98 protein-coding genes and 1 pseudogene (1 of these 99 running past the window's edge) are annotated in these 114791 nt (G+C 66.0%); 40 read left to right on the top strand and 59 right to left on the bottom strand.

What is annotated here, in order from left to right; translation table 11 throughout:
* The 4 genes from msrP to EJI00_RS00480 all read right to left on the bottom strand — a co-directional run.
* Positions 1-436, bottom strand: the 5' portion of a protein-coding gene (msrP, locus tag EJI00_RS00495) for a protein-methionine-sulfoxide reductase catalytic subunit MsrP (protein WP_126745510.1). The gene continues 575 nt to the left of window position 1, outside the view; only the first 436 of its 1011 coding nucleotides appear in the window; it begins with the start codon at positions 434-436; its stop codon lies beyond the left edge, outside the window.
* 118 nt (positions 437-554) lie between these two features.
* Positions 555-1871, bottom strand: a complete 1317-nt coding sequence (ccsB, locus tag EJI00_RS00490) for a c-type cytochrome biogenesis protein CcsB (protein WP_126745509.1) — start codon at positions 1869-1871, stop codon at positions 555-557.
* Positions 1868-4039: a cytochrome c biogenesis protein ResB gene (locus tag EJI00_RS00485; protein ID WP_126745508.1), complete on the bottom strand. Its 2172-nt coding sequence runs from the start codon at positions 4037-4039 to the stop codon at positions 1868-1870. Before EJI00_RS00485 ends, ccsB begins: the two co-directional genes overlap by 4 nt.
* 116 nt (positions 4040-4155) lie before the next feature.
* A complete protein-coding gene (locus EJI00_RS00480; RefSeq protein WP_126745507.1) occupies positions 4156-4821 on the bottom strand; it encodes a c-type cytochrome in 666 nt (221 codons plus the stop codon).
* A gap of 70 nt (positions 4822-4891) precedes the next feature.
* Between EJI00_RS00480 and yihA the strand changes: the two genes are divergently transcribed.
* Both yihA and EJI00_RS00470 read left to right on the top strand, forming a co-directional pair.
* Entirely contained in the window at positions 4892-5635 is a 744-nt protein-coding gene (yihA, locus tag EJI00_RS00475) for a ribosome biogenesis GTP-binding protein YihA/YsxC (RefSeq protein ID WP_126745506.1), read from the top strand.
* 78 nt (positions 5636-5713) lie between these two features.
* Positions 5714-6625, top strand: coding sequence for an alpha/beta fold hydrolase (locus EJI00_RS00470; RefSeq protein ID WP_126745505.1), 912 nt, complete (start codon positions 5714-5716; stop codon positions 6623-6625).
* Positions 6626-6646: 21 nt separating this feature from the next.
* Here EJI00_RS00470 and EJI00_RS00465 read toward each other — a convergent pair whose 3' ends face one another.
* Together EJI00_RS00465 and EJI00_RS00460 are read right to left on the bottom strand one after the other, a co-directional pair.
* Positions 6647-7531, bottom strand: coding sequence for a lipid A biosynthesis acyltransferase (locus tag EJI00_RS00465; RefSeq protein ID WP_126745504.1), 885 nt, complete (start codon positions 7529-7531; stop codon positions 6647-6649).
* The gene (locus tag EJI00_RS00460; protein WP_126745503.1) at positions 7528-8427 is read right to left on the bottom strand and encodes a lysophospholipid acyltransferase family protein; all 900 of its coding nucleotides are present in this window, start codon (positions 8425-8427) and stop codon (positions 7528-7530) included. The genes EJI00_RS00465 and EJI00_RS00460 overlap by 4 nt, the downstream gene beginning before the upstream one ends.
* A gap of 220 nt (positions 8428-8647) precedes the next feature.
* On the opposite strand from EJI00_RS00460, the gene metK reads away from it, so the two are divergent.
* Complete coding sequence (metK, locus tag EJI00_RS00455) at positions 8648-9832, top strand: methionine adenosyltransferase (RefSeq protein ID WP_126745502.1); 1185 nt, start codon at positions 8648-8650, stop codon at positions 9830-9832.
* An 18-nt stretch (positions 9833-9850) separates the two neighbouring features.
* Here the strand turns inward: metK and EJI00_RS00450 are convergent, their stop codons facing one another.
* The 4 genes from EJI00_RS00450 to EJI00_RS00435 form a co-directional block, all read right to left on the bottom strand.
* Positions 9851-11992 carry a TonB-dependent receptor gene (locus EJI00_RS00450; protein WP_126745803.1) on the bottom strand — a complete coding sequence of 714 codons (2142 nt, stop codon included), beginning with the start codon at positions 11990-11992 and terminating at the stop codon, positions 9851-9853.
* A gap of 87 nt (positions 11993-12079) precedes the next feature.
* Positions 12080-12259 (bottom strand): hypothetical protein, encoded by a 180-nt coding sequence (locus EJI00_RS00445; protein ID WP_126745501.1) that lies wholly within the window; start codon positions 12257-12259, stop codon positions 12080-12082.
* Entirely contained in the window at positions 12256-13455 is a 1200-nt protein-coding gene (locus tag EJI00_RS00440; protein ID WP_126745802.1) for a PepSY-associated TM helix domain-containing protein, read from the bottom strand. Before EJI00_RS00440 ends, EJI00_RS00445 begins: the two co-directional genes overlap by 4 nt.
* A gap of 33 nt (positions 13456-13488) precedes the next feature.
* A complete protein-coding gene (locus EJI00_RS00435) occupies positions 13489-15591 on the bottom strand; it encodes a TonB-dependent siderophore receptor (protein ID WP_126745500.1) in 2103 nt (700 codons plus the stop codon).
* A gap of 174 nt (positions 15592-15765) precedes the next feature.
* Between EJI00_RS00435 and EJI00_RS00430 the strand changes: the two genes are divergently transcribed.
* On the top strand, positions 15766-17370 hold the full coding sequence (locus EJI00_RS00430; RefSeq protein ID WP_126745499.1) for a phospholipase D family protein: 1605 nt from the start codon (positions 15766-15768) through the stop codon (positions 17368-17370).
* A gap of 128 nt (positions 17371-17498) precedes the next feature.
* Here the strand turns inward: EJI00_RS00430 and EJI00_RS25300 are convergent, their stop codons facing one another.
* The gene (locus tag EJI00_RS25300) at positions 17499-18038 is read right to left on the bottom strand and encodes a hypothetical protein (protein ID WP_260590423.1); all 540 of its coding nucleotides are present in this window, start codon (positions 18036-18038) and stop codon (positions 17499-17501) included.
* Between EJI00_RS25300 and EJI00_RS00420 the strand changes: the two genes are divergently transcribed.
* From EJI00_RS00420 to groL, 5 genes and pseudogenes are all read left to right on the top strand, one after another.
* Positions 17947-18687, top strand: coding sequence for a Crp/Fnr family transcriptional regulator (locus EJI00_RS00420; RefSeq protein WP_126745498.1), 741 nt, complete (start codon positions 17947-17949; stop codon positions 18685-18687). The two genes, EJI00_RS25300 and EJI00_RS00420, sit on opposite strands and share 92 nt — an antisense overlap.
* A gap of 146 nt (positions 18688-18833) precedes the next feature.
* Entirely contained in the window at positions 18834-19571 is a 738-nt protein-coding gene (locus EJI00_RS00415; RefSeq protein ID WP_126745497.1) for a Crp/Fnr family transcriptional regulator, read from the top strand.
* A gap of 71 nt (positions 19572-19642) precedes the next feature.
* Positions 19643-19783, top strand: a pseudogene (locus EJI00_RS00410) (IS3 family transposase); the annotation flags it as partial.
* Positions 19784-20081: 298 nt separating this feature from the next.
* Complete coding sequence (locus EJI00_RS00405) at positions 20082-20375, top strand: co-chaperone GroES (protein ID WP_126745496.1); 294 nt, start codon at positions 20082-20084, stop codon at positions 20373-20375.
* A gap of 84 nt (positions 20376-20459) precedes the next feature.
* Entirely contained in the window at positions 20460-22112 is a 1653-nt protein-coding gene (groL, locus tag EJI00_RS00400) for a chaperonin GroEL (RefSeq protein WP_126745495.1), read from the top strand.
* A gap of 72 nt (positions 22113-22184) precedes the next feature.
* Here groL and xylB read toward each other — a convergent pair whose 3' ends face one another.
* The 11 genes from xylB to EJI00_RS00345 form a co-directional block, all read right to left on the bottom strand.
* On the bottom strand, positions 22185-23657 hold the full coding sequence (gene xylB, locus EJI00_RS00395; protein WP_126745494.1) for a xylulokinase: 1473 nt from the start codon (positions 23655-23657) through the stop codon (positions 22185-22187).
* Between the two features lie 47 nt (positions 23658-23704).
* Complete coding sequence (locus EJI00_RS00390) at positions 23705-24643, bottom strand: AraC family transcriptional regulator (protein WP_185868029.1); 939 nt, start codon at positions 24641-24643, stop codon at positions 23705-23707.
* Between the two features lie 13 nt (positions 24644-24656).
* Complete coding sequence (locus tag EJI00_RS00385) at positions 24657-25625, bottom strand: carbohydrate kinase family protein (protein WP_126745492.1); 969 nt, start codon at positions 25623-25625, stop codon at positions 24657-24659.
* Between the two features lie 26 nt (positions 25626-25651).
* On the bottom strand, positions 25652-26323 hold the full coding sequence (locus tag EJI00_RS00380) for a transaldolase family protein (protein WP_126745491.1): 672 nt from the start codon (positions 26321-26323) through the stop codon (positions 25652-25654).
* A 321-nt stretch (positions 26324-26644) separates the two neighbouring features.
* On the bottom strand, positions 26645-27433 hold the full coding sequence (locus EJI00_RS00375) for an L-iditol 2-dehydrogenase (RefSeq protein ID WP_126745490.1): 789 nt from the start codon (positions 27431-27433) through the stop codon (positions 26645-26647).
* Positions 27430-28818: a D-arabinitol 4-dehydrogenase gene (dalD, locus tag EJI00_RS00370; RefSeq protein ID WP_126745800.1), complete on the bottom strand. Its 1389-nt coding sequence runs from the start codon at positions 28816-28818 to the stop codon at positions 27430-27432. The genes EJI00_RS00375 and dalD overlap by 4 nt, the downstream gene beginning before the upstream one ends.
* A gap of 76 nt (positions 28819-28894) precedes the next feature.
* Positions 28895-29932, bottom strand: coding sequence for an ABC transporter ATP-binding protein (locus EJI00_RS00365; protein WP_126745489.1), 1038 nt, complete (start codon positions 29930-29932; stop codon positions 28895-28897).
* Between the two features lie 17 nt (positions 29933-29949).
* On the bottom strand, positions 29950-30774 hold the full coding sequence (locus tag EJI00_RS00360; protein ID WP_126745488.1) for a carbohydrate ABC transporter permease: 825 nt from the start codon (positions 30772-30774) through the stop codon (positions 29950-29952).
* A 10-nt stretch (positions 30775-30784) separates the two neighbouring features.
* Positions 30785-31642, bottom strand: coding sequence for a carbohydrate ABC transporter permease (locus tag EJI00_RS00355; protein WP_126745487.1), 858 nt, complete (start codon positions 31640-31642; stop codon positions 30785-30787).
* 153 nt (positions 31643-31795) lie between these two features.
* Positions 31796-33106, bottom strand: a complete 1311-nt coding sequence (locus EJI00_RS00350; protein ID WP_126745486.1) for an ABC transporter substrate-binding protein — start codon at positions 33104-33106, stop codon at positions 31796-31798.
* Between the two features lie 175 nt (positions 33107-33281).
* A complete protein-coding gene (locus EJI00_RS00345; RefSeq protein WP_260590409.1) occupies positions 33282-34217 on the bottom strand; it encodes a LysR family transcriptional regulator in 936 nt (311 codons plus the stop codon).
* A 92-nt stretch (positions 34218-34309) separates the two neighbouring features.
* Between EJI00_RS00345 and EJI00_RS00340 the strand changes: the two genes are divergently transcribed.
* Positions 34310-35284 carry a Bug family tripartite tricarboxylate transporter substrate binding protein gene (locus tag EJI00_RS00340; protein ID WP_126745485.1) on the top strand — a complete coding sequence of 325 codons (975 nt, stop codon included), beginning with the start codon at positions 34310-34312 and terminating at the stop codon, positions 35282-35284.
* Between the two features lie 52 nt (positions 35285-35336).
* Positions 35337-36398 carry a 4-hydroxythreonine-4-phosphate dehydrogenase PdxA gene (locus EJI00_RS00335; protein ID WP_126745484.1) on the top strand — a complete coding sequence of 354 codons (1062 nt, stop codon included), beginning with the start codon at positions 35337-35339 and terminating at the stop codon, positions 36396-36398.
* Between the two features lie 326 nt (positions 36399-36724).
* On the opposite strand, the gene pgi is transcribed toward EJI00_RS00335, so the two are convergent.
* Both pgi and tal read right to left on the bottom strand, forming a co-directional pair.
* Positions 36725-38281 carry a glucose-6-phosphate isomerase gene (gene pgi, locus EJI00_RS00330; protein ID WP_126745483.1) on the bottom strand — a complete coding sequence of 519 codons (1557 nt, stop codon included), beginning with the start codon at positions 38279-38281 and terminating at the stop codon, positions 36725-36727.
* Positions 38282-38283: 2 nt separating this feature from the next.
* Positions 38284-39243, bottom strand: a complete 960-nt coding sequence (tal, locus tag EJI00_RS00325) for a transaldolase (RefSeq protein ID WP_126745482.1) — start codon at positions 39241-39243, stop codon at positions 38284-38286.
* 240 nt (positions 39244-39483) lie between these two features.
* Between tal and EJI00_RS00320 the strand changes: the two genes are divergently transcribed.
* Positions 39484-40161, top strand: coding sequence for a lipocalin family protein (locus tag EJI00_RS00320; RefSeq protein WP_126745481.1), 678 nt, complete (start codon positions 39484-39486; stop codon positions 40159-40161).
* On the opposite strand, the gene EJI00_RS00315 is transcribed toward EJI00_RS00320, so the two are convergent.
* From EJI00_RS00315 to EJI00_RS00300, 4 genes are read right to left on the bottom strand one after another with little or no spacing between them, the layout of a single operon-like run.
* Positions 40148-40789: an HAD family hydrolase gene (locus tag EJI00_RS00315; protein WP_126745480.1), complete on the bottom strand. Its 642-nt coding sequence runs from the start codon at positions 40787-40789 to the stop codon at positions 40148-40150. The two genes, EJI00_RS00320 and EJI00_RS00315, sit on opposite strands and share 14 nt — an antisense overlap.
* A gap of 12 nt (positions 40790-40801) precedes the next feature.
* On the bottom strand, positions 40802-41854 hold the full coding sequence (locus EJI00_RS00310) for an ABC transporter ATP-binding protein (protein WP_126745479.1): 1053 nt from the start codon (positions 41852-41854) through the stop codon (positions 40802-40804).
* Positions 41855-41869: 15 nt separating this feature from the next.
* Positions 41870-44131 carry an ABC transporter permease gene (locus tag EJI00_RS00305; RefSeq protein WP_126745478.1) on the bottom strand — a complete coding sequence of 754 codons (2262 nt, stop codon included), beginning with the start codon at positions 44129-44131 and terminating at the stop codon, positions 41870-41872.
* The gene (locus EJI00_RS00300; protein WP_126745477.1) at positions 44132-45145 is read right to left on the bottom strand and encodes an ABC transporter substrate-binding protein; all 1014 of its coding nucleotides are present in this window, start codon (positions 45143-45145) and stop codon (positions 44132-44134) included.
* Between the two features lie 140 nt (positions 45146-45285).
* Here EJI00_RS00300 and zwf point away from each other — a divergent pair, with 140 nt between their 5' ends.
* A complete protein-coding gene (gene zwf, locus EJI00_RS00295) occupies positions 45286-46752 on the top strand; it encodes a glucose-6-phosphate dehydrogenase (protein ID WP_126745476.1) in 1467 nt (488 codons plus the stop codon).
* A gap of 10 nt (positions 46753-46762) precedes the next feature.
* On the opposite strand, the gene ygiD is transcribed toward zwf, so the two are convergent.
* From ygiD to EJI00_RS00255, 8 genes are all read right to left on the bottom strand, one after another.
* The gene (gene ygiD, locus EJI00_RS00290) at positions 46763-47653 is read right to left on the bottom strand and encodes a 4,5-DOPA dioxygenase extradiol (RefSeq protein ID WP_260590422.1); all 891 of its coding nucleotides are present in this window, start codon (positions 47651-47653) and stop codon (positions 46763-46765) included.
* A 101-nt stretch (positions 47654-47754) separates the two neighbouring features.
* Entirely contained in the window at positions 47755-48783 is a 1029-nt protein-coding gene (locus EJI00_RS00285; protein WP_126745475.1) for an ABC transporter ATP-binding protein, read from the bottom strand.
* Positions 48780-49850 (bottom strand): ABC transporter ATP-binding protein, encoded by a 1071-nt coding sequence (locus tag EJI00_RS00280; protein WP_126745474.1) that lies wholly within the window; start codon positions 49848-49850, stop codon positions 48780-48782. The genes EJI00_RS00285 and EJI00_RS00280 overlap by 4 nt, the downstream gene beginning before the upstream one ends.
* Before the next feature lie 22 nt (positions 49851-49872).
* Complete coding sequence (locus EJI00_RS00275) at positions 49873-50784, bottom strand: ABC transporter permease (RefSeq protein WP_126745473.1); 912 nt, start codon at positions 50782-50784, stop codon at positions 49873-49875.
* A gap of 71 nt (positions 50785-50855) precedes the next feature.
* Complete coding sequence (locus EJI00_RS00270; RefSeq protein ID WP_126745472.1) at positions 50856-52439, bottom strand: ABC transporter substrate-binding protein; 1584 nt, start codon at positions 52437-52439, stop codon at positions 50856-50858.
* A 34-nt stretch (positions 52440-52473) separates the two neighbouring features.
* Positions 52474-53739, bottom strand: a complete 1266-nt coding sequence (locus tag EJI00_RS00265) for a M20 aminoacylase family protein (RefSeq protein WP_126745471.1) — start codon at positions 53737-53739, stop codon at positions 52474-52476.
* 1 nt (position 53740) lies between these two features.
* Positions 53741-54721 carry an ABC transporter permease gene (locus EJI00_RS00260; RefSeq protein WP_126745470.1) on the bottom strand — a complete coding sequence of 327 codons (981 nt, stop codon included), beginning with the start codon at positions 54719-54721 and terminating at the stop codon, positions 53741-53743.
* Positions 54722-54912: 191 nt separating this feature from the next.
* Positions 54913-56106: a porin gene (locus tag EJI00_RS00255; protein WP_126745469.1), complete on the bottom strand. Its 1194-nt coding sequence runs from the start codon at positions 56104-56106 to the stop codon at positions 54913-54915.
* A 281-nt stretch (positions 56107-56387) separates the two neighbouring features.
* Here EJI00_RS00255 and coq7 point away from each other — a divergent pair, with 281 nt between their 5' ends.
* Positions 56388-57017, top strand: coding sequence for a 2-polyprenyl-3-methyl-6-methoxy-1,4-benzoquinone monooxygenase (gene coq7, locus EJI00_RS00250; RefSeq protein ID WP_126745468.1), 630 nt, complete (start codon positions 56388-56390; stop codon positions 57015-57017).
* Between the two features lie 11 nt (positions 57018-57028).
* Here the strand turns inward: coq7 and EJI00_RS00245 are convergent, their stop codons facing one another.
* Positions 57029-57478, bottom strand: a complete 450-nt coding sequence (locus EJI00_RS00245) for an OsmC family protein (protein WP_126745467.1) — start codon at positions 57476-57478, stop codon at positions 57029-57031.
* Between the two features lie 289 nt (positions 57479-57767).
* Between EJI00_RS00245 and ilvA the strand changes: the two genes are divergently transcribed.
* A complete protein-coding gene (gene ilvA / locus EJI00_RS00240) occupies positions 57768-59381 on the top strand; it encodes a threonine ammonia-lyase, biosynthetic (RefSeq protein WP_126745466.1) in 1614 nt (537 codons plus the stop codon).
* Between the two features lie 12 nt (positions 59382-59393).
* On the opposite strand, the gene EJI00_RS00235 is transcribed toward ilvA, so the two are convergent.
* Complete coding sequence (locus EJI00_RS00235) at positions 59394-60047, bottom strand: type II secretion system protein N (RefSeq protein ID WP_126745465.1); 654 nt, start codon at positions 60045-60047, stop codon at positions 59394-59396.
* Between the two features lie 49 nt (positions 60048-60096).
* Between EJI00_RS00235 and gspG the strand changes: the two genes are divergently transcribed.
* The 15 genes from gspG (at position 60097) to EJI00_RS00160 (ending at position 76539) form a co-directional block, all read left to right on the top strand.
* Complete coding sequence (gene gspG / locus EJI00_RS00230; RefSeq protein WP_126745464.1) at positions 60097-60537, top strand: type II secretion system major pseudopilin GspG; 441 nt, start codon at positions 60097-60099, stop codon at positions 60535-60537.
* A complete protein-coding gene (locus EJI00_RS00225) occupies positions 60512-60979 on the top strand; it encodes a Tfp pilus assembly protein FimT/FimU (RefSeq protein WP_126745463.1) in 468 nt (155 codons plus the stop codon). Before gspG ends, EJI00_RS00225 begins: the two co-directional genes overlap by 26 nt.
* Positions 60976-61350 (top strand): type II secretion system minor pseudopilin GspI, encoded by a 375-nt coding sequence (gene gspI, locus EJI00_RS00220; protein WP_126745462.1) that lies wholly within the window; start codon positions 60976-60978, stop codon positions 61348-61350. Before EJI00_RS00225 ends, gspI begins: the two co-directional genes overlap by 4 nt.
* Positions 61350-62033 (top strand): type II secretion system protein J, encoded by a 684-nt coding sequence (locus EJI00_RS00215; protein ID WP_126745461.1) that lies wholly within the window; start codon positions 61350-61352, stop codon positions 62031-62033. The genes gspI and EJI00_RS00215 overlap by 1 nt, the downstream gene beginning before the upstream one ends.
* Positions 62030-63031, top strand: coding sequence for a type II secretion system minor pseudopilin GspK (gene gspK, locus EJI00_RS00210; RefSeq protein ID WP_126745460.1), 1002 nt, complete (start codon positions 62030-62032; stop codon positions 63029-63031). Before EJI00_RS00215 ends, gspK begins: the two co-directional genes overlap by 4 nt.
* Positions 63032-63167: 136 nt before the next feature.
* Positions 63168-64379, top strand: coding sequence for a type II secretion system protein GspL (gene gspL / locus EJI00_RS00205; protein ID WP_126745459.1), 1212 nt, complete (start codon positions 63168-63170; stop codon positions 64377-64379).
* On the top strand, positions 64376-64906 hold the full coding sequence (gene gspM / locus EJI00_RS00200; protein ID WP_126745458.1) for a type II secretion system protein GspM: 531 nt from the start codon (positions 64376-64378) through the stop codon (positions 64904-64906). Before gspL ends, gspM begins: the two co-directional genes overlap by 4 nt.
* A gap of 16 nt (positions 64907-64922) precedes the next feature.
* The gene (gspN, locus tag EJI00_RS00195; RefSeq protein WP_126745457.1) at positions 64923-65723 is read left to right on the top strand and encodes a type II secretion system protein N; all 801 of its coding nucleotides are present in this window, start codon (positions 64923-64925) and stop codon (positions 65721-65723) included.
* Between the two features lie 2 nt (positions 65724-65725).
* On the top strand, positions 65726-68038 hold the full coding sequence (gspD, locus tag EJI00_RS00190) for a type II secretion system secretin GspD (protein ID WP_126745456.1): 2313 nt from the start codon (positions 65726-65728) through the stop codon (positions 68036-68038).
* A 5-nt stretch (positions 68039-68043) separates the two neighbouring features.
* Complete coding sequence (locus tag EJI00_RS00185) at positions 68044-69435, top strand: GspE/PulE family protein (protein WP_126745455.1); 1392 nt, start codon at positions 68044-68046, stop codon at positions 69433-69435.
* A gap of 19 nt (positions 69436-69454) precedes the next feature.
* Entirely contained in the window at positions 69455-70690 is a 1236-nt protein-coding gene (gspF, locus tag EJI00_RS00180) for a type II secretion system inner membrane protein GspF (protein ID WP_126745454.1), read from the top strand.
* A gap of 24 nt (positions 70691-70714) precedes the next feature.
* Entirely contained in the window at positions 70715-71614 is a 900-nt protein-coding gene (locus EJI00_RS00175; protein ID WP_126745453.1) for a 5'-nucleotidase, read from the top strand.
* 195 nt (positions 71615-71809) lie between these two features.
* Entirely contained in the window at positions 71810-72025 is a 216-nt protein-coding gene (locus EJI00_RS00170) for a hypothetical protein (RefSeq protein ID WP_126745452.1), read from the top strand.
* 52 nt (positions 72026-72077) lie between these two features.
* Positions 72078-74282 (top strand): phosphocholine-specific phospholipase C, encoded by a 2205-nt coding sequence (locus tag EJI00_RS00165; RefSeq protein ID WP_126745451.1) that lies wholly within the window; start codon positions 72078-72080, stop codon positions 74280-74282.
* A 13-nt stretch (positions 74283-74295) separates the two neighbouring features.
* A complete protein-coding gene (locus EJI00_RS00160) occupies positions 74296-76539 on the top strand; it encodes a phosphocholine-specific phospholipase C (protein ID WP_126745450.1) in 2244 nt (747 codons plus the stop codon).
* 34 nt (positions 76540-76573) lie between these two features.
* On the opposite strand, the gene EJI00_RS00155 is transcribed toward EJI00_RS00160, so the two are convergent.
* The 7 genes from EJI00_RS00155 to EJI00_RS00130 all read right to left on the bottom strand — a co-directional run bounded on the left by EJI00_RS00155 (position 76574) and on the right by EJI00_RS00130 (position 84318).
* Positions 76574-77830: an MFS transporter gene (locus tag EJI00_RS00155; protein ID WP_126745449.1), complete on the bottom strand. Its 1257-nt coding sequence runs from the start codon at positions 77828-77830 to the stop codon at positions 76574-76576.
* A gap of 102 nt (positions 77831-77932) precedes the next feature.
* Entirely contained in the window at positions 77933-78067 is a 135-nt protein-coding gene (locus EJI00_RS25295; RefSeq protein ID WP_260590408.1) for a hypothetical protein, read from the bottom strand.
* A gap of 74 nt (positions 78068-78141) precedes the next feature.
* Positions 78142-78969 (bottom strand): phosphonoacetaldehyde hydrolase, encoded by an 828-nt coding sequence (gene phnX, locus EJI00_RS00150; RefSeq protein WP_126745448.1) that lies wholly within the window; start codon positions 78967-78969, stop codon positions 78142-78144.
* Between the two features lie 13 nt (positions 78970-78982).
* Positions 78983-80134 carry a TIGR03364 family FAD-dependent oxidoreductase gene (locus EJI00_RS00145; protein ID WP_126745447.1) on the bottom strand — a complete coding sequence of 384 codons (1152 nt, stop codon included), beginning with the start codon at positions 80132-80134 and terminating at the stop codon, positions 78983-78985.
* Positions 80134-81846: a putative 2-aminoethylphosphonate ABC transporter permease subunit gene (locus tag EJI00_RS00140; RefSeq protein WP_126745446.1), complete on the bottom strand. Its 1713-nt coding sequence runs from the start codon at positions 81844-81846 to the stop codon at positions 80134-80136. The genes EJI00_RS00145 and EJI00_RS00140 overlap by 1 nt, the downstream gene beginning before the upstream one ends.
* A 326-nt stretch (positions 81847-82172) precedes the next feature.
* Positions 82173-83246, bottom strand: a complete 1074-nt coding sequence (locus EJI00_RS00135; protein ID WP_126745445.1) for an ABC transporter ATP-binding protein — start codon at positions 83244-83246, stop codon at positions 82173-82175.
* A 37-nt stretch (positions 83247-83283) separates the two neighbouring features.
* Complete coding sequence (locus EJI00_RS00130; RefSeq protein WP_126745444.1) at positions 83284-84318, bottom strand: putative 2-aminoethylphosphonate ABC transporter substrate-binding protein; 1035 nt, start codon at positions 84316-84318, stop codon at positions 83284-83286.
* A gap of 227 nt (positions 84319-84545) precedes the next feature.
* Here EJI00_RS00130 and EJI00_RS00125 point away from each other — a divergent pair, with 227 nt between their 5' ends.
* Together EJI00_RS00125 and EJI00_RS00120 are read left to right on the top strand one after the other, a co-directional pair.
* Entirely contained in the window at positions 84546-85106 is a 561-nt protein-coding gene (locus tag EJI00_RS00125; RefSeq protein WP_126745443.1) for a phosphonate degradation HD-domain oxygenase, read from the top strand.
* Between the two features lie 110 nt (positions 85107-85216).
* Positions 85217-87004 (top strand): ABC transporter ATP-binding protein/permease, encoded by a 1788-nt coding sequence (locus EJI00_RS00120; protein ID WP_126745442.1) that lies wholly within the window; start codon positions 85217-85219, stop codon positions 87002-87004.
* Here the strand turns inward: EJI00_RS00120 and queC are convergent.
* From queC to EJI00_RS00105, 3 genes are read right to left on the bottom strand one after another with little or no spacing between them, the layout of a single operon-like run.
* Positions 86962-87690, bottom strand: coding sequence for a 7-cyano-7-deazaguanine synthase QueC (queC, locus tag EJI00_RS00115; protein WP_126745441.1), 729 nt, complete (start codon positions 87688-87690; stop codon positions 86962-86964). The two genes, EJI00_RS00120 and queC, sit on opposite strands and share 43 nt — an antisense overlap.
* A 56-nt stretch (positions 87691-87746) precedes the next feature.
* Positions 87747-88223, bottom strand: a complete 477-nt coding sequence (locus EJI00_RS00110) for a DUF1854 domain-containing protein (protein WP_126745440.1) — start codon at positions 88221-88223, stop codon at positions 87747-87749.
* The gene (locus EJI00_RS00105) at positions 88223-90502 is read right to left on the bottom strand and encodes an ABC transporter ATP-binding protein (RefSeq protein ID WP_126745439.1); all 2280 of its coding nucleotides are present in this window, start codon (positions 90500-90502) and stop codon (positions 88223-88225) included. Before EJI00_RS00105 ends, EJI00_RS00110 begins: the two co-directional genes overlap by 1 nt.
* Positions 90503-90641: 139 nt before the next feature.
* Between EJI00_RS00105 and cphA (EJI00_RS00100) the strand changes: the two genes are divergently transcribed.
* The 5 genes from cphA (EJI00_RS00100) (at position 90642) to EJI00_RS00080 (ending at position 97074) form a co-directional block, all read left to right on the top strand.
* Entirely contained in the window at positions 90642-92885 is a 2244-nt protein-coding gene (gene cphA, locus EJI00_RS00100; protein ID WP_260590407.1) for a cyanophycin synthetase, read from the top strand.
* A gap of 13 nt (positions 92886-92898) precedes the next feature.
* Complete coding sequence (gene cphA / locus EJI00_RS00095) at positions 92899-95466, top strand: cyanophycin synthetase (RefSeq protein WP_126745437.1); 2568 nt, start codon at positions 92899-92901, stop codon at positions 95464-95466.
* 155 nt (positions 95467-95621) lie between these two features.
* A complete protein-coding gene (locus EJI00_RS00090; protein ID WP_126745436.1) occupies positions 95622-96029 on the top strand; it encodes a hypothetical protein in 408 nt (135 codons plus the stop codon).
* A gap of 86 nt (positions 96030-96115) precedes the next feature.
* Positions 96116-96640, top strand: a complete 525-nt coding sequence (locus tag EJI00_RS00085) for a hypothetical protein (protein WP_126745435.1) — start codon at positions 96116-96118, stop codon at positions 96638-96640.
* A 179-nt stretch (positions 96641-96819) separates the two neighbouring features.
* On the top strand, positions 96820-97074 hold the full coding sequence (locus tag EJI00_RS00080) for a hypothetical protein (RefSeq protein ID WP_012746204.1): 255 nt from the start codon (positions 96820-96822) through the stop codon (positions 97072-97074).
* A gap of 27 nt (positions 97075-97101) precedes the next feature.
* On the opposite strand, the gene EJI00_RS00075 is transcribed toward EJI00_RS00080, so the two are convergent.
* The 10 genes from EJI00_RS00075 to EJI00_RS00025 all read right to left on the bottom strand — a co-directional run bounded on the left by EJI00_RS00075 (position 97102) and on the right by EJI00_RS00025 (position 109876).
* A complete protein-coding gene (locus tag EJI00_RS00075) occupies positions 97102-98019 on the bottom strand; it encodes a dihydrodipicolinate synthase family protein (RefSeq protein ID WP_126745434.1) in 918 nt (305 codons plus the stop codon).
* A gap of 6 nt (positions 98020-98025) precedes the next feature.
* Positions 98026-99777 carry an IlvD/Edd family dehydratase gene (locus tag EJI00_RS00070; protein WP_126745433.1) on the bottom strand — a complete coding sequence of 584 codons (1752 nt, stop codon included), beginning with the start codon at positions 99775-99777 and terminating at the stop codon, positions 98026-98028.
* Positions 99778-99825: 48 nt separating this feature from the next.
* Positions 99826-100857, bottom strand: coding sequence for a galactofuranose ABC transporter, permease protein YjfF (yjfF, locus tag EJI00_RS00060; protein ID WP_126745431.1), 1032 nt, complete (start codon positions 100855-100857; stop codon positions 99826-99828).
* Entirely contained in the window at positions 100854-101891 is a 1038-nt protein-coding gene (locus EJI00_RS00055; RefSeq protein WP_260590406.1) for an ABC transporter permease, read from the bottom strand. The genes yjfF and EJI00_RS00055 overlap by 4 nt, the downstream gene beginning before the upstream one ends.
* A gap of 145 nt (positions 101892-102036) precedes the next feature.
* Positions 102037-103557, bottom strand: a complete 1521-nt coding sequence (locus tag EJI00_RS00050; protein WP_126745430.1) for a sugar ABC transporter ATP-binding protein — start codon at positions 103555-103557, stop codon at positions 102037-102039.
* A gap of 4 nt (positions 103558-103561) precedes the next feature.
* A complete protein-coding gene (gene mmsB / locus EJI00_RS00045; RefSeq protein ID WP_126745429.1) occupies positions 103562-104776 on the bottom strand; it encodes a multiple monosaccharide ABC transporter permease in 1215 nt (404 codons plus the stop codon).
* On the bottom strand, positions 104763-106319 hold the full coding sequence (gene mmsA / locus EJI00_RS00040) for a multiple monosaccharide ABC transporter ATP-binding protein (RefSeq protein WP_126745428.1): 1557 nt from the start codon (positions 106317-106319) through the stop codon (positions 104763-104765). Before mmsA ends, mmsB begins: the two co-directional genes overlap by 14 nt.
* Positions 106320-106327: 8 nt before the next feature.
* Positions 106328-107398 carry a multiple monosaccharide ABC transporter substrate-binding protein gene (gene chvE / locus EJI00_RS00035; protein ID WP_126745427.1) on the bottom strand — a complete coding sequence of 357 codons (1071 nt, stop codon included), beginning with the start codon at positions 107396-107398 and terminating at the stop codon, positions 106328-106330.
* A gap of 12 nt (positions 107399-107410) precedes the next feature.
* The gene (locus EJI00_RS00030; RefSeq protein WP_126745426.1) at positions 107411-108376 is read right to left on the bottom strand and encodes an ABC transporter substrate-binding protein; all 966 of its coding nucleotides are present in this window, start codon (positions 108374-108376) and stop codon (positions 107411-107413) included.
* Between the two features lie 48 nt (positions 108377-108424).
* A complete protein-coding gene (locus EJI00_RS00025; RefSeq protein WP_126745425.1) occupies positions 108425-109876 on the bottom strand; it encodes an aldehyde dehydrogenase family protein in 1452 nt (483 codons plus the stop codon).
* 138 nt (positions 109877-110014) lie between these two features.
* On the opposite strand from EJI00_RS00025, the gene EJI00_RS00020 reads away from it, so the two are divergent.
* Positions 110015-110974 carry a LysR family transcriptional regulator gene (locus EJI00_RS00020; protein WP_126745424.1) on the top strand — a complete coding sequence of 320 codons (960 nt, stop codon included), beginning with the start codon at positions 110015-110017 and terminating at the stop codon, positions 110972-110974.
* Here the strand turns inward: EJI00_RS00020 and EJI00_RS00015 are convergent, their stop codons facing one another.
* Positions 110975-111781 (bottom strand): SDR family NAD(P)-dependent oxidoreductase, encoded by an 807-nt coding sequence (locus EJI00_RS00015; protein WP_126745423.1) that lies wholly within the window; start codon positions 111779-111781, stop codon positions 110975-110977. It abuts the gene before it with no gap.
* Between the two features lie 107 nt (positions 111782-111888).
* Between EJI00_RS00015 and EJI00_RS00010 the strand changes: the two genes are divergently transcribed.
* Both EJI00_RS00010 and EJI00_RS00005 read left to right on the top strand, forming a co-directional pair.
* Positions 111889-112839, top strand: coding sequence for an SMP-30/gluconolactonase/LRE family protein (locus EJI00_RS00010; RefSeq protein ID WP_126745422.1), 951 nt, complete (start codon positions 111889-111891; stop codon positions 112837-112839).
* Positions 112840-113525: 686 nt separating this feature from the next.
* The coding region (locus EJI00_RS00005; RefSeq protein ID WP_260590421.1) for a filamentous hemagglutinin N-terminal domain-containing protein at positions 113526-114791 on the top strand (1266 nt) is incomplete at its 3' end.

The following is a 114791-nucleotide window of genomic DNA, read 5'->3' as shown; positions in this document are numbered from 1 at the left end:
GCTCTTCCTGCGCGCTGAGCTTCAGCAGGTCTTCGATGCCGTACTTGCCGGGTTTCTTGACCAGCCCCTCGACCTCCACGGTCCACGGGCGGGTCTTGAGCGTGCCGGCGTTCTTGACCGGATCGCCCTTGTCGGTGCCGAACTCATAGAAGTTGTTGTAGCTCGTCGCGTCCTTGTAGTCGGTGAGCTTTTCCATCGTTTGCGCGCCCGGCACGGCGGACTTGGCGCCCGGAAGCAGCGCCAGCTTGTGCGGCCCGGTCGCCTGGGCGAAGGCCTCGCGTCCGGCAAAGCTCGCCAGCGCGGCGCCGGCGGCGCCGCCAGCCATGAGCTTCAGCAGGTCGCGCCGGCTCTCGTAGATGGCGCGCGGCGTGATCTCGCTCGAAAGCGGATGGATGAAACCGCTGTTGCGACCTTGCGGGCGGGAGAAAAACGACATGGTGGTGGCCTTTCGCGTGAATCGTTGTGCTCAGGGTAGTTCGAGCAATTCCCTGATTCGGTTACGCACAATCGCTGCGCGTGGATTCCATTCTTCGCGAAAAGCCGGCGGCCCGGGGCTACAAAGTGCCGTAACTGTGCAGTCCGCTCAGGAACATGTTCACGCCCAGGAAAGCAAAGGTGGTGACCGCCAGGCCAGCCAACGCCCACCAGGCCGCCACGGTGCCGCGCAAACCCTTGACCAGCCGCATGTGCAGCCAGGCCGCGTAGTTGAGCCAGACAATCAGCGCCCAGGTCTCCTTCGGATCCCAGCTCCAGTAGCCGCCCCAGGCGTCGGCCGCCCACAAGGCGCCCAACACGGTGGCAATGGTGAAGAAGGCAAAGCCGACCGTGATCGACTTGTACATCACGTCGTCGAGCACCTCGTTGGCGGGCAGCCTTGCCGCGATGCGCTTGCGGCCCAGCAGAATGCCCGCAGCGATGAGTGCGGAGATGCCTGCATAGATCACCCAGTAGCTGCCGCCGGCCTCTTGCACGCGCTGGCGGAATGCCACCGGCACAAAGCACAGCGCCACGCCCAAAAGCCAGATCGGCGTGAGCTTGTACCAGCGGGTTTCGCCCGCCTGCTCCTTCACCAGGTAGGCGAAGGCCACCATGGCCGCAAGCGCGAAGGTGCCGTAGCCGATGAAGTTGGCTGGCACATGAAGCTTCATCCACCAGCTCTGTAGCGCTGGCACCAGCGGCTGGATCTCGTGGGCATTGCGCACCAGCGTGTACCAGAGCAGGAAGCCCACCGCTGCGCTCACCACCAGCATGACGAACGCGCCGAGCGCGCGGGTGCCATAGCGCGCTTCGAAGTACAGGTAGAAGGCCGCGGTGAGCCAGCAGAACAGCACGAACACTTCGTACAGGTTGCTGACCGGGATGTGCCCGATGTCCGGCCCGATCAGGTGGCTTTCGTACCAGCGCACCATGGTGCCGATGAGCGCCATGGCAATGGCGGCCCATGTGAGGCGCGAGCCGATGAGTTCGAAGGTGTCGCCCTGCTTGCCGCCGAAGAAACCGAGCCAGTAGAACAGCGTGCTCATGAAGAACAGCACGCTCATCCAGAGAATGGCCGACTGGCTCGACAGGAAATACTTGAGCCAGAACACCGTGTCCGCGCGCGCCAGGTCGCCCTGGTAGGAGCCGATGGCCAGCAGCGAGGCCGCCGCCACTAGGATGGCGAGCACCCGCAGCGGCCGCCAGAACCAGCCGATCGCAATGACGGAAACCATTGCGGCGATGAGGATCGGCTTCTCGTACGAGTCCATCGAACCCGCATACCGCACAAAGGCAAAAAGGCCGCCTGCAAGCACCAGTGCCGCGAAAACCCAGTCGAACAGGTTGCGGCGCGAAAACCAGCTTTCATTGAGCGTGAGGGTGGTGGTGTTCATGGCGACGCCGTTCCTTCGTTTTTCAGGGCAAGCAGCTTGTGCTTGAGGTGCTCGAACTCGCGATCGCTGTCAATCGTCTTGCGATTGACCGAGAAGGCCATCGTGGCAGCCGTGGTGGTGTTGTCTCCTGCGCTTGCGCCGGCGGGTGTCAGCCATACCCAGAGCCGGCGTTCGCGCACGTACAGCATGGCAAAAATTCCGACGATCAGCAACAGGCAGCCCAGATAGACCACGTTCTTTCCGGGCGCGCGCGCCACCTGGAACACGCTGGCCTGCACCTGGGTGAAGTCGGTCATCATCATTGCGACCGGCGCCGGATAGAAATGCGCGTCGCTGATGGCCAGCACCGCCTGCGTGAGAAAAGCCTGCGCCTTGTCGTCGCGCGGCAAGGCCGCGAGCCCCGCGCTTTCGCGGCTGAGATTGAGCAGTTCGAACAGCACGTCGTTCAAGATGCGCACCAGTACGGCGCCGGCACGTTCGCGCTCGGGCTCGGGCACGTTGGCTTCCATGAATTCCGCAATGGCCTGCCAGCCGCCCTGCGTGCTGGCGTCGGCCTTCGCCCGCTCGCTGCCGGCAAAGAGCGCGAGTGCACGCGCAGCCGACACGCTCAGTTGCTCGGCCATTTCAGGCCGCTTCGGATCGACGGCCTTGGCGACGTAGCGCTCGACGGCACGCGCGCGGGTGTCGGCGTCGGCCAGCAAAGCGCGCATGCGCACGAAGCTGTCCATGCTGCCCTGCTCGTCGGCCGGCACGCGAAGATAGCGGAACGGCTCTTCGGGCTTTTCGCGCATGCCGAGCAGGAACACCGGCTGGCCGTCGCCGGTGTCGACCGGCACCATGTAGTTCTGGTACTCGCGCGCCTGGCCGGCGGCATCCCGCAGCTTGTAGCCGATGCTCGGGCCGATGTTGCGCAGCACCTTCGGCTTGGTGGTCTTGTTGGCGGCGCCCAGGCGCGATTCGATGTCGTGGCGCAGGTCGACCTTGCGCACGTCGGCGCCGCTGCCCATGGCACCACCGTCGGCAAAATTCTCGACGTTGATCACGCGCAGCGCCGCATATTCGAGCGTGAGCTTTTCCTTGCCGTTGGTAATTTCGGTGCTCGGCCCGCCGATGACGCCATCGACCTCGAAGGGCTTGGCGGCGGCGGCCATCGGCACTGCCTTGAGCTTCACCTTGGAGCCGCCGTCGTCGAAGCTCGACTGGTAGATTTCCACGCCCTTGTAGCTGGCCGGATGATTGACCTCGATACGCGCGGGCACCTGGGCACCGGTCTCGCGGTCGTGCAGCACCACCTCGCTTGCAAACAGCTTGGGCATGCCGGTCGAGTAATAGTCGACGATGAACTTCTTGAGCTCGATCGAGAACGGCAGCTCCTGCAGCAGCACGCCGTCGGACTGCTGCAGGATGGCCACGCTGCCCTGCCCGCCTTCGGGCACCAGGATGTTGCCGCGGAAGGTTGGGTTGCGAGGCGACAACCGGTGCTGCGGCGGCACGTCGGCAATCATGCCGCCGCCGGTGAACACGCTCTTGCCGTTGAACCAGGTCTGGGCACGCACCACCAGGTCGCCGTCGAGCAGGCCGCCGATGCACACCAGCACGATGGCGCTGTGCGCGGCGATGTAGCCCAGCTTGTGGGCGCCGCCCGCACGGGCCGCGACCATCCAGCCGGCGCCGGACTGGCCTTCCACGGCCTCGCGCTGCTGCAGCTTGACCTTCCAGCCGCCGCTCACCAGCAGTTGGCCGATGCGGTTGGCCGCCGCGGCGGGCTCCTCGGCAAGCTGGTTTTCAGCGCGATGGCCAAAGGCCTTGAGACTCTGCGCGCGGATGTTTTCCTTGAAGGTCTTCAGGTCCACAAAAATGCGCGGCGTGTTGCGCGCAATGCAGAGCGACGTGCTGATCACCAGGAACAGCAGGATCAGCAGGAACCACCAGGCGCTGTAGACCGAGTCGAGCTTGGCCGCACGGAACAGCTCGGCCCAGAACGGACCGAACTGGTTGATGTAGTTGTTGATCGGCTCGTGCTGCTTGAGCACGGTGCCGATGATCGATGCGATGCAGATGACCGTGAGCAGCGCAATCGCAAACCGCATCGACGAGAACAGCTCCACCGCAGCGCGAAGCACTTGCGGGCCGCGATGGACGCGAAGGCCGTGGGTGGAGACAGACATCGGTAGGCGAGGAGGAAAGGAACAGGAAAAAGCAAAGGGCGGGCCATCCAGCTGGATCGGCCCGCCCTCTGTTTGGGTTTTTTATCGGCGGTTAGTTCACGCTGAAGGGCGTGGCGTCAGCGCAGGCCGGCAATGTAGTCGGCAACGGCCTTGATCTCGCGGTCGTTCAGCTTTGCGGCCACGCCCGTCATGGGGGCGCTGTTCTGGCGCACGTTGTCCCGGAAGGCAACAAGCTGTGCCACCGTGTAGTCGGCGTGCTGGCCGCCCAGGCGCGGGTACTGGGCGGGCATGCCGGCGCCGTTGGGGCTGTGGCAGCCGGCGCAGGCCGGAATCTGGCGGTCGGCAATGCCGCCGCGGTAGATCTTTTCGCCCAGCGCCACGGTGTCCTTCTCCTTGGAGAAGCCGGGCTTGATCTTCTTGGAGCCCACGAACCACGCGATGTTGCGCATGTCTTCGTCGGACAGCTTGGCGGCCAGGGGCTGCATGATCGGGCTCTTGCGCTTGCCGGACTTGAAGTCCTGCAGCTGCTTGAGGATGTATTCGGGGTGCTGCTGCGCCAGCTTCGGGTTTGCCGCAATGGCCGAGTTGCCGTCTGCGTTGTGGCAGGAAGCACAGGCCTGGGCGGCGGAATTGAACACCGCGTCGCCCTTGGCGGGGTCGGGCTTGGCCGGCTTGGCCGCGGCGGGTGCAGCCGGTGCGGCTGCATGTTCGTCAGCCGCAAGGCTCGCGCTGGCTGCGACGCCCATGAGGGCTGCAAGCAGAAAATTGGCAAACAACTTCATATCGGGGGCTCGATTTATTGGCGCAAAACCCCGCGATTCTACAATGGCGGCCCGTTCCGAAAGCTCATAGATGACCACCCCGTCGCGCAAGCACGCTGCTCCCCCTTCCCGCGCGACCCCTGCCGTGGACCCCGCTGTCGCCGAGCGCGAGCGCGTTGCGCTCGGCTGGCTGCACACCGCCCACTTCCTGACCAGCGCCCCGCAGCTCGAGCATTTGCCTCCGCTCGACCTGCCCGAAATCGCCTTCGTCGGCCGCTCGAATGCGGGCAAGTCGACCGCAATCAACACGCTCACCCAGCAGACGCGCCTGGCCTTCGCCTCCAAGACACCGGGCCGCACGCAGCACATCAACCTGTTCGGCGTGGGCAAGCAAAAGGCCGACGACGCCGTGCTGGCCGACCTTCCCGGCTACGGCTATGCCGCGGTCCCCAAGGAAGCCAAGCTGCGCTGGCAGCGCGTCATGGGCAACTATTTGATGACGCGCGAAAACCTGCGCGGCGTGGTGCTGATGTGCGACCCGCGCCAGGGCCTCACCGAGCTCGACGAAATCCTGCTCGATGTGATCCGCCCGCGCGTGGAACAGGGGCTCAAATTCCTCGTGCTCCTGACCAAGTCCGACAAGCTCACCCGCAGCGAGGGCGCCAAGGTGCTGTCCATTACGCGACTGCAGGCCGGCGGCGGCGAGGTCAAACTGTTTTCCGCCCTCAAGAAGCAGGGCGTGGGGGAAGCCGCAGAGCTGCTGTGGCGCTGGGCGCATCCGCCCGGGGAAGCGCCGGCGGAAGCCGAGCAGCCCCCAGTGCCGGAAAACACTTAGGGAAACCCGGCTCGCTGTCGTCCCATCTGCAGGGTCCACTATGAAAACAATAGCAACGAAAGTTGAAGGAGACAAAGCATGATCGAGACGTTCCAGCGCAGCCTGCCCAATGGAACCACGCTGAGCTGCCGCGCAACCGGCACGCCCGGCCGCCCGCTGATGGTGTTCCTCCACGGCTTCCCGGAGGCTGCATTCATCTGGGACGAGCTGCTCGAGCACTTCGCCCAACCTGAACACGGCGGCTACCGCTGCCTCGCGCCCAATCTGCGCGGTTTCGAGAAATCGAGCGCGCCGACCGACGTGGCCGCGTACAAGGCCCATCTGCTGATCCAGGACATCCAGCAGCTCGTTGCCACCGAAAGCGCCGACGGCACCATGGCCGCGCTGGTAGCGCACGACTGGGGCGGCGCTTTCGGCTGGGGCTATGCCAATGCGTTTCCGGAGCAGGTCGGCCGGCTGGTCATCATCAACTCGCCGCACCCCGGCACCTTCACGCGCGAGTTGCGCAACAACCCGGCGCAGCAGCAAGCCAGCGCCTACATGAACTTCCTGGCAAGACCCGATGCCGAAGCGCTGCTCTCGGCGGACGACTTCAAGCGCATGTGGCCCTTCTTCACCTTGATGAAGGCAGGCCCCGACGGCTTCGGATGGCTCACCGAAGAGGTGAAGCAGCAGTACCGCGAGGTGTGGAATGCCGGCTTTACCGGCGCCTGCAACCTCTATCGCGTCACGCCGATGAAGCCGCCGCTGCCGGGCCAGAGCATCGACGGCATTCCGGTGCTGCCGCGCGAGCGGCTCACGGTGAACGTGCCGACCTTTGTTTTCTGGGCGCTCGACGACGCAGCGCTGTTGCCGGGCCTGCTCGACGGACTGGAGGAATACGTGCCCAAGCTCGAGATCAAGAAGGTACCCAACGCCACGCACTGGATCGTGCACGAGCAGCCGCAGCTCGTGGCCCGCGAGATCGAAGCCTTCCTCAAGCGGAACTGAAGAAGCCGCTTTGCTTCTTCTTCAATAGATCGACGGCGAGCCCTCGGGCCGCGTCTTGAAGCGGCGATGCACCCAGTAGTACTGCGACGGCATCTTGTCGATGTAGCCCTGCAACCGCTCGTTCATGAGCGCCGTATCGGCTTCGACGTCATCGGTCGGAAAGTTCTGCCAAGCCGGCAGCACCTCGATCTCGTAGCCGCCAGCGGTGAGCTTGGAGACGATCGGCACCACCTTGGCCTTGCCCAGCCGCGCGAAGCGCGAGAGCGAGGGCACGGTGGCCGCCTGCACGCCGTAGAACGGCACGAAGATGGTCTGGTCGCGGCCGAAGTCCATGTCGGGCAGCAGGTACAAGAGGCCGCCCTTGCGCAAGCCTCCGAGCACCGGCTTGATGCCGTCGACGCGATTGAGCGCCGCCACGTTGCCGAAACGCGTGCGGCCTTCGCGAATCCATTCGTCGACCATCGGATCGCGCTGGGTCGTGTAGATGGTGGCCGAGGGGCGGGCGGTGTGCATGGTCAGCGCTGTCGCCGCGGCATCGAGGCCGTAGAAATGCGGCGCGAACAGGATCATCGGCTCGTCGCCATCGGCAATTTCGTGAATTTCCTGGGCCGAGCCCACCACCTTGAGCCGGCTGGCCACCACCTTTTCGGGTGCATGCCAGAGCCAGCTTCGGTCCAGCCACGACTGCGCCACATACACAAACGTCTCGCGCGCGATGCGGCGGCGTTCGGCTTCCGATTTGTCGGGAAAGCACACCGCCAGATTGGTGTCGACCACGCGCCGCCGCGGCACGGCGACGGTGTGCAGCACACGGCCCAGCAGCGCGCCGAAGCCGCGCACCAGCGGAAGGGGCAGCGGCGCAATCGCGCGCATGAAACCGATGCCGAGTCGGGAGCCGAGACTCATTGCGCCTGCTCCCCATTGGCCGCAGCCGCCACCACGGTCTCGCCGCGCGGCTCCTTGTAGCGTGCGTAGTCCCACACGTATTGGCCGGGCAGGCTGTGGATCAAGCGGCCGATGGCGTCGTTCATTGCAGCGGCGGCATCTTCGATGGACGCCTTGGGATCGGTGAGCGCCGTGCCCACGATGGGTTCGAAGCGAATCACGTAGCCCGCACCGCGCGGCAGCCTTTCGCACACGCTCAGGAAGCAGGCGGCGCCAGTCTGCTGCGCGAGGCGCGGCAGCAGCGTCATGGTGTAGGCCGGCCGGCCGAGGAAGGGTGCCCAGACACCCTGCCCCGCTGGCGGCACCTGGTCGGGCAGGATGCCGGTGTAGCCGCCGCTGCGCAGCGTGCGGATGAGGCCGCGCACGCCGGTGTTGTTGGTCGGCAGCGTTTGCAGGCCGGGCCGGTCACGCGAGCCCGCGGCAATCAGCTCGGCCATCCATTTCTTGCGCGCGGGGCGAAACAGCGCGGTGATCGGTCCGTAGGCCTTTAGAAAGCGCTCGCCGATGGCCTGGCCGCACATCTCCCAGCTGCCCAGATGCGGCGCCACCAGGATCACGCCCTTCTTTGCCTGCATGGCGGCCTCGAATGCCTCGACGCCTTCCCAGCGCACCACGCGCCGCAGCACGCTTTCGCCCTGCGGGCGCAGCCAGAGCCAGGGCAGCTCGGCGGCCATCTGGCCGGCGGCGGCGATGGCGGGGCGGTACTGGTCGGGCGTGAAGCCCGCGTTTTCGGCATTGGCCTTGAAACGGCGGCGGTAATCGGGCGCGCACCACCAGACCATCCAGCCAAGCAGCGCGCCCAGCCGATGCATCAGCGGCATCGGTATGCGGGCAAGCAGGCGGAACAGGGTGACCATGGGCTGACAACAGGGAGTGAATACCAGGACGCGCGCGCACGATTTGGCGCGGCTCGAATAGAATGCAAATTGTCGCCGAGTTACGGAACAACTTGCAGGGCGACAAACACAAGCGCAAAGGCGATTGTGCCCCGCCGATTCGTCGGCATCTGCTAAAGCGTTCGCCAGGGCTCCGCAGAGTTGGCAACGCGCCAAATCACTTCAAGGAGCTTTGAACAAAATGGCGAACGACTTCCTCTTCACGTCCGAATCCGTTTCCGAAGGCCACCCCGACAAGGTCGCCGACCAGATCTCGGACGCCATCCTGGACGCGATCTTCGAGCAGGACCCACGCAGCCGCGTGGCCGCCGAAACGCTGACCAACACCGGCCTGGTGGTGCTCGCGGGCGAAATCACCACCAACGCGCACGTCGACTACATCCAGGTGGCGCGCGACACCATCAAGCGCATCGGCTACGACAACACCGACTACGGCATCGACTACAAGGGCTGCGCGGTGATGGTCTGCTATGACAAGCAGTCCAACGACATTGCCCAGGGCGTGGACCACGCCAGCGACGACCACCTGAACACCGGCGCTGGCGACCAGGGCCTGATGTTCGGCTACGCCTGCGACGAAACCCCCGAGCTGATGCCTGCGCCCATCTACTACGCGCACCGCCTCGTCGAGCGCCAGGCCCAGCTGCGCAAGGACGGCCGCCTGCCCTTCCTGCGCCCCGACGCCAAGAGCCAGGTGACGATGCGCTACGTGGACGGCAAGCCGCATAGCATCGACACCGTGGTGCTCTCCACCCAGCACAGCCCCGACCAGAGCGAAACGCCCACCAAGATGAAGGCTTCGTTCAACGAAGCCATCATCGAGGAGATCATCAAGCCCGTGCTGCCGAAGGAATGGCTGCAGAACACGCGCTACCTGATCAACCCGACCGGGCGCTTCGTCATCGGCGGTCCGCAGGGCGATTGCGGCCTGACCGGCCGCAAGATCATCGTCGACACCTACGGCGGCGCCTGCCCGCACGGCGGCGGCGCGTTCTCGGGCAAGGACCCGTCCAAGGTCGACCGCTCGGCCGCCTACGCCGCGCGCTACGTGGCCAAGAACATCGTGGCGGCCGGCCTGGCGCGCCAGTGCCAGATCCAGGTGGCCTACGCCATCGGCGTGGCGCAGCCGATGAACATCACGGTCTATACCGAAGGCACCGGCGTGATTCCCGACGACAAGATCGCCGAACTCGTGCGCGAGTTCTTCGACCTGCGTCCGAAGGGCATCATCCAGATGCTCGACCTGCTGCGCCCGATCTACCAGAAGACCGCGGCCTACGGCCACTTCGGCCGCGAAGAGCCCGAGTTCACCTGGGAAGCCACCACCCAAGCCGCTGCTCTGCGCGCTGCGGCGGGCCTCAAGTAAAGACCACAGGGCGGCGGGTCAGAAGCGGTAAGCGCCGCTCAGGCCCACCGTCCAGTTGCGGCCCGGCGCGGGCTCGTAATAGCGCGCATTGCCCTCGTTGACGATGACCGACCCTATGTAGCGGCGGTCGAACAGATTGTCGACCCGCGCAAAGGCGTTGAACTCCCAACGCGCCCACTTCTTCAAATAGCCGGCGTAGAGCGCAGCGACCGCGTAGCCCGGCGCGCTGGCGGTGTTGACGTCGTTCGCCTGCATGCGGCCCAGCGCGCGCACCTCGGCGCCGGCCCGCCAGCCTTCGGGCGGCACCCAGCCGAGCGATGCAAAGAGCGATTGCCGTGCAATGCCCGGAATGCGGTTGCCCGCCGCCACGGTGTTGGATGCCGCACAGGGCGACGGCGAGCAGAAGGCATCGCGGTAGCGTGCGTCGAGCCAGGTGTAGGCCAGCTGCGTGCGCCAGTGGTTGGCCGTTTCATGCTGCCAGGCCAGCTCAAAGCCGTTGCGCCGCGTGCGGCCCGCATTCTGGAAGGTGGCGCGGCCGCCGCTGTTGGTATCGGTCACGATCTCGTCTCGCGTGCGGGTCTGGAACAACGCGGCCGTCAGCAGGCCTCCACCCAGCCTTGCCTTGGCACCTACTTCCAGGCTGTCGTTGACCGAGGGCCGCAAGGCAAAGTTGAGCCCGCTGGCACCGCCCGCCCGGTACGAGAGTTCGTTGAGCGTGGGCGTCTCGAAGCCGCGGCCGATCGAGCCGTAGAGCGCCAGGTCCGGCGTTGCCTGGTAGCGCAGCGAGGCGACCGGGAGCGTCTTGCTGTAGCGCGCGCTGCCACTATCGTCGCGGTTCGCGCCCACGATGTAGCGGTCCTGCGAATCGAAATGCACGCTGCTTCGGCGCACGCCGGCTTCCAGCGTCCACTGCTCGGCCAGGCGCCATGTGGCTTGTGCATAGGGATCGAGATTCCAGACCTCATTGCGCTCGCTGCGCCGCAGGCGGCCTTGCACGCCCAGCACGGGCGAGGCTACGCGGCCGAGGTAGTTCTCGTAGCCGCGGCGCTGCTCGCGCAGGCTGTCGTAGCCAAGGCCCACGACAAGATCGAGCGGCCGGTCGGCCATCTGCAATGCGGCGGTCCAGCGCAGATCGACCCCGCCGTACTGGCGCGACAGATCGATTACGCCGCCCGCATGCAGCGGATTCTGTTGAGGGCCGAGCGGAATCGACTGGTACTGCACGGTCTTGCGCTCGCCGCCGTACGCCATGAGCCGCAGCGACTGCGAAGCACCCACGCGCCGTTCGTAGAGCAGGCCCGCCTGCGTCTGCTCGACCGTCTTGCGCGTGTCGAACTGCGTGGCCAGCGCCGCGCTGCGTGGCGCCAGCGCGTACTGGTCGGCCGTGAGGCCCAGCGGGTCTTGCGCGCTGATGCGCACGCTGTTGAGCACCAGCGTGAGCTTATCGCCGTTGTCCAGTGCGATGCCGATCTTGCCGTTGGCGATGTCGCGCCGCGCCGCGCTGTGCTCGCGCCAGCCCTCGGTCTGGAAGCGGCTGGCGTTCAACAGGTAGTCGATTGCGCCTTGCGATCCGCTGGCCTGCAGCGACTGCCGCCAGGTGCCGAAGCTCCCGCCGGCCGCCGAGTACGAAAGCCGCGGCGCGCCCTCGCCCGACGCGGTGAAGGCCTGCAGCACGCCGCCCGAAGAGTTGCCGTAGAGCGCCGAGAACGGTCCTCGCAGGATCTCGACGCGATCGAGCGAGCCGATGTCGATGTTGGAAGTCTGGCCCTGGCCATCGGGCAGCGTGGCGGGAATGCCGTCGACATACAGCCGCACGCCCCGCACCCCGAAGGTGGAGCGCGCACCGAAGCCGCGGATCGAGAGCTGCAGGTCTTGCGCATAGTTCATGCGGTTCTGCACCTGCAGGCCCGGAACGCCGCCCAGGCTTTCGGACAAGTTGACCTGCAGCCGGTTGTCACGCATCTCCGCGCCTTCGACGCGATCGACCGAACCCGGCACGTTGAAGGGCGCGACCTCGCCGCGCGGCGTGGACACCGTCACTTCGGGCAGGCGGCCGCGGTCGGCTTCTGGAGGAGTCGCTTGTTGCGCGTGTGCGGCGAGCGGAGCCCCCAGCAGCAGCAAGCGGACGGCAGTGGCGGTGGCGGCGAGTGTGGGCTTCATCATCGCGCCGATTCTGCGTCGGCGCGCGGCGCTGCTCGTACTAGCAACAACCCGCGCGGGCCGAAGCAGCCAGCCCGGGTTCTGAGCTCAGGTTCTGCGCCAGCCGTACCAGGCGCACACGGCAACAGGAATGCCCAGTGCGAACCAGGCGAGCATGTCGCCCAAGCCGCCGTCGCTGAACAGCGCGGAAATGAGGCCGATGGACGTCAGCACGCCCAGCACGATCGGCCAGCCCCACATGCGCCGGAACGCGTGGCGGGGCTTCATGCCTGCACCTTCATGGCCGGGGCCGGGTCAGGCTGCTGGCCGCCATGCTGCGGCGCTCGCCCTGCACTGCCCGCAGCTGTCGGCGCGGCCGGTGCCGGCACGGTGTTGCCGCGCTTGAGCCACAGGTAGAGCCCGCTGCCCAGCACGATGATGGTGGCAATGTCGAGCAGCGCCCAGATGATCTGCATCGGCATGCCTCCGTAGTCGCCGAAGTGCAACGGCTGCGACACGAGCAGCGCCGTCAGGTACCAAGGCATGTCGGGCGAGGCCGTCACCTGGGCGGTCTTGGCATCGACCAGCACCGGCTTGAGCAGCTTGGAGGTGAAAGGCTCGTTGCCGCGCAGGAAGAAGGTGGTGTGGTGCGGGCTCGAGAACGAAGTACCCGGAAACGCGATGAACGACAGCTTCATGTCCGGCGCCTGCTGGAGCGCGACCTCCATCGAACGCTGCACCGAACCGCGCTCGGCCACGGGCACGATCGGCTCGTTCTTGTAGGGGGCCAGGAGCGCGCTGAGCTGGTCGTACTGCCAGTACTTGATGAGCAGGTCAGCCCAAGTGTTGATCATGCCGGTGGCACCCACCACGAACACCCACACCAGCGTGACGATGCCCAGCAGGTTATGCAGATCGAGCCACTTGAGGCGTGGCCGCTTCTCGCGCCGCACCGTGCCGAAGTCGAGCTTGCGCATGAACGGCGCATAGAGCACCACGCCCGAGACGATGGCGACGAGCAGCAGCAATCCCATGAAGCCCAGGAACAGCTTGCCGGCCAGCCCGGCGAACAAGTCGACGTGCAGCTTGAACATCACGTACATGAAGCCTTCGTTGAACTTGGGCTGCGCAAGCACGGCGCCGGTACGCGCATCGACCGCCACCGACTTGAAGTCGTCGGTAGGTTCAGGCGTTGGCGTGAGCGTAACGAACCACAGGCCATCATCGTCCTCGGGCTGGGAGACGAACTGCACCACGCGGTCGGGGTGCTTGGCGCGCGCCGTTTCGAGCACGCGGTCCATGCTCACGCGTGGCGTGCCCGCGGGCATCTTGGGCGACTCGACCTCGGTGCCCAGCAAGTGGCCGATCTCGTGATGAAAGATCAGCGGCAGGCCGGTAATGCACAGCAACAGCATGAACACGGTGCAGACCAGGCTGCTCCACTTGTGCACCCAGGCCCAGGCCTTGATCTTTCGGCTGTTCATCATGTCGTCACTGCTCCCATCGAAAGAGAAATATCAAAAGCGGTAGGTTGCGCTTGCCACCACGCTGCGGCGCGCGCCATACCAGCAGTCACCGCGCGAAAGGCAGGTGCTGAAGTAAGTCTTGTCCGTCAGGTTGTTGATGTTGAGCGCATAGCGCCAACTGGCATTTTCGTAGGCAAACACGGCATCGAGCAACGTCACGCCCGGCACCCGCGGGCCCACGCCGGATTGCAGGTCGCGGAACGAGCTCATCATGCGCACGCCCGCGCCGGCCGAGAACCCGCTGAGCCCGCCGATCGAGAAGCGGTACTTGGCCCAGATGCTCGCCTGGTGCTTGGGCAGGCCCTCGATCAGTTCGTCGGCATCGGTGTAGTTGTAGTGCGCAATCAGGTCGAGATTCGAGCCGATCGAGCCCTTGGCCTCGAGCTCCACGCCCTGGGTCTTGGTCTTGCCGACTTGCGTGTACACATTCATGGACGGCGAAGTGATCTGGTTCTTCTCGCGCAGGTCGTACACCGCCGCGCTGAACGCCAGTGCGCGGTCCTTCGGCTCGTACTTCACGCCGGCTTCCCATTGCTCACCGCGCAAAGGCGTGAAGATCTGCCCGTTGCGCGGCGACTGCGGCGTGAACGATTCGCTGTAGCTCAGGTACGGCGACCAGCCAGAAGGCATGGCGTACATCACGCCGAAGCGCTTGGTGGTTGCGCTGCTCTTCTCGGCGTCGCTGCCCTCTGCGCTCGAAACGGCCTTGTCGTGGCGCAGGCCCGCCACGAAGATCCAGTTGTCGAGCTTCATCTGGTCCTGCAGATAGAAGCCGTTCTGGCGCTGCCGGGTGCGCGGCCGCGCATCGCGCACGGGCATGTCGACGTGGCCATACACAGGCGCGTAGGCGTCGATGGTGTCGTACGTGGTTCCGCCCCAGACGTTTTCGCGCTGGCGCGCGAAGTCCGCGCCCACGAGCAGCGTGTGCTTGAGCGCGCCGGTCTGGAAATGGCCCTCGACATGGTTGTCGAGCGTCTGCGTGCGGTTGCGCGTCAGGTAGCTGTCGTAATAGCGTCCCAGCACGCGCCTGAAGATCGGGTCCGTCGCGTCCCAGCTTTCGGCACCGCTGAAGGCCGCGCCGTAGTGGTAGCGGTTGTCGTTTTCGTTTTGCGCATAGCGGAAGTTCTGCCGCAAGGTCCAGTTCTCGTTGAACTTGTGCTCGAACTGCCAGCCGAAGGTCTTGCGCTCGCTGTCGTAGTAGTCGAAGCCCGGCTCACCGATGAAGCGGCTGGTGGGAATGCGTCCGTTCGGGTTCGGCAGCAACGTGCCCGACCACGGGAAGAATTGCGAGCTGCTGCCGCTCTTGTCCTTTTGGTACAGGCCTTGCAGCGTGAGCGAGGTTGCCGCACTGGGCCGCCACGTCAACGAAGGCGCAATGACGCTGCGGTCGTCGGGCACGTAATCGACCTGCGTGTCCGACTTGCGCTGCAACGCGATCAGCCGGTAAGACAGCGAGCCGTCCGCATTCAGCGGGCCGGTCAGGTCGGCCTGGATCTGCTTGCGCCCGAAGCTGCCGAACTGCACGCCTACCTCGCGCTGCGCTTCTTGCAGCGGGCGCTTGCTCACCATGTTGACCACGCCCGCGGCAGTGCCGGCGCCGAACAGCATGCCCGAGGGGCCGCGCAGCACTTCGAGCCGCTCCAGCGTGTAGGGCTCGGTGCGCGTGGTGCTGGTGTAGTAGCCGTAGGACTGGCGCAGGCCGTCCAGGTAAATGTCGGGAGTGGCGCCGCGAATGCGCACCGAGTCGGTCCGCGAGTCGAGGCCGTAGGCGTCGGAGCGCACGCCGGCTGCGTAGTTGAGCGCGTCCTGCAGATTGCCCGCGCCCTGGTCCACCATCTGGTCGCGCGTAACCACGGTAACGGACTGGGGGGTTTCGGAAAGCGGTGTGTCGGTCTTGGTGGCGGTGGCCGCGTTTCTCGCGCGATAGCCGATCACCGGCGAAGTGGCGGTTTCGGCCTCTGCGCTTGCATCGACCCTGATTTCCGGCAACGCGCCGGGAGCCGGGGCTTGGGCCAAAACCTGCTGATGCACATAAATTGCCATGCATCCTGCCAGCACCGATGCGACCTTGCGCCCCGCCATCAACCTCGTCATTCCTGCTCCACTCCGAAACATTATTAAGAACGATTCGTATTCTAATAGTTATAAAGTCTCATTTGTTTCAATTTCCCGAGAAAGGCGAGGGGCGTTGCGACCATTGACACCCGGCGTGCTGGCCCCCAAAGCGGCTACGATCCCGCCCGCACGCCCCGTGCGATGGCCGGTCTCATGCTCAAGCTCGTTGCACTCTCGTTTTCCGCGCTGCGCGGTCCAGCTCTGCGGCTGATCGGCTCCGGACTCGCGCTCGTTCTGGCGGGCTGTGCCGGTCTTCCCCCTCGCGCGCCGGAGCCGCCGACGCTGTCGATCGCGGCCTCGCCCGCCACCACGCTCGGCCGGGCTGCTGCAGACCTGAACGCAGCGCAGCACGATGGGCTTTCCAGCATCCGCCCGCTGGTCGAGGCCTCTTTTGCGCTGGACGCCCGGTTCGAACTGATGCGGCGGGCGCAGGCCTCGCTGGACGTGCAGACCTACCAGCTCGGCAACGACAAGACCGGCCGCCTGCTGTTGCGCGAACTGCGCGATGCCGCACGGCGCGGCGTGCGGGTGCGCCTGCTGCTCGACGATTTTTATACCGCCGGCATGGACCGCCTTCTGCTCGGCCTTGCCGCGGAGCCCAATGCCGAGGTCCGCCTGTTCAACCCGTTCGTGAACGCCCGCGACCACTCGGCCACGCGGTGGATCGAGTTCTTCGCGGACTTTCGCCGGCTCAACCACCGCATGCACAACAAGCTCTTCGTGGCCGACGGCGCCATGGCGATTGCCGGCGGGCGCAACCTGGCCGACGAGTATTTCCTGCGCAGCGAAGGCGCCAACTTCATCGATTTCGAACTGATCATGGCCGGACCCGTGGTTCCGGAGGCGGCGCGCATCTTCGACACCTACTGGAACAGCGACGTGGTCTACCCGCTCCAGCGGATTGCCGGCGCCAGCGACAGCCCGGAAGTGCTGAAAGCGGCGTTCGAAGCCGCCACTTCACCCGTCCATGCGCCGCCGCTCGCCCCTCTTGCCGGCACCGACCTGCTCGGCGACGCGCCGCTCGGCACGCAGCTTGCCGACATCGGCCGGGTGAAGTGGATGCGGGCCGAGGCCCATGCCGCGGCGGACAGCCCCAACAAGGCGTTGGGCACTCTTGCATCGCCGGCCGAATCGCTTGCGGCGCGGTTCCATGAAATGACCGCGAGCGCGCGCTCGGACGTGGTGGTGATCTCGCCCTACTTCATTCCGGGCGAGGACGGCATGGCGCGCATCCGGGAAGGCCGCGCGCGCGGCGTGCGCATCAGCGTCATCACCAATTCGCTGGCCGACAGCGACGAACCGCTGGTGAACATCAACTACAACCGCTACCGCGTCGACATGCTGAAGCTGGGCGTGAACCTGTACGAGGTCAGCACCCGGCAGCTCAAGCGCAACCGCCAGTTCCGCACGCTGCTCAAGAAAGCGCGCGGGCGCCTTCACGCCAAGCTGGCCTTGGTCGACCGGGAATGGGTGCTGCTCGGCTCGATGAACCTCGACCCCCGCTCGGCGCGGCTGAACACCGAGTTTGGCGTTCGCGTGCGCAGTTTCGAATTGAGCCAGGCGCTGCTGTACGCGTATCAGCTGGACGACATCGAAGGCGTCTACCGCGTGGTGCTCATGCCCGACCGCGAGAACGTGCAATGGATCGGCACCGGAGACGTGGACAACGAGGTGCTCGACAGCGAGCCGGATTCCAGCCTGCTCACGCGGCTGCAGCTGCTGCTGTTCTCCTGGTTCGTGCCGACGGACCAGTTGTAGCGCCGCAGTTGTCGATGCTCGTTTAACTCGGAATTCCGCGTCCTTGTAAGTCAACGACTTAGCGCAACTTGCCTCACCTCGCCGGGATGTTCCTTCACTGCGGTGCCGGTTTTCCTACAGGTGCCAAGTCACATCAGCCGGAAACCGCGGCTGAATTGCATCGAGGTACTTACAGGCACCGCCACCTCGCTCATCTTCGCAAGCTCGGCATGGCCGTTTTCCGTGATACCGATGACTATTGCCAAGCGCAACGGAACGTAAGGTGCCCCTGGCTTGAGAGTCGTGATCTCGGCTTCGATGAGGCCCGTAGCCAAGAGCACCGACACGTGCAGGAGCTCTTCTCGTTCAACAACTCGAACCGGGAGTTGCACGTGCTTCAGCCTGTACAAGAACGAAAGCGGCATAGGGTCTTTCTGTCCGTAGCGGAGGTGGTAAGCCACGCTAGTCAGGAAAGCGAATCGCCACTGTTCGCCAGCGCACCATGGCGTCAAATAAAGTGCATCGGTTGGTGCGCCACCGTACAGACGCCATGCACTGGCGGCAGAATCATGAAAACTTTGGAAGCTGCTCCCTGCCATGGTCTTGCTCCCGCGTTCGTCTTCGTTGCAGGCGGCTGCCGCACGCAACGGTCTTCTGGCCGCGATTCCTCCCGAGGTGATGGTCCGCATGGAGCCGTTTCTCGAACAGGTGCCGCTGCGTCTTGGGGAAGTGCTTTATGAGTCGGGCGTCGTCCAGGAGCACGTGTATTTCCCGACCGAATGCATCGTCTCGTTGCTCTACGTGCTCGAGAGCGGGCAATCTGCCGAGATCGCCGGCGTCGGCTTCGAAGGCATGGTCGGCGTGTCGCTTCTGATGGGTGGGGGTAGCACGCCCAATCGCGCGGTCGTGCAGAGCGCCGGTCACGCCATCCGACTGAGTGCTGCCCACATCAAGAACCTGACCCAGCAGGGCGGGCCGCTTCTGCAGCTTTTGCTGCGCTACACGCAGTCGCTGATCACGCAGATGTCGCAGACTGCGGTTTGCAACCGGCACCATTCGCTAGAGCAGCAACTGTGCCGTTGGCTGCTGCTGAGCCTCGATCGCCTTCCAGGCAGCGAACTGGTGATGACGCAAGAACTCATCGCCAACATGCTCGGCGTACGGCGCGAGGGGGTGACGGAGGCTGCAGGCAAACTGCAGCGGCTGAACCTGATCAAGTACGCGCGCGGGCATATCACCGTGCTCGACCGACCCGGGCTCGAACGCCAAGTGTGCGAGTGCTACCAAGTCGTCAAGCGCGAGACGGACCGGCTGCTGCCGCACCGGCCGGTCCCCTGAGTGGCGTCGTCATCACGTCGCACCTGTAACTTCTGCTGAGTGCGCAGGCGCACATAGTGCTCCCTCTCGGTCGGCAACAATGCGGGCGCCCGCGCGGTCCCCGCGCGACGCCTCTGGCTTTTTCCTTCTTTTCAACGGGCGGTTGCGTGACTTCAGACTCGACTGCTCCGGCGCTCAATCGATTGCTCGAAGCGCTGCCGCCCGCTGACCGGACACACCTGCTGGCGCGCTGCGACAGCGTAGAGTTGGCCGCGCCGCAGGTCCTTTACGAGCCTGGCGACGCCATGCTGCACATCCACTTCCCAACGAGCGCTTTTGTATCGCTGGTGTCTACGGCCGACGGTCACGATGGCCTGCAGACTGGCATGGTGGGCAACGAGGGGGCCGTGGGCCACGAGCTGTCGCTGGGCGTGCAACGATCCCCGCTGCGCACGCTGGTCCAGGGCTCCGGCCTGGCATGGCGGCTCACTGCGCAAGCGCTCGAGCAGGAGCTGCTGGAAAGTGCTCCCCTGAAGCGCGTGCTCCAGCACTACGTGTGTGCGCTACTGACCGAGTTCGGCCGCCTGGGCCTGTGCCACCAGTTCCACCAGATCGAAGAGCGCCTCGCGCGGTGGCTGCTCACCACGCAAGACTGCGCGCACTCGGCGCATCTGGCACTCACGCACGAAGTGTTGGGCCGCATGCTGGGCGTGCGCCGGGTAGGCATCACCAACGCGGCCACGGCACTGCACGCGCGCCACCTGATTGACTACCGCCGCGGCGTCATCACCATCACGGATCGCCCGGGGCTCGAAAATGCCGCCTGCGACTGCTATCGCGCCAACCGACGCAGCTATGCCGAGCTGATCGGCCTCCGCGAGGACGCCGCTGGCAACACCTCTTAACCTACCGTGATCGCCACGGGGTGAATCGCCCCGGATTTTGAGGGGGCTCAACACTCTGAGAGGATTGAGCCATGAGGAAGTCGAACAAGTTCTCACCAGAGGTGCGTGAGCGCGCGGTGAGGATGGTGCAGGAGCACCGTGGGGAGTACCCGTCGTTATGGGCTGCGATCGAGTCGATTGCACCGAAGATCGGCTGCGTGCCGCAGCCCCTCACAGTCCGCACCCGTCAGTTGACATCCTCGTTGACGGCAGCTTTGCCTTGCCTCCAGTGATCCCCTTATTTTACCCGGGCAAAAAAACGCACGAAGGTTAAATGGCGCGTCCACTAATCTCCGCCGGCGTTTCGCAAGAACCGACAGCTGCGCCCCCGGCCCTTGAAACTCCGCCGATTGCCCTTATGATTAGCACTCGCTGCTGACGAGTGCTAACAAGCCTCGATTCCAGTCGATGGGCCGCCGGTCTCCCCGCCCGGCGCCCGACCACAACCCCGTTTCTTATCCAGGAGATGCAATGAAACTTCGTCCTTTGGCCGATCGCGTGATCGTCAAGCGTGTTGACAGCGAAACCAAGACCGCCTCCGGCATCGTCATTCCCGACGCAGCCGCCGAAAAGCCCGACCAGGGTGAAGTCCTGGCCGTGGGCCCGGGCAAGCGCACCGACAAGGGCGACCTGACCGCACTGACCGTCAAGGTCGGCGACCGCGTCCTGTTCGGCAAGTACAGCGGCCAGACCGTCAAGGTCGATGGCGACGAACTGCTGGTCATGAAGGAAGACGACCTGTTCGCGGTCGTCGAAACGAAGTGATTTTGCGGGACAGACCAGGCAGACGCGAAGCGGCTGACTGCTCTGTCCCCAAGTGATTAATAACTGATTTCGGAGTAATAAAACATGGCAGCAAAAGACGTAGTCTTCGGCGGTGAAGCCCGCGCACGCATGGTCGAGGGTGTCAACATCCTCGCCAACGCAGTCAAGGTGACCCTGGGCCCCAAGGGCCGCAACGTGGTGCTCGAGCGCTCGTTCGGCGCCCCCACCGTCACCAAGGACGGTGTGTCGGTCGCCAAGGAAATCGAACTCAAGGACAAGCTCCAGAACATGGGCGCCCAGCTCGTGAAGGAAGTGGCCTCGAAGACCAGCGACAACGCTGGTGACGGCACCACCACCGCCACGGTTCTGGCTCAAGCCATCGTTCGCGAAGGCTTCAAGTACGTGGCCGCCGGCATCAACCCGATGGACCTGAAGCGCGGCATCGACAAGGCCGTCACGGCCTTGGTCGAAGAGCTGAAGAAGGCTTCGAAGCCCACCACCACGTCGAAGGAAATCGCACAAGTCGGCTCGATCTCGGCCAACAGCGACGAAACCATCGGCAAGCTCATCGCTGACGCGATGGACAAGGTCGGCAAGGAAGGCGTGATCACCGTGGAAGACGGCAAGTCGCTCGAGAGCGAACTCGACGTCGTCGAAGGCATGCAGTTCGACCGCGGCTACCTGTCGCCCTACTTCATCAACAACCCCGAGAAGCAATCGGCGCTGCTCGACAACCCGTTCGTGCTGCTGTTCGACAAGAAGATCAGCAACATCCGCGACCTGCTCCCCACGCTGGAACAAGTTGCCAAGGCCGGCCGTCCCCTGCTGATCATTGCCGAAGAAGTCGAAGGCGAAGCCCTGGCTACGCTGGTGGTGAACACGATCCGCGGCATCCTGAAGGTCGTGGCTGTCAAGGCTCCTGGCTTCGGCGACCGCCGCAAGGCCATGCTGGAAGACATCGCCATCCTGACGGGCGGCAAGGTCATCGCTGAAGAAGTGGGCCTGACGCTCGAAAAGGTGACGCTGGCCGACCTGGGCCAAGCCAAGCGCATCGAAGTGGGCAAGGAAAACACCATCATCATCGACGGCGCCGGCGCTGCTGCCGACATCGAAGCCCGCGTGAAGCAAGTGCGCGTGCAGATCGAAGAAGCCACGAGCGACTACGACCGTGAAAAGCTGCAAGAGCGCGTGGCCAAGCTGGCCGGCGGTGTGGCAGTGATCAAGGTTGGCGCCGCCACCGAAGTCGAAATGAAGGAAAAGAAGGCTCGCGTCGAAGACGCCCTGCACGCCACCCGCGCTGCAGTGGAAGAAGGCGTTGTGGCTGGCGGCGGCGTGGCTCTGCTGCGTGCCAAGCAAGCCGTGGGCGACCGCGTGAAGGGCGACAACGCCGACCAGGACGCCGGTATCAAGCTGGTGCTCAAGGCGATCGAAGCACCCCTGCGCGAAATCGTGAACAACGCCGGCGGTGAAGCCTCGGTGGTGGTGAACGCTGTGTTGGCCGGCAAGGGCAACTACGGCTTCAACGCTGCGAACGACACGTACGGCGACATGCTCGAGCTGGGCATTCTGGACCCGACCAAGGTGACCCGCACCGCGCTGCAGAACGCAGCATCGGTTGCTTCGCTGCTGCTGACGACCGAAGCCATGGTCGCCGACGCACCGAAGGAAGAAGCCGGTGCCGGCGGCGGCATGCCCGACATGGGCGGCATGGGTGGTATGGGCGGCATGGGAATGTAATTTCCCGGCTGAGCTCTGCTCACCAAAACCAAAAGGGCCGCGCAAGCGGCCCTTTTTTATTGGGCGGTACGTTTATCGAAACTGATCGCGCAGCGCCATGTAGAGCACCTGGAAGCGCGCATGCCGCGTCTTGTGCGAGCCGGCTCCTTCGGGCGAAGGCGTCAACTGCTGCTTCACAGGCGGCAGCGTGCACACTTCGGCCACGCTGCCCCCGTCAGCCAGCCACGCAAGCCGCGCAGCACCCAGTGCCCCGCCTGTCTCGCTGCCCGCATAGAGCGTGAGTGGCACCTGGAAGATGTCGGCCAGCAGCTGGCCCCACCACACGCTGCGCGCACCTCCGCCGACCAACGCCATTTCGCGCAGCGGCATGTCGGCCGGCAGGCGCAAGGTGTCGAAGCCGTCGCGCAGCCCGAAGCTCACGCCCTCGACCACGGCATAGGCAATCTCGGCTGACCCATGCGCATGCGTCAGGCCGAACAGCGCGCCTTGCGCATTCGGGTTGTTGTGCGGCGAGCGCTCACCCGAAAGGTATGGCAGGAACAGCGGGCATCGCTCGCGCTGCGCCGGCGCGACCGAGGCTGCCGCTTCGAGCAATGCCGCCTCGTCGGCAAACTTGAATGCCTTGGCGGCCCAGCTCACCGCGCTCGCGGCCGAGAGCATCACCGACATCTGGTGCCAGCGCCTGGGCAGCGCATGGCAGAACGCATGCATCGCCTGCGCAGGGTTCGGCAGAAAGCGGTCCGTCGAGACGAACACCACGCCCGATGTGCCGAGCGACACAAAGCCCTGCCCCGGCTCCACCAGCCCCATGCCGACCGCGCTGGCAGCGTTGTCGCCCGCCCCGCCGGCAATGAGTACCGTGGTGCCGCTGCCCACGCCCCAGCGCGCCGCCAGCTCGGGCTTGAGCTGCGCTGACACTTCGCTGCCTTCGACCAGCCGCGGCATGTGCTCTCGCGTGAGCCCCGTGGCCGCAAGCAGTTCGTCGGACCAGTCGCGCGCGCCCACGTCCAGCCACAGCGTGCCGGCCGCATCGGACATGTCGCTGACCGCCTCGCCGCCGAGCATGAAGCGAAGCCAGTCCTTCGGCAGCAGCACGCGCGCCACGCGGGCAAAGATCTCAGGCTCATGCTCGCGCACCCACAGCAGCTTGGGCGCGGTAAAGCCGGGCATCGCCAGGTTGCCCGCGATCTCGCCCAGGCGAGGCACAGCGCGCGTGAGCGCCTGGCACTGCGCGCCGCTGCGGCCGTCGTTCCAGAGAATGGCGGGACGCAGCACCTCGCCAGCCGCGTCGAGCAGCGTGGCGCCGTGCATCTGGCCCGACAGTCCGATGCCGCGCACGGCCCGCAGCGCATCGGGGTACGCGTCCCGCAACTCGGCCATCACTTGCTGCAGCGCTTGCCACCACTGGCTTGGCGCCTGTTCCGACCAGAGCGGTTGCGGCCGCTCCACCGTGAGCGATGCGCGTGCCACTCCGACGATGCGGTGATCGTCGGCAAGCAGCAGCGCCTTGAGCTCGGACGTGCCGAGGTCGAGTCCCAGATACAAGATAGTGCTCCCTGATTGCGCCTTGACTGCCGGCTGTTGCCTTGAACTCAGCCGAACCGCGTGTCGGCCTGCCGCCTGAATTCGCTCGGCGTCATGCCCTTGATCTCGAGAAAGCGCCGGTTGAAGTTGGCCACGTTGTTGAAGCCCACCTGGTAGCAGATGTCAGTCACGTAGTGGTCGGTCTGCATCAGAAGATGGCAGGCGCTGTTGATGCGCACGCGGTTGACGAAGTCGGTAAAGCTGTTGCCGGTGGAACGCCGGAAGAAGCGGCTGAAGCGGCTCTCGCTCATGCCGAGCTCGGCCGCCACGTCCGACATGGAGATCGGCTCCGCCAGGTTGGCGGTGATGCGGTTGACGATGTCGTTGATCTGGTCGACCTGCGCATCGCCCTCGATGCCTTGCGCGCCCTGCATCTGCACGCTCGACAGCAGCCGGTAATCGGTGCACTGCGCAAGGTCGGCCATGAACTCGAAGAACAGCCCGAGCCGGCGCACGCCGCGCGCGGCCTTGATGTTGTCCCAGTGCGTTTGCGCCTGCTGCGACATGCCGAAGAACTCGATGCCATGGCGGGCCCGCTCTAGCAGCTGCATCACCTCGCGCAGCTCCGGAATGCCGGCCGCGGCGCTCTCGATGGGTTCGTGGCGGAACTGAATCACCCGGTCGCGCCCCTCGGCGCCGCCTTCGGGCACGTCGAGCGAGATCCAGTTGTGCGGCAGCCGCGGCCCGCAGAGCACCAGGTGCCCCGGTTGGAACGGCCCGATCCAGTCGCCGACGAAGGCCTTGCCCGAGGTCTCCGTGATCAGGTGCAGCTCGTAGTCTTCATGAAAGTGCCATCGCACCAGCGGGCTCGGAAAGCCGTGCGCAAGGCAGCGCACCAGCCCGGTTTCGGGGGCCTCGTAGCCCAGCGACGGGGAGCGCGCAATGTCGCGCTCCAGCTCGGGGTGGCGCTGACGGGGAATCGCGCGTTTGCGGGTGGACGTTGTCATGGCAGCACGAAGGTCAGGACCGGGACGCGGCAGGCCCATTGTCCTGCTGCGCGAGCGCGGCCTCAACCACTTGGAGCGTGGGCGGGTCGGCGCCTTCGCGGGTGCAGTTCAGCGCAGCGGCCGTGGCGGCAAAGCGCATCACCTCGCGCCAGGCCTCGTCGCTCAGCTCGCCAAGCTGGGCCGGGTGCCCCACGCCGTGCGCAAGCAGCGACACAGAGAGGCCGGCCGTGAAGGTGTCTCCTGCGCCAATGGTGTCGACCACCTCCACGCGGGGTGCCGCCACGGCCAGCGGTTCGCGCCCGGTGCGCCAGAGCGTGGCGCCGGCGCCGCCGCGCGTGACGATGACCGCATGCACACCGGCCTGCAGGCACTCCGCGGCCAGCGCATCGACCGGCCGCCCAGGGGCGAGCAGTTCGGCGTCCTCGTCGCTGAGCTTGACCATGTCGGCCATTGCAAGCCACTCCATGACGCGCGTGCGATACGCCGGCATGTCGGGAATCAGGCTAGGCCGCACATTCGGGTCGAACACGATCACGCGGCGTCCTGCGTTGGCCGTGACCAGTTCGGCAATGCGCGTGGCCGCCGGCTCCTGCAGCAGCGAGATCGAACCGAAGTGCAGAAAGCGGCAGTCCGCCGGCAGCTGCGGCAGCGGCTCGGGCGCCCAGGTGGCGTCTGCACTGCCGCGCGTGTAGAAGGCATAACGGTTGGTCTGCGGCGTGCGCTCGACAAAGGCCAGGGTCGACGGCGCATTGCTGCGCAGAATGAAGCTGGTGTCCACGCCGTTGCGCTCGAGAAAACCCATCAGCCGCTCGCCGAAAAGGTCGGTCGACAGTTGCGTGAGAAAGCCGGTGGGTTGGCCCAGGCGCGCGCAGGCCACTGCAGTGTTGAGCGGCGAGCCGCCCTCGTGCCCCAAGAACCCGAGGGTGCCTGCCTCGCAGGCGGTGAAATCGATCAGGGCTTCGCCCGTGAGTGCAATACGCATGATGGTTGGATTCTCTTCGTCTTCTCTCAGCCCAAGGCACGCGCGTCGGCCAGGAAGCCGCGCTCGGCGGCCAGCGTGGCGGGATGATCGAGCAGTTCGGCAAAAAGGCGCGGCGGAATCGTGATGGCTCCCACGCCAAGCCCCAGCAGCGAAAGATACGCCTCGCGCGAGCGGATGCTTGCGACCAGCAGGCGCGTGCCGGACGAAGGGCGCTGCGCAACCAGGGTCTGCATCTGCGCAATCAGCGCCAGCCCGTCGATGCCGGCGTCTTCGAGCCGCCCCAGGTACGGCGCCGCGTATGCCGCGCCCAGTTGCGCTGCAAAGTGCGCCTGCTCTGGCGCGTACACGGCCGTCCACGTCACCGGCACGCCTTGCGCAATGAGCCGCGCGCCGGCATCTAGGCCCTGGCGCGTGGCGGGAATCTTCACCACGAGTTGTCCGCGGTCGAAGTGCGAGAGCAGCTTTTCAGCGTCATCGAGCATGCCGTCGACGTCGCTCGAATACACCTGTGCCTGTACTTGTCGCGCGCCCAGATCGATGCAGCGCTTCAGCAGACCCGGTACTTCGCCTCGGCCGATGCCTGCGCGTTGAAGCAGCGTGGGGTTGGTTGTTACGCCGTGAACGACTGGGTGCGGCAGGCACGTCTTCAGCTCGACCAGGTCGGCGCTGTCCAGATACAGGTGGAAATCTTGGTTCATGGGCTTGTTTGGTGCACAGAATACGGAGAGTTCGTGGTGTGTGCAAAGGCCACCGGGTACTCCCCTCCGCGAATGTCCCCCGGGCTTCGCCCTCCTCCTTTATTTCGCTGCGCGGAGCACCCGATGGCCTGTGCACATGGACGCGCTGCTGGTGTTCCGCTGATCAACCACGGCTCTGCCCAACGCACCCGCTGGCGGGGTGCCTTGCGCAGCGAAATAAAGGAGGAGGCCGCAGGCCGGGGGACATTCGCGGAGAAAGGTACCCCGTCGGCGGGTGCGCCGCCCTGAACAACAACGCAAGACAAGCAGAAGCTGTCCATCTCAACTCATCACATTCCCGCCGTCGACGTTCAAGGTCTGCGCCGTGATGTAGCGCGCCTCGTCGCTGGCAAGAAATACCGCTGCGCCGGCAATGTCGCTCGGCATGCCCATGCGGCCGAGCGGCACCTCCAGGCCCACTCGCCGCTTCTTCTCGCCGAGTGGCAGCCCTTCGGCCTTGGCGAACAGGCTGTCTACATGGTCCCACATGGGCGTGTCGACCACGCCCGGCGCAATGCCGTTGACGCGAATGCCGTGCGGGGCCATGGCCAGTGCGGCGCTCTGGGTGTAGCTGATGACCGCGGCCTTTGTTGCGCAGTAGTGCGACACCAGCGCCTCGCCGCGCCGCCCCGCCTGCGAAGCCATGTTGATGACCGATGCGCCCTGCGTTCCGGCTTCGACCATGTGGCGCAGCACCGCTTGCATGACGAAGAACATGCCTTTCACGTTGACCGCGAACAGCTTGTCGAAGGAAGCCTCGTCGCTGTCGAGCAGCGGCGCGAGGTCGAACACCGCGGCGTTGTTGAACAGGGTGTGAATGGGGCCAAAGGCGACCTGCGCCTCTGCGAGAAGGTGCGTGATGCCTTGTGTATCGGTGACGTCGGCCGCGATGTACGCAAGACGGTCGGGATGCTGCTGCAACAGCGCCCGCACTGCTTCAGGCGCAGCGGCCATGCGGTCGACCACGCTGCAGCGCGCGCCCTCGGCAATGCATGCTTCGGCTACTGCCAAGCCGATGCCGCCGCCGGCACCCGTCAGCAGTACGTGACGGTTCTTCAGACGTTCGCTCATTTCGTTGCTCCTGCATTCATGAAAGTTGCCACGCGTGTGCTCGCGCTGCGCACGGCCTCTACCAGCCGCGCATCGCCTGCAATGGCGCCCCACAGCCCCGCGTCCGAGCACAGCGCCAGCACCGGATCGGCGGCATTGCATATGGCATGCGCCACGGCTTCGTCCATGCCCTGGTCTTGATACGCATACGGCAGCGCCCCGCGATGCCAGCGCTGCAGAAATGCGAGAAACAGTGCGGGCAGAATCGCAACGCTGTCGGTCGGCTGCCCGGCGGCAAGCCGCTCACGCACCGTGGGCGCGATGAAGCCCGGAATCTTCGAGAAGCCATCCGCCGCCACGCGCTGGTTGGTATCGCGGATCGCGGGATTGCCGAAGCGGTCGAGCACCACGTTGCGATACGCCGCAAGGTCGATCGGACTCGGGCTCAGGCACGGGATCACGTCGTCGGTCACGTAGTCGAACGCCATCTTGCGGATGGCCGCGTGGTGCGTGCCTTCATGGATGAAGCTCAGCCCGATCAGCGTGCCGGCCCAGGCAATGCAGCTGTGCGTGGCATTGAGGATGCGGATCTTGGCTTCTTCGTACGGCTGCACCGAATCGACAAGCTCCACGCCCACGCGGCCCCAATCGGGACGGCCCGCGACGAAGTTGTCTTCGATCACCCACTGGATGAAGCTCTCGCCGGTGATCGCAGCGGCATCGTCGCGGCCGGTGGCGGCCTTGACGCGCGCGCGCAGTTCGGGCGGAGGGCGCGGCGTGATGCGGTCGACCATTGCGTTCGGGCAGGCCGTGTTCGACTGCGCCCACGCGAGCAGTTCGGTATCGCCCGCGCGTTCGATGAACTCGAGCAGCCCGGCACGGAAGCGGTCGCCGTTGTGGCGCAGGTTGTCGCAGTTGAGCAGCGTGACCGGGCCGGCCTGCGCGGCCTTGCGCGCACGCAAGATCGCGCAGACGGCGCCGTAGATGGTCACGCCGTCACCCCCTGCTTCACCGCGGCGGGCTCGCCCGATGTCTACCGCAAGGTCGCCGAAGGAGAGGTCCAGTTTGCCCTCGGTATCGAGGTAGTAGCCCGCCTCGGTCACCGTGAAAGATACGATGCGCGTGGACGGCGCCGCGCCGCGCGCGATCACCCCAGCCAGTGAAGTCTCATAGGGCAGGACTTCGCGTATGGATTCGATCTGCTCGTAGCGGTACTCGAGGGCCGGCGACACGGTTTCGAGCGTGTAGCGCCCGCCCTGGGCCTGCAGGGCCGCCACCACATCGGCCATGTCGGGCCGGATGTTGGCGCCCGAGAGCGACCAGCGGGTGTCGCCCGCATCGATCAGCCGCTGGAGGTAGACCGCCTGGTGGGCCCGGTGGAACGAGCCGAGCCCAAGGTGAAGCACCGTGAACTCCGAAAGAGCCGGTGGTGTTTGTGCAAGAGGCGCTGCTGCAAGGGTCACGGGAATGTTCCGGAAGAAATCAGGCGGAGACCGAACGGCCTTCGCGGTTGAACAAATGGAGCACCGACGGATCGAGCTCGACCGCCACGTCGTCGCCCGCATGCAGCGGCGTGCGCTCGTTCTGGCGCGCGATCAGCGGCACGCCGCCCACGTCGACGTGAATCAGCGTGTCGGCGCCCAGCGCCTCGATCAGTTCCACCCGCCCCGGCACGCCCGCGGCGGCAGCCTGCTTCGGATGCACGCGCAAGCCCTCGGGCCGCACTCCCAGGAAACCATCGCTCGGAAGGCGCCCGCCAGTGGCTGCCGAGAAACTCGGAATCGCACTCGCCGCCACCATGTTCATCGACGGCATGCCGATGAACTGCGCAACGAACTGGTTGGCGGGGTGGTCGTACAGTTCGAGCGGCGTGCCGACCTGCTCGATCAGCCCGTCCCTGAGCACCACCACGCGGTCGGCCAGCGTCATGGCCTCGACCTGATCGTGCGTCACATAGATGGTGGTGGCACCGAGCGAGCGATGGAGCTTGTGGATTTCGACGCGCGTGTTGCCGCGCAGCGCCGCATCGAGGTTCGACAGCGGCTCATCGAACAGAAACACCTTCGGCGCGCGCACGATGGCGCGGCCGATGGCCACGCGCTGCCGCTGGCCGCCCGACAGGTCCTTGGGCGTGCGGTCCAGGTACTGTGTGAGGTTGAGCGTCTTGGCCGCGTACTCGACCTTGGTCTTGATCTCGCTCTTCGACACGCCCGCGAGCTTGAGCGCGAAGGACATGTTGTCGTACACGCTCATGTGCGGGTAGAGCGCGTAGCTCTGGAACACCATGGCCAGGTCGCGCTTGCCCGAAGGCGCCCAGGTGATGTCCTTGCCGTCGAGCAGCAGGTTGCCGCTGGTGATGGGCTCGAGCCCCGCAATGAGGCGCAGCAGCGTCGACTTGCCGCAGCCCGAAGGCCCGACGAAGACGATGAATTCGCCCTTCTGGATTTCGAGATCCACACCCTTGATGATGTCGACGTCGCCGAAGCTCTTCTTGATGTCGTTGAGTTGCAGGTAGGCCATGAGATGTCTCCCTTTCTTTACTTGACGGCGCCGAAGGTCAGGCCTTGCACCAGTTGCTTCTGGCTGAACCAGCCGAACACGACGATGGGTGCAATGGCCATCAGCGATGCCGCCGACAACTTGGCCCAGAACAGGCCCTCGGGGCTGGAGTACGAGGCGATGAGCGTGGCCAGCGTGCCGGCCTTGGCCGAGCTGAGGTTGAGCGCCCAGAAGGCTTCGTTCCAGCTCAGCACCAGGCACAGGAGGCCGGTCGATGCGAGGCCGCCCACCGACAGCGGCAGCACGACGTGGCGGAACTCGGTCCACAGGCTGGCGCCGTCCATGCGCGCGGCCTCGAGAATTTCGTTCGGAATGTCCTTGTAGGCGCTGTAGAGCATCCACACCATGATCGGCAGGTTCGACAGCGTGAACACGATGGTGAGCGCAGTGAGCGAGTCGAGCAGGCCTGCGGTTTGCGCGAGCACGTAGATCGGCACCAGCGCGCCCACGGCCGGCATCATCTTGGTGGAGAGCATCCACATCAGGATGTCGCGCGTCTTCTTCGTGCGAAAGAAGGCCATCGAGTACGCCGCGGGCGCCGCAATCAGCAAGCCGATGATGGTCGAGCCCAGGCTGGTGATGAGCGAGTTGCGCGCGTACAGCAGGTAGTCGCTGCGGCGCTGCACTTCGCCGAAGTTGTCGAGCGTGGGCTCGAAGATGAAGAGCGGCGGCACGTGAATGGCCTGCAGCTCCGTCTTGAAGGCCGTGAGGAACAGCCAGCCGAGCGGAAAGAACAGGAGCAGCGCCACGGCCCACGCACCCACGGTGCGCAGCAGTTGGGGAAGGAAGTTGCTGGGTTGCATGGTCGTTCCTTCAGTCGAGGTTCTTGCCGATGATGCGGATGAGGAACACGGCCACGATGTTGGCCAGCACCACCGCGAACAGCGCACCGGCCGAGGCCACGCCCACGTCGAAATTCATCAGCGACTGCTTGAAGATCAGGTAGGTCATGTTGGTGCTCTCGTTGCCCGGGCCGCCGTTGGTGGTGATGGCGATCTCGGCGAACACGCTGAGCAGAAAGATCATCTCGATCATGATCACCACCGCCATCGGCCGGCCGAGGTGCGGAATGGTCAGGTAGAAGAAGCGCTGAAATGCGCTCGCGCCGTCCATGCGCGCGGCCTCCATCTGCTCGCGGTCGAGCGACTGCAGCGAGGTGATGAAGATCAGGCAGGCAAACGGCAGCCACTGCCAGGCCACCATAATGATCACCGAGAACAGCGGCACGTCGGTGAGCCAGTCGACCGGCTGCGCGCCGAAGAAGCGCCACACGTCGGCCAGGATGCCGTAGATGGGGTTCATCATCATGTGCTTCCACAGCAGCGCGTTGACCGCGGGCATGACGAAGAACGGAGAGATGAGCAGCACCCGCACGATGCCGCGGCCGGGGAAAGGCTCGTTCACCAGCAGCGCGAGCAGCACACCGAGCACCACCGTGATGACGATCACGCTGCCGATCAGCATCAGCGTGTTCCACGTTGCGGGCCAGAAGTCGGGGTCGGTAACGAAGTAGTGAAAGTTCTCGATGCCCGCGAAGGTGCGCTCGCCGGGCTGCATGAGGTTGTAGTTCACGAACGAGAAGTACAACGTCATCACGAGCGGCACGATCATCCAAAGGAGGAGCGTGAGCACGGCGGGCGCCATGAGGGCCCGGGGCAGGAGTCGTTTCATGAGGAAATCCCTTCTCGTTGTCTCTGGCTCCTTCCCCCGCTGGGGGAAGGCTGGGATGGGGGCTCCCGGATCAAGCGCCGCGATGATTGACACGCCGCGTGCCCCCACCCCTGCCCTCCCCCGGAAGGGGAGGGAGCAAGAAAGAAAGCCGGCTTACTTGTAGTACCCAGCCTTCTTCATCTCGCGCTCAGCCGCCGTCTGCGAAGTCTTCAGCGCCTGGTCGACCGTGACCTTGCCCGAGAGCGCCGCGCTCATCTGCTGCCCCACCGCCACGCCGATGGCCTGGAACTCGGGAATGGCCGCGTACTGCACGCCCACGTAGGGCGACTTGGGCAGCGTGCTGTCGCTGAGGTTGGCCGTGTCGATGGCCTTCTTCTCGGCTGCGGCAAACTTCGCGACCTTCTGGAACTCGGGGTTCGCATAGGTCGACTTACGCGTGCCGGTAGGCACCGTGCCCCAGCCATGCTCCTTGGCCACCAGGTTCACGTACTCCTTGGAGGTCGCCCACTTCACGAAGGTCTGCGCGGCGGCACCCTTGGTCGAGCTTGCGGGAATGGCCAGGTTCCAGGTCCACAGCCAGTTGGCGCCCTTGGGCGTCACTGCCACGGGCGCCTGGGCAAAAGCAACCTTGTCTGCCACCTTCGACTGCTTCGGGTCACTGATGAACGAGGCCGCGATGGTCGCGTCCACCCACATGCCGCACTTGCCTTCGTTGAAGAGCGCAAGGTTCTCGTTGAAGCTGTTGGCCGATGCGCCGGGCGGCCCATACGACTTCATCAGGTCGACGTAGAAGTTGATCGCGTCCTTCCAGGGCTTGGTGTCGATCTGCGGCTTCCACTGCATGTCGAACCACTGGCCGCCGTTGGTATTCACCAGCGTCGTCAAAAAGGCCATGTTGTCGCCCCAGCCCGGCTTGCCGCGCAGGCACATGCCGTACACGCCGGCCTTCGGGTCGTGGATCTTGCCGGCCAGCTCTTTCACCTGCACCCAGGTGGGCTGCTCGGGCATCTTGAAGCCGACCTTGTCGGCCAGGTCCTTTCGGTACATGAGCATCGAGCTCTCGCCGTAGAAAGGCGCGGCGTAGAGCTTGCCTTCGTACGACAGGCCGGCGCGAATGGCGGGCAGCAGGTCGTCGGCGTCGTAGGCGGCATCGGTGGCAATCGGCTGGAGCCAGCCCTTCTTCGACCAGATGGGCGCTTCGTACAGGCCGATGGTCATCACGTCGAACTGGCCGCCCTTGGTGGCGATGTCGGTGGTCACACGCTGGCGCAGCGTGCCTTCTTCCAACGTCACCCACTTGAGCTTGATGTCGGGGTTGGCTTTTTCGAAGAAGGGCGTCAGCTTCTGCATCTCGATCATGTGGCCGTTGTTGACGGTGGCAATCACGAGTTCGGTGGCGGCGTGGGACGCGAGCCCCGTGCCGGCGAGTGCGAGGACGAGGCCCGCTTTCAGAAAACGCTTCATGTTGTCTCCTAGAGGTGAGCGACGCCCTCTGTTTGGGTCGCCGTGGCGGGATTCTGGAGAAACGCGCTTGCGGGTTTGGTACTTCATCCGCCTGTCATGGTACTTTCATGCACCAGTTGGCTAGGAGATTCCCTAGTTAACGCAATACAGCATGGAAAATCTCAATCCAAAGACTTCAGGCACCGCCCAGCAGCTGGCGCCTGAATTGCGCCGCGGCCGGTGAAAGCGCCCGGTCCTGCCGGGTGATGAGGCAGATCGGCGGCACGCGCACCGGCAGCTCCACCGGCACGGTGCGCAGCACACCCAGCCGCGCGTAGTGGCCGGCCTGCGAAGCCGGCATCACGGCGGCCATGTCGGAGTTCTCGAGCAAGGCGGTAATGGCAATCGGCGATGCCGTTTCGATGATGTCGAGCCGCGCCTGGATGCCCGCCTCGCGCATGGCCGCCTCGAAGCGCCCGCGCTGCGGCGAGCCGGGCGGCTGCAGCACCCATGACCAATTCGCCATTTCGGCCAGCGTGACGGTGGGCTGCCCGAAGACAGGGTGAGCGGCGCGCACCACGACCACCTGCGACTCGCCCAGCAGCGGCACGCTCGCGTACTTGGCCTCGTCGTGGCTGTCTGTGAGCCGGCCCAGCACCAGGTCGACGTCGCCCTGCTCCAGCTGCGCCTGCATCACATCGCTGGTCTCGACCACCACCGACACGGCCACCTGCGGATGACGCCGGTGGTACTCGACCAGCGCCGGCGCCAGCAGCTCGGGCACCGCGCCCGGCACGCTGCCCACGCGCAGCGAACCGCTCAGGCCCGAGCGCAGCGCAAGCATTTCTTCCCGGGCGCTGCCGAAGTCGCTGAGCACACGGCGGGCATAGCGGATCAGGATGTCGCCGTAAGGCGTGGGCTCCATGCCCCGCGCAAGGCGCTCGAAGAGCTTTTCGCCCAGCGAATCCTCCAGCTGCTGCAGCAGCTTGGTGGCGGCGGGTTGGCTGATGTTCATGGCCTCGGCCGCGCGGCCCAGGTGGCGGTGGGCATCGAGCCGTGCCAGCAGCAGCAGCTGGCGCGGCCGCACATGGAGCATCAGCGATGCGTCGGTCAGGCCTGATCCGGAGGTCATGCACAAAAGTATATGGAGCTTCGGGCTTTTTCGATTGGATTGGCAACACGAAGCTCCCTAAGCTGACACCAAACAAGCAGGAGACACACCCGATGAAGCTTTCTTTCCTGGCCCGCACGGCGAGCGCGGCAACGCTGGCACTGGCAACCGCCATGGCCGGTGCGCAGCCCGCCTACCCCGACAAGCCGCTGCGCATCATGGTCGGCGCCTCGCCCGGCGGCGGCACCGACATCCTGGCGCGCGTGCTGGCCGACAAATTCGCGCCGGTGCTCAAGCAGCCCGTCACGGTGGAGAACCGGCCCGGCGCATCCAACACCATTGCCGGCGAACTCACCGCGCGCGCCGCCGCCGACGGCACCACGCTGCTGCTGGCCACCAACACCGCGCAGGCGGTGGCGCCGCACATCCTCAAGCTCAAGTACGACCCGCTGAAGGACCTGCAGCCGATTGGCCTTGTGGCCGTGATGCCCAACGTGCTGGTGGTGTCGGCCACCTCGCCCTACAAGTCGGTCAAGGACCTGGTGGCGGCCATGGCAGCCAAGCCGGGCGGCTTGAAATACGCGTCGTCCGGCATCGGCAGCACGCAGCACGTGGGCGGCGAGGCCTTCAACCTGGCCACGGGCATGAAGTCGATCCACGTGCCCTACAAGGGCAGCTCGCAGGCCCACATCGACATCATCGGCGGCGAGGTCGACATGATGTTCGACAGCACCTCCTCCGCCATGGGCCAGATCAAGGCCGGCAAGTTCCGCGCGCTGGCCGTGAGCGCGCCGCAACGCTCGCCCGAACTGCCGGACGTGCCCACGCTCGCCGAGCAAGGCATCAAGGGCGCCGACGTGTCCACCTGGTACGGCCTCTACGTGACGGCCGGCACGCCGCGGCCCGTGGTGGAGCGGCTCGGTACGGAACTCACGCGCACGCTCAAGCTGCCCGATGTTCAGGCGCGCATCAAGGGCCTGGGTGGCGAGCCCGGCGTGATCACCGGCGAAGCTTTCGCGGCCATGAACAAGCAGGAGTTCGACCACTACGGTCGGCTCGTGCGCGACGCCAACATCAAGGCCGAATGAGGCTTTCCTTTCCTTTCCTTTTCTTTCATTCCTCCACTTCATTCCCGATTCCATGTCCACCCCATCGAAGACCCCGAGCGTGACCTCCGCCAAGCCCCGCATCGCCGTGCTGCTCGGCGACCCGAGCGGCATCGGCCCCGAGATGGCCGTGAAGCTGCTCGCGCGCCAGCGCAACCTGGACGCCGCGCGCGTGCTGCTGATTGCCGACCCGGTGGTGCTGGCCGCGGGCGAGCGCGTGGCGGGCGTGAAACTCGACCCGCTGCAGATCGACCGGCTCGACGACCTGCGCTTCGAGGACGGCCGCCCCACGCTGCTGCTGCGCGACTGGATGGAGGGCCGCGAGCCGGTGCTCGGCGAATCGAACGAGGCCTCGGGCCGTGCATCCTTCGAAGCACTGGAACTCGCCACCGCGGCGGTGCGGCGCGGGCAGGCCGACGGCATTCTCTTCGCGCCGCTCAACAAGCACTCGCTTCGCCTGGGCGGTCTGGTGCATGAAGACGAGCTGCGCTACATGCAGGAGCGCTTTGCCGTGAAGGGCTTCGTCTGCGAGTTCAACCTCACGGGCTCTCTATGGACGTCGCGCGTGACCTCGCACATTCCACTGAAGGACGTGGCAAGCCACATCACGAGAGAGGGCGTGAGCGACGCGGTGAAGATCATTGCATCGGCGCTGCGCCGCGCGGGTGTGGCACAACCGCGTATTGCGGTGACGGGGCTCAATCCGCATGCGGGGGACGGCGGTTCCATCGGCATGGAAGAAATCGAGATCATCGCGCCGGCCATCGAACAGCTGCGCGCAGAGGGCTTCGACGCCCGCGGTCCGTTCTCGCCTGACACGGTGTTCATCGGTGCACGCCGGGGCGATGTGGATGCGGTGGTGTCGATGTATCACGACCAAGGGCAAATCGCGATGAAGCTGATGGGCTTCGAGCAGGGCGTGACGCTGCACGGCGGCCTGCCGGTGCCGGTGGCCACCTCGGCCAGCGGCAGTGCCTTCGATATCGCGGGCAAGGGTGTTGCGCAGATCGAAGGGCTGCAGCAGGCCTTCGACTTGTGCGTACGGATGGCGAGTGGTGCGCCCGTGCGGACGCCTTTGGAAGCGGCTACGGTCTGAGGAGGTGCTTGGCAGCGTTGTTTGTTCGAGGCGCTGCTGTTCAGGGCGCGTGCAAAGGCCACCGGGTACTCCCCTCCGCGAATGTCCCCCGCCTTCGGCTCCTCCTTTATTTCGCTGCGGGGAGCACCCGATGCCCTGTGCACACCGGGCGCTGCGCTTGTTCCGTTCGATCAACCACCGCTCTGAACAACGCTCCCGTCGATGGGGTGCCTTGCGCAGCGAAATAAAGGAGGAGGCCGCAGGCCGGGGGACATTCGCGGAGAAAGGTACCCCGTCGGCGGGTGCGCCGCCCTGAACGCGCCCCTATTCCGAAAAACCAAACAAGCTCAGGAACCCAGACGCTTCAGCAACCCGGCCGTAGAAGCATCGAGCCCCATGATGTCGCCCGAGGCCAAGCGCGGCTCGATGTCTTTCGCGAGCACCTTGCCGAGCTCCACACCCCACTGGTCGAAGCTGTTGATGCCCCACAGCGCGCCGCTGGTGAACACGCGGTGTTCGTACAGCGCGAGAAAGGCACCGAGCGACTCGGGCGTGAGCTTCTCGAACACGAAGAAGGTGCTCGGCCGGTTGCCCGGAAAGTTCTTGTGGCCGCCGGCATCGAGCTTGCCGACCATCAATGCCTGTGCCTGTGCGAGCGCATTGGCCAGCAGCTTGGGGTGGTGGCCTTCGAGCGTGTGCGCTGCGTCGCGCACCGCCACAAATTCGAGCGGAATCACGTCCGTGCCCTGATGCAGCATCTGGAAGTAGGCATGCTGGCCATTGGTGCCGGGCTCGCCCCAGAGCACGGGCGAAGTGCCCAAGCCAATCGGCAGCGGCTCGCCGCTTGCGTCGACCTGCTTTCCGTTGCTTTCCATTTCGAGCTGCTGCAGGTAGGCCGGCAGGCGCTTCAAGGCGCTGTGATACGGCGCGATGCCGCGGCTCGTGAACTTGTGGAAGTTGCGGTACCAGACGTCGAGCAGGCCCAGGCGCACCGGCAGGTTCTTTTCGAGCGGCGCGGTGCGGAAGTGCTCGTCCATTGCATGCGCGCCCGCCAGCAACCGGCGGAATCCGTCGGCGCCGATGGCCAGTGCAATCGGCAGCCCGATGGCCGACCACAGCGAATAGCGGCCGCCCACCCAGTCCCAGAAGCCGAAGGTGGTGTCGATGCCGAATTGCTTCGCTGCCTCCACATTGGTGGTGAGCGCGGCAAAGTGGCCGGCAATGTCCGTGCCGCCCGACTGCTCGTACCAGCGCTTGGCCGAGAGCGCGTTGGTCATCGTCTCTGCGGTGGTGAAGGTCTTCGACGCGATCAGGAACAGCGTGTGCTCCGGCGCGAGGTCGCGCAGCACACCCGCCAGCTCGTGTCCATCGACGTTCGAAACGAAATGAAAGCGCTTGCCCGGCGCAGCGAATTCGGCGAGCGCCAGCACTGCCATCTGCGGGCCGAGGTCGGAGCCGCCGATGCCGATGTTGACCACATCGGTGATCGTGTGGTCGCCGCGCACCTTTTCGGCATAGGCCAGCATCGCGTCGAGCGTGGCGTGCACTTGGCGCAACTCGCCGGCAGTCTTGCCCATGGCGGCGTCGGCCGGCGCGCGCAGCAGCGTGTGCAGCACGGCGCGGTCTTCGGTGTTGTTGATGTGCTCGCCGGCAAACATCGCATCGCGATGCGCCTCGAGGCCGCATTCGCGGGCCAGCGCGAGCAGCATTTCCTCGGTGCGCGCATCGATCAGGTTCTTCGACAGGTCGGCAAAGACGCAAGGTGCTTCCTGGCTGAAGCGCTCGAAGCGCCCGGCATCGTCGACGAAGGCATGGCGCACGTCGAACTGGCGGCCCGCGGTCTCGAAGTAGCTCTGCAGTTGCGCCCAGGCGGTCGCACGGTCGCATCGAAGGGTCATGGCCATGTTTACTTGCCGCTTTCCTGCATGAGTTTTTCCAGCTTCACGGCGTCGGCCGCAAAGGCGCGGATGCCCTCGGCGAGCTTCTCGGTGGCCATGGCGTCTTCGTTCAGTGCAAAGCGGAAGCTTGGCTCGTCATAGCTCAGCTTCTCAACGCTGGCCGTTGCGGCGGCCTTCTTGGCGTCGAGTGCGTGTGCTAGCGGCTCGTTGCTGGCGGCCAGCTCGGCGAGCAGTTCGGGGCTGATGGTCAGCAGGTCGCAGCCGGCCAGGGCCTGGATCTGCCCCACATTGCGGAAGCTCGCGCCCATCACCTCGGTCTTGATGCCGTGCTGCTTGTAGTAGTTGTAGATTTCGCGCACCGACTTGACGCCCGGATCGTTGGCGCCCGCGCTCGCTGCCTCGTCCCACTTGGTGCCGGCCGACTTCTTGTACCAGTCGTAGATGCGGCCCACGAACGGCGAGATGAGCTGCACGCCGGCCTCGGCGCAGGCCACCGCCTGCGCAAACGAGAACAGCAGCGTGAGGTTGGTGCGAATGCCCTTCTGCTCGAGCGCGCGCGCCGCCTGGATGCCTTCCCACGTGGAGGCCACCTTGATCAGCAGGCGCTTCTCGGTGTCGATGCCTTCGGCCTTGTAGAGCGCCACGATGCGCTCGCCGCGCGCAATGGTGGCGGCGGTGTCGAACGACAGGCGGGCGTCGACTTCGGTCGACACGCGTCCGGGAATGATCGAAAGAATCTCTGCGCCGAAGCGCACCAGCAGGCGGTCGATCACTTCGTCGAGCGGCTTGCCCGCATGGCTCTTGACGGCTTCGTCGAGCAGCGGCCGGTACTCGGGCTTCTGCACCGCCTTGAGGATGAGCGACGGATTGGTGGTCGCGTCCTGCGGCTTGGAAATGCTGAGTTGCTTGAAGTCGCCGGTGTCGGCGACCACGGTGGTCCATTGACGGAGAGCATCGAGTTGATTCATGTCGAAGATTATCCTGTGCGGGTGATGACAAGTCCTGCACGCTATTGCGCTGGGGCCGATGTTTTCATGCGCACCGTAGCACGGCTTTTGACCGCGCTGCATCGGCCTTCGGCCGACAGGGTTGTACGCCGGCTGCCCTGCCCTACATGGGCTGTGGTCCGCCGCTGACGGCAGCGGGTGCGTCCAGGCGCTAGCCTGCGGCTTCCCGCCTTGATGCTTTCCCACTACAGGAGTGCTCCCATGTCCTTCCGCCATCGCTCCGCAGCTTCCGCAGCAGCGAGCCGCGCTCCTTTCGACGACCGCCGCACCAGTTCGTCCATCGGCACCCTGGCCACTGCCTTCGTGGTAGGCGGCGTGGCCACGTGGCTGGCCCTTGGCGCCGGCCGCACCGCGCGGGCGCAACTGCCCGGCCCCGCCGACAGCGCACCGCTCATGCGCGCGCCGCTGCAGGTGGTGGCGCCGGTCGACATCCAGCGCTATGCCGGCGTCTGGCACGAACAGGCCCGCCTGCCGAACCGCTTCCAGAGGCAGTGCGCGGGCCCGGTGACCGCCGAATACACGCCCCAGCCCGACGGAACGCTGCAGGTCATCAACCGCTGCGTGCGGCCCGACGGCAATTTCGACGAGGCGGTGGGCACGGCGCGCGTGGTGCCGGTGGCGGGCCAGCCCGGCGCGGGCCGGCTCGAAGTGCGCTTTGCGCCTTCCTGGCTGAGCTGGCTGCCGATGGTGTGGGGCGACTACTGGATCCTGAAGCTGGACCGCGACTACCAGGTGGCGCTGGTCGGCACACCCGATCGCCAGTACCTCTGGGTGCTTTCGCGCGCTCCCCGGCTGGAAGACGACGCGTTGCAGGCCGAACTGGACTACGCCGCCAGCCTGGGCTTCGACACCGCCAAGGTGGTGCTTACCGCCCGGTAGTCGAGACGGACGGCAGGTAGCGCCCGAGCTGCGCCGCCAGCGCGGCGGGGTGGGTGCAGTGAATGGCGTGCCAGCCGAAGGCGCGCGCCGCTTCCACATTGGCGGCCGAATCGTCGATGAACACCGTCTGCTGCGGATCGAGCGCATGGCGCACCGCCAGCAGCTCGTAGATTTCGCGATTCGGCTTGATGAACTTCACGTCGCCCGAGAAGACCCCGCCGTCGAAGCGCCGGATGAAGCCGTGCCGGCGCTCGATGGCGCGCGCATAGGGCGCAGGCATGTTCGAGAGGTAGTAAAGGCGCAGCGCCTCGCCGGCATCCCGGCGCGCGAACAGCCCTTCGAGCAGTTCGACCGTGACCGGAATCGGCTCCAGGCGCTCACCCAGCGTGCCGAGCATCTCGTCGAGCCGTGCGGCGGGAAGCGACAGGCGCTGGGCCATGCGCGCAATGGCATCTTCGAGCGAGCGGGTGCCGCAGTCGAAGCACAGCCAATCGTCATGGTGAAACAGTGCCCGCCCGAGCGCCGCGGCGGCAAGCTCAGTGGCGGCGTGTTCGGGAAGATGGGTCTGCACCAGCCGGGTGGGCTCCCATGCCAGCAGCACGGCCCCAAGATCGAAAACCACGTTCATGGCGCCATTGTTTCATGCGCCGGGCACCACGCTGACGCCGTGCGCCGCCAGCGACAGCGTGGCCTGCGCGCCCGCGGCCAGGGGGCGCGAAAGATCGGTCGACACCACGAAGACGGGCCCGATCGGGGTGTCGAAGCCGTATTCATAGAAGCTGCCCAGGTAGGCCGCCTTTCGCAATGTGGCAGGCAGCCCCTGGCCTGCCTCGGCGCCGCCGATGTTCCAGGCCTCGGGGCGCACCGCCACCTTCACGGCGCCGGGCGCCACCGCATGGCGCGGCTGCAGGCGCAGCGGGCCGAAGGTGACGCTGCCGTCGGCTTGCGCCATGGCCGGAAAAACCATCGCCTCGCCCATGAAGCCCGCGACAAATTCGCTTTCGGGCCCGCCGTAGAGCTGCTCGGGCGTGCCGCGCTGGGCGATGACCCCGTGGTCCATCACGATGATCTGGTCGCTCACGGCCAGCGCCTCGCTCTGGTCGTGCGTCACATAGGCCACAGTGAGCTTCAGGCGCTGCTGCAGTGCGCGGATTTCCTCGCGCATTTCGCGCCGCAGGCGGGCGTCGAGATTGGACAGCGGTTCGTCGAACAGCAGCACCGCAGGCTCCAGCACCAGGGCGCGTGCCAACGCCACGCGCTGCTGCTGGCCGCCCGAGAGTTCGCTGGGCAGGCGCTCGTCGAAGCCGACCAGGCCCACGCCCCTGAGCGCTTCACGCGCGCGCGACGTGGCTTCGTCCTTCTTCACGCCGCTCATGCGCAGGCCATAGCCCACGTTCTCGATCACGTTCATGTGCGGGAACAGCGCGTAGCTCTGGAACATCATGCTCACGTTGCGCTCGGCCGGGCCGAGCGTGGTGACGTCGCGCCCGCCCATCAGGATCGAGCCCGAGGTCGGCGATTCGAGCCCCGCGATCATGCGCAGCGTGGTCGTCTTGCCGCAGCCGGAAGGGCCGAGGATGGTGGTGAGCGTGCCGACCGGCACCTCGAAGCTGATGCCCTTGACCGCGAGCGGACCGTCCTTGTCAGTGCCGTAGCGCTTGGTGACGTTGCGAAATTCGATGCCGTTGCTCATGTGTTCTTCTCCCGGTCAATGCACCACGGGCGCGGCCACCACTGGCACGCCCGCCTTGCGGCGCCCCAGCTTGCGCTCCCCGACCACCCACTGCACCAGCGCAATGGCCAGCGACATCAGCACCATGAGCACCGTGCAGTAGGCCAGCGCAATGCCGTAGTCGCCGTTGCCCACGCGGCCGATGATGTAGGTGGTGGCAAGCTCGTTCTCGGCCGTGACCAGGAAGATCACCGCGCTCACCGTCGTCATGGCGCGCACGAAGCTGTAGACCAGCGCGGCCACCAGCGCAGGCTTCAGGAGCGGCAGCACCACCTTGAAGAGCGTCTGCGACGTGGAGGCCCGCAGCATCAGCGAGGCTTCGTCGAGCGAGCGGTCGAGCTGCTTGAAGGCCGCGGTGCCGGCGCGCACGCCCACCGGCAGGTTGCGGAACATGAAGCACAGCACGATGATGAGCCCGGTGCCCGTCAGCTCGAACGGCGGCACGTTGAAGGCCAGGATGTAGCTCACGCCCAGCACCGTGCCCGGAATGGCAAAGGCCAGCAGCGCGCCGAACTCGAACACGCCCTGTCCCTTGAACTCGTTGCGCGCCAGCAGCCACGCAATCAGCAAACCCAGCGCCGCGGTGATCGGCGCCGAGATGCCCGCGAGCTTGAGCGTGGTGATGAGCGAGTTCCACGCCGTGCCAGCCCACACCAGGCCGAACTGCCCCCATTCGAGCGCGAACGCACTCCTGAAGTGATTCAGCGTGAAGGTGTAGTCGCGGCCCCATGTCTGCACAAAGCCGCCCGCAAAGGCAAACAGGTAGACCATGGCCGTGAAAGCGATCCACGGCAGCGCGATGCAATAGATGGTGCGGCGCACGCCATCGGGCAGGGCCATGGCAATGCCGGCATCGCCTTTACCGCTCACCGTGGTGTAGTTCTGCTTGCCGAGCAGGCCGCGCTGCAGCGCGAACACGCCAAGTGCGAAGAGCGTGAGCACCCAGGCGAGCGATGCCGCGCGGCCCTGGTCGTACTGCGCGCCGACAATGGCAAAGAAGATGTCTGTCGACAGCACCGAGAACTGGCCGCCCACGACCACGGGATTGCCGAAGTCCGCAATGCTTTCGATGAAGCCGACCAGGAAGGCGTTGGCCAGCCCGGGCTTCAACAGCGGCAGCGTGATGGTGAAGAAGGTGCGCCGCCGGTCGGCACGCAGCATCTGCGCGGCCTCTTCCAGGCTGGGCGCAATGCCCTGCACCACGGCGCGCATGATCATGAAGGCAATCGGCGTGAAGGCGAAGAGCTGCGCCACCAGTACACCCGGCATGCCGTAGAACCACCGCGTCGGCTCGATGCCGAACAGGTTTTCGAGCAGCTGGTTGACGATGCCTGCGCGGCCGAACAGCAGGATGAGCCCCAGGCCCACCACGAACGGCGGCGTGATGATCGGCAGCAGTGCCAGCACCCGCAGCGCACCCTGCCCGCGCTTGCTGCCGCGTTCGGCCATCAGCGCCATCAATGTGCCTAAAAAGGTTGTGCCGGCGGCAGTGAGCAAAGCCAGCACCAGCGTGTTCCAGGCCACCCCGCAGCGCACCCCGCCCGCGATGCAGCCCAGCCCCCAGATGCGCTCGGTGAACACCCGCGCAATGAACGCGGAGATCGACCACTGCCCGTCTTCATTGAAGAAGGCGCCGGCCAGCGCCTTGCTCACAGGGTAGGCGATGAACAGCGCCATCAGCACGCCGCAGCCGATGACCGCTGCGGCCACGAACAGGTCGCCCTTGAACAGCCCGAGCCGCGCAATGCCGAAGGCGGCCAACAACGTGAGTGCCGTAAGCGCCACGAAGCCGCCCGCGCCAATGCCGAACTGGTTGACGGCCAGTTCGCCGAACTGCGTGTTGAGTGCCGCAATGCTCCAGCCGCGCGCGCCGATGGTGAAGCCTGCAATGGCAAGGCCCAGGGCGCCGATGGCGCCACCCGCCAGCAGCCAGCGCCCCTGCGCCCGGCCGGCCGGCAGCCAAGCACCGGCGGCGCACATCGCCAGGCCGACGAGTCCGATAAAAAGCCAGCTGCGCCCCTGCGTGGCCGCCTGCATCAGACCGTTGGCACCCTCGGCCTGGCCGAACACTTGCGGAACGGCCTCGTACCAGGACGAGTCCTGAATCGCATACCAAGGCAGCACGAGATAGGCCGCAAAGCCCAGCACAACCCAGGCCCATATCCAGCGCTGCGAACGCCGGGCCGAAGCCGCGGCCGCCGGATTGACCGGCGCGGCGCCGGCGGCGACGGTTCCCACTTAGCGCGGGAGCGAGTTGACGTCTTTTTCCCAGCGCGCGATCAGGCGCCGGCGCTCGGCGCTGGCGCCGTACTTGGCGTAGTCGTAGTTGATGAACTTGATCTTCTTGAAGTCAGGAATGCGCGGGTCGAGCTTGGCTGCGCTGTTGCTCGGCAGCTGAAACTGCTTGTTGGCGGCGCCAAGCTCCTGCGCACCGGGCGTCAGCGCCCATTCGTAGAACTTTTTCGCGGCCTCGAGGTTGCGCGCGCCCTTGATGATGCTCATGGAGCCGATCTCGGCGCCCGTGCCGTCGCTGGGTGTGATGGTCTCGACCGGAAAGCCCTGCATCTTCTCGCCCGGGCCGTCATGCACGAAGCTGATGGACACGGCCGTTTCGCCGCGCGCCACGGCCTTGATGGGGCCGGTGCCGGAACGGGTGTACTGGCCCACATTCTTGTGCAGCGCCTTGAGGTAGTCGAAGGCCTTGTCTTCGCCCATGAGCTGCACCAGCGTGGCGATCATGGTGTAGGCCGTGCCGCTCGAGGCAGGGTTGGCAACCTGGATGTCGCCCTTGTATTCGGGCTTGAGCAGGTCGGCCCAGGTCTTGGGCACGGGCAGCTTCTTCTTGGCGAGCAGCTCGGGGTTGTAGCCGAAGCCCAACGGGCCCGAATAGATGCCGACCGTCTTGTAGCCCGACTGCTTGGCTTGCTGCTGGGCCCACGGGTGCAGCTGCGCCAGCGTGGGCGACTTGTATTCGAGCGTGAGGCCCTGCTCGGCTGCCTGCAGGTGCGGGTCACCGGTGCCGCCAAACCACACATCGGTCTTGGGGTTGTCCTTCTCGGCGATGAGCTGGGCCAGCGCCTCGCCCGAGCCCTTGAGCGACATGTTGATGCGGGTACCGGTGGTGCGTGCGTACACGGTGGCAATCACGTTGCACCATTCGGCCTGGACCGAGCAGATCACGTTGACCGTGCCCTGGGCCGATGCGGCGGCCGACAAACCCAGCAAGGCCGCTGCAGTAAAAAGCTTCTTCATGTGAAAACCCCGCCTCGAAAACAAAAATAGGCCTCCCGGCCGGGGTTGAGCGTAGCTTTCGTACAGGTTTCATGAATTGGTACAAGTACCATTCGGTTGAAACAGCCCACTCGGCACCAAGACAAAAGGAAATTCGACACATGAGCTTCGATCTCGTTCTGTTCGGCGGTACTGGCGATCTTGCATGGCGCAAGCTGATGCCCGCGCTGTTCCAGGCCTTCAGGCACGGCAGCCTGCCGAAAGACGGACGCATCGTCGGCGTGGCGCGGGACGACCTCTCGGACGACCAGTACCGCGAGCTGATCCAGTCGCGCTTCAATGCCGTCGAGGGCGCCAAGCGCCCCTCGGCCGAGGAGTTCGAGAAGTTCGCCTCGCTGCTGCATTACCTGCGCATGGATCTGTCGAAGCCGGCCGACTACGGGCGGCTTGCCGATTTGCTGAAGCAGCGCAATGCCGACACCGTGGTGATGTACGTGGCGACGGCGCCGGCGCTCTTCACCCAGGTGGTGGAGCAAGTAGCCGCGGCGGGCCTGAACGGGCCGGCGACGCGCATCGTGCTCGAGAAGCCGCTGGGCCATGACCTGGCATCGAACCGCGCGATCAATGCCGCGGTGTGCAAGGTATTCGAGGAGAAGCAGGTCTTCCGCATCGACCACTACCTGGGCAAGCCTTCGGTGCAGAACCTGTTCGCCATGCGATTCGGCAATGCGCTGTTCGAACCGATCTGGCGCCGCGAGCACATCGCCAACATCCAGATCACCATCGCCGAAGACCTGGGCGTCGAAAAGCGCGGCGCGTTCTACGACCAGACCGGCGCGCTGCGCGACATGGTGCAGAACCACGCGCTGCAGCTGGTTTGCGCCATTGGCATGGAACCGCCCATCAACTCGCATGCCGATGCGATCCGCGACGAAAAGCTCAAGGTGCTGCGCGCGCTCAAGCCCTGGACGCCCGAAACGCTGGGCCTGCATGCCATTCGGGGCCAGTACACCGCCGGCACGGCCTACGGCGAGCGCGTGCCGGGCTACAGGGACGAACCCGGCGTCGACCCCGACAGCCGCACCGAGACCTTCGTGGCGCTGCGCACCGAAATCGCCAACTGGCGCTGGGCTGGCGTGCCCCTCTACATCCGCACCGGCAAGCGGCTGGCCTCGCGCGATGCGCGCATCGAGGTCAACTTCCGGCCGACGCCGCACGCGATCTACCGCGCTCCCTCGGGCGCCGTCAACAAGCTGGTGATCAACCTGCAGCCCAAGGACGGGCTGGAGCTGCACATGCTTGCGCAGGCGCAGGACAACCGCCGCAGCAACGGCCACCAGAGCGCCGCGCAGCTGGCGCCGGTACAACTCGACCTCGATTTCGACAAGCGCTTCGGCGCCGAGCGCGTGGGTGCCTACGAGCGGCTGCTGCTCGACGTGATCGACGGGCGCCTGAACCTGTTCGTGCGCAGCGACGAGCAGGAAGAAGCATGGCGCTGGGTTGAGCCGCTGATCGACAGCTGGTCATCGGACGGTGGACCGCGCCCCTACGCGGCCGGCACCTGGGGCCCGAGCGCCTCGAGCGCGATGATTGCGCGCGACGGCTTCTCGTGGGGCGAGGAGCAGTAGGCCCGCGCGCTCAGCCGAACTGGATGCAGCGCATGCTCAGCGTGCCTGACTGGAATCCTTCGTAGATCGTCTTCGCGCGCTCGTTCGACCCTGCGGCGCCGAGGGCGTAGAGAAAAGGAAAGTAGTGGTCCGGCGTTGCAACAGCGGTTGCGGCGCCCTCCAGCTTTTCGTAGGCGACCAATGCGCGGTCGTCCCGGCCTGCCAGCGCGGCCTTCACCGCGTCGTCGAAGCCTTGCGCCCACGGCCGGCTGGCCGCGGGCCCGTCGGGCGTGCCGCGGTCGGTGGCCCGCAGGTTGTGCACCACGTTGCCGCTTCCCATCACCAGCACACCCTTGTCGCGCAGCGCCGCGAGGTCGCGGCCAACGGCGTAGTGAAACGCCGCTGGCTTGTCGTAGTCGATGCTGAGCTGAAAAACAGGAATGTCGGCCTTCGGGTACAGGTGCTTCAGCACCGTCCATGTTCCGTGGTCCAGGCCCCATTGCTGGGTGCCCACCACGGGGGTTTGCTTGACGGCGCCGATGGCTTCGCGTGCCAGCGCCGGATGGCCCGGCGCCGGGTAGTCGATGTCGAACAGCGCCTGGGGAAAGCCGCCGAAATCGTGAATCGTCTTCGGCCGCTCCTGCATTCCGACGCCGGTGGCGCCGCGGCTCAGCCAGTGGGCCGACACGCTCAGAATGGCCGAAGGCCGCGGAAGCTCCTTGCCCCATGCAGCCAGGCGGCGCGTGAAGGCGTTGTCGGCCAGCGCGTTCATGGGCGAACCGTGGCCGATGAAGATGACCGGCAGGCGCCGCCCGGGCGTACCCGCTGCGGCATTCGATAGCGAGCAAAGAGCTGCCAGCGTGGCGGTCGCACCGAGCGCGGAGCTCATGAGAAAGCCGCGGCGGCCGAGTTCCGTTTGCATTGCTGGGCTGCTGTCTTCGCTCGGGTGCATCTTCATCATTGTCATGGCCGCACTCTGCGCCGGATTGCCGGGCAGGTCAGTGCGTTTGCGCACACCCTTGCCTAGATGCGACCCTCTTCCGCCGCATGGCAGGCCACCTGCACGCCCTTGATGCTCAAGAGCTTCGGCCGTTCGGCCGAGCAGCGCGCATTCGCATGCGGGCAGCGGGGATGAAACGCACAGCCCGCCGGCGGATTGAGCGGGTTCGGCACTTCGCCCCTGACCGGCGTGCGTGCGCGGCCGGTGTGCTTCATCTGCGGAATCGCATCGAGCAGCATGCGCGTGTACGGATGCCGCGGCTCGGCGAAGAGCTTTTGCTTGTCGGCCACCTCGACCAGCCGGCCCAGGTACATCACACCGACCTGGTCGGCCACATGCCGCACCACCGCAAGGTTGTGCGAGATGAAGAGATAGGTGAGCCCCTGCTGGCGCTGCAGGTCCTTCATGATGTTGAGCACCTGCGCCTGCACGCTCACGTCGAGCGCCGAAGTGGGCTCGTCGCACACCAGGAACTCGGGCTGCGTGGCGAGCGCGCGGGCAATCGAAATGCGCTGGCGCTGGCCGCCCGAGAACTGGTGCGGGTACTTGCTCATGTCCAGCGGCGAGAGGCCGACGGACTTGAGCAGTTCGCCCACGCGTTCGCGCAGCTCGGCCTTGCCGCTCAGGATGCCATGCTCGCGCAGCGGCTCGCCGATGATGTCTTCGACGATCCAGCGCGGGTTCAGGCTCGCGTAGGGGTCCTGGAAGATCATCTGGATGCGGCGGCGCAACTTGCGGCCTTCGGGCGTCTTGAACGCGGCGTGCGCATCCTGTCCGTCGAATTGCAGTCCGCCGCGCGTCGGCGCATACAAGCCGACCAGCAGGCGCGCGACGGTGCTCTTGCCGCAGCCCGATTCGCCGACCAGCGCCAGCGTCTTGCCGCGCTCGATGGAAAAGCTCACGCCATCGACAGCATGCAGCAGCACGCGCGGCTTGCGTTCGAGCACGCGGTTGAGCCAGGGCGGCGACACGTCGAAAGTGCGGGCCAGGTCGTGTGCGACGACGAGCGGCTCGCCGCCTTCCGTGCTGCGGGGTTCGAGTACTGCGCTCATCGGGTGACCTCTTCAATCGGCGCGGCCGCATCGGGAACGGCGCGTTCGTCGGCAAGCTGCGCTTCGTGGTGCCGTGCCGCAAGTTCGGCCTGGCCCTTGTGCGGATCGGCGGCATCGTGCAGCCAGCATGCGGCGCGCGTGGCGCCCGCGTGCATGAGTTCGGGCCGTTCCGAAAGACAGCGTGCGAAAGTGCGCGGGCAGCGCGGGTTGTAGGCACAGCCCTTCGGAATGGCGTTGAGCCGGGGCATGGCGCCGTCGATCTGGTTCAACCGCTCGCGGTCGCTGGCCATGTCGGGGATCGACGCCATCAGGCCGGAGGTGTAGGGGTGCGCCGGCTGGTGGATCACTTCGTGCACCGGGCCGATCTCGGCAACGCGGCCCGCGTACATCACGGCCACGCGGTCGCAGGTTTCGGCAATCACGCCCATGTCGTGCGTGATCAGCATCACGGCGGCGCCGCGCTCCTTGCAGACGCGCTTGAGCAACTGGATGATCTGCGCCTGGATCGACACGTCGAGCGCGGTGGTCGGCTCGTCGGCCACGATGAGCTTGGGCTCGGCCGCGAGCGCGAGTGCAATCACCACGCGCTGGCGCATGCCGCCAGAAAACTGATGCGGGAAATGATCGATGCGCTGCTCGGCGGCCGGAATGCCGGTGTCCTGCAGCAGGCCGATGGCGCGGCGCCGCGCCTCGGCTTCGGTCACCGGAAGATGGGCGCGGATGGTTTCCACCAGCTGGCGGCCGACGGTGTAGAGCGGGTTCAGCGAAGTGAGCGGGTCTTGGAAGATCGCGCCGATCTTGCGGCCCCGGATGGGTCGCATCGCATCGAAGCCGAGGTTGTCGATGCGCTGGCCTTCGAGCACGATTTCTCCGTTGGCCACGCGGCCCGGCGGCTCGAGCAGCCCGATGATGGCCGCGCCCGTGAGCGACTTGCCGGCACCCGATTCGCCGACCACACCCAGAATTTCGCCGGGCGCGATATCGAAGGAAATTCCGTCGAGCGCACGCAGCGTGCCGCGGCGGTGCGGAAACTCGACGACGAGGTTTTTGACCTGGAGCAGCGTCATGGTGGCGTTGTCCTTTTTGGTTTCAGCGCAGGCGCGGGTTCAGCGCGTCCCGCAGCCAGTCGCCGAGCAAATTCACGCTGAGCGCAATCAGCACCAGCATCAAGCCCGGAAACACGGTGATCCACCACTCGCCCGAGAACAGGTACTGGTTGCCGATGCTGATCAGCGTTCCGAGCGAAGGAGATGTCGGCGGCACGCCGACGCCGAGGAACGACAGGGTCGCCTCGGTGATGATGGCGGTGGCCACCTGAATGGTGGCCAGCACCATCACCGGCCCCATCACGTTGGGCAGCACGTGGCGCAGCATGATGCGAAGCGGCGCCACGCCGGTCACGCGGGCGGCCTGCACGTATTCCTTGTTGCGCTCCACCAGCGTGGAGCCGCGCACGGTGCGCGCGTACTGCACCCAGCCGGTCAGCGAGATGGAAATGATGAGCACGCCAAAAGCCAGCGACTCATGGGCGCCCGGGAACAGCGCGCGGCCGACACCTGCAATGAGCAGCGCCACCAAAATGGGCGGAAACGACAGCATCACGTCGCACACGCGCATCAGGAAGGAATCGAGCCAGCCGCCGAGAAAGCCGGCGAGCAGGCCGAACAGGACACCGACCGTGATCGACAGCAATACCGACACGACGCCGACGATCAGCGAAATGCGCGCTCCGTAGATCACGGCCGAGAGGATGTCGCGGCCCTGGTCGTCGGTACCGAGCAGGTATTTGGAAGAGCCTTCGGCGCTCCACGCCGGCGGCAGACGCGCATCGCCGAGTTCGAGCGTTGCAAGGTCGAAAGGATTGTGCGGAGAGACCCATCCGGCAAAGACCGCGCAGAACACGCAGGCCAGCGCGATGAGTGCCGCACCGATTGCCACGGGCGAAGTGCGAAAGCTGTAGCCGACGTCGCTGTCGAGCCAGCGGGCAAGTGTTTTTTTCATCGTGAAGCAAAAGGAATGGGCCCGCAAGAAGCGGGCCCATGGTCAGGCCGCCCTGCGGGCGGCCGGCGGAATCACGGCTTGATGCTCATCCACTTGAAGTACATGAAGTTGTCGGCCAATTGAACCAGCTCGACCTTCTTGCTCACGCCCCACGCCAGCGACTGCTGGTGCAGCGGCAGGGTCCCGATGTCGTCCGCATGGATCTTGAAGGCTTCCTTGATCAGCTCGTTGCGCTTGGCCTTGTCGCTTTCGGACTGGATCTTCTTCGTCAGTTCGTCGAGCTTGGGGTTGCAGTACGCACCCAGGTTGAACTGGCCCGTGCCCTTGTCGTCCGGACAGGCGGTGAGCGAGCTCAGCGCGTTGTGCGAGTCGTAGGTGGTCGGGGTCCAGCCCAGCATGTAGAAGCTGGTGTCGCGGCGCAGGATCTTGGGGAAGTAGGTGCCCTTGGTCTCGGCAGCCAGGTTGATCTTGACGTTGATCTTCGCGAGGTTGGCGGCCACGCTCTGGCAGATCTGGCCGTCGTTCACGTAGCGGTCGTTCGGGCAGTTCATCGTCACTTCAAAGCCGTTCGGGTAGCCGGCTTCGGTCATGAGCTTCTTGGCGGCTTCGACGTCGAAGGGCAGGCGCTTGTCGAGTTCGGCAGTCCAGCCGTTGACGCCGGGGCCGACCAGGAGGCCGGTGGGCCGCGAGGCACCGCGCATCACGGTGCGCTGGATGCCGGCGATGTCGATGGCCTGGTAGACGGCCTGCCGCACGCGCTTGTCCTTGAACGGATTCTTGCCCTTGATGTTGGAGTACAGGAGCTCGTCGCGCTTCTGGTCCATGCCCAGGAAGATGGTGCGCAGCTCGGGGCCGGTGATGACGCGGGCGTTGGGCGCCGCATTGATGCGCGCGATGTCTTGCACGGGCACCGGTTCCATCACGTCGACTTCGCCCGAGACCAGTGCAGCCACGCGGGTGGCCGGGTTGGCGATGGGCGTGAAGACGATTTCTTGCGCGTTGCCGTCGATCTTGCCCCAGTAGGTGCCGTTGCGCGAGAACACGGTACGCACGTTGGGCTGGCGCTCGCGCACGCGGAACGGGCCGGTGCCGTTGGCCTTGAACGAGGCGGTGTTCTCGATGCCCTTGCGGCGGTCGACGGGCTTGGTGGCCTGGTTTTCCTCGCACCACTTCTTGCTCATGATCATGGTGAGCGAGATCACGTCGGGCAAGATGGGGAACGGGCCGTTGGTTTCGATTTCGACGGCGAAATCGCCGACCTTGCGCACGGCCTTGATGTCGCTCAGCGTGGCGCGAAGATCGGAACCGTCGCCTTGCGCACGCGCAAAGCTGAACACCACGTCATCGGCGGTGAACGGGGTGCCGTCGTGGAACACCACGCCCTTGCGCAGTTCGAAGCGCCAGATGTTCGGCGAGGTCTGCTTCCAGCTGGTGGCCAGCAGTGGCGCCAGGCTCAGGTCCTTGTTGCGCCCCACCAGGGTTTCATAGACGTTGGCGGTCACGCTCAGCTGCAGCGACTCGTTGAGCGAGTGCGGGTCGAGCGACAGCGCGTCGCCCTGGTTGGCGATGCGGATGGTCTGCGCGCTCGCGACCAGGCTGATGGCGCCCAGGGCGCACAGAACGGTGGCCGCGGCCACTTTCTTCTTGAAACTCATTGGGAACACTCCTCGGGTTGGAATCGGAAATACATCAAGGCGTCGCGGTAGCGGCGTCTTTCACGGGCTGCCCGCTGCGGATAGCAGCCAGCGGCATGCCCTGCTCGATCAGCCCCGCATGCAATGCGGCGCCGAGCGGCAGGATCTCGTCGTTGAAGTCGTAGCGGCTGTTGTGCAGGAAGGCGCCGTTCTTCGCGTCCTGGCCAATGCGCAGGTAGGCGCCCGCCTTTTTCTGCAGCATGAAAGAGAAGTCCTCGGCGCCCATGCTGGGCTCCATGCTGCGGTCTACATTGGAGGCGCCCAGCAGCGACTCGGCCACGTCGGCGGCGAACATCGCCTCGGGGGCGGTGTTGATGGTGGCCGGATAGATGCGCTCGTACCTGATGGTGGCCGAAGCGCCAAAGCCCGCGGCCACTGCCGTGCAGAGTTCGGTCAGCCGCTGCTCGACCTGCGCCTGCACGCGCGCGCTGAAGGTGCGCACGGTGCCGACGAGCGTGGCTTCGCCGGGGATGACGCTCATCGCGCCCAGGTCGCCCGCCTGCACGGCGCAGATGCTGACGACCGCCGCATCGATCGGACGCACGTTGCGCGAGACGATGGTTTGCACGGCCGTGATGATGTGCGCGGCAACCACCACGGGATCGATGGTCTGGTAGGCATGGGCACCGTGCCCACCCTTGCCCTTGATCTCGATGGTGATTCGGTCGGCCGCGGCCATCATGGCGCCGCGGTTGATGCCCACGGTGCCGGCCGGCATGCCGGGCCAGTTGTGCATGGCGTAGACCGACTGCACCGGAAAGCGGTCGAACAGGCCGTCTTCGATCATCACGCGCGCACCGGCAAAACCTTCTTCGCCGGGCTGGAAGATCAGCACCGCGGTGCCGTCGAAGTTGCGGGTTTCGGCCAGGTAGCGCGCCGCACCCACCAGCATGGCGGTGTGTCCGTCATGCCCGCAGCCGTGCATCAGGCCGTCGTTGGCGGAGCGCCAGCCGAAATCGTTGTCTTCGCGCATGGGAAGCGCATCCATGTCGGCGCGCAGGCCGATCATTCGGCGGCTGGCCGTGGACTTGCCGCGGATGACGCCCACCACGCCGGTCTTGCCGATGCCCTCGTGAATCTCATCCACGCCGCAGGCACGCAGTGCCTCGCGCACACGGCCGGCCGTGTAGACCTCTTCGAAGCCGAGTTCAGGGTGTGCATGCAGATCGCGACGAAAGGCCGTGATCTCCGGATAAAAGCTCGCGATGTGCGCAAACGCCCTTCCGGAGGCTTGCAGTCGCGGTGCTGCGACAGCCGTCATCTCAATGTCCTCCTGCCTTGCCAACGCGCAGCCGCGGATCGACCACGAAATACAACAGGTCGACCACCAGGTTGATCACCACGAAGATCAGCGCAATGAGGCACAGGTACGCCGCCATCACCGGAACATCGGCAAAGGTAACGGCCTGGATGAACAGCAGCCCCATGCCGGGCCACTGGAACACCGACTCGGTGATGATGGCAAAGGCAATCAGGCCGCCGAGCTGCAGGCCGGTGATCGTCATGACCGGCACCAGCGTGTTCTTGAGCGCATGGCCGAAGTGAATGGCGCGGTTCGTCAGCCCGCGGGCCCGCGCAAACTTGATGTAGTCCGTGCGCAAGACCTCGAGCATTTCGGCGCGGACCAACCGCATGATCAGCGTGAGCTGGAAGATGGCGAGCGTTACGGCCGGCAGCACGATGTGATGCCAGCCGTCGGCGCGCAGGAGGCCGGTGCTCCACCAGCCGAACTGCACGGTTTCGCCGCGTCCGAAGCTCGGGAACCATCCCAGCGTGACGGCAAAGACGAGGATCAGCAAGATCCCGATCAGGAAGGTAGGCAGCGACACGCCGAGCAGCGACACGGTCATGAAGACCTGGCTCAGAAAGGTGCCGCGGCGCAGCGCCGTGTACACGCCCATCGGAATGCCGATGAACAACGCCAGCACGGCGGCAACAAGCGCAAGTTCGAGCGTGGCAGGAAAGCGCTCGCCGATGAGGCGCGACACTTTCGCGCCCTGGCGCAGGCTCAGGCCGAACTCGCCTTGCGCGGCATTGACGAGAAAGTGCCAGAACTGCACGAAGAAGGGTTGGTCGAGCCCCAATGCGGCGCGCAGCTCGCGAATCTGCTCGGGCTTCGCATCCTGGCCCAGCAGAAAGACGACGGGGTCGCCCACGTATTGAAAGAGAAGAAAGGCAATGAACGCAACCGCGATCATGACGATCACGGCCTGGATCAGGCGGCGCAAGACGAAGGCAATCATTCAGCAAACAGAGTGAGCAGGCATGCTAGCAGTGCAAGGTGCGTGCCCGCACGGTGATTCCCCGGGGGTGCACGCCAATGGTGCATTTACCTGGGCCAACGCCCAGCAAAATCCCAATAAAAAAGCCACTCGACTTTCGTCGAGTGGCTTTTGAGTCTTTCGATTCAAAGCTGGCGGAGGCCAGCCTCAAATTAGAAAGCGTGACGGATACCGAAGTCGTAGCCGGTCGAGTTCTTCGGGGTGAAGACACCGGTGTTGATGAAAGCGGGGCCGCCAACGGTCAGCGCTGCACCGTTCTTGTTGCTCACGCGAGCAACGGTAGCGTACAGAGCCGTGCGCTTCGACAGGTTATGCACGTAGCCGAGCGCCAGCTTGCTGGCCTTCGGATCTGCCTCTGCCGGGAAGAACGGGCTCTGAACTTCGTTGAAGTCGTACTTGACGCGCGAGTACGAAGCGCGGATCAGGCCAGCGCCAACCGGCACGGTCACGCCGAGCAGGTAGCCGGTCAGATCGGTGTCAGCACGGCCACCGGTGAACAGGGGGGTGACTTCGTAGTCGACCTTGTTCTTGGAGCGCGACACTTCACCGAAGAGCTTCACGGGACCGAAGTCATACGAAGCGCCGAGGTTCAGCGTGTTGACCTTGGTGGTCGTGCCGATGTAGAACTGATCGCCAACCGTGCTGCTGCCGTAAGCAATAGCGACGTCCAGCGGGCCGTTGGCGTAGCCGAAGCGACCGGCGATGTTACGACCAGCGCGCGAGTTGTTCGCGACATCAGGCGTAGCCAGGCCAGGGCTGTACTTGGTCTTCTCATGGAAGCCGTACTGCAGTTGACCGTAGAAGCCACCCAGGTTCGGCGGCAGGAAGTAGCCGATGGTGTTGCTGGCGCGGGTGGGGCGACCGAATTCGGCGTTGGCCGTATGAATCAGGTTGGTGCCGACGCCGTTGGTGCCGAACGGATCGAACACGGTGTCGTTCCAGAAGGTCGGGCTGTAGTCGCGGCCGAGGCGGACTTCACCAAAACCACCCGACAAGCTCACGGTCGAACGGCGATTGAAGGTGGCAACACCTTCCGAGCCGTCGTCGTTCTTGATCGGGGCTTCGAGCCAGAAGCTGGCTGCCAGGCCACCACCGAGGTCTTCCGTACCACGGAAGCCCAGACGGCTGGAGTTGTAGCCCGAGTTAGCCAGTTCACGACGGCTGACCTTGACGCTGCCTTGGTTCTGATAGAACGGATTAGCGAGAGTAGCGCCGTTCAGGTCACGCGAGGTGGACGAGTAGCTGCTGATCGAAGCGTCGACCACACCGAACAGCGTGACGGACGACTGAGCCGAGGCAACACCGGCAACAGCCAGGGCAGCCAGAGCAACTAGAGATTTTTTCATTGCAAGTTTCTCCAAGGTTAAACATAGGGCTCCGGTGCGAAGGGCTCACCGTGACTGGCACTTTGTGCTCCCACCGGACCCCGGGCCAACCTCCTTTTGGGAAGTTGATGCTATTGCACCAGAGCCGCTGCGGCAGGGCAAAACAATTCGCCCGAAAACTCGGGTGGCCCATGCGTTTCGTTGCAGTAGTGCAACAAAGGGCTTGAGAGCACTCCCGAACCACAATGTGAAATGAAACGAGGTTCCGGCCAGCCCCGTTTTGCTTCGGTTCAAATAGACGCATGATCTTTTCGCTCGATCCCGCCCTGACCGCAGCGGACGCGGCATTACGTACTCTGTTTGCCCGGCCTCATTCCACACGAGCCGTGCCCCAGCCCGCTCAAGCGCCGGGTGAACTGGTGGACTCGGAACGGCGTGAGTCGGGCGCGCTGATGCGGGTCAACCACGTGGGCGAAGTGTGTGCGCAAGCGCTTTACACCGCACAAGCCGCGGTGGCACGCGATCCCGTCCTCCGCACTCGATTGCTCGAAGCCTCCCATGAAGAAACCGATCATCTGGCTTGGACGCAGCAGCGCCTCGACGAGCTCGGCGCCCGGCCTTCGGTGCTGAACCCGCTCTGGTATGCGGGCGCATTCGGCTTGGGATTGCTGGCCGGACGCCTGGGGGATCCGCTGAGCCTGGGGTTCGTCGCAGAAACTGAACGCCAGGTGGAAGCCCATCTGGAGAGCCATCTGGGACGCCTTCCACCAGCCGACAGCGCCTCACGGGCCGTGGTCGAACAGATGAAGATCGATGAAGCTCGCCACGCCGCTCAAGCCATTGACGCGGGCGCCACCGAGCTACCGGCGCCGGCCAAGGCCCTGATGCGGCTTGCCTCCCGCGTCATGACCACGGTGGCGCATCGAATCTGAGGGCTGCCGTCTCAGGTTTCGATCAGATCGAAACTGGTGGTGATCTCGGCCGTCTTCGCAAGCATGATGCTCGCCGAGCAGTAGATGTCGTGGCTCATTGCGATGGCCCGCTCCACGGCAGCGGCGGGAATGCCCTTTCCCGCCACCGTGAAGTGCATGTGGATCTTGGTGAAGACCTTGGGGTCCTTGTCCGCCCGTTCGCTGGTCAGTTTGACGCTGCAGCGCTCCACCCGGTGGCGGCCCCGCTTCAGGATCAGCACCACGTCATAGGCCGTGCAGCCGCCCGTTCCCGCGAGCACGGTTTCCATGGGCCTGGGAGCCAGGTTTTGCCCCCCGTTTTCAGGCTTCGCCGCATCTGGCGCTCCATCCATCGTCAAAATGTGGCCGCTGCCTGTTTCGGCCACGAAACCCATGGCCGAGCGGGTGCCGGCGTCGCCGGTCCAACTTACTGTGCATTCCATCTTTGTCAGATCCAATCGGGACGTTCAGCGAGGAAAAGCTCGCAGAGACATCAATTTGTGTGTGGGAAAAGCGTCACTCGCTTGTTGCAACGCAGCAAACAACCGATATACTTTATTTCATCGCGCACGAAGCCGTGCGCACCGGTTGTCTCCTCCACCCTTCCAATTGGTGGATTTAGCCCCGAGCTGCAAGGCTCGGGGCTTTTTTCTTTGCGGCTTCTGTTGACGGTCTGCCTGGCCTGCATGCACTGCGAGCTGGCTGATGCCTCTTATCATCGCCAGCTACCAAATGAACACTCCACTGGAAAAAGCTGTGCGCAACGCACCCGCTCCGGCGCTGACGCCTGCCGACTATCTCAGAAAAATCCTGAACGCCCGCGTTTACGATGTAGCGGTCGAGTCCGCGCTCGAGAAAGCAGATGCGCTCAGCCAGCGGCTCGGCAACACGGTGATACTCAAGCGCGAGGACCAGCAACCGGTTTTCAGCTTCAAGCTGCGCGGCGCGTACAACAAGATGGCGCATCTCACGCCCGAGCAGCTGGCAAGTGGGGTCATCTGCGCATCGGCCGGCAATCACGCGCAAGGCGTGGCGCTGGGCGCACGCAAGCTGGGTACGCGCGCGGTGGTGGTCATGCCGGTGACGACACCCAGGCTCAAGATCGATGCGGTGCGCGGTTTCGGCGGCGAAGTCGTGCTGCATGGAGACAGCTATTCCGATGCCTATCTGCATGCGCTCGAGCTGCAGGCGCAGCAAGGCTTGACCTTCGTGCATCCGTTCGACGACCCGGACGTGATTGCGGGCCAGGGCACCATCGCGATGGAAATCCTGCGCCAGCACCAAGGCCGGCTCGATGCGGTCTTCGTCGCGATCGGCGGCGGCGGACTCATCTCGGGCGTGGCCAACTACATCAAGGCGGTGCGTCCGGAGATCAAGGTCATCGGCGTGCAGATGAACGACTCCGACGCAATGATGCAATCGGTGGCGGCGCGCCAGCGCGTGAGCCTGTCCGATGTTGGGCTGTTTTCAGACGGCACCGCGGTCAAGCTCGTGGGCGAAGAGACGTTTCGCATTGCCAGCAACCTGGTCGATGAATACATCGCGGTCGATACCGACGCCGTCTGCGCGGCCATCAAGGACGTCTTCGTCGACACCCGCAGCATCGTGGAGCCGGCGGGCGCCCTCGCGGTGGCCGCCATCAAGCAATACGTGGCCGAGCACGGCCGCCATGGCGAAACCTACGCAGCCATCTTGTGCGGCGCCAACATGAACTTCGACCGGCTGCGCTTCGTGGCCGAACGCGCCGAGGTCGGCGAAGAGCGCGAGGCGCTGTTCGCTGTGACGATTCCCGAAGAGCGCGGCAGCTTCCGCCGTTTTTGCGAGCTGGTCGGCGAAATGCCGGCCAGCGAATCGCAAGAGGCGGGCTCCACCGGCGGTGCGCTGCGCAACGTGACGGAGTTCAACTACCGCATCAGCGACGCGGCCAAGGCGCACGTGTTCGTGGGCCTGACCACGTCGACGCGCGGCGAATCGACCCTCATCGCGCAGACCTTCAACGCCCACGGCTTCGATGCGCTCGACCTCACGCACGACGAGCTCGCCAAGGAACATCTGCGGCATCTGGTGGGCGGCCGCACGGGCCTTGCGCACGACGAGCGGCTGCTGCGCTTCGTCTTTCCCGAGCGCCCGGGCGCGCTGCTCAAGTTCCTGAACCTGATGCGGCCGAACTGGAATATCAGCCTCTTCCACTACCGCAACCAGGGCGCCGACTATGGGCGCATTCTGGTGGGCTTGCAGGTGCCGGCCAGCGATGCGGCGGCCTTCGACGCCTTCCTCGAAACGCTGGGCTATCCCTACGTCGAGGAGACCGCGAACCCGGCGTATCGCCTGTTCCTGCAGGCCTGACCGAGCCCTCGCTTATTGCGCGAGTTGCGCTGGTGCCGGCGGCGGCATCTGTTGCGGCTGCTGCGATTGCTGCGATTGCTGCATTTGCTGCGCAGCCGCATCGGCGGGCGGCGGTGCCATCACGGGTGGCACCGTGGCCGGAAAAAGTCCGCTGGGCCGGGCCGCCGGCGAAGGCGCAGCCGGCATCGCCGGCAAGCCTGGGCTGCCGACACTGATCGGCGCACGCACCGGCAATTGCAGCGTGAATGCCGCCGGCCCCTGCGCGCTGGTGCCGAGCGTTGCTGCACGCACTCCCACCGACTGCAGTACGTAGTTGTCGCCGACGCGTGAGCCGACGCGAAACGGGCGCGGAGGCTTGCCGTCGATGGAAATCAGCGCGGCGCCCTGGTTGAAAGGGTCCGCCACCACGCCGGAAAGCGCAAACCGGCTGGCGGCTTCGGGCGCGGCAGGCGCCGCTTCCGTTGCCGACGCCGCCCCCAGCAGCCGCGCGACCGCATCCGCATCGGCCGAAACTGCCGCCCGCGGCATTGTTGCCGCCGCGGCTACCGGCTCGGCCGGGCTCGCCAGCCGCAGTCCCCAGAACACCGCGGCGCCGGCCGCCAGCGCCCAGAGCCCCGTGGTTGCAACAGGGGCGTGCCAGCGGGCGGCGGAATAGGGACTTGTCATGGCCGCGGATTATCATGCAGCGCGCTTTCCGAAACATGTCACCCAAGCTATGAAAAAAATCCTTCGCGACGCAGCCCGCACCGCCCAGCGCGGCTTCACGCTGATCGAACTGATGGTGGTGCTGGTCATCATCGGCGTGCTCGCCGCACTGATCGTGCCCAACGTGATCGAGCGCGCCGACGACGCCCGCGTGACCGCCGCCAGGACCGACATCAACAACCTGATGCAGGCGCTCAAGCTCTACCGCCTCGACAACCAGCGCTACCCCACGGCTGAGCAAGGCCTGCAATCGCTGCTCACACGCCCGACCGCCGGCCCGGCCGCGCCGAACTGGAAGCCTTACGTCGAAAAGCTGCCGAACGATCCGTGGGGCCATCCGTACCAATACATGAATCCGGGTATCAAGGGCGAAATCGACGTGCTCTCGCTCGGCGCCGATGGCCAGGCCGGCGGCGAGGGCAAGAATGCCGACATCGGCAGCTGGCAGTAGCCGCCGCGCCCGCGGCTTCACGCTGCTCGAGCTGATCGTGGTGATCGCGATCATCGCGATGGCCACTGCCGGCGTGAGCTTTGCGCTGCGCGACAGCAGTGCCGCCACGCTCGACCGCGAGGCCGACCGGCTGGCCGCGCTGCTCGAATCGGCCCGCGCGCAGTCGCGCGCAAGCGGCGTCGCGGTGCGTTGGCGCCTCGTGGAAGGCGGCGGCTTCGTTTTCGACGGACTGCCTCCCGATGCACTGCCCAGCGGATGGGCCGCGGGCGGCATCAGCGCCCAGGCGGCTCTGGCCAACGGCGCACCCATCGCCGCCGTGCAGCTGGGCCCCGATCCGATCATTGCCGCGCAACAGATCGTGCTGTATTCCGAAGGCCCGCCCGCGCGCTCGCTGCGCATCGCGACCGACGGCTTGCGGCCTTTCACCGTGAGCACGCCATGAACGCCAGGCGTCGTGCGGCCAACGGCGGATTCACGCTGATCGAAGTGCTGATTGCGCTCGGCATCGTCGCACTGGCGCTCGCGGCGGGCTCGCAGGCCACGATGTCGTTGACGCGCAATGCGCAGCGCCAGTCGGACCTGCTGCTGGCCGACCTGTGCGCGGAGAACGAACTCGCCAAGGCGCGGCTCGCGCGGCAGATGCCGGCCGTGGGCGATTCGGGTTCGATCTGCGTGCAGGCCGGCGTTTCGTTCAACGTGACCACCTCCACCATCGCCACGCTGAACCCGAACTTCCGGCGAGTGGACGTGCAGGTGCGCGATGCAACCAACGCGCCGGTACTGCGCATCTCGACCGTGGTGGGCCGCTTCTGATGCGCCGCATCCCACGTCAACGAAGTCCGCAGGGCTTCACCCTGATCGAACTGCTCGTGGCCATTGCGGTGATGGCCCTGCTGGCGCTCGTGAGCTGGCGCGGGCTCGACGGCATGTCGCGCGCCACCACGCAAAACCAGCAGCGCGCCGACGCGGTGCTGACGCTGCAGACCACGCTCGCGCAATGGAGTGCCGATCTCGATGCCGTGACCGCACTCGCGCAAACCCGGCCGATCGATTGGGACGGCCGCGTGCTGCGGCTCACGCGCCGCGGCAGCGATGCGGCAGCCCCGGCCATGCACGTCGTGGCATGGACGCTGCGCTCCGGTGCCGACGGTACCCGCTGGCGGCGCTGGCAGTCGCCGCCCTTCACCACGCGCGGCGAATGGCAGCAGGCCTGGAACATGGCCGCATCCTGGGCACAAGAAGGCGGCGCCGGAGACGTCGCCCTGATGCCGGTGGACAGCTGGCAGCTCTACTACTTTCGCGAAAACACCTGGACGCCCGCGGGCGAGTTGCCGACCGGCGCGCCCAATCCGGCAAACCCCACGAACCCGACGGGCGCCATCGTGAACATGCCCGACGGCGTTCGCCTGGTGCTGAGCCTCGCTCCCGGCGAAGGGCTGTCTGGCACGCTGACGCGCGATTGGGTCAAGCCCACGGTGGGAGCGCCGCGATCATGACCGCGCGATTCTTCTCGGGCCGCCAACGCTCGCACCGCCAACGCGGCGCCGCATTGCTCGCCGCAATGCTCACCGTGATGCTGGTGGCGACCTTCTCCGCCGCGGCGCTGTGGCAGCAATGGCGTTCGTCAGAGGTCGAGGCCGCCGAGCGCGGGCGTGTGCAGGCGGCATGGGTGCTGATCGGCGCGCTCGACTGGTCGCGCCTCATCCTGCGCGAAGACGCCCTCACCGGCGGGCCCGATCACCTGGCCGAGCCCTGGGCCGTGCCGCTCGCGGAAGCGCGGCTCACCAGCTTTCTGTCGGCCGAGAAAAACGTGGCGAGCGACAACCTCGAAGGGCTGCCCGACGCGTTCCTGTCGGGCCGCATCGTCGATGCGCAGTCCAAGCTCAACGTGCTGTCGCTGGTCGATGGCAACAAGCCGGTGCCGGCGAGCGTTGCCACCTTCACCAAGCTGTTCAACGTCCTGGGCCTGCCGGCCTCGGAACTCGGCGTGATGACAAGCTCGCTCGTGCGCGCCCTGGCAACAAGTACCGACCCGGCCGGCGGCGGCGATGCCGGCACCGCGCCGCTCATGCCGCAAGAGGTGTCGCAGCTGGTGTGGCTCGGCCTTTCGCCCTCGACCGCGGCCGCCCTCGAGCCCTACGTGACGATCCTGCCCATTCGTACCCCCCTGAACATCAACACCGCAAGCGCCGAGGCCATCAGCGCCAGCCTGCCTTCCCTCACCATCAGCGATGCGCGCCAACTGGTCGAGAAGCGCACCCGCTCGTTCTTCAAGCAGATCGCCGACGCCAACACAGCCCTTCCGAACGGCGGCGCGCAGTTCAACGCCGCCCAGCACAGCGTGAGCACCCAGTTCTTCGAGGTCTACGGCCGGCTGCGGCTCGACCGCACCTGGGTCGAGGAGCGCTCGCTGCTGCAGCGCGACGGGGTCACCGTGAAGACGATCTGGCGCAATCGCGGGGCCGGCATGACGGCCCCTCCGGCTAAACCCTGAGTGCGGCTTCTTCCATCAGTTTTCTTGCCCCAAAAGCATCGCCCAGTGCCCGTCGCATCTACGTCACACGCTACAAATAAAGTAGCACCCGCACAATAACCGCGCCCCTACAATCACCCGCCCTTCCGAAATCGAAATGACACCGCTGTTGCTCATTGCCCCCCTTCCTCCGGCGGACGCCGCGGGCGAGTACGACTGGGCCCAGGCAGGCGACGACGGCATCGCTTTGCGCAACCATGGCCGCGCGCTGCTCGCGCTGCTGCCGGCCAGCGCGGAAGTCACCCTAGGCATTCCCGCCGCCGCGCTCTCGTGGCACCGCGTCACCCTGCCCAAGGGCAGCATGGGCAGCACTTCCAAGCTGCGCGCCGTGCTCGACGGCCTGCTCGAAGAGCACCTGCTCGACGAACCCGAGGCATTGCACTTTGCACTCGAGCCCGATGCCAAGGCCGGCGTGCCGGTGTGGGTGGTGGCCTGCAACCGCATGTGGCTGCGCAGCGTCGTGCAGGGGCTCGAGTCGGCAGGGCGGCGTGTGGTTCGCATCGTTCCTGAATTCGCACCGCAACCAGCCGACGGTCCGCCGCTCTTGCAGATCACCGGCGAAGCCGAGGCGCCGCAGCTCACGGTGTGCGACGCCGACGGCGTTGTTTCGCTGCCGCTTGCGGGCGCCGGGCTGGCGCTCTCCGGCAGCCTGCCGCTCGACACCGCGGTCATCACCGCCGAACCCGCCGTCGCCGAAGCCGCCGAGCAACTGCTGGAGCGCCGGCTGCCTATCGTGCAGGCGCCGCAGCGGTGGCTGCAGGCCACGCGCTCGCCCTGGGAGCTTGCGCAGTTCGACCTCGCCGTCACGGGCCGCGCCCGCGCCGGCAAGAAATTTGCATCGGTGGTCCAGACGCTTCGCTACGCGCCCGAATGGCGCGCCGCGCGCTGGGGCGTCATCGCCCTGCTGCTCACCCAATTGGTCGGCCTCAACGCCTGGGCCTGGAAGGAACGCAATGCCCTCGACGCCAAGCGCCAAGCCGTCAAGACCATGCTGACCGAGACCTTTCCCTCCGTGAAGCTGGTGGTCGATGCGCCCGTGCAAATGGCCCGCGAAGTCGCGGCGCTGCAGCAGGCCGTGGGCGACGTGGCCGGCAGCGACTTCGAACCGATGATCGGCTCGCTCGCCGCCAATCTCCCGCCGGGCCGCGTACCCACCGCCGTCGACTACAGCGCCGGCCAGCTGCGCCTGCGCGGCCTGGGCCTGCAGCCTTCCGAGCTCACGCGGCTCTCCGGTGCCATGGGCCCGCGCGGCTACAGCGTGCGCGCCGAAGGCGACCTGCTGCTGGTGCAAGCCGAGGCTTCGCGATGAACGTCGGCGAACAACTCCGTGCCCGCTGGGCTGCGCTCGAGCTGCGCGAGCGGCGCATGGTTGCCATTGCCGTGACGCTAGTAGTGCTCGCCCTCTTGTGGTGGATTGCCCTCGCCCCCGCCTTGCGAACCCTTGCCGCGGCACCCGCCGAACACGCGCGCCTCGACGCGCAATTGCAGCAGATGGCCACCTTGCAGAACCGCGCAAAGGCGCTGCAGGCCCAGCCCCGGCTGAACCGCGACGACGCGCTGCGCGCCCTCGAAACTTCCGTGCGGCAGAGCCTGGGCACCAATGCCCAGCTCGTCACCGCTAGCGGCGACGGTGCCGCCACCGTCACGCTGCGCGCCACGCCGGACGAACTGGCCCAGTGGCTCTCGCAAGCACGCGGCAATGCCCACGCCGTTCCGCGCGAAGCCCACCTGACCCGGGCCGCCGCCGCGCCTCCGGCGGCGGGCAGCAAAGACCCGCAACCCCCGAAGGTGCGCTGGGAGGGCACGCTCGTGATGGCGCTGCCCGCGGCCCGTTGAGCACGAGCACCGCCGCATGGTGACGCGCTCTTCCCTTTCCGAACCCACGCCGCGCCGCGGCTGGCGCTGGGCCTTGCTGGGCATCGTGATCGGCGCACTGCTCGCGCTCGTTCTGTTCGCGCCGGCCCGGTGGCTGGCCTCGGCACTTTCCAACTGGAGCCAGGGCCGGCTGCTGCTCGTCAACCCGCGCGGCACGGTCTGGAACGGTGCGGCGGCTGTGGTGCTTGCAAGCGGTGCGGGCGGCGCCGAGGCGGTGTCGCTGCCCGGCTCTCTCAACTGGCGCATGCGGCCAACCTGGAACGGCATGTTCGCCGTGCTCGACCTGCCCTGCTGTGCGGCCCGGCCGCTCCTGCTCAAGGCCAGCCCGCGTGCGGACGGCATGCAGCTGCAGTGGGGCGACGGCAGTTCCCGCTGGCCCGCCACCTTGCTGACGGGCCTGGGCGCACCCTGGAACACGCTCAAGCTCGAGGGCACGCTCGATCTTTCCACCAAGGCCTTGTCGATGCAGTGGGACGGCCCCGTGCTGCGTATCGCGGGCCAGGCCACGCTCGACGCCACCGATGTGTCGTCGAGCCTTTCGACGCTGAAGCCGATGGGCAGCTACCGGCTCACGCTCGAAGGCGGGAGCCGGCCGAGCCTGCTGCTGAGCACGCGCGAAGGCAGCCTGCAGCTGAACGGCAGCGGCAGCTGGAACGGCACCGCCTTTCGCTTCAACGGCGAAGCCAGCGCCGCCCCCGGCCGCGAAGACGCACTTTCCAATTTGTTGAACATCATCGGACGGCGTGACAACACGCGTTCGATCATCACCCTGGGTTGATCATGATGAAGCCATTGACTTCGCACGGCGGCCGCCTCGGCATCGTTGCACTCGCAGCGCAAATGCTGATCGCCGCCACCTTCCTGCAGGCCGTGCCGCCCGCCTTCGCGCAAGCCACCAACCCCGATGCGCCGCGCCGGGGCGAACCGATCACGCTCAACTTTGCCAATGCCGACATCGAGGCTGTGGCCCGCACCATGGCGGTGGTGACCGGCCGCGACGTGGTGGTCGACCCGCGCGTCAAGGGCACCATGAACCTTGTCACCGACCGCGCCATTGCGCCGGCCGCCGCGTTCAACCAGTTTGCTTCGGCGCTGCGCCTGCAGGGCTTCGCCGTGGTCGAGTCCGAAGGGCTCTACAAGGTGGTGCCCGAGGCCGACGCCAAGCTGCAGACACAAACCGTCAATACCGCCACCCCCAGCGCCGGCTCGGTGGCCGGCAACCAGATCGTCACGCAGATCTTCAGGCTCAACTACGAGTCCGCGAACAGCCTGCTGCCGGTGCTGCGCCCGCTCATTCCGCCCAACAACACCATCAACGTGAACCCGGGCAACAACTCGCTCGTGATCACCGACTATGCGGACAACATGCGCCGCTTGAGCCGCATCATCGCGGCGCTCGATGTGCCCAACGCTTCGGACATCGAGGTGATCCCGCTCAAGCATTCCATCGCCACCGACATGCTGCCGCTGATCACTCGCTTGGTCGACGGCAGCGGCTCGGGCGCACCGGGCGCCGCCGCGCCGGGCACGGCCGACTCTTCGTTCCGCACCACCCTGCTGGCGGATCCGCGCAGCAATGCGCTGATCCTGCGCGCGGCCAATCCGGCGCGTGCCGCACTGGTGCGCACGCTGGTCGAAAAGCTCGACCGCGCGCCGGCTGAAAGCAGCAACGGCGCGGCGGGCAACATCTACGTGGTCTACCTGAAGAACGCCGATGCCGTGCGCCTTGCGGCCACGCTGCGCGCCGCCATGGCCGCCAACCAGCTGCCCGGCACGCCCGGCTCCCCCGGCGCCGCGGGTGGCGGCCAGGCGCAGCCGCAAGCCAGCATTCCGCAGGCCATGCAGCAGACGAGCCTCAGCGGACAAGGCGGCTCGGCGGCTGCCAATGCGCCGCTGAACAACGCCAACCAGCCGTCGACCGGCGGGCAGATCCAGGCCGACCCTTCGACCAACTCACTGATCATCACCGCGCCCGAGCCGCAATACCGGCAGATGCGCGCGGTGATCGACAAGCTCGACGGCCGGCGCGCGCAGGTCATGATCGAGGCGCTGATCGTCGAGGTCAGCGCCAAGAAGGCCGCCAATTTCGGCGTGCAGTGGCAGAGCGCTCTGGGCAACAACGCGGTCATCGGCACCAATTCGAGCCTGGCCAGCGCCAACATCCTGGCGCTGACGCAGGCGCTGGCCACGCGCGACGTGGCCGGCGTGCGGCCTTCGTCGGGGCTGAACCTCGCCATTGCCGGCAAGATCGGCGGGCAATACATCCTGGGCGCCATCGCGAACTTCTTCAACAGCGACGGCGACGCGAACGTGCTCTCGACGCCCAACCTGCTGACGCTGGACAACGAAGAGGCCAAGATCGTCATCGGCCAGAACGTGCCCTTCGTCACCGGCCAATACGCCAGTACCTCGGGCTCTGTGGGCATCAACCCGTTCACCACGGTCGAACGCAAGGACGTTGGCCTTACGCTGCGCGTGCGACCGACCATCAACGAGAACGGCACCGTGAAGATGACCATCTTCCAGGAGACCTCGACGGTCGACGGCAACACCATCAACAACCCCAACGGCCCGACCACCAACAAACGCTCGATCGAATCGAGCGTGCTGGTGGAAGACGGCGGCCTCGTCATGCTCGGCGGGCTGCTGTCTGACGACTACGGCAACACGGTCGAGAAGGTGCCGGTGGCGGGCGACATTCCGGTGCTCGGCAATCTGTTCAAGAACGAGATCCGTACGCGCAACAAGAGCAACCTGATGATGTTCCTGCGCCCGGCCGTCATGCGCGACGGCGCCTCGACTGAAGCCTTTGCCTACGACCGCTACGACGAGATCCGCGGCATGCAGCAGCGCACGCAGCCGAACACCGACAACATCATGCTGCGCGGGGTGGACTCCGCACCCGTGCTGCCCGAAGCACCCGCGCCGCGCCCCGACCGCACAAGCAGCAGCAACAGCAGCGAGCGCATCCAGGGCACGCAGCTCATTCCGCCGCCGCGTCCGCCGGCCGACACGCGCAGCCTGCGCCCGAGCCCGCTGCGCGGCGCCTTGCCGCCCACGGCCGATCCGACCAGCTCGCGCGAATTGCCCTGAAGCCCATGCGCCACCCCCTGCCCTACGCGTTCGCACGCAGCCAGCAGCTGCTGCTCGAAGAAGCCGACGACGGCCGCTACACGCTGTGGATGTCGAACCATCCCTCGCGCAGCGCGGTCGGCGAAGTCACGCGCAAGTACGGCGTGCAGGCCTTCGAGGTGCTGGCCGACGGCCCGCTCGCGCAGCGCATCAGCGCGGCCTATGCGCAGGGCGAGTCGAGCGCCGCCGCGGTGGTGAGCGAGGTGCAGAGCGACGCCGACCTGTCGCGCATGATGCAGGAGCTGCCGGCGGTCGAAGACCTGCTGGAAAGCGCGGGCGACGCACCCATCATCCGCATGCTCAACGCGCTGCTCACGCAGGCCGCGCGCGACGGCGCGAGCGACATCCACATCGAGCCCTACGAGCGCACCTCGTCCGTGCGCTTTCGCATCGACGGCACGCTGCGCGAGGTGGTGCAGCCCAATCGGGCGCTGCACGCCGCGCTGATCTCGCGCCTGAAGATCATGGCCGACCTCGACATTTCCGAGAAGCGGCTGCCGCAGGACGGACGCATCTCGCTGCGCATCGGCACGCGTGCGGTCGACGTGCGCGTTTCCACACTGCCGAGCGCCCATGGCGAGCGGGCGGTGCTGCGCCTGCTGGACAAGACCGAATCGAAGCTCACGCTCGAATCGGTCGGCATGCAGGGCGACACGCTGGAGCGCTTCGAGCGCCTCATCGCACAGCCGCACGGCATCATCCTGGTGACCGGGCCTACCGGCTCAGGCAAGACCACCACGCTGTACGCCGCGCTGGCCCGGCTCGACGCGAGCCGCAGCAACATCATGACGGTGGAAGACCCGATCGAGTACGAACTGCCGGGCGTGGGGCAGACGCAGATCAACGCCAAGATCGAACTCACCTTCGCGAAGGCGCTGCGCGCCATCCTGCGGCAGGACCCGGACGTGATCATGATCGGCGAAATCCGCGACTTCGAAACCGCGCAGATTGCCATCCAGGCCTCGCTCACCGGCCACTTGGTGCTCGCGACGCTGCACACCAATGACTCCGTCAGCGCCGTCACGCGCCTCACCGACATGGGCGTGGAGCCGTTTCTCTTGAGCTCGTCGCTGCTGGGCGTGCTTGCCCAGCGCCTGGTGCGCAAGGTGTGCACCAGTTGCGGCGGCGCCGGCTGCGATGTCTGCGGCCAGACCGGCTACCAGGGCCGCACCGGCATCTTCGAACTGCTGGTAGCCAACGACGAAGTGCAGGCGCTCATCCATGGCAAGGCTGCCGAGAGCCGGCTCTTCGAAGCCGGCTCGCGCGGCGGCCTGCGCTCCATGCGCGAGGACGGCGAGCGGCTGGTGCAGGCCGGCATCACCTCGCGCGCCGAGCTGGTGCGGGTCACGCGCGAATAAATAGCCTTTTCGGTCTGCCATGCCCGCCTATTCCTTCGAAGCCATCGATGCCAGCGGCCAGTCCCGCGAAGGCGTGCTCGAGGCCGACACCGCCCGCAGCGCCCGCAGCCTGCTGCGCGCGCAGGCGCTCATTCCGCTGTCGGTCACGCCGGTCGGCAGCAACCATGTCAACGGTACCGGCAACGGCGGCCTGCGCCGGTGGCTGGGCGGCGGCGCCAGAATCTTCAGCTCCACCGGCCTCGCGGTCTGGACGCGCCAGCTCGCCGGCCTGGTGTCTTCGGGCCTGCCGCTCGAGCGCGCGCTGACCGCGCTCACCGACGAAGCCGAAACCGAGCCCCAGCGCAACCTCGTCGCATCGCTGCGCGCCGAGGTCAACGCGGGCTCCCCCTTTGCACGCGCGCTCGCAGCCCATCCGCGCGAGTTCTCGCCCATCTACACGGCCGTGATCGGCGCGGGCGAGCAGAGCGGCAACCTCGGCCTCGTGCTCGACCGGCTCGCCGACGATCTCGAGGAGCGGCAGGCGCTGCAGCAGAAGCTGATTGGCGCGGCGCTGTACCCCGCCATCGTCACGCTGGTGGCCATCGTGATCGTGATCTTTCTCGTGAGCTATGTGGTGCCGCAGGTGGCGCAGGTGTTCGCGGGCACCAAGCGCTCGCTGCCTTTTCTCACCACGGTGATGCTGTCGCTGAGCGCGGCGGTGCGCAACTACGGCTGGTGGATGCTGGGCGGCGTGGTGTTCACTGCCATCGCCGCACGATTGGCGCTGGCGCAAGAGGCCTTCCGCTTGAAGTTCGATGCCGCCTGGCTCAAGCTTCCGTTAGTCGGCAAGCTCGCGCGCGGCTACAACGCGGCGCGCTTCGCAAGCACGCTGGCCATGCTGGCCACCGCCGGCGTGCCGATCTTGCGTGCGCTGCAGGCCGCCTCCGAAACGCTCGGCAACCGCGCGATGCGCGCGGACGCGCTCGATGCGCTGGTGCTGGTGCGGGAAGGCGCGCCGCTGGCCTCGGCGCTGGCGCAGAAAAAGCGCTTTCCGGGACTGGTGTCGATGTTCGCCCGCCTCGGCGAACAGACCGGCACGCTGCCGCTGATGCTGCAGCGCGCGGCCAACCAGCTCGGCGCCGAAGTGCAGCGCCGCGCGATGCACCTGGCCACCATTCTCGAACCCCTGTTGATCGTGGCCATGGGCGGTGTGGTGATGCTCATTGTGCTGGCGGTGATGCTGCCTATCATCCAGCTGAACCAGTTCGTCAAGTAACGCCGCCAGGAAACCCGACAACCCATGCCCGTCACGCTCGAAGACAAGCTCGTGGTCGCGATATCGTCGCGCGCGCTGTTCAACCTCGAAGAAGAAAACAAGATCTTCGAGGCCGGCGACAACGAGGGCTACATGCAGCTGCAGCTCGACCGCATCGATGTGCCGGCCGCGCCGGGCATCGCGTATTCGCTGATCCGCAAGCTGCTGCGCTTCAACGACGACGGCGTGCAGCGCGTCGAGGTGGTCATTCTTTCGCGCAACGATCCAGTCTCGGGCATGCGCATCTTCCGCTCCAGCGCGGCCGCCGACATCAAGCTGCAGCGCGGCGTATTCACGCAAGGCCGCCCGCCCTTCGGCTACCTGCGGCCGCTGCGCGCGCACCTGTTCCTTTCGGTCAACGCGCAAGACGTGCGCGAGGCGCTCAACGCGGGCTTTCCGGCCGCGCGGGTGCTGGTCGAATCGGTGAAGGCCAGCGATGCCTGGCCCAACGAAGTGCGCATTGCCTTCGACGGCGACGCGGTGCTGTTCTCCGACGAAGCCGAGCGCGTGTTCCAGGCCCAGGGCCTGGACGCCTTCCAGGCGCACGAGCTCAGCAAGGCCGACCTGCCGCTGCCCGAAGGCCCGTTCAAGCCGCTGCTGTCCGCGCTGCATCGCCTGCAGCTGGCCGGCAATGCGCAGATGCGCATCCGCACCGCGCTGGTTACCGCACGCAGCGCGCCCGCGCACGAGCGCGCCATCCGCACGCTGATGAAGTGGAACATCCGCGTCGATGAGGCGATGTTCCTCGGCGGGCTACCCAAGGGCGAGTTCCTGCGCGAGTTCGAACCCGACTTCTTCTTCGACGACCAGACCGGCCACGTCGACGCCGCGGCACGCCACGTGCCGGCCGGCCACGTCTCCAGCGGCATCAGCAACGAGGGCTGAGCCTCTCGTGGAGCGGGCGCCTTCGCGGCGGCCCGCTCCCTCGGCGCACCCCGCGCCTTTGCGTTGTCATCGCTTCTTCATGGCGATGTAACGGGTTTTCCCTAGTCTTGCGGTCTGTCCGGTGCGCGGTGCCTCCATGGCGCCTTTTTTTGTCGCGCCCGAACGTCCATACACGACAACACCAAGGAACCCACCATGCGACTCCCATTCCCCTCCGTGCGGCTCTTTTCCGCACTGGCCCTGGCCTGCGCCCTTTCCGCCTGCGGCGGCGGCGATGGAGGCGGCGGCTTCTCCGGCTTCCTGCCCGGCACTGGCACACCGACCACGCCCACCACCCCCGACGTGCCCGCCAATCCGAACCCGCCCGCACCCGACACGGGCGTGAAGCCCGAGATGCGCTGCGCACCCTGAGCGCACCGACGCAACGCCACCGCATCTCCTCATGACCAAACACAACAAGACCATGAACTCACGCCGCAAATTCTTGCAGGGCACGGCCACCACCGGCGCCGCCGCGCTCGCACTCGCCGCCTTTCCGCCCAGCATCCGCCGCGCGCTCGCCATTCCCGCCAACAACAAGACGGGCACCATTCAAGACGTCGAGCACATCGTCATCCTGATGCAGGAGAACCGTTCGTTCGACCAGTACTTCGGCACGCTCATGGGCGTGCGCGGCTTCGGCGACCGCTTCACCATTCCGCTGCCCAACGGGCGCAGCGTGTGGCAGCAACTCGACGACACGGGCAAGGAAGTGCTGCCCTACCACCTCGACGGCTCGAAGGGCAATGCGCAACGCATGGCCGGCACGCCGCACAGCTGGAGCGACGGCCAGGACGCATGGGCCGGCGGGCGCATGCACGAATGGGTGAAATACAAGAAAACCGACAAGGCGCCTTTCACCCAATCGATGGGCTACCTGCAAGAGGCGGAACTGCCCTTCCAATTCGCGCTGGCCAATGCCTTCACGCTCTGCGATGCGTACCACTGCAGCATGCACACCGGCACCAATTCGAACCGCATGTTCCTCTGGACCGGCACCAACGGCCCCACGGGCGCGAACGTGGCCACGGTCAACAACGAGTGGGACGGGATCGACAGCTCCGCCAACGGCTACGGCTGGAAGACCTACCCCGAGCGCCTGCAGGAAGCCAAGGTCAGCTGGATCGTCTACCAGAACATGCCCGACAACTTCACCGACAACTCGCTGGCCGGCTTCAAGCAGTACCGCCTCGCCAACGAAGCCTCCGGCAAGCCAGTGAGTGGCAGCGCCATCTCGCCTGCCTATGATCCGGCCAGCGACGACGCCGGCAATCCGCTCTACAAGGGCATTGCCAACACCATGCCCGACGGCGGCTTTCTCGAACAGTTCCGCCAGGACATCAAGAACGGCAAGCTGCCCCAGGTGTCGTGGATCGTCGCGCCCGCGGCCTATTCCGAGCACCCCGGCCCTTCGAGCCCGGTGCAGGGTGGCTGGTACACCCAGGAAGTGCTCGACGCACTCACCGCGGTGCCCGACGTGTGGAGCAAGACGGTGCTCTTCATCAACTTCGACGAGAACGACGGCTACTTCGACCACGTGCCTTCACCGGCCGCACCGTCGATCAACTCCGACGGAACGCCCGCCGGAAAAACCACGCTGCCGCTCGAAGCGCTCTCGCCCGAGTATTTCAATCATCCGAGCCCGCCCGGCACCACCGACCAGCCCCCGCCGGACGGCCGCGTCTACGGCCCCGGCGTGCGCGTGCCGATGTACGTGGTGTCGCCCTGGAGCCGTGGCGGCTGGGTCAACTCGCAGGCCTTCGACCACACCTCGGTGATCCGTTTCATCGAGGCGCGCTTCGGTGTGAAGGAAACCAACATCAGCGGATTCCGCCGCGCGGTGTGCGGCGATCTCACCAGCGCCTTCAACTTCGTGTCGCCCAACAACGAAGCGCTGCCCACCCTCGCAGGCCGAACGACCAAGGCGCAGGCCGACCAGCTGCGCACAGATCAACAGGCACTCTCGCAGGTGCCGTTTCCGGCGCTACCGCAACTGCCGCTTCAAGCCAAAGGTACGCGCCCTTCGCGCGCGCTGCCCTACGAGCTGCACACGAGCGCCCGCATCGATGCCACCGGCGGAAAAGCCCAACTGCTGTTTGCCAACACGGGCACGGCCGCCGCGGTGTTCCACGTGTACGACAAGCTCAACCTCGACCGCCTGCCGCGCCGCTACATGGTCGAGCCCGACAAGACGCTGGACGACACCTGGAACCCGCTGAGCGACAACAGCGGCTCCTACGACCTGTGGGTGCTTGGGCCGAATGGCTTCCATCGCCACTTCAAGGGCGACCTGAACGCTCTTCGCAGCGGAGACGCGGCCGCGCCTGAAGTGCGCGTGTGCTACGACATTGCCAACGGCAACGTGTACCTGGAAATGCTCAACGGCGGCAAGAACGCCTGCAAGTTCACCGTGCGAGCCAAGGCCTTCCGCACCGACGGCCCGTGGACCGCAACGGTAGCGGGCGGCGCCAAGGCCGAACTGCACTGGAACCTGGCAGACAGCGGCGCGTGGTACGACTTCGAAGTGGCCTGCGATGCCGACGCGAAATTCGTGCGCCGCTTTGCAGGCCGCGTCGAAACCGGCAAGCATTCGGTGAGCGACCCCGCCATGGGCCTGGCCGACCTGTGAGGCTGCACGCGCAATGAACTCACGCCGCAGATTTCTCACAGGCGCTGCCACCACGGGCGCCGCGGTGCTCGCGGTCTCGGCCTTTCCGCCGAGCATTCGCCGTGCGCTGGCCATTCCCGCCAACAACAAGACCGGCACCATCCAGGACGTCGAGCACATCGTCATCCTGATGCAGGAGAACCGTTCGTTCGACCACTACTTCGGCACGCTCATGGGCGTGCGCGGCTTCGGCGACCGCTTCACCATTCCGCTGCCCAAGGGCCTGAACGTGTGGCAGCAGACCGACGCCAGCGGAAAGCTGGTGCTGCCCTACCACCTGGACAGCCGCAAGGGCAACGCACAGCGCGACGGCGGCACGCCCCACGACTGGGCAGACAGCCAGAACGCCTGGGACGGCGGCCGCATGTACCAGTGGCCGCGCTACAAGACCACCAAGGCCATGGGCTACCACAAGGAGGCGGAAATTCCGTTCCAGTTTGCGCTGGCCAACGCCTTCACGCTCTGCGATGCGTACCACTGCAGCATGCACACCGGCACCGATGCGAACCGGGCCTTCCATCTCACCGGCACCAACGGTGCGACCGCCAACGGCACCGCCTTCGTCACCAACGAGTGGGACTGGATCGACGGGCGCCCCGAGTCGGTGAACACCGGCTACACATGGAAGACCTATGCCGAGCGGCTCGAAGAAGCCGGCGTGCGCTGGATCAGCTACCAGAACATGCCCGACGAATGGGGCGACAACATGCTGGGTGCGTTCCGCCAGTTCCGCCAGGCCAACCTCGACTCAGGTTTTCCGGTGTCCAGCGGCGGCAAGCCGAACACGCCCTATGCCAACACCGGCCAGCCGCTGCCCTACCGCGCCTACGACCGCGCGACCGACGACGCGAAGAGCCCGCTCTACAAGGGCGTGGCCAACACGCTGCCGGGCACCCGGCCCGAGGACTACCTCGACGCCTTCAGGCGCGACATCCGCGAAGGCAAGCTGCCCCAGGTGTGCTGGATGAATGCGCCGTCGATCTACTGCGAGCACCCGGGCCCGTCGAGCCCGGTGCAAGGCGCATGGTTCCTGCAAGAGGTGCTGGACGCACTCACGGCCGTGCCCGAGGTCTGGAGCAAGACCGTGCTGCTCGTCAACTTCGACGAGAACGACGGCTACTTCGACCATGTGCCCTCGCCTTCGGCACCATCGCCGGTCGGCGACGGCACCATTGCCGGCAAGACCACGCTGCCCGCTGCGGACCTGGCCCCTGAATACTTCACCCAGGCGGCGCCGCCCGGCAGCACCAAGCAGCCTGCGCCCGACGGCCGCGTGTATGGCCCCGGCCCGCGCGTGCCGATGTACGTGATCTCGCCATGGAGCCGCGGCGGCTGGGTGAATTCGCAGGCCTTCGATCACACGTCGGTGATCCGCTTCATCGAAGCGCGCTTCGGCGTGAAGGAGGCGAACATCGGCGCGTTCCGGCGCGCGGTGTGCGGCGACCTCACCAGCGCCTTCAACTTTGCCAACCCGAACGACGAGCCTCTGCCCACGCTGGCGGGCCGCAGCACCCGCGACCAGGCCGACCAGCTCCGGCTGAGCCAGGAGGCGCTGGGCCAGGTGCCGCTACCGATCGACCCGCAGCTGCCGCGCCAACCGACCGGCACCCGCCCCTCGCGCGCGCTGCCGTACGAGCTGCATGCCAGCGCGCGCGCCGACGCGGCGGCCGGTACGGTGCAATTGCTGTTCTCGAACACGGGCAAGGCGGGCGCGGTGTTCCACGTGTACGACAAGCTCAACCTCGGCCGCCTGCCGCGCCGCTACACGGTGGAAGCCGGCAAGACGCTCGACGACACCTGGAATTCGGCCGTCGACAACAGCGGCTTCTACGACCTGTGGGTGCTTGGCCCCAACGGCTTTCACCGCCATTTCAAGGGCAACCTGGACGCGCTGCGCACCAGCGGCGCGATCCCTGAAGTGCGTGTGTGCTACGACATTGCCAACGGCAACGTGTACCTCGACATGCGCAACGGCGGAACAAAGAGCTGCAAGTTCACTGTGAGCGCCAAGGCTTACCGCAGCGATGGCCCGTGGGTTGCAACAATCGACGGCGGCGCCGCGGCCGAACAGCATTGGGAGCTCGCCACCAGCGGCCAGTGGTACGACTTCGCAGTCACCTGCGATGCCGACCCCGGCTACCTGCGCCGCTTTGCCGGCCGAGTGGAAACCGGCAAGCACACGGTGAGCGATCCGGCGATGGGCCTGTCAGACCTCTGACGAGCCTTGGATCGCAGCGGCGGGGGGTTGCGCGCTACGCCGCCGCGCTGCGAAGCCACAGCTTGCGAACCCTGAACGTCAGCAGCGCCGCGATGCTGACGTTCAGCAGGTTCCAGCCAATGCCGTTCAGGAACGCCGCGTGGTAGCTGCCGGTCAGGTCGAAGATCTTGCCCGACATCCAGCCGCCCAGCGCCATGCCGAAAAGCGTGAACATCAGCACCGTGCCCACGCGCGCGCCTGCTTCCGCGGGCGGAAAGTGCTCGCGCACGATGATGGCGTAAGACGGCACAAGCCCGCCCTGGAACAGGCCGAACAACGCCGAGATCACATACAGCGGCACCAGCCCGTCGAACGGCAGGAAGAGCAGCAGCGCCACGCACTGCAGCACGCCGCCCAGCAGCAGTGTTCGCAGCCCGCCGATGCGATCGCAGATGGCGCCCGACACCAGCCGGCTCACCACGCCGAAGCCCAGCATCAGCGACAGCATCTGCGCACCCCGCGCGGCGCCGTAGCCGAGGTCGCCGCAATAGGCCACGATGTGGACCTGCGGCATCGCCATGGCCACGCAGCAGGCCACGCCCGCCACGCACAGCAGGCCCTGGGCCGTGCCCATGCTGAGGCCGAAGGGCCGCGTCATGTCGCGCATCGGCGCTGCGCTACTGGATGCCGCGCCCGTCGGCGTGGCGGCCAATGCCGGCGGCCGTGCACGGAAGAACAGCGCGAGCGCCGCCATCGCAAGCCCGCAGAAAATGCCCATGCCGATGTAGGTCTGGCGCCAGCCGACCGCCTCGATGAAGTGCTGCGCAATGGGCGGCCAGATGGCGCCGGCCACATAGTTGCCGCTTGCGCACACCGCCACCGCAATGCCGCGCCGCTTGACGAACCAGAGCGAGGTGTCCGCCACCAGCGGCGCAAAAGCCGCGGCACTGCCCAGCAGCCCGACCAGCACCGCTTGCGCCGCGATGAAGGCGACGATGCTGTCGGCCATGCCGCATGCGACATAGCCGGCACCGAGGCTCAGCGCACCGATCAGCAAGGGCCACATCACGCCGAAGCGATCGGCCAGCCGCCCCATCAGCACACCACCCATGCCGAAGCCGAGCATCAGCAGGGTGTACGGCAGCGAAGCATCGGCGCGCGCGACACCGAACTCGGCCTGCACGGCGGGCAGCATCACCGACACCACGTACATGCCGCTGCTGCCGACCGTCATGACCAGCAGGGTGATGCCGAGCCGCAGCATGGCATAGCGCGAATCGGCTTGATGGATGGTTGTCTCGCGTGTCTTCATTGTTTTTTCTCCGCACCGAGAATACCCCCGGATGCGAAGACGCATGGACGCGAGCGCGCAAAGCCCGGCGGCGCGCTGCCGCCTGGCGCCCGATGCGGCGAATCAGCCCGCGGACAGTGCCGGCACTACGACATTCGCCGAAGCCTTGGGCATCGGCCCACCCGGCTTGGGCTTGTCGTTGCAGCCGGCCGTCACCAGGCCGATGCAGAACAGAAGAACGAAGGCTGTGCTTCTCATGCGGCGGATGCTATGCCCGCTGCAAGGCAAGTCAAGTCGGATGCCGCGCCGTGCCGCGCGGCATCATCGAACCATCAGGCGGCAGCCGGCCGCTCGCCGCCATGCAGACGGCGCTCGATATCCTCGAGCACATTGGGCAGGTCGGCGACGCTGTCGATCACATAGTGCGCGCCTGCAGCCCGTAGCTGCGCGGTAGCCCGTTCTCGGTGTTCCTGCTGCTGTGCAGCATCGAGCGCCTGCCATTCGGCGAGCGTGAGTCCGACCGCATTGCCGCTTACCGCTAGGCCCACGGCCCAGGTGCCGGCATTGAGGCCCTCCTGAAGTCCCACACCGGTGTCGTCGACCTTGACCACCGTGTGCGGCGGCCACACGCCCAGGTCGGCAAAGCAGCGGTACATCATGAGCGGCGATGGGCGGCCCTCGGCAAGGTCGCCGGCGCACACGAGGTTGTCGGGCGCATAGCCGCCGGCCGCGGCAATGGGCGCCACCACTTCCATGATCGGGCGGTTGTAGCCGGTGGTCGAGCCAATCTTGAGGCCGCGTTCGCGCGCGGCGTTCACGGCCTCCAGCGCGCCGGGAATGAAGCCCGCATGGTCGCGCACGCTGGCCGCGTTCATCGGTGTGAATACTTCGTAGAGGTGGTCGACATCGGCATCGTTGAAGGCATGGCCCTGCGCAGCCTTCCATTGCGACGCAATGCGCGGCAGCGTGCCCAGCGCCTTGATGTGGTCCCACTTCGCCATGCCCATGGGGCCGCGTGCCTCGGCGATGGTGATGTTCACGCCGAACTGCTCGAACAGCTTCACGAAGGCACCCATGGGCGCGCAGGACCCGAAGTCGATGATGGTGCCGGCCCAGTCGAAGACGACGGCCTGGAGCTTGGAGTGGTTGTGGGCGTTCATAAAAAGGGGTTGATCACCATGTCTCGAAGACGTCGTGCGCAATGCCGAAGCCGGTGCTCGCGCCGGTGCCGCTGGTGACCAGCACCACGCGCGTCGCGTCGGCGGGCGCATCGATCACACAGGGCGCGCTCTTCGACGAGGGATAGACGCCGGTCCACCGTTCGGTAACTTGTGCGGTTTCGAGATCGAGCGTGCTGCGCAGGTGGCGAAGGATGAGCTGGTCGACTTCTTCCATCGCAAACGGCTCGGGCGCATCGCCGTAATGATGCGAGTCGCCGACCACCAGGGAGCCGTCGGCACTCTGCACCACGATGAGGTGAATGCCGTGCGCGAGCGAAGCGGCCTCTTCCTCCTGCAGCCGCGTGCGCAAGGCGGCGGCTTCGGGCAAGGTGCTGTAGCCCTCGTAGCGCACCAGGCTCAGGTCCATCATCACAGAGCCCGGCAGCCGAAAGCCGGCCTCCGGCTTGACGCGCAGCATCTGCAGCCGGCACAGCGTGAGCGCGTGCGCGGCAATGCGGTCGGCAAACAAACCGTGCAGATCGGTGTTGGTGCACACCACCACGCGCTCCCCGTGCAGCGTGCCGCGAGAAGTGCGCACGCGCGGCGTTTCAACTTCGTGCACGGTTTCACCGAAGCGGAACACCACGCCATGCACTTCGGCCAGCCATTTGGCGAGCAGGCCGATGGCCGTGCGTGATTCCACGCGCAGCTCGTGCGGGCTGAACAGCACCGAGCGTGCATCGGCCAGGCTCAGCGCCGGCGCCTTGGCCTGCGCGTCGGCCGCATCGAGCAGCTCGCAGCCTTCGCCCATCGGGGTTCGCATGAAGGCCTCGAGCACATCGTGCGCTTCGCTGCGGTAGGCCGCGAGACAGAGGTTGCGGTGAACGATGTCGATGCCGGCCTGCGGTGCGATGTGCTGCCAGACCTCGCGGGCGTGCATCGCGCGGCGCCAGGTGTCGCCCGGTGCCTGGCCGGTGATGGTGATGAAACCGAAGTTGCGGATCGACGCGCCGATGCAGGCCGCATCGCGCTCGACCACGCACACCTTGAGGCCGCGCAGGGCTGCCGTATAGGCGTGGGACATGCCCACGATGCCGGCACCGACGACGATCACGTCGAAGCTGTCTTTGCTCTTGTTGCTGCTGTCGATTCGAGGTCCGGGCATTACCGGTTTCTCCAGGTTTGGGTTCGCGCAAGCGCCCAGTGCCCGGCCAGCGCGAACACGCCGCGGCCGACAGTGGCCGTGAGCATGATCAGCGAGGCCATGGCGGCGGCGGGCGCCACGTCGCCGGCATCGTCCATGTTGAGCACGGCAATGGCGGCCAGCGTGGTCTGCGGCGAGTACAAGAACACGACGGCCGACACGGTCGTCATCGCGTTGACGAAGAAATAGCCGCCCACGTTGAGCACGGTGGGCAACGACACCGGCAGGTGCACGCGCCAGAGCGTGCGCCAGAAAGGAACGCCCATCGATTCGGACACCAGCTCGTATTCGCGGTCGAGCTGGCGCAGCGCAGTGAGCGAAGTGAGGTGCGCCACCGAGAAGAAATGCGCCACGGTGCACACGACGAGGATGGTCATGCTGCCGTAGATGGCGCGCAGCGGGTTCGAGGGCGAGATGAAGAAGAAGATGTAGCCCACGCCGAGCACCAGCCCCGGCACCGCGAGCGGCAGGTTGGCCAGCAGATTGAGCAACTCGCGCGGCAGGCCGAAGTGGCGCGGCTTCTCGACCAGGTAGGCCGAAATGAAGGTAACGAACGCACCCGCCACCGCGGCACACACGGCAAGCCGCAGCGAATTGAAGTAGCTGCCCCAGCCGCCGCCGTCCATGTTGCCGAAGTCGTAGTTCTTGAGAGACGGCGCGAGCTTGTAGGGCCAGTAAGTGGCGAGCGACGCGAACACCGCCATGCCGATCATCACGAGAATGGCGCAGGCCGTAAGCACGCAGAACACCAGCAGCGCACGGTCTCGCGTTTTGACGGGCTCGGGCCGGTAAGGCGTGGCGCGCGCCGAGAGCGCCGCAGCCTGTTTGCTTCGCACGTGCCGCTCGACCAGAAACGACAGCACCGCCGGAATCAGCAGCACCAGGCCGACCACCGCGCCCATCTGAAAATTCTGCTGCCCGACCACCTGCTTGTAGATGTCGGTAGCAAGCACGCCAGTCTGCCCGCCCACGACCTTGGGTACGCCGAAGTCCGTGATGACCAGCACAAACACCACCATCGCGGCCACGATGAGACCGTAGCGAGAGGACGGCAGCGTCACCGTGCGGAAGATGCGCCAGCGCGAGGCGCCGAGCGTCTGCGCTGCTTCGTAGAGCCGGCCATCGGAAGTGGCCATGGCAGTGGTGAGAATCAGCAGGGCATGCGGCAGCGTCCAGAACACCGACCCCAGCACAATGCCCAGCGGGCCATAGATCGACACATCGCCCAGCAGCCCCTTGAAGATCCCCTGGTTGCCGAACAGATAGACCAGGCTGATGGCCGGCAACAGCGAAGGCGCAAGCAACGGAATGAGCGCCACCGCACGCAGCACGCCCTTGGCCGGCATGCAAGAGAGCGTGAGTCCATAGGCGTACACATAGGCAATGGCCGTGCAGATCACAGCGCTGATCGCCGCGAGCCCCAGGCTGTTGAAAGCCGACTGCACCAGTGCGGGGTTCTCGAGGTAGCGCGCAAAGTTGGCCAGGCCGACGAACACGCCGGTGCGATCGAAGAAGCTCTGGCCGACGAGTGCGCCGACGGGCAGCGCGACGATTACCACCAGCAGCAACACGACCAGCCACACGGCGGCGCCTGTGAGCCAGCGCTCGCGGTCGAATGCGCTGCTGCGTGCCGGTGCCAGAGGGATCACGGCACTGTTGGGGGTGGCGCTCATCTGGACACGGCGCGGCCTGCTCGACCGTGGTTGAGTTCGGTGAGGGGTGCAAAGGCCACCGGGTACTCCCCTCCGCGAATGTCCCCCGGGCTTCGCCCTCCTCCTTTATTTCGCTGCGCGGAGCACCCGATGCCCTGTGCACTTGGGCACGCTGCTGGTGTACCGTTGATCAACGACCGCTCTTTGCAACGCACCCGCTGGCGGGGTGCCTTGCGCAGCGAAATAAAGGAGGAGGCCGCAGGCCGGGGGACATTCGCGGAGAAAGGTACCCCGTCGGCGGGAGCGCGCCCTGAACGACCCACCGCAATCAGAAAGCAAGCACTCATTCAATGCGCCAAAACAGACAGCGCATTCAAAGGCAACTGGATATGCACCATGCTGCTGGGCACCAACGGCTCCCCGCCGTCGCCCCGCGCATCGGCCGGCAGCTCGGCCTCGATCTCGATACCCAACGGCTCGCAAGCCAGGCGGGCCGAGGTACGGTTGCCGAAGAACTCCGTGTCCAAAAGCCGCGCCGCAAAACTGTTGGCGCCGAGTTCGGAACCGAAGCGCTTGACCACCACATGCTCGGGCCGAATGCCCACTGTGGCCTGCGCACCGACGCTCAGGCTGCCCGGCGCGCAGAACAACTCGCTGTCGCGCACACGCACCTTGCCATCGGCCAGCACCGTGGCGGGCAACATGTTCATGCGGCCGACGAAGCCCGCCACGAAGCGCGTGCGCGGCTGGCGGTAGAGCTCGTCGGGTGTGCCGGCCTGCTCGATGCGGCCGTTGTGCATCAGCACCACGCGGTCGGCCATCGAAAGGGCTTCTTCCTGGTCGTGCGTGACCATGATGGTGACGATGCCGAGGCGCTTCTGCAGCGAACGGATCTCGCTTCGCAGGCTTGCGCGCACCTGCGCGTCGAGTGCCGACAACGGTTCGTCCAAGAGCAGCAGGCGCGGGTTGGGTGCCAGTGCGCGGGCCAATGCCACACGCTGCTGCTGGCCGCCCGAAAGCTGCACCGGGTACTTGTCGGCATGCGCCGCCAGCCCGACCAGATCCAGCATCTCGCGCGAGCGCTTGGCCATCTCGCGCGCCAGTGCGCCTGTGGGATGCAGACCGTAGGCAATGTTCTGCGCGGCTGTGAGGTTGGGGAACAACGCATACGACTGGAACACCACGCCGAAGCCGCGCGCCGCGGGCGGCAGGCCCGCGATGTCTTGCCCGCCGAGCAGGATCTGCCCGCTGTCGGCGCGCTCGATGCCGCACACGATGCGCAGCAGCGTCGTCTTGCCGCAGCCCGAGGGTCCGAGCAGGCACACGAACTCGCCGGGTTCGATGTCGAGGTCGATGCCGTCGAGCACGCGCGTGGCGCCATAGGACTTGCCAATGCCGCGAAGAGAAAGAAAGCTGGTCATCTGCTGGGGCTGAAGCTGGTGCTGTTCTCAAGCCCGATCACATCGGCTTCTTTTCCGACTTGGATTCGTAGCGCTTCGACCATTCCGTCAGGATGCGGTCGCGGTTGGCTGCGGCCCAGGCGAAGTCGTTCTTGGCGAGCAGCTTCTCCACGTCGCCCGGCACAAACTCCAGCTTTTCCTGGATGCCCGGCAGCGCGAGCACGGCAAAGTTCTTGGCATACAGCTCGTTGGCCTGCTTGGTCACGGCCCAGTCGGCGAGCGCCTTGGCTGCTTCCTGCTTCTTGCTGGTCTTCAGGATGCCGGTGGCTTCCATGTCCCAGCCCAGGCCTTCCTTGGGCAGCACGATGTCGATGGGAGCGCCGTCGCGCTTGGTCTTGTTGGCGCGGTATTCGAACGACATGCCAAGCGCGAACTCGCCCGCACCAGCCTGGCGGCAGGGCTTGCTGCCCGATTGGCTGTAGATGCCGATGTTCTGGTGCAGCGCGTCCATGTACTTCCACGCCTTTTCTTCGCCCATCATCTGGATCCAGCCCGACACCATCAGGTAGCCGGTGCCCGACGCCGCCGGGTTGGGCATGGTGATCTGGCCCTTGTAGACCGGGTTGGTCAGGTCGGCCCAGCTGGTGGGCTTGGGCAGGCTCTTCTTCGTGGCTTCGGCGGTGTTGAAGCAGATGGCCGACGACCACACGTCCATGCCCACCCACTTGGGCGGGTTGGCCGCATCGCGCATCGTGGGCTTGATGGCGTCCAGGCCCTTGGGCGCATAGGGCTGCAGCATGCCTTCCTTGTCGAGCAGCATCAGCGAGGTGGCGGCCAGGCCCCACACCACGTCGGCCTGCGGGTTGGCCTTTTCGGCCAGCAGCTTGGCGGTGACGATGCCGGTGGAGTCGCGCACGAACTTCAGTTCGATGGCCGGGTTCTCCTTTTCGAAGGCGGCCTTGTAGGCCTGTACCTGGTCGGCCTCGAGCGCGGTGTACACCAGCAGCTCGGTGCGGCCCTGGGCCGAAGCGGCAAAGGCCAGCGAGAGCAGAGCGGCCGGCACGGCGGCCCAGCGGATAGAACGACGCAGCATGGGGATACCTCGGAAGGAAAAGAAGACGAAGCGGAAAGGAATGCGGAAGAAAAAAGTACGCACGGCAAGCGCCATGAACGCGGCGATGCTGGCAGCGGCGTGTGACAGGCATTTGTCAGAAGGCGCGCTCCGGCATGGTGTTTGCAGGGCTTCGTCATGCCCTTGTCACCGCAATGCCCGAAGCTCGCGCACTGCCGCCTGCGCTTTCCGCCTTTTGTTTCAGAGCCATGACACTCGACCTCGCCGAGATCACCCGCCTGTTCGCCGAACGGGGCGGCGTCGCATATGCGGGCGAGCCGGTGTCGCAGCTCGAACATGCGCTGCAATGCGCCTGGCTGGCCGAGCAGGCCGGCGCGGACGATGCGCTGGTCACGGCCTCGCTGCTGCATGACCTTGGCCACCTGCTGATCGCAGAGCACCAGACGCTCTCGCGCTCCCCCACCGAGCTGGGCATCGACGACCGGCACCAATACATTGCCATGCCGGTGCTGCGCGGCGCCTTCGGGCTGGAGGTGCGCGAACCGATCCGCCTGCATGTGGATGCCAAGCGCTATCTTTGCGCGACCCGGCCCGACTACTTCGCGCGGCTTTCGCCCGATTCGGTGCGCAGCCTGGCACTGCAGGGCGGACCGATGACCACTGAAGCCGCGCGGCGCTTTGCCGACCACCCCTGGTCGGGCGATGCGATCCGGCTGCGGCTCTGGGACGAAGAGGCCAAGGTGGCCGGACTCGAGACGCCGCCGCTCACGCACTTTCTGCAGACTGCGGCGCGGGTCATGCTGCATTGAGGCACGCGGCATTGCCGGCTTGGGGCGCGACTTCAGGCCGGCTTAAGAAATTTGTCTAGGATGGCTTCCTCAAGATCTCCGCGCGCAAGCGCCTCCGAGGAAAACCCCGCATGTCTCCTTCCGTCAACGAACGCGCCAAAACCTTCGTCCAGGTGCTGCGCCGCGTCTTAGCGCTCGCGGCGCCCTACTTTCGGTCCGAGGAGAAGTGGCGTGCGCGGCTCATGTTCGCGGCGATCGTGGCTCTCAACCTGGCCTACGTTTATGCGCTGGTGCTTTTCAACCAGTGGTATGGCCGCTTCTACGACGGCCTGCAGAACAAGGACGCCGACGTGTTCTGGCGCGAAGTCCGCGTGTTCTGCGTACTTGCCTTCTTCAATATCGCGCTGCAGGTGCTCAAGTTCTACGTGACCCAGTTGCTGCAGTTGCGCTGGCGCGCCTGGATCACGCGCAACTATCTCGGCCGCTGGATGGCCAACCGCACGTTCTACGAGCTGGAGCTCGCACGCTACGCCAAGAGCGACAACGCCACGCCCGACAATCCGGACCAGCGCATCCAGGAAGACATGCAGCTCTTCACGGCCGCGACCATGACGCTCTCGATGGGGCTGCTGAACGCCGTGGTCACGCTGATCAGCTTCGTGGGCATTCTCTGGGGCCTGTCAGGCACCACGGCGCTGCCGATTGGCGGCAGCACCTACGAAATTGCCGGCTCGATGGTCTGGCTCGCGCTTGTCTACTGCGTGGTCGGCACCGTGATCACCCACTACATCGGGCGGCCGCTGATCGGGCTGAACTTTCGCCAGCAGCGCTTCGAGGCTGACTTCCGGCACCACCTGGTGCGTGTGCGCGAATACAGCGAGGCAATCGCCCTCGATCGGGGTGAGACGGTGGAACGCGGCCAGCTCGACCTCCGCTTTGGCGCGGTGTTGCGCAACTATCTCGCGCTCATCAAGCAGCAGAAGAACCTCGTGACCTTCACCGCCTTTTTTGGCCAGGCTGCAGTGATCTTCCCGTTCGTGGTGGCGGCACCGCGCTTCTTCAGCGGCGCAATCCAGCTGGGGCAACTGATGCAGATCTCGTCGGCCTTCGGCAAGGTGCAGGACGCGCTGAGCTGGTTCGTCGACAACTACGACAACGTGGCTTCGTGGCGCGCGACGGCCGACCGGCTCACAAGCTTCGACGACGCGATCCGTGCGCATGCCGAAAAAACGAACGCCTTCGAACGCAGCGATGCAGAAGTGCTGCGCACCGACGGCCTCTCGCTGAGCCTGCCGGGTGGCAGCAAGCCGCTGCTCGCGAATGCAGCGCTTTCGGCCGCAGCCGGCGACAGCGTGCTGGTGCAGGGCCCATCGGGCAGCGGCAAGTCCACGCTGTTCCGCGCCTTTGCGGGCATCTGGCCGTTCGGAAGCGGCAAGGTACAGGTGCCGGCGGACGCAATGTTCTTGCCACAGCGGCCGTACGTGCCCAACGGACCGCTGCGCCAGGCGCTGGCCTATCCCGAAGATGCCGCCAAGTACAGTGACGCCGAGCTGCGCCAGGCCCTGGCCGACGCGCTGCTGCCTGACTTGGCCGCCCGGCTGGACGACAGCGACGCCTGGAGCCAGAAGCTCTCGGGCGGTGAACAGCAGCGGCTTGCGATAGCGCGCGTGCTGCTGAAGAAGCCGCGCTGGGTTTTCGCGGACGAGATCAGCAGTGCGCTGGACGGGCCAGCCGAGCACACGCTATATCAGCGGCTTTCGGAAATGGTGCGCAACAAAAACGGCGCCATGGTTTCCATTGCGCACCGCGCAGCCGTTGGCGAGTTCCACACCCAGCGCTGGACGCTGGTGCCTGAAGCAGAGGGCGCCGCCGCGCGCTACCGCGTGGAGGTGACGCCGGCAGGCAGCGTTGCCGCGTAGCGCTCCCACCCCTTCTTGCGCAAGTCGCAAGCGGGGCACTCACCGCAGCCGTAGCCCCAGGCCTGGCGATGTTCGCGGTCGCCAAGGTAGCAGGTGTGGGTTTCTTCCACGATCAGGTCGACCAGCGGCTCGCCGCCGAGGCGGTGCGCCATCTGCCAGGTTTCGGCCTTGTCGATCCACATCAGCGGCGTCTCGATGACCATGCGGCGCTCCAGCCCGAGCGAAAGTGCGAGCTGCATCGCCTTCATGGTGTCGTCGCGGCAGTCGGGGTAGCCCGAGAAGTCGGTCTCGCAGACACCGGTAACGATCACCTGCAGGCCGCGCCGGTAGGCCAGCGCGCCGGCAAGCGTAAGAAACAGCAGGTTGCGGCCGGGCACGAAGGTGTTGGGCAGGCCGTCGGCCTGCATTTCGAACGCCACCTCTTCGGTGAGCGATGAGCCGCCGAGCTGCGCCAGTGCGGCGAGCGTGAGCACGTGGTCTTCGCCCAGGCGCGGCGCCCAGTCTGGAAAGCGCTCGCGCATCTTCGAAAGGATGGTGCCGCGCACGTCGAGCTCCACGCGGTGCCGCTGGCCGTAGTCGAAGCCCAGCGTTTCGACGCGCTGGTACTTGAAGAGCGCGTCCGCGAGGCAGGTGGTCGAGTCCTGACCACCGGAGAACAGGACGAGGGCGGTGGTGTGCAGGGGCATTTCTCTTCGGCGGCAGTGGGCGTCGCGGGTACAAAAGCCCTGATTTTCGCAGCCTGCTAGAGAAAGCGCTCGAGCAGCTTGCGCGAGGGGCGGTCGAGCGCCTTCGCGTCGGGAATGCGGAACTGCACGCCGTGGGCGCTGGCAATCAGCAGTGCGCCACCCTCGAGCCGGCGGATGTCTTCCTCGGCCTTGAGCACGAAGCTGGTTTCGCCGCGGTCGGTGCTCACGGTCCAGGTACTGGGCACGCCGAAGCTCGAGACGCCGTGCAGCTTCAGCAGCGTAGGCGCGAAGTCGCGCACCGCCAGCTCTTGCTCGAGCAACGTGCGCGTTTCCGCCGGCAAGACCTCGACGCGATCGATCCAGACCAGTTCGCGGCCCTCGCTGCCGACCAGCGACACGCCCTCTCCGGGCGCGCTGAGCGGAAAGGCGCGCACGGGTGTCACGCCCACGTGGCGTTCGCCTTCGGCGTCGGTCAACACCAGGCGGCCGAAGGCATCGCGCTCGAGATTGAAGACGGGAATGTTGCCGTTCATCACGCCTCCCCCGCCGGATGCGCCGCATGGCTGACCAACGGCAGTTGGGCGCCCGCGCGTTCGTCCACAGCGCCTTCGCTCGCATCGTCGTCCGCCTGGCGCAGTTGCGCCTGGTAGAGCCGCCAGTAGGCGCCCTGCTTCGCCATCAAGGCATCGTGCGGACCGACCTCGACCACCTCGCCGCGGTCCATTACCACCAGCCGGTCGGCTTTGCGCAGCGTCGACAGGCGGTGCGCAATGGCGATGGTGGTGCGGCCCTGCACGAGGTTGTCGAGCGCCTTCTGGATTTCTTTCTCGGTCTCGGTGTCCACGGCCGAAGTGGCTTCGTCGAGGATGAGGATGCGCGGGTCGATCAGCAGCGCGCGCGCAATGCTGATGCGCTGGCGCTCGCCGCCCGAAAGGCCTTGGCCGCGCTCGCCCACGAGCGAGTCGTAGCCGTGTGGCAGGCGCAGGATGAAATCGTGCGCATGCGCGGCGCGCGCGGCGGCCACGATTTCTTCGCGCGTGGCATCCGGCTTGCCGTAGGCGATGTTCTGCGCAATGGTGCCGAAGAACAAAAACGGCTCCTGCAGCACGAGCCCCACGTGGCGCCGGTAGTCGGCCACGGCAAAGCGGCGGATGTCGGTGCCGTCGACCTTGATGGCGCCATCGGTCACGTCGTAGAAGCGGCAGATCAGGTTGACCAGCGTGCTCTTGCCCGAACCGCTGTGGCCCACCAGGCCGATCATCTCGCCGGGCTCGATGGTCAGGTCCAGGTCGCGGATCACCGCGCGCGAACCGTAGCGAAAGCCCAGCCCGCTCATCTCGATGCGCCCCTGCACGCGTTCGATCTTCACCGGGTTGGCGGGCTCGGGCACGTTGCTCACGTGGTCCAGGATGTCGAAGATGCGCTTGGCGCCCGCCGCCGCCTTTTGCGTGACCGAGACGATGCGGCTCATGGAGTCGAGCCGCGTGTAGAACCGGCCGATGTACGCAATGAAGGCGGTAAGCACACCCACGGTAATGCTGCCGCGCGCCACCTGCCAGATGCCGAAGCCCCACACCACCAGCAGGCCGATTTCGGTCAGCAGCGAGACGGTGGGCGTGAACAGCGACCAGGTGCGGTTGAGCTTGTCGTTGACCTGCAGGTTGTAGACGTTGGCAATGCGAAAGCGCTCGGCTTCGCGGCGCTCTTGCGCAAAGGCCTTGACCACGCGAATGCCCGGAATGGTGTCGGCCAGCACGTTGGTAACCTCCGACCACACGCGGTCGATCTTCTCGAAGCCCGTGCGCAGCCGGTCGCGCACCACGTGGATCATCCAGGCGATGAAGGGCAGCGGCACCAGCGTGACCACCGCCAGCAGCGGATTGATGGACACCAGGATGACCGCAGTCATCACGATCATCAGCACGTCGTTGGCAAAGTCGAGCGCATGCAGCGAGAGAAACACGTTGATGCGGTCGGTTTCCGAGCCGATGCGCGCCATCAGGTCGCCCGTGCGCTTGCCACCGAAATAGTCGAGCGGCAGCGTCAGCAGGTGTTCGTAGGTGGTGGTGCGCAGGTCGGCGCCAATGCGCTCCGACACCAGCGCCAGCAGATAGGTGCGGGCCCAGCCCAGGCCCCAGCCGACCAGCGCCGCACCGAGCAGCCCGCTCAGGTACAGCGCCACGCGGGAGGGATCGATCTTCTGCCCGTTCTGGAACGGAATCAGGATGTCGTCCATCAGCGGAATGGTCAGGTACGGCGGCACCAGCGTCGCGGCGGTCGAAATCAGGGTCAGAAAGAAGCCCGCGATCAGCTGCTTGCGATAAGGCTTGGCAAAGCGGCCCAGGCGCAGCAGCACCCATGTCGAAGGGGGCGTCTGCAGCTCTGTGTCGACGGCGGCCGGGTCGTCGCCATCGGGCTCGGCTGTCGCCTCAGCGACAACACCGTTCGCCCGCTGGCCGAACAGCTTGAGCAGCCGCAGCGCCGCGGGTTGGTTGGCCAGCGTGTAACGCCAGCGCGCCAGCCGACCCTTGGCCCCGATCAGATCGAGGGTTCCAACGCCTGAATGGTCGTTGAGATACAGTTCAAGCGATTCATCGGCTAGTGACCACTCACACCATTGCCCGCCCGGTTGCAGCGCCATCAGCCGCCGGTCGGTCAGGGCGACGAGGCCAAACGTAAACAGAAGTTCTTGGTCGAGGTCAACCGGGAATGTGACCAGAACGTTTTCCGCGGCAGCGAGCCGGCTTTTCAGCGCGTCTGATGCCGCCTCTGTTTCGCCCTCCCGGGTGCCGACTGGATCGTGATGTTGCATTGTGTTTCTTTGACTCTTGCCCGTCGCGGGCCTCAGGGACCGCGCCATGGCGTCCTGTGTCGGGCGCCGATTCTGACTGATTGCCATGGGCGCGCTTGAAGGCGCCGTGGTGCTCGGCCAAAGCACATCGAACGTTTGCATGACCCGTTTCGACGACATCCGCCTGCTGCGCATCAACTATTTGCGCGGTCCCAATCTCTGGACCTACCGTCCGGTGCTCGAAGTGTGGCTCGACCTGGGCCAGCTGGAAGACTACCCCTCCAACAAGATCGACGGGTTTACCGACCGCCTGACCACGCTTCTGCCGGCGCTCATCGAGCACCACTGCGGCGTGGGCGAGCGCGGCGGCTTCATCCAGCGGCTCACCGAAGGCACCTGGTCGGGCCACGTGCTCGAACACGTGGTGATCGAGCTCTTGAACCTGGCCGGCATGCCGACCGGTTTCGGGCAAACCCGCAGCACCTCGGAGCACGGCGTCTATCGCATGGTGTTCCGCGCGCGCGACGAGCAGGTCGCCCGGGTGGCGCTCGCCGAAGGCCACCGCCTGCTGATGGCGGCCATCAACAACGACCCGTTCACCGCCGATGACGTGCAAAAGGCCGTCGATGCGGTCAAGGCCAAGGTCGAAGACTGCTACCTGGGCCCGAGCACCGCGGCCATCGTGTCCGCAGCCACGGACCGCGGCATTCCGCACATGCGGTTGAACAGCGGCAACCTGGTGCAGCTGGGCTACGGCGCCAACCAGCAGCGCATCTGGACCGCCGAGACCGACTACACCAGTGCCATCGGCGAATCGATTGCCAGCGACAAGGAACTGACCAAGTCGCTGCTCGCGAGCTGCGGCGTGCCGGTGCCCGAAGGCCAAGTGGTGGCCAGCGCCGAAGAAGCCTGGGAAGCCGCCGAAGACATCGGCCTGCCGGTGGTCGTGAAGCCATCGGACGCCAACCACGGCCGCGGCGTGTCGCTCGAACTCACCACGCGCGAAGAAGTCATGGCCGCTTTCGCGGTGGCCGAACCCGAAGGCAGCGACGTGATGGTCGAGCGCTTCATTCGCGGCCACGAACACCGCCTGCTGGTGGTGGGCGGCGAAGTGGTGGCGGCTGCGCGCGGCGAGATCATTACCGTGACGGGCGACGGCAAGAGCACCGTCGCCGAACTCATCGAAAAGCAGCTCAACAGCGACCCGCGCCGCGGCGCTGAAGAAGAATATCCGCTCGACCTGATCGTGCTGGCCACTGACGCCAAGCTGCAGCTCGAGCTCAAGCGCCAGGAACTCGACGGTGCTTCCGTGCCGGCTGCCGGCCGCGTGGTCACCATCCAGCGCAACGGCAACATGGCCAACGACTGCACCGACCAGGTCCATCCTGAAGTGGCGCATGCCGCCGTGCTGGCCGCGCGCGTGGTGGGTCTCGACATTGCGGGCATCGACCTCGTGGCGCAGGACATCGGCAAGCCGCTCGGCCCGCAGCGCGGCGCCATCGTCGAAGTGAATGCCGGCCCCGGCCTCCTGATGCACCTGAAGCCGGCCGTCGGTTCGCCGCGTCCGGTGGGCCGAGCGATTTGCGACCACCTGTTTCCCAACGACGCACCGGGCCGCATTCCGGTGGTGGGCGTCGCGGGCTCCAAGGACACCGCCGTGCTCGCACGGCTTGTGGCCTGGGTCATCAACCTGGGCGGGCGCCACACCGGCCTTGCCTGCCGCGACGGCCTCTTTCTCGAGCGCCGCCGCGTCGATGCACGCGACAGCGCCAACTGGGACGCCGGCCACCGCCTGCTCGTGAACCGCGCGGTGGAAGCCGTGGTCATCGAGAACGGCGCCGAAACGATTCTGCGCGACGGCCTTGCGTACGACCGCTGCGAAGTGGGCATCGTCACCGACCTGGAAGGCGTGGAGGCGCTGGCGGACTACGACATCACCGAAAGCGACCAGATGGTCAAGGTGCTGCGCACGCAGGTCGACGTGGTTCTGGCCGAAGGCACGGCCGTGCTCAACGCGGGCGATCCGCGCGTGGCGGGCCTGGCGCCGCTGTGCGACGGCTCCGTCATCCTGTATGCCGCCGATCCGCAGGCCCCTGCCCTCACCGCGCACCAGGCCGCGGGCGGCAAGGCCGTGCTGGTGCGGCAAGACCGCGTGGTGCTGGCCACCGGCAGCAGCGAATCGTTCCTGCCCGGCCTCGGCCGCCTGACCGTCTGGCGCGCCACGCATGCGGGCGTCAGCCTCGAGAGCCTGCTGGCCGCCGTGGCCGCAGCCTGGGCGCTGGGCATTCCGCTGAACCTCATCGGTGCGGGTGTCGAGGCTTTCGAAGCCGACCTGCAGGCGGCGCTGGCCTCGCTGCAGCTCTCGCAGACGCAGCCGCTTTCGTCCCAACCCCAATTTGCCTGATGCGCGCCGCCCCATGAAAGTTACCCGTATCCGCGCCTTGCGCGGTCCCAATCTCTGGAGCCGCCACACCGCCATCGAAGCGGTCGTTGCCTGCGAAGGCAACGAAAACGCCATCAGCCGGCTGCCGGGCTTCGAAGCCCGCCTGCGTGCGCGCTTTCCCACCATTGGCGAACTGCACCCGATGGTGCTGGGCCAGCCGCTGGCGCTCGCGCACGTGCTCGAGAACGCCGCCGTGGCGCTGCAGGCGCAGGCCGGCTGCGCCGTCAACTTCGGCCACACCTCACCCACGGTGGAAGAAGGCGTCTACCAAGTCACCTTCCAGTACACCGAAGAAGCCGTCGGGCGCCGCGCACTCGCACTGGCCGAAGAGTTGATTGCCGCCGCACTGGCCGACACGGCCTTCGACGCCTCCGCCGCCATCACTGAATTGCGCGACCTCGACGAATCGGAGCGGCTCGGCCCGAGCACCGGCTCCATCGTCGACGCCGCCGTGGCGCGCGGCATTCCGTACCGCCGCCTCACCAGCGGCAGCCTGGTGCAGTTCGGCTGGGGCTCCAAGCAACGCCGCATCCAGGCGGCCGAAATCGACAGCACCAGCGGCGTGGCCGAATCGATTGCGCAGGACAAGGAACTCACCAAGCAGTTGCTCAATGCCGCCGGCGTGCCCGTGCCGCTGGGCCGGCCGGTGGCCGACGCCGACGACGGCTGGGCCGCGGCCATGGAAATCGGCCTGCCGGTGGTGGTGAAGCCGCAGGACGGCAACCAGGGCAAGGGCGTCACGGTCAACATCACGACGCGCGAGCAACTCACGGCCGCTTATGAATCGGCCGCGGCGTACGGCGAAGTCATGGTCGAGAAATTTCTGCCTGGCTTCGACTTCCGCCTGCTGGTGGTGGGCGACCGCCTCGTGGCCGCCGCGCGGCGCGATCCCCCGAACGTGATCGGCGATGGCAGCTCCACCGTGCGCCAACTGATCGACGCGGTGAACCTCGACCCGCGCCGCGGCGAAGGCCATGCCACCTCGCTCACGAAGATCCGGCTCGACGACATCGCCATCGGCCGGCTCGAGGCCCAGGGCCTCACGCCCGAGAGCGTGCCCGCGCGCGGCGAGCGCGTGGTGCTGCGCAACAACGCCAACCTTTCCACCGGCGGCACCGCCACCGACGTGACCGACACCGTGCACCCCGAAGTGGCCGCGCGCGCCGTCGATGCGGCGCAAATGGTGGGCCTGCACATCTGCGGCGTCGACATGGTGTGCGAGAACGTGCTGCGTCCGCTCGAAGAGCAGCACGGCGGCGTGGTCGAAGTGAATGCCGCGCCCGGCCTGCGCATGCACATCTCGCCTTCGTTCGGCCGCGGCCGCGCGGTCGGCGAGGCCATCGTGGACACGCTCTTCGCCCCCGGCGACGACGGCCGCATTCCGGTGGTGGCGGTTACCGGCACCAACGGCAAGACCACCACGGCGCGCCTCATCAACCACCTGCTCGCATCGAGCGGGCTGCGCACCGGCATGACCAACACCGACGGCGTGTACGTCGACGGCCGCCAGACCGACAGCGGCGACTGCAGCGGCCCCAAGAGCGCGCGCAACGTGCTCATGCACCCCGACGTGGATGCGGCCGTGTTCGAAGTGGCGCGCGGCGGCGTGCTGCGCGAAGGCCTCGGCTTCGACCGCTGCCAGGTGGCCGTGGTCACCAACATCGGCAGCGGCGACCACCTGGGCCTGAACTACATCACGACGGTCGAAGACCTGGCGGTGCTCAAGCGCGTGATCGTGCGCAACGTGGCGCCGGACGGCTATGCGGTCCTCAACGCCGCCGACCCCAACGTGGCGGCCATGGCCGCCGGCTGCCCCGGGCACGTGATCTTCTTCACCGCCGACCGCCAACATCCGGTGATGGCCACGCACCGCGCGCAAGGCAAGCGCACCGTGTACGTCGACCAGGACGCACTGGTGGCGGCCGAAGGTTCGTGGCGCGAGCGCATTGCGCTGCGCGACGTGCCGATCACGCGCAACGGCACCATCGGCTTCCAGGTCGACAACGTGATGGCTTCGGTGGCCGCCGCGTGGGCCGTGGGCCTTGACTGGGACACCATCCGCAGCGGCCTCGCAAGCTTCATGAACGACGCGGCCGGCGTGCCGGGGCGCTTCAACGTCATGGATTACCGCGGCGCCACCGTGATTGCCGACTACGGCCACAACACCGACGCCATGCGCGCGCTGGTGTCCGCCGTGGACACCATGCCGGCCAACAAGCGCTCGGTGGTGATCAGCGGCGCGGGCGACCGGCGCGATTCCGACATTCGCGACCAGACCGCCATCCTGGGCCAGGCTTTCGACGACGTGATCCTCTACCAGGATGCGGCCCAGCGCGGCCGTGCGGACGGCGAAGTGATGGCGCTGTTGCGCCAGGGCCTGCAAGGCGCGGCACGCACGCGCTACATCGACGAGATCCGCGGAGAGTTCGTCGCCATCGACACCGCGCTCGCGCGGCTGCAGCCGGGCGACCTGTCGCTGATCCTGGTCGACCAGGTCGAAGAAGCGCTCGCACACCTGGCACAGCGCATCGCGGCGGGCTGACCCCCCCCTGGGGCCTGCCGGACACGTCCCACACGCATCGGCGAGTCTGGCCGGGTCAGCTGGCTCTGCAGTCCCACACCCCGCAAGGGGTGCGCCGGGCCACACTGTTGCTCCGGTCGCGCTTTCGGAGGGCGCGCCTCAACCAGGAGCACCCGATGACAACAACAGTTCGTTCCACCCTTTCTGCTGCCGCGCTTTTTGCAGCAAGCGGCTTCTTCATATCTGCCCCGGCGCTGGCCCAGGCGCCTGGTTCCGCAGAACGCGCGCAGCAAGAGCGCGCCGTGTGCGACGGCGTCCAGCAGGACCGCGCCGCATGTCTTCGCGAGGCCGGTGCCGCGCGGCAGGAAGCGCAACGCAATGGCCTGACCAACGTAGGCCCGGGCCGCGCAGACGCCAATGCCATGGCGCGCTGCCGCGAACAGCCGGTTGCCGACCGCGCCGATTGCGAAGCCCGCCTGCAGGGCGGCGCACGCACCACCACCGAGGGCAGCGTGATGGGCGGCGGCGTCATCCGCGAAACCGTGACACCCCTGCCCCCGCAACCTGCCGCGCCTTCGCGCTGAGCAGCCATCCACGCGTGGAACCTGCCTTGAAGCAGCCTGTCGAACAGTTTTCAACTTTCGTTTCACGCCACTTAGAGGAGCACACCATGAACAGCACAGCACGCTCGATGATTGCCACCCTGATTGCCGTGGGCGGTATTGCCGCGGCCACATCGGCCTCGGCGCAGCCGCGTCGCGGCGATTCCACCTACCAGCAGGAGATCGCGGTCTGCGGGCATAACCAGCAAGACCGCGCCGCCTGCATTCGCGAAGCCGGCGCCGCACGCCAGGAAGCCGCTCGCGGCGGCCTGACCAGCGCGCCCGACTACCAGCGCAATGCGCTCGCGCGCTGCGGACTCCAGCCGCCCGCCGATCGCGCCGACTGCGAAGCACGCGTGCTTGGCGGCAGCGGCAACACCCGCGGCGCTGTCGATGGCAGCGTGATGGGTGGCGGCGTGATCCGAGAATCGGTCACCACCGTCGTCATGCCCGCCCCCGCCGTGATGCCGGCTCCCACCGTGATGCCAGCCCCGGTGCCCGCGCCTTCACGCGTACCGGCTCCGGCGATTGCGCCGATGGCACCCATGACGCCGATCGCACCCATGCAGCCGGCGCCGCTGCCCGCACGCTGATGCAGCGCTGAGCGTCGCAGCTGCGGCACCCGTCGTCGCCGCCTTCCGATGCGGCGGCGGGGCTGCATACACCAGAACCGCACGAACCGTGATGACCCCGCTTGTCACAAGACTGTCATAAAGCACGGTGCGCTGCTAGCTATAGTTCTCGGTCTCTGCCTACCGAGGAAACCTTTCCCATGAATGCCATCAAGGTCGCTCGCCGATTCATAGAAACGGACCCGGCCAACGAATCGGCCAAGATCCTGGCCCAGCTCGTGTTGGCGCTCGAATCCGAACGCAGTTTCGAGCTGGTCACGCTCTACAGCCTTGACTACAAGAGCTTCGAGCTCGCCATGGACATCCTGAAGGAATGGCGGCTCGACCGCTACTACGCGAGCAAGTCGAAGCTGTTCGACCTCTCGCTGCAGGTCAGCGAACTCGAGAAGAGTTGAGCGCCCTTCTCTTTCCCGTCTTTCTCTTCAGCGCGCCCAGCGCAGCACCAGCGGATCGAGCCGTTTCGCGGTTTCGATCAGCCCTGCGCGCGTGTCCGGGTGCATTGCCGGCAGCGGATGGCGCGGTGCCTCGCAGGCGATCACGCCGCCCTCCTTCATGAGCGACTTGCAGGCCAGGAGGCCGGCCTGCCGGTTCTCGTAGTTGATGAGCGGCAGCCACTGCTGGTAAAGCGCAAACGCCTTGTCGCGGTCGCCCGCGCGGTGCGCCTCGATGATCGGGCGAATTCCGTCCGGATAGCCGCCGCCGGTCATCGAACCGGTCGCGCCGGCATCGAGGTCGGGCATCAGCGTGATGGCCTCTTCGCCATCCCACGGGCCTTCGATGGCATCGCCGCCAAGGCGGATCAGCTCGCGCAGCTTCGAGGCCGCGCCGGGTGTTTCGATCTTGAAATACGCAACGTGTTCGATCTCCTTGGCCATGCGCGCGAGGAACGGCGCCGACAGCACCGTGCCGCTCGCCGGTGCGTCCTGGATCATGATCGGAATACTCACCGCGTCTGACAGGCCGGCGTAGAACTCGAAGATCTGCGGCTCAGGCACGCGGAAGGTGGCGCCGTGATAGGGCGGCATCACCATCAGCATGGCCGCGCCCATGTCCTGCGCGCGCCGGCTGCGCTCGGCGCATACCTTGGTGCTGTAGTGGGTGGTGGTCACGATCACCGGCACGCGGCCGTTCACGTGCTCCAGCATCGTGCGCGTGAGCACCTCGCGCTCTTCGTCCGACAGCACGAACTGTTCGGAAAAATTGGCCAGGATGCACAGGCCGTCGGAGCCCGCGTCGATCATGAAATCGACGCAGCGCTTCTGGCTCTCGAGGTCGAGTGCGCCCTGTTCGGTGAAGGTGGTGGGCACCACCGGAAAGATGCCGCGGTATCTGGGAGTCATGATGAATCAGTGTGAATGACGGGGAACGGCGGAGCCTCTGCAGCCCACCAGAAAGTCGAAGTCGCAGCCTTCGTCGGCCTGCAGCACGTGGTTGACGTAGAGCTTCTGGTAGCCGCCGCCGCGCGTGCTCATGGGCTGTGCGTCTTTGTTCGAAAGCGAAGCCAGGCGCGCCGCCAACTCTTCGTCGCTGATGTCCAGGTGCAGCCGGCCTGCGTCGCAATCGAGCTCGATCCAGTCGCCGTCGCGCACCGCCGCGAGCGGCCCGCCGTCGGCCGCTTCGGGCGCCACGTGCAGCACCACCGTGCCGTAGGCGGTGCCGCTCATGCGGGCGTCCGAAATGCGCACCATGTCCTTCACGCCCTGGCGCAGCAGCTTGGGCGGCAGGCCCATGTTGCCGACTTCGGCCATGCCGGGATAGCCCTTGGGGCCGCAGTTCTTCATCACCATCACCGACGTGGCGTCGATCTCCAGGCTTTCATCGACGATGCGCTCCTTGTAGTGCTCGAGGTTTTCGAACACCACGGCGCGGCCGCGATGCTTCAGCAGCTCGGGCGAGGCCGCCGAGGGCTTGAGCACCGCGCCGCGCGGCGACAGGTTGCCGCGCAGGATGCGAATGCCGCCATCGGCAATCAACGGCTTGTCCAGCGGCCGGATCACTTCGTCGTCGAGGCTCGGCGCCTCGCGCACGTTGTCCCAGATCGATTGGCCGTTGACGGTGAGCGCGCCGGGATGCGGCAGCAGGCCGGCTTCGCCAAGGCGCCTCAGCACCGCGGGCAGGCCGCCCGCGTAGTAGAACTCTTCCATCAAGAACCGGCCCGAGGGCATCAGGTCGACGATGGTCGGCGTGTTGCTGCCGATGCGCGTCCAGTCCTCCAGCTCCAGGTCGACGCCGATGCGCCCCGCAATGGCCTTCAGGTGAATCACCGCGTTGGTCGATCCGCCGATGGCCGCATTGACGCGAATCGCATTCTCGAAAGCCTCGCGCGTGAGAATCTTCGAGAGCGTGAGGCCCTCCTTCGCCATTTCGACCGCGCGCATGCCCGACATCTGCGCGAGCACATAGCGCCGCGCATCGACCGCCGGAATGGCCGCGTTGTGCGGCAGCGAGGTGCCCAGAGCTTCGGCCATGCAGGCCATGGTCGAGGCCGTGCCCATGGTGTTGCAGGTGCCCGCCGAGCGCGACATGCCGCCTTCGGCCGAAAGGAACTGGTGCAAGTTGATCTCGCCGGCCTTCAGCGACTCGTGCAGTTGCCACACCGCCGTGCCTGAGCCGATGTTCTTGCCTTCGAGCTTGCCATTGAGCATCGGCCCGCCCGTGACGACGATGGCGGGAATGTCGCAGCTTGCCGCACCCATCAGCAGTGCGGGCGTGGTCTTGTCGCAGCCCGTGAGCAGCACCACCGCATCGACCGGGTTGCCGCGAATGGCCTCTTCCACGTCCATGCTTGCAAGGTTGCGCGTGAGCATGGCGGTGGGCCGCAGGTTCGACTCACCGTTCGAGAACACCGGAAACTCGACCGGAAAGCCGCCCGCCTCCGAGATGCCGCGCTTTACGTGCTCTGCGATCTTGCGGAAGTGCGCGTTGCAAGGCGTGAGCTCCGACCACGTGTTGCAGATGCCGATGATCGGCCGGCCGTCGAACTCATGATCCGGTATGCCCTGGTTCTTCATCCAGCTGCGGTACATGAAGCCGTTCTTGTCGGCCGAGCCGAACCATTCGGTCGAGCGAAGCTTCTTCTTGGGAGTTTGGTCCGGCATGCGGAAGTTTCCTGAAAGCGAGAGAAAAGAGAAAAAACAACGAACGCGTCAGCGCCGTGGCGCACGCGAAGTGAAGAAGCGCTGCAGCAGGCAGAACACGAAGAGCAGCGCACCCACCACGATGCGCGTCCACCACGAGCTCAGCGTGCCGTCGAACGAGATAAGCGTCTGGATGATCCCGAGCATCAGCACGCCGAAGAGGGTGCCCGCCACATAGCCCACGCCGCCCGTGAGCAGCGTGCCGCCGATGACCACCGCCGCAATCGCATCGAGCTCCAGGCCCAGCGCATGCAGGCCGTAGCCCGAGAGCATGTAGAAGGTGAAGATCACACCCGCCAGCGCCGAGCAGAAGCCCGACAGCGTGTAGACGCCGATGAGCGTGGAGCGCACCGGCAGGCCCATGAGCATGGCCGACTGCTCGCTGCCGCCAATGGCATACACCGCGCGGCCGAAAGGCGTGCAGTGCGCAATGAACACCGCCGCCAGCAGCACCACGACGGCGATCACCGCGCTGATCGACAGCGAAGCCTCACCCCAGATCGGAATGCGGATCTGCGAGACCTCCGAATAGAACTCGTTGGTGATGCTGATCGAATCGATGCTGATCAGGTAGCAAAGGCCGCGTGCCAGGAACATGCCCGCCAGCGTGACGATGAAGGGCTGCAGCCTGAAGCGCTCGATGAGCAGGCCCATGAACGCGCCGAAGGCCGTGCCCATGGCCAGCACCAGCGGAATCACCACCATGGGGCTCCAGCCGTGCTTCTCGACCAACGAGGCCGACACCATGGTGGTCAGCGCAATCACCGAGCCCACCGAAAGATCGATGCCGCCCGAAAGAATCACGAAGGTCATGCCCACGGCCACGACGATCAGGAAGGCGTTGTCGATCAGCAGGTTGAGGAACACCTGCGCCGAAAAGAAGCCGTCGTAGAACACCGAGCCCAAAGTGGCCATCAGCATGAACAGCGAGATGGTCGCGGCCAACGGCAGATACTTCGGGTTGAGCCCCGTCTTGCCCCCTCTCCCGCGCGCGGGAGAGGGTTGGGGTGAGGGTGCAGCCGCCTCGATCACCGCGCTCATGCCCGTCCCCCTTCATGCGCCGGCCGCTGCACCAGCGACCGCACTTCCGACCTGAACTCCGGCGACTGCAACAGCATCACCGCGAACACCACCACGGCTTTCACGACAAGATTGATCTCCGGCGGAACGCCCAGCGAGTAAATGGCATAGGTCAGCGTCTGGATGATCAGCGCACCGATCACGCTGCCCATGAGGCTGAAGCGCCCACCGATGAGCGCCGTGCCACCCAGCGTCACGGCCAGGATGGCGTCGAGCTCCAGCAGCTGGCCCGCGTTGTTGCCGTCCGCGCTCTTGACGTTGGAGCTGATCAACAGCCCCGCGATGCCCGCGCATACGCCGCAGAACGCGTAGGCGCCGACGATGAGTCGCCGCGCCTGCACGCCCGCGACACGCGCGGCCGTCGGGTTGATGCCCACCGCCTGAATGAAAAGGCCGAGCGCCGTGCGCGTGATGGCCAGGTACAGCAGCACGAACACCGCCGCCACGATGAACAGCGAGAACGGCAGGCCCAGCAGATAGCCGCTGCCCAGGAAGAAGAAGGGCTTGTAGTAGATGGTGATGATCTGCCCGTCGGCGATGAGCTGCGCAATGCCGCGCCCCGCCACCATGAGGATCAGCGTCGCGATGATCGGCTGCATGCCCACCTTGGCCACCAGCAGGCCGTTCCACAGGCCGCACAGCAGCGCAACACCAAGGGCGGCCATGATGGCCAGCCACATCGGAAAGCGGCTCACGTCGCTCGCCACCGAGCCGCCGATCATCCAGGCCGCCACGGCCGCCGCAATGGCCACCACCGCCCCCACCGAAATGTCGATGCCGCGCGTGGCAATGACGAGCGTCATGCCCAACGACACCAGCACCAGCGGCGCCGCGCGGTTCACGATGTCGATCAGGCTGCCGTAAAGATGGCCGTCGCGCCACTCGAGGTGCAGGAAGCTGGCGTTGAATGCGGTGTTGATTGCGAGCAGCAGCACCAGCGTGACCATCGGCCAGGCGAGGCGGTGGCTCATGAGCGATGAAAGGCGATTCGTCATGGCTTCGGTCCTGCTCCTTCCCCTTCCGGGGGAAGGTTGGGATGGGGGCAGACGGCGCTCGCAAGCCAGCAGCACTCCATCGAAGGCCGCTGTGCCCCCACCCCTGCCCTCCCCCGGAAGGGGAGGGAGAAAGACAAGAGGGAGCTCATGCTGCTGCAATCATTTCGTAGACCTCGTCTTCGGTCGAACCGCCCGGCAGCTCGCCCACCTTTTTGCGATCGCGCAGCACCACGATGCGATGCGCCACGCGCACCACTTCGCTGATTTCGGAAGAAATGAAGACCACCGCCATGCCCGCGCGCGCAAGCCGAAGGATCTCTTCCATGATTTCCTGCTTGGCCGCCACGTCGATGCCGCGCGTCGGCTCGTCGAGGATCAGCAGGCGCGGCTCGGTTGCGAGCCAGCGCGCGATCATCGCCTTCTGCTGGTTGCCGCCAGAGAGCAACCCTATGGGTGTTTCCACGCTCGCAGTCTTGATGCCCAGCGACGCTACAAAGCGCTCGGCCATGGCGGTCTGTTCGGCGTGCGGCAGAAAGCGCCGCGTGCCGAGCCGCGCCTGCAGCGCGAGCGCGATGTTCTCGCGCACCGACAGCTCGGCCACGATGCCGTCGGTCTTGCGCTCTTCGGGGCACAGCGCCAACCCTTCGCGAACGGCGTCCGCGGGGTTCGAGAAACTGACCGTCCGGCCGTCGATCTTCAACACGCCGCGGTCGGGCGTTTCGAGCCCGAACAGCAGGCGCGCAAGTTCGGTGCGCCCGGCGCCCAACAGGCCCGCAATGCCGACCACTTCGCCGGCACGCACGCGCAAATCGGTTGCCTGCAGTTGCCCGGCCTGCCCGAGGCCTTCCGCCTGCAGCAAGGCCGGCGCCGCTTCGTCGAACGCCGGCAGCGCAGCAGGCCGTGCGGACTGGGCCGCGAGTTCCCGCCCCAGCATGGCGGCAATCAGCGCCTGCGGCCCCAGGTCCGCAGCCCGCCACTCGCCCACCCAGCTGCCGTTGCGCAGCACCGTGATGCGGTCGGACACCGCATACATCTGGTTCAGGAAGTGCGTCACGAAGACGATGGCCAGCCCCTCGCCGCGCAGGCGCCGCAGCACCTCGAACAGCTTTTCGACCTCGTCGTCGTCCAGGCTCGAAGTCGGCTCATCGAGGATCAGCACCTTCGACGACACGCCGAGTGCACGCGCAATGGCCACCAGCTGCTGCACAGCCACCGAATAGCTCGACAGCAGCCGCGTCACGTCGATGTCGAGTCCGATGCGCGCCAGCAGTTCAGCGGCGCGCCGGTTGACGGCCGCCCAGTCGATGCGAAAGCCCTGCGCCGCGCCGCAGCGCGGGTAGCGGCCCGCAAACACGTTCTCGGCCACCGAGAGGTTCGGGCACAGGTTGACCTCTTGGTAAACCGTGCTGATGCCCCGCTTCTGCGCTTCGAGGGGCGATGCGGGATGAATGGCCTGCCCGTCCAGGCGTATCTCCCCCGCGCTCGAAGGCAGCACGCCCGTCAGGACCTTGATGAGCGTCGACTTGCCCGCGCCGTTCTGCCCCATCAGCGCATGGATCTCGCCGGGGTAGAGCCGCAGCTGCACGTCGCGCAGCACCGGGATGTCGCCGAACTGCTTGTGGATGCCCCGCAGTTCGAGCACGGGTGAAATGCTGCCGCCGGTCATGCGCTTACTTGTTCTTGTTGTAGACGTCGATGAACACCGCGGCCAGCAGCACCAGGCCCTTGATCACCTGCTGGTAGTCGATGCCGATGCCCAGGATCGACATGCCGTTGTTCATCACGCCCATGATGAACGCGCCGATCACCGCGCCCATCACGCGGCCCACGCCGCCCGAGGCCGAGGCCCCGCCGATGAAGCAGGCCGCGATCACGTCGAGCTCGAAACCCAGGCCGGCCTTGGGCGTGGCCGTGTTGAGCCGCGCCGCGAACACCAGGCCCGCGAGCGCTGCCAGCGCGCCCATGTTCACGAAGGTCAAAAATGCGAGGCGCTGCGTCTTCACGCCCGACAGCCGCGCCGCCTTCTCGTTGCCGCCCAGCGCATAGATGCGACGGCCGATGGTGGTGCGGTTGGTGACGAAGTCGTACACCACGATCAGCACCGCCATCACGATCAGCACATTGGGAAGGCCCTTGTAGGTCGACAGCAGATAGCTGAAGAACAGGATGATGGCCGCGAAGAACAGGTTCTTCACCAGGAAGAACACATAGGGCTCCGTTTCCATGCCGTGCGCCGCGAGCTTGGCGCGCCCGCGCAGCTTGAAGAACACCAGCGCCGCCGCGGCCAGCGCGCCCACCACCAGCGAGGTGGTGCGCAACGTGTCGCCACCCAACGGATCGGGAATGAAGCCGGAGCTCAGCCGCTGGAACTCCACCGGAAACGGCCCGACCGACTGCCCCGCCAGCAGCGCCAGCGTGAGCCCCTTGAACACCAGCATGCCCGCAAGCGTGACGATGAACGACGGGACCTTTCGGAATGCGACGAACCAGCCCTGCGCCGCGCCGATGACCGCGCCCGCCGCAATGCTGATGAGGGCCGTGGGGACGAAGTGCCATTCGTACTCGACCATCAGCACCGCCGCCAGCGCACCGATAAAGCCGCAGACCGAGCCCACCGACAGGTCGATGTGCCCCGCCACGATCACCAGCAGCATGCCCAGCGCCATGATGACGACGTAGCTGTTCTGCAGCAGCAGGTTGGTGAGGTTCAACGGCCGCAGCAGCGTGCCGTCGGTCAGCACCTGGAACAGCACCATGATCGCGACCAGCGAGATCAGCATGCCGTATTCGCGCAGGTTGTTCTTCAGGAAGCCGGCGTGCAGCTTCGGGGCAGCCTCTGCAATGGGGACTGCGGCATTCACCGCGTTGACTTCAGGCCGCGACATGGACGGAACTCCCCGCGCTCACGATGGCGTGCATGATGCGTTCCTGCGAAGCTTCAGCCGCTGTAAATTCGGCCACGAAGCGGCCCTCGTTCATCACATAGATGCGGTCGCACATGCCCAGCAGTTCCGGCAGTTCGGAAGAAATCATGAGAATGCCTTTGCCCTCGCTCGCGAGCTGGTCGATGATGGTGTAGATCTCATATTTGGCGCCCACGTCGATGCCGCGCGTGGGCTCGTCGAGGATCAGGAGTTCGGGTTTTGTAAAGAGCCACTTGCTGAGCACCACCTTCTGCTGGTTGCCGCCCGACAGGTTGACCACCAGCTGCTCCACGCCCGAAGACCGGATGTTGAGTGCCTTGCGGTAGTCGCTGGCCACCTTGAATTCGCGTGCGTCGTCGATCACCATCGAACTCGACACCGCCTCCAGGTTGGCCAGGCTCACGTTCTTCTGGATGTTTTCTTCCAGCACCAGCCCCAGGCCCTTGCGGTCCTCGGTGACATAGGCAATGCCCTGGTCGATGGCCTTGCGCACGGTGCCCACGTCCACCGGCTGGCCATGCATCAGCACCGTGCCGCTGATGCGCTGGCCGTAGGACCTGCCGAACACGCTCATCGCAAGCTCGGTACGGCCCGCGCCCATGAGGCCTGCAATGCCGACGATCTCGCCTTGGCGCACATGCAGGTTCACACCCTTGATCTGCTCTCGGTCGGCATGCAGCGCGTGGTGCACGCGCCAGTCGCGCACTTCGAAAACGGTGTTGCCGATCTTCGGATGGCGCTGCGGATAGCGGTGCGCCATGTCGCGGCCGACCATGCCGCGGATGATGCGGTCTTCGCTGATCGGCTGGTTGCGGCAGTCCATTGTTTCCACCGTGGCGCCGTCGCGCAGCACGGTGATCGAATCGGCCACCTTGGCAATCTCGTTGAGCTTGTGCGAGATAAGAATCGATGCGATGCCCTGGCGCTTCAGTTCCAGCAGCAGCATCAGCAAGGCATCGCTGTCGTTCTCGTTGAGGCTGGCGGTGGGCTCGTCCAGAATCAGCAGCTTCACCTCCTTGGCCAACGCCTTGGCAATCTCCACCAGCTGCTGCTTGCCTACGCCAAGGTCGGTCACCAGCGTGGTCGGCGGCTCTTTCAGGCCCACCTTCGCAAGCAGCTCGCGCGTCTTTGCATAGGCGGCAAACCAGTCGATCACGCCGCCGCGCGTAATCTCGTTGCCGAGAAAGATGTTCTCGGCAATGGACAGCAGCGGCACCAGCGCGAGCTCCTGGTGGATGATGATGATGCCGAGCTTCTCGCTGTCTGCAATGCTCTTGAAGCGGCGCAGCTCGCCTTCGAAGTGAATCTCCCCGGTGTACGAGTCGCACGGGTAGACGCCGCTCAGCACCTTCATGAGCGTCGACTTGCCCGCGCCGTTCTCGCCGACCACCGCATGGATCTCGCCCGCGCGCACCGCCAGGTTGACATTGCTCAGCGCCTTCACGCCCGGAAATGTCTTGGTGATGCCGCGCATCTCGAGGATGCTGCGCGAGTCTGCTTCCATGCCGCTTCTCACTTGACCTGGCTTTCCTTGTAGTAGCCGCTTTCGACCAGCACCTGCTTCCAGTTGCCGCCATCCACGCTCACGGGCTTGAGCAGGTATGAGGGCACCACCTTCACGCCGTTGTTGTAGGTCTTGGTGTCGTTCACTTCAGGCGTCTTGCCCGAGAGCATCGCGTCGACCATGGCCACCGTTACCTTCGCCAGTTCGCGCGTGTCCTTGAACACGGTCGAGGTCTGTTCCTTGCGCAGGATCGACTTGACCGAAGGAATCTCCGCGTCCTGCCCCGAGACGATGGGCATCGGCTGCGAGGCCGAGCCGTAGCCCACGCCCTTGAGCGACGACAGAATGCCGATCGAAAGGCCGTCGTACGGCGACAGCACCGCATCGACGCGGTCCTTGGTGTAGTAGGCCGACAGCAGGTTGTCCATGCGCGCCTGCGCCACCGCGCCGTCCCAGCGCAGCGTGCCAACCTTTTCCATGCCCATCTGCTTGCTGCGCACCACCAGCTTGCCGCTCTTGATGTACGGGTCGAGCACCGACATCGCGCCGTTGTAGAAGAAGAAGGCGTTGTTGTCGTCCGGCGAGCCGCCGAACAGCTCGATGTTGAACGGGCCCTTGCCGCTCTTCAGCCCAAGTGCCGCCTCGATCGACTGCGCCTGCAGCACGCCGACCTGGAAGTTGTCGAAGGTGGCGTAGTAGTCGACGTTCTTCGAGCCCTTGATGAGCCGGTCGTATGCAATGACCTTCACGCCCTTGTCGGCCGCTTTCTGCAGCACGTCGGACAGCGTCGTGCCGTCGATGGCCGCGATCACCAGGACTTTGGAGCCCTTGGTGACCATGTTCTCGATTTGCGCGAGCTGGTTCGGAATGTCGTCGTCGGCGTACTGCAGGTCGGTCTTGTAGCCCTTTTCCTTGAAGTACTTGACCATGTTGGCGCCGTCGGCGATCCAGCGGGCCGACGACTTGGTGGGCATCGAGATGGCGATCGGGCCCTTGTCCTGCGCATGCGCGAGCGGTGCGATACCGGCCACGGCCAGCGCGATGCCTGCGAGCGAGGCCTTGAGGAAGTTGCGTTTCATGGGTATGGGCTCTCAGTACTTGCGATTGGGAAACTCTTTGGCAGCCACTTCCATGGGGAAGATGCCTTCTTCGGTCACGATGCGCTTGGGCAGCGCCTTGCCGGCCTTGATGTCTTTCACGGCGCTCATCAGCTGCGGCCCGAGCAGCGGGCTGCATTCGACCGACACGTTGAGCTTGCCGGCGATCATGGCTTCGAAGGCGCCCTTCACCGCGTCGATCGAGATGATCGTGATGTCCTTGGCCGGCTTCAGGCCCGCTTCCTCGATGGCCTGGATGGCGCCGATCGCCATGTCGTCGTTGTGCGCGTACAGCACGTTGATCTTCTTGCCCTCGGCCTTGAGAAAGGCTTCCATCACTTCCTTGCCCTTGGCGCGCGTGAAGTCGCCGGTTTGCGAGCGCACGATCTTGAACTTCGGGTCGGCCTTGATGATTTCCTCGAAGCCCTTCTTGCGGTCGATGGCCGGTGCCGACCCCACGGTGCCCTGCAGTTCGACGATGTTCACCTCGCCCTTCTGGTCCTTCATCTTCTCGACCAGCCAGCGGCCCGCCTTGCGGCCTTCCTCGACGAAATCGGAGCCCATGAAGGTGACGTACAGCGAGTCGTCCTTGGTGTTCACGGCGCGGTCGGTCAGCACCACCGGAATCTTCGCGGCCTTGGCTTCGCGCAGCACGGTTTCCCAGCCCGACTCCACCACCGGAGAGAAGGCGATGACATCCACCTTCTGCGCAATGAACGAGCGGATCGCCTTGATCTGGTTTTCCTGCTTCTGCTGCGCGTCGGAGAACTTGAGCTCGATGCCCGCTTCCTTGGCGGAAGACTTGATCGACTCGGTGTTGGCGGTGCGCCATTCGCTTTCGGCGCCAACCTGGCTGAAGCCCAGCATGATTTTCTTCTGCGCCAGTGCCGTGGCAGGCAGAAGCCCGCCGAGCGAAGCTGCGGCCAGCGCGATATTGAGGGTGCGGCGATTGAGTTTCATGGCTTGTCTCCTTCTTTCTAAGTGCTTGTTGAAAACCGTCCGTGGTGGTCAGGCCCGCATGAAGCCGGTCTTGACCGTCGTGTAGAACTCCGCGGCGTGGCGCCCTTGTTCGCGCGGCCCGTAGCCCGACCCCTTGCGGCCGCCGAAGGGCACGTGGAAGTCCACCCCCGCGGTCGGCAGATTGACCATCGTCATGCCGACTTCGGCATGGCGCCTGAAATGCATCGCGTGCTTGAGCGAGTTGGTGCAGATGCCCGCGCTGAGGCCAGAGGGCGTGTCGTTGCACAGTGCCAGCGCTTCGTCGTAGTCGGCGGCGCGCAGCACGCAGGCCAGCGGGCCGAAGATTTCCTCGCGTGCGATGCGGTGCTCGGGCCTGGCCAGAAAGAGCGCCGGGCTCATGTAGTGGCCCGCGGTGGCACGCTTGAGCGGCTCGCCGCCCCACACATGCTCGGCGCCCTCTTCTTTCGCAATCTCGACCCAGGCCAGGCTGCGCGCCAGCCGCTCTTCGTCGACCAGGGGCCCGATGTCCACGCCGCGCTCCAGCGCGTGGCCGATCTTCAGCGTCTTGAGCCGCTGGTGCAGCCGCGCAACGAAGACGTCGTGCACGGCGGCCTCGACGATGAGCCGGCTGGATGCCGTGCAGCGCTGTCCGTTCGAAAAGTAGGCGCCCTGCACCGCGCAATCGACCGCGTGGTCGATGTCGGCATCGGCCAGCACCACGAGCGCGTTCTTGCCGCCCATCTCGAGCTGCACCTTGGCGCGCCTTGCGGCGGCCGCCTGAAGAATGCGTTCGCCATTGCGTGCCGAGCCGGTGAAGCTCACCGCATCGACCAGCGGGCTGTCGACCAACGCCTGGCCCGCCTCGCGGCCGCTGCCCATCACCAGGTTGAAAACGCCCGCCGGCAATGCGGCGCGGCTGATGATTTCGGCCAGCGTCCAGCCGCAGGCCGGCACCAGTTCGGCCGGCTTGAACACCACGCTGTTGCCATGCGCGAGCGCCGGTGCAATCTTGGTGGCGGGCACCGCGAGCGGCGAGTTCCACGGCGTGATGAGCCCTGCCACGCCCACCGGCTCACGCGTGACGTCGACCTGCACGCCCGCGCGCAGCGAGGCCATGTTTTCGCCGCCGCCGCGCATCGCCTCGCCCGCGAAGAACTTGAAGGTCTGCCCGGCGCGCGTGGCCTCGGCCACCGCTTCGGGCAAGGTCTTGCCGACCTCGCGCGCCAGCAGCAAACCCAACTCGTCCCGGCGCGCCAGGAGCTCGGTGCCGATGCGGTCGAGCACGTCGGCCCTGCGTTGCGGGGTGCTGTGGCTCCAGTGCGGAAAGGCGTCGGCGGCCGCGCGAATCGCGAACTCGACCTGCCGGCGATCGGCGCGCGCGTATTCGGCCACCACCTCGCTGGTGTCCGACGGATTGGCGCTCACACCCGTGGTCGCGCTGGTTTCCCAGCGGCCGTTGATGTACTGCCGCACGCTCTGATGAAGCTCGCCGTGGATCACCGCGCTTCTTGCCTCTCGTTTTCTTGAAGTGCCGCGAGTCTAGAAACAGAATTGATATCAATCCAATCATTTTTTCGACAAAATGCATATCAATCGCTGGATTCTGGAAAACCCGGCAGCCCAAAGTTTCAATAACAAATGACCAACTACAACCACTGGTTCATCCGCGCACGCCTCAAGACGCGGCAGCTGCTCTTGCTGGTGGCCCTGGCGGAGGAAGGCAACATCCACCGCGCGGCGCAGGTGCTCAACATGACCCAGCCCGCGGCCTCCAAGCTGCTGAAAGACCTGGAAGACGTGCTGGAGGTGCCGCTGTTCGACCGGCTGCCGCGCGGCATGCGCCCCACCTGGTACGGCGAAACCATGATCCGCCACGCCCGCGTGGCGCTGGCCAGCCTGAACCAGGCGCACGACGAGCTCACCGCGCTGAAGGCGGGCCGCTTCGGCCAGGTGGGCGTGGGCGCCATCACCGCGCCGGGCCTCACGCTGATGCCGCCCGCAGTGGCCATGGTGAAGCGCGAACAGCCCGACCTGCGCGTGTCGCTCGAGATCGAGACCAGCGCGGTGCTGATCGACCGGCTCGAGCAGGGCAAGCTCGACATCCTGGTGGCACGGCTGTTCGCCGAGCACGACAAGTCTCAGCTGCGCTACGAAGCGCTGGCCGAGGAGCCGGTGTGCGCACTGGTGCGCCCCGGCCATCCGTTGCTGGGCATGAGCAGCCTCACGCTGCGCGACGTGGTGGGCGCCGGCTGGATCGTGCCGCCCGCGGGCAGCGTGCTGCGCCACCGCTTCGAGCTGATGTTCCAGGAGGAAGGCCTTTCACCGCCGGGCAACATCATCGAGAGCTCGGCCCTGCTCTTCATTACGCGCATGCTGCAGCAAAGCGACATGGTGGCCGTGCTCGCGAGCGACGTGGCGCGCTACTACGCGGCGCACGGCATCGTGTCGCTGCTGCCGCTGGACATGCCCTGCCACATGGACGCCTTCGGCATCATCACGCGCACCGACCGGCTGCTGTCGCCGGCGGCCAAGGTGATGATGAAGGCGCTGAAGACCGCGAGCTTCAGCGTCTACGGACGCAAGCTGGAAATGGACTGATCAGGTCCAGCCCGCGTCCACCGTGAACTCCTGCGCGGTGCACATCTTCGCGTCGTCCGACGCGAGGAACAGCACCATGCGCGCGATGTCTTCGGGCATGAGCTTGTCGGGCAGGCACTGGTTGCGCTTGAGGGCCTGCTCGCCTTCGTCGTCGAGCCAAAGTTTGACTTGCCGGTCCGTCATCACCCAGCCGGGCGACACGGTGTTGATGCGGATGCGATCCTTGCCCAGGTCCACCGCCAGGCCGCGCGTGAGGCCGTTGACCGAAGACTTCGCAATGGCATAGCACGGGTAGCCCGAGCCCTTGGTCTGCCAGCCTGTCGAGCCCAGGTTAACCACCGAGCCGAAGCCCAGCCGCCGCATGCCCGGCACCACCGACTGAATGGCGAACAGCGCGGGCCGCTCGTTGATGGCCATGCGGTTGTCGTAGTAGTCGGGCGTGACCGATTCCAGCGTGTGGCGGTCGTCGCTCGCCACGTTGTTGACCAGCACGGCAAAGTCGCCCAACTCGGCGGCCGCATCGGCAATGGCCTTCTGCATGGCGCCGATGTCGCGCACGTCGCAGGCGCGCCACCATGGCGCCGCATGGCCTTCAGCGACGATCTGTTGCGCGAGCGCCGCACTGGCGCCTTCGGCAATGTCGATGAACGCCACACGCGCGCCCTGCGCGGCAAAGGCGGCAACAATGGCCGCGCCAATACCGCTGCCGCCGCCCGTGACGAACACGGCGCGCCCCTTCAGGCTGGGGTGAATCGATAACTTCGAGGAATCCGTCAAGGTATGTGTCTCCGGGGTTGGCCATGACATTGCAAAATCAACATCAGTTAATGCCATAAACTTTGATTTCTATTATCAATATGCCTTGATACGATCCGCCGCGTCAAGCACCCGAGACAACGAAGGCACAAAAACAAATGACCCAGAACGGCCGCACATCCACGCCCGCACCCCTCGGTGCGCCAACCATCCTTGGCCAGCCCGAATGCCTGTGGCCGGCGGAGGCCACGCTCGGTGAGGGCACGCTGTGGTCGCCGCGCGAACGGGCGCTCTACTGGATCGACATCCTCGGATGCCGCCTGTACCGCTACGACCCGCAAAACGGCGCGCGCCAAAGCTGGCAGTTCGACGAAGAGATCACCGCGCTGGCCGAGCGCGCGGGCGCGCCGGGGCTGATCGTCACCATGCGCCGCGGCTTCGCCTTGTTCGACCCCGCAGTCGATGTGCCGCCGCGCTACCTGCACCAGCCCGAAACCGACCGGCCCGGCAACCGCTTCAACGACGGCAAGTGCGACAGCAAGGGCCGCTTCTGGGGCGGCACCATGGACTTCGACTGCGTGGCGCCGACCGGTGCGCTCTACCGCTTCGATGCCGACAGCCGCTGCACCCGCCACGACGACGGCTTTGCAGTTACCAACGGCCCCGCGTGGTCGCTCGACGAGCGCACGATGTATTTCAACGCCACGGTCGAAGGCTGCGTGTATGCGTATGACTTCGACAACGAAGCAGGCACCGTGAGCAACAAGCGGGTGTGGCTGCGCTTTGCCGATGGCGACGGCCTGCCCGACGGCATGACGACCGACGCGGCCGGCCGCCTGTGGATTGCGCGCTGGGGCGGGCATTGCGTGAGCTGCCATGACCCGGTGAGCGGCACCGAGCTGTGCCGCATCGAGCTGCCCGCAAGCAACGTGACCGACTGCGCCTTCGGCGGCGACGACATGTGCACGCTCTACATCACCACCGCGCGCAGCGGGCTCACGGCCGAGCAGATCGAAGCGGAGCCGCTGGCCGGCGCGCTGTTCTCGGTTCGCATCGGGAGCCCCGGCCTGCCCGCCGCGGAGTTCGGCGCGGCTGCGGCTGCAACCTAGACCTCTCTGCGCCGCTGCGGACTGCGAGCGGCGTGACTTCCGGTACATCCGTGAGTTCTGCCGGGGCTCCAGATCTCCACGAGCACCTCGGCGATCACTGCGCGGTATGCCGTTCGTCGCGCATCGCAGGAACTTCCATTGCACACGAGAACGTGTCCGCCTCATCGGCAAGTTGCCATTGGCATTTCCCTGAAGATATTTCCGAAAGCAGTATCTCGCGGGTACTGCCTCTGCCAAGCCCGGCGCTCTCGGGTCGCTCTTGATATTTCGTACGGAAGCAGCGATGGCAAGAATGAATCCGCCACAGCCATCTATGCACGGCAAAAAGAAAACCCGCCCGGACGAGATTCGCCAAGGCGGGTCAAAAGGCAGCCTCACGGGGATCAGGGATTCGTGACTCATGGCTACCTGCCCAAATCGTAGCCGGTGAACCACGGCGCAGCCGCATCGATGACAACTTAATGCCTCATCGCCATGCCCCCGGGCGTGTGCGATATGTGGCGCTTTCCGGCTCAATCTGCGCGCCCTGCGATTCCTTGACATTCCTTACGGCATCTCGAACCCAGAATCCGGGCCTGCCGATGTGGATGTCGGCGAATCAGCACGGTCGCTTGTCGCGGCGTGCATGGCTGTCACGCAGAGAGATCAGGGAAGAAGAACGCGATGAATAAGAATTTTTTCGGGTAATTTGGAGCGCAGTGCGCGCGATGCGGGTCGTGGTGCACGAGGCCGCGGCCTCGACTGGCAAAAGCTCATCCAAGGCCACCACCGGTGCCGGCGGCACCATCGCCGCAGGCGCGGCCGCCCTGGCCCCCATGTTCGTGGGGGCAGCGCTGGCGGGCCTGCTCACGGCCCCCTATGCGCAGGCCCAGATCGTCGCCAACCCGATGGCGCCGAATGGCATGCGCCCCACGATCCTCGTGGCCCCAAATGGCATCCCCGCAATCAACATCGCGACCCCGAGCGCCGCCGGCGTCTCCAGAAATCAATACCTCCAGTTCGACGTGAACGGTCGGGGTGTGGTCGTCAACAATTCAAGAACGGCTGTGCAGAGCCAAATCGGCGGCTTCATCCAATCGAACCCCTATCTCGCGACGGGTCCGGCCCGGGTGATCGTCAACGAGGTCTACTCCAGCAACCCGTCGTACATCAACGGCCCGGTGGAGATCGCCGGCTCCAGAGCCGACTTCATCTTGGCCAACCCGGTCGGTATTTCGGTCAATGGAGCCACCTTCCTCAACTCTGGCGCCGTCACGCTCACGACCGGCACGCCGCAATTCAATGCGTTCGGTGGGCTGGACTCTTATGTCGTGCGCGGTGGCACGGTCAGCATCAACGGCGTGGGCCTGGATCTGAGCCGGACCGACTATGCCGCCATTCTCGCGCGCGCGGTGCAGGTCAACGCGGCGATCCATGCGAACGACCTCAAGGTGGTCGCTGGCGCGAACACCATCAGCGCCGATCACGCGAACGTGACCCCGACGGCGGGCACGGGCAGCACGCCCACCTTTGCGCTCGATGTTTCGCAGCTCGGCGGGATGTTTGCAAACCACATCTTTCTGGTGGGCACCGAGGCAGGCCTCGGGTCGCGCAATGCCGGCAGCATCGGCGCGAGCAATGGCAACCTCGTCGTGACGTCAGCCGGCAGGTTAGAGAACACCGGCACCCTCGAAGGCACGCGCGTCGAACTCGCCAGCGCGGGTGACATCGACAACCGCGGCGGCACCATCCGCCAGACCAGCAGCGCGGGTCTCGCGATCACTGCGCCGGTGCTGTCCAACACGAACGGCGGCATCATCGGTGCCGAGCCATTGCCTGCGCCCACGGCGGGCTCGGGCGGCGGTGCAAGCACCGGAGGCAGCGCCGGCACGGGCGGCACCGCCAGTCCGGGCACGCCCACGGCTGGAACAGGTTCCACCTCCGGCACCAGCGGCACGGCCTCACCGGCACCG

Source organism: Variovorax sp. DXTD-1 (assembly GCF_003984625.1).
In the GTDB taxonomy this organism is placed as follows: Bacteria; Pseudomonadota; Gammaproteobacteria; order Burkholderiales; family Burkholderiaceae_C; genus Variovorax.
This window is presented reverse-complemented; position numbering and strand designations above follow the sequence as displayed.

Excerpts from the sequence above, each read along its gene's own strand:
- ccsB (WP_126745509.1), bottom strand. The coding sequence starts at position 1,871 with ATGAACACCACCACCCTCACGCTCAATGAAAGCTGGTTTTCGCGCCGC.
- EJI00_RS00485 (WP_126745508.1), bottom strand. The coding sequence starts at position 4,039 with ATGTCTGTCTCCACCCACGGCCTTCGCGTCCATCGCGGCCCGCAAGTG.
- EJI00_RS00480 (WP_126745507.1), bottom strand. The coding sequence starts at position 4,821 with ATGAAGTTGTTTGCCAATTTTCTGCTTGCAGCCCTCATGGGCGTCGCA.
- yihA (WP_126745506.1), top strand. The coding sequence starts at position 4,892 with ATGACCACCCCGTCGCGCAAGCACGCTGCTCCCCCTTCCCGCGCGACC.
- EJI00_RS00470 (WP_126745505.1), top strand. The coding sequence starts at position 5,714 with ATGATCGAGACGTTCCAGCGCAGCCTGCCCAATGGAACCACGCTGAGC.
- EJI00_RS00465 (WP_126745504.1), bottom strand. The coding sequence starts at position 7,531 with ATGAGTCTCGGCTCCCGACTCGGCATCGGTTTCATGCGCGCGATTGCG.
- EJI00_RS00460 (WP_126745503.1), bottom strand. The coding sequence starts at position 8,427 with ATGGTCACCCTGTTCCGCCTGCTTGCCCGCATACCGATGCCGCTGATG.
- metK (WP_126745502.1), top strand. The coding sequence starts at position 8,648 with ATGGCGAACGACTTCCTCTTCACGTCCGAATCCGTTTCCGAAGGCCAC.
- EJI00_RS00450 (WP_126745803.1), bottom strand. The coding sequence starts at position 11,992 with ATGAAGCCCACACTCGCCGCCACCGCCACTGCCGTCCGCTTGCTGCTG.
- EJI00_RS00445 (WP_126745501.1), bottom strand. The coding sequence starts at position 12,259 with ATGAAGCCCCGCCACGCGTTCCGGCGCATGTGGGGCTGGCCGATCGTG.
- EJI00_RS00440 (WP_126745802.1), bottom strand. The coding sequence starts at position 13,455 with ATGAACAGCCGAAAGATCAAGGCCTGGGCCTGGGTGCACAAGTGGAGC.
- EJI00_RS00435 (WP_126745500.1), bottom strand. The coding sequence starts at position 15,591 with ATGACGAGGTTGATGGCGGGGCGCAAGGTCGCATCGGTGCTGGCAGGA.
- EJI00_RS00430 (WP_126745499.1), top strand. The coding sequence starts at position 15,766 with ATGCTCAAGCTCGTTGCACTCTCGTTTTCCGCGCTGCGCGGTCCAGCT.
- EJI00_RS00420 (WP_126745498.1), top strand. The coding sequence starts at position 17,947 with ATGGTCTTGCTCCCGCGTTCGTCTTCGTTGCAGGCGGCTGCCGCACGC.
- EJI00_RS25300 (WP_260590423.1), bottom strand. The coding sequence starts at position 18,038 with ATGCGGACCATCACCTCGGGAGGAATCGCGGCCAGAAGACCGTTGCGT.
- EJI00_RS00405 (WP_126745496.1), top strand. The coding sequence starts at position 20,082 with ATGAAACTTCGTCCTTTGGCCGATCGCGTGATCGTCAAGCGTGTTGAC.
- groL (WP_126745495.1), top strand. The coding sequence starts at position 20,460 with ATGGCAGCAAAAGACGTAGTCTTCGGCGGTGAAGCCCGCGCACGCATG.
- EJI00_RS00390 (WP_185868029.1), bottom strand. The coding sequence starts at position 24,643 with ATGACAACGTCCACCCGCAAACGCGCGATTCCCCGTCAGCGCCACCCC.
- EJI00_RS00385 (WP_126745492.1), bottom strand. The coding sequence starts at position 25,625 with ATGCGTATTGCACTCACGGGCGAAGCCCTGATCGATTTCACCGCCTGC.
- EJI00_RS00380 (WP_126745491.1), bottom strand. The coding sequence starts at position 26,323 with ATGAACCAAGATTTCCACCTGTATCTGGACAGCGCCGACCTGGTCGAG.
- EJI00_RS00375 (WP_126745490.1), bottom strand. The coding sequence starts at position 27,433 with ATGAGCGAACGTCTGAAGAACCGTCACGTACTGCTGACGGGTGCCGGC.
- EJI00_RS00365 (WP_126745489.1), bottom strand. The coding sequence starts at position 29,932 with ATGGCCTACCTGCAACTCAACGACATCAAGAAGAGCTTCGGCGACGTC.
- EJI00_RS00360 (WP_126745488.1), bottom strand. The coding sequence starts at position 30,774 with ATGCAACCCAGCAACTTCCTTCCCCAACTGCTGCGCACCGTGGGTGCG.
- EJI00_RS00355 (WP_126745487.1), bottom strand. The coding sequence starts at position 31,642 with ATGAAACGACTCCTGCCCCGGGCCCTCATGGCGCCCGCCGTGCTCACG.
- EJI00_RS00350 (WP_126745486.1), bottom strand. The coding sequence starts at position 33,106 with ATGAAGCGTTTTCTGAAAGCGGGCCTCGTCCTCGCACTCGCCGGCACG.
- EJI00_RS00345 (WP_260590409.1), bottom strand. The coding sequence starts at position 34,217 with ATGACCTCCGGATCAGGCCTGACCGACGCATCGCTGATGCTCCATGTG.
- EJI00_RS00340 (WP_126745485.1), top strand. The coding sequence starts at position 34,310 with ATGAAGCTTTCTTTCCTGGCCCGCACGGCGAGCGCGGCAACGCTGGCA.
- EJI00_RS00335 (WP_126745484.1), top strand. The coding sequence starts at position 35,337 with ATGTCCACCCCATCGAAGACCCCGAGCGTGACCTCCGCCAAGCCCCGC.
- pgi (WP_126745483.1), bottom strand. The coding sequence starts at position 38,281 with ATGGCCATGACCCTTCGATGCGACCGTGCGACCGCCTGGGCGCAACTG.
- tal (WP_126745482.1), bottom strand. The coding sequence starts at position 39,243 with ATGAATCAACTCGATGCTCTCCGTCAATGGACCACCGTGGTCGCCGAC.
- EJI00_RS00320 (WP_126745481.1), top strand. The coding sequence starts at position 39,484 with ATGTCCTTCCGCCATCGCTCCGCAGCTTCCGCAGCAGCGAGCCGCGCT.
- EJI00_RS00315 (WP_126745480.1), bottom strand. The coding sequence starts at position 40,789 with ATGAACGTGGTTTTCGATCTTGGGGCCGTGCTGCTGGCATGGGAGCCC.
- EJI00_RS00310 (WP_126745479.1), bottom strand. The coding sequence starts at position 41,854 with ATGAGCAACGGCATCGAATTTCGCAACGTCACCAAGCGCTACGGCACT.
- EJI00_RS00300 (WP_126745477.1), bottom strand. The coding sequence starts at position 45,145 with ATGAAGAAGCTTTTTACTGCAGCGGCCTTGCTGGGTTTGTCGGCCGCC.
- zwf (WP_126745476.1), top strand. The coding sequence starts at position 45,286 with ATGAGCTTCGATCTCGTTCTGTTCGGCGGTACTGGCGATCTTGCATGG.
- ygiD (WP_260590422.1), bottom strand. The coding sequence starts at position 47,653 with ATGCAAACGGAACTCGGCCGCCGCGGCTTTCTCATGAGCTCCGCGCTC.
- EJI00_RS00285 (WP_126745475.1), bottom strand. The coding sequence starts at position 48,783 with ATGAGCGCAGTACTCGAACCCCGCAGCACGGAAGGCGGCGAGCCGCTC.
- EJI00_RS00280 (WP_126745474.1), bottom strand. The coding sequence starts at position 49,850 with ATGACGCTGCTCCAGGTCAAAAACCTCGTCGTCGAGTTTCCGCACCGC.
- EJI00_RS00275 (WP_126745473.1), bottom strand. The coding sequence starts at position 50,784 with ATGAAAAAAACACTTGCCCGCTGGCTCGACAGCGACGTCGGCTACAGC.
- EJI00_RS00270 (WP_126745472.1), bottom strand. The coding sequence starts at position 52,439 with ATGAGTTTCAAGAAGAAAGTGGCCGCGGCCACCGTTCTGTGCGCCCTG.
- EJI00_RS00265 (WP_126745471.1), bottom strand. The coding sequence starts at position 53,739 with ATGACGGCTGTCGCAGCACCGCGACTGCAAGCCTCCGGAAGGGCGTTT.
- EJI00_RS00260 (WP_126745470.1), bottom strand. The coding sequence starts at position 54,721 with ATGATTGCCTTCGTCTTGCGCCGCCTGATCCAGGCCGTGATCGTCATG.
- EJI00_RS00255 (WP_126745469.1), bottom strand. The coding sequence starts at position 56,106 with ATGAAAAAATCTCTAGTTGCTCTGGCTGCCCTGGCTGTTGCCGGTGTT.
- coq7 (WP_126745468.1), top strand. The coding sequence starts at position 56,388 with ATGATCTTTTCGCTCGATCCCGCCCTGACCGCAGCGGACGCGGCATTA.
- EJI00_RS00245 (WP_126745467.1), bottom strand. The coding sequence starts at position 57,478 with ATGGAATGCACAGTAAGTTGGACCGGCGACGCCGGCACCCGCTCGGCC.
- ilvA (WP_126745466.1), top strand. The coding sequence starts at position 57,768 with ATGAACACTCCACTGGAAAAAGCTGTGCGCAACGCACCCGCTCCGGCG.
- EJI00_RS00235 (WP_126745465.1), bottom strand. The coding sequence starts at position 60,047 with ATGACAAGTCCCTATTCCGCCGCCCGCTGGCACGCCCCTGTTGCAACC.
- gspG (WP_126745464.1), top strand. The coding sequence starts at position 60,097 with ATGAAAAAAATCCTTCGCGACGCAGCCCGCACCGCCCAGCGCGGCTTC.
- EJI00_RS00225 (WP_126745463.1), top strand. The coding sequence starts at position 60,512 with ATGCCGACATCGGCAGCTGGCAGTAGCCGCCGCGCCCGCGGCTTCACG.
- gspI (WP_126745462.1), top strand. The coding sequence starts at position 60,976 with ATGAACGCCAGGCGTCGTGCGGCCAACGGCGGATTCACGCTGATCGAA.
- EJI00_RS00215 (WP_126745461.1), top strand. The coding sequence starts at position 61,350 with ATGCGCCGCATCCCACGTCAACGAAGTCCGCAGGGCTTCACCCTGATC.
- gspK (WP_126745460.1), top strand. The coding sequence starts at position 62,030 with ATGACCGCGCGATTCTTCTCGGGCCGCCAACGCTCGCACCGCCAACGC.
- gspL (WP_126745459.1), top strand. The coding sequence starts at position 63,168 with ATGACACCGCTGTTGCTCATTGCCCCCCTTCCTCCGGCGGACGCCGCG.
- gspM (WP_126745458.1), top strand. The coding sequence starts at position 64,376 with ATGAACGTCGGCGAACAACTCCGTGCCCGCTGGGCTGCGCTCGAGCTG.
- gspN (WP_126745457.1), top strand. The coding sequence starts at position 64,923 with ATGGTGACGCGCTCTTCCCTTTCCGAACCCACGCCGCGCCGCGGCTGG.
- gspD (WP_126745456.1), top strand. The coding sequence starts at position 65,726 with ATGATGAAGCCATTGACTTCGCACGGCGGCCGCCTCGGCATCGTTGCA.
- EJI00_RS00185 (WP_126745455.1), top strand. The coding sequence starts at position 68,044 with ATGCGCCACCCCCTGCCCTACGCGTTCGCACGCAGCCAGCAGCTGCTG.
- gspF (WP_126745454.1), top strand. The coding sequence starts at position 69,455 with ATGCCCGCCTATTCCTTCGAAGCCATCGATGCCAGCGGCCAGTCCCGC.
- EJI00_RS00175 (WP_126745453.1), top strand. The coding sequence starts at position 70,715 with ATGCCCGTCACGCTCGAAGACAAGCTCGTGGTCGCGATATCGTCGCGC.
- EJI00_RS00170 (WP_126745452.1), top strand. The coding sequence starts at position 71,810 with ATGCGACTCCCATTCCCCTCCGTGCGGCTCTTTTCCGCACTGGCCCTG.
- EJI00_RS00165 (WP_126745451.1), top strand. The coding sequence starts at position 72,078 with ATGAACTCACGCCGCAAATTCTTGCAGGGCACGGCCACCACCGGCGCC.
- EJI00_RS00160 (WP_126745450.1), top strand. The coding sequence starts at position 74,296 with ATGAACTCACGCCGCAGATTTCTCACAGGCGCTGCCACCACGGGCGCC.
- EJI00_RS00155 (WP_126745449.1), bottom strand. The coding sequence starts at position 77,830 with ATGAAGACACGCGAGACAACCATCCATCAAGCCGATTCGCGCTATGCC.
- EJI00_RS25295 (WP_260590408.1), bottom strand. The coding sequence starts at position 78,067 with ATGAGAAGCACAGCCTTCGTTCTTCTGTTCTGCATCGGCCTGGTGACG.
- phnX (WP_126745448.1), bottom strand. The coding sequence starts at position 78,969 with ATGAACGCCCACAACCACTCCAAGCTCCAGGCCGTCGTCTTCGACTGG.
- EJI00_RS00145 (WP_126745447.1), bottom strand. The coding sequence starts at position 80,134 with ATGCCCGGACCTCGAATCGACAGCAGCAACAAGAGCAAAGACAGCTTC.
- EJI00_RS00140 (WP_126745446.1), bottom strand. The coding sequence starts at position 81,846 with ATGAGCGCCACCCCCAACAGTGCCGTGATCCCTCTGGCACCGGCACGC.
- EJI00_RS00135 (WP_126745445.1), bottom strand. The coding sequence starts at position 83,246 with ATGACCAGCTTTCTTTCTCTTCGCGGCATTGGCAAGTCCTATGGCGCC.
- EJI00_RS00130 (WP_126745444.1), bottom strand. The coding sequence starts at position 84,318 with ATGCTGCGTCGTTCTATCCGCTGGGCCGCCGTGCCGGCCGCTCTGCTC.
- EJI00_RS00125 (WP_126745443.1), top strand. The coding sequence starts at position 84,546 with ATGACACTCGACCTCGCCGAGATCACCCGCCTGTTCGCCGAACGGGGC.
- EJI00_RS00120 (WP_126745442.1), top strand. The coding sequence starts at position 85,217 with ATGTCTCCTTCCGTCAACGAACGCGCCAAAACCTTCGTCCAGGTGCTG.
- queC (WP_126745441.1), bottom strand. The coding sequence starts at position 87,690 with ATGCCCCTGCACACCACCGCCCTCGTCCTGTTCTCCGGTGGTCAGGAC.
- EJI00_RS00110 (WP_126745440.1), bottom strand. The coding sequence starts at position 88,223 with ATGAACGGCAACATTCCCGTCTTCAATCTCGAGCGCGATGCCTTCGGC.
- EJI00_RS00105 (WP_126745439.1), bottom strand. The coding sequence starts at position 90,502 with ATGCAACATCACGATCCAGTCGGCACCCGGGAGGGCGAAACAGAGGCG.
- cphA (WP_260590407.1), top strand. The coding sequence starts at position 90,642 with ATGACCCGTTTCGACGACATCCGCCTGCTGCGCATCAACTATTTGCGC.
- cphA (WP_126745437.1), top strand. The coding sequence starts at position 92,899 with ATGAAAGTTACCCGTATCCGCGCCTTGCGCGGTCCCAATCTCTGGAGC.
- EJI00_RS00090 (WP_126745436.1), top strand. The coding sequence starts at position 95,622 with ATGACAACAACAGTTCGTTCCACCCTTTCTGCTGCCGCGCTTTTTGCA.
- EJI00_RS00085 (WP_126745435.1), top strand. The coding sequence starts at position 96,116 with ATGAACAGCACAGCACGCTCGATGATTGCCACCCTGATTGCCGTGGGC.
- EJI00_RS00080 (WP_012746204.1), top strand. The coding sequence starts at position 96,820 with ATGAATGCCATCAAGGTCGCTCGCCGATTCATAGAAACGGACCCGGCC.
- EJI00_RS00075 (WP_126745434.1), bottom strand. The coding sequence starts at position 98,019 with ATGACTCCCAGATACCGCGGCATCTTTCCGGTGGTGCCCACCACCTTC.
- EJI00_RS00070 (WP_126745433.1), bottom strand. The coding sequence starts at position 99,777 with ATGCCGGACCAAACTCCCAAGAAGAAGCTTCGCTCGACCGAATGGTTC.
- yjfF (WP_126745431.1), bottom strand. The coding sequence starts at position 100,857 with ATGAGCGCGGTGATCGAGGCGGCTGCACCCTCACCCCAACCCTCTCCC.
- EJI00_RS00055 (WP_260590406.1), bottom strand. The coding sequence starts at position 101,891 with ATGACGAATCGCCTTTCATCGCTCATGAGCCACCGCCTCGCCTGGCCG.
- EJI00_RS00050 (WP_126745430.1), bottom strand. The coding sequence starts at position 103,557 with ATGACCGGCGGCAGCATTTCACCCGTGCTCGAACTGCGGGGCATCCAC.
- mmsB (WP_126745429.1), bottom strand. The coding sequence starts at position 104,776 with ATGTCGCGGCCTGAAGTCAACGCGGTGAATGCCGCAGTCCCCATTGCA.
- mmsA (WP_126745428.1), bottom strand. The coding sequence starts at position 106,319 with ATGGAAGCAGACTCGCGCAGCATCCTCGAGATGCGCGGCATCACCAAG.
- chvE (WP_126745427.1), bottom strand. The coding sequence starts at position 107,398 with ATGAAACGCAACTTCCTCAAGGCCTCGCTCGCAGGCATCGCGCTGGCC.
- EJI00_RS00030 (WP_126745426.1), bottom strand. The coding sequence starts at position 108,376 with ATGAAACTCAATCGCCGCACCCTCAATATCGCGCTGGCCGCAGCTTCG.
- EJI00_RS00020 (WP_126745424.1), top strand. The coding sequence starts at position 110,015 with ATGACCAACTACAACCACTGGTTCATCCGCGCACGCCTCAAGACGCGG.
- EJI00_RS00015 (WP_126745423.1), bottom strand. The coding sequence starts at position 111,781 with ATGTCATGGCCAACCCCGGAGACACATACCTTGACGGATTCCTCGAAG.
- EJI00_RS00010 (WP_126745422.1), top strand. The coding sequence starts at position 111,889 with ATGACCCAGAACGGCCGCACATCCACGCCCGCACCCCTCGGTGCGCCA.